The organism is Gottfriedia luciferensis (assembly GCF_001712755.1).
Classification (GTDB): Bacteria; Bacillota; Bacilli; order Bacillales; family Bacillaceae_G; genus Gottfriedia; species Gottfriedia luciferensis_B.
The window spans coordinates 57672-173014 of the sequence record NZ_MDKC01000035.1 but is presented as its reverse complement, the minus strand read 5'-3'; the positions used below and the strand labels follow the sequence as shown (position 1 = coordinate 173014).

Sequence of the window (115343 nt, the reverse complement as noted above, 5' to 3'; positions counted from 1 at the left end):
CAATTAGATCAAGATACTGCTTTTAAAGTAATTGCTGACCATATACGTACAGTATCTTTTGCTGTTGCAGATGGCGCTCTTCCTTCAAATGAAGGTCGTGGATATGTATTACGTCGATTAATCCGTCGTGCAGTTCGTTTTGCTAAAAAATTAGGTATTGAGCGTCCATTTATGTTTGAACTTGTTCCAGTTGTTGCTGAAATCATGGAAAGCTACTATCCAAATGTAAAAGAAAAAGTACCGTTCATTCAAAAAGTAATTAAAAATGAGGAAGAGCGTTTCCATGAAACATTACATGAAGGATTATCACTTCTTACAAATGTAATGAAAGATGCAAAAGCTAAAGGAAGTACTGTAATTAAAGGTGAAGATGTTTTCCGTCTTTATGACACATATGGATTCCCAATTGAATTAACAGAAGAATATGCAGAAGAAGAAGGATTAACAGTTGATCATGACGGTTTCGAAGTTGAAATGGAAAAACAACGTGAGCGTGCTCGTTCTGCAAGACAAGATGTTGACTCAATGCAGGTACAAAGTGAAGCACTTCGTGAAATCAAAGAAACTTCAGCTTTTGTCGGGTATAGCGAAGGTTCGGTTGAATCTACAGTACTTGTTCTAGTACAAGACGGAGAAAAAGTTGAAGATGTAGCAAATGGAGAAGAAGCTCATTTAATTCTTGATGTAACGCCTTTCTACGCTGAAAGTGGGGGTCAAATTGCAGACCGTGGAACTTTAACTGCTCCTGGTTTAAAGGTAGAAGTACTTGATGTTCAAAAAGCTCCAAACGGTCAAAATTTACATCGAGTGAAAGTTGTTGAAGGTGCGTTATCAGTTGGTGCTAAAGTTGAATCAACAATCAATAAAGCTAACCGTTCAAGCATTGTAAAGAACCACACAGCTACTCACTTATTACACCAAGCATTAAAGGATGTACTTGGAACTCATGTAAATCAAGCAGGTTCATTAGTAAACCAAGAACGTTTACGTTTTGACTTCTCGCATTTCGGTCAAGTAACGTCTGAAGAACTTGAAACAATTGAAAAAATTGTGAATGAAAAAATTTGGGAAAGCATCCCTGTTCAAATTTCTGAAAAAGCAATTGCTGAAGCAAAAGCAATGGGTGCAATGGCATTATTCGGTGAAAAATATGGTGATGTAGTACGAGTAGTACAAGTTGGAGATTATAGTCTTGAACTATGTGGTGGTTGTCATGTTGATAACACAGCATCGATCGGTACATTTAAAATAATTTCTGAGTCAGGTATTGGAGCTGGTACGCGCCGTATAGAGGCAGTAACTGGCAAATCAGCTTATGAATATATGCAAGAACAAATTGGTCAACTTAAAGAGGCAGCTAGCCTTTTAAAATCAAATACAAAAGACGTTGTTGCTCGTATTGAAACTTTACAATCAGATTTAAAACAAGTACAAAAAGAGAATGAATCACTTTCTTCAAAATTAAGTAATATTGAAGCAGGAAATATTAGTAATAACGTGAAAGAAGTAAATGGAGTAAAATTCGTTGCTGCTAAAGTAAATGGAGCAGATATGAATAGTCTTCGCACAATGGTTGATGACCTTAAAAATAAAATTGGTTCTGTTGTTGTATTACTTGGTTCTGCTAATGAAGGTAAAGTTAACTTAATTGCTGGTGTTACAAAAGATTTAGTAGGTCAAGGATATCATGCAGGAAATCTAATAAAAGAAGCTGCTTCAATTTGTGGTGGAGGAGGCGGAGGCCGTCCTGATATGGCTCAAGCTGGCGGTAAAGATCCTTCAAAATTAGACGAGGCTGTTGCTTTTGTTGAAAAATGGATGAACACGATTTCAAAATAATACAAAAATCGTGTACAATAACAGATATAAAAATTTTTAGCTGATTCGTAACTGCGTAATAAAAATGGTACAATGTAATTAGCTAAAAATATACGGATAAGTGGGGTGCTTTGTATGGATTCATTTGATAAAACGATGAAGTTTAGTTTGCAAGATGAAGGTCAAGATATACGAGTTAATGAAGTTTTGTTAAAGGTTCATGACGCGTTACAAGAAAAAGGCTATAATCCAATCAATCAAATAGTAGGATACTTATTATCAGGTGATCCTGCATACATTCCTCGTCACAATGACGCAAGAAGTATGATGAAAAAATTAGAACGTGATGAAATCATTGAAGAATTAGTTAAATCTTACTTACTACAACATCGTGGAGAATAATTAATGAGAGCACTTGGGCTAGATGTAGGTACTAAAACAATTGGTGTAGCTGTAAGTGATGCTCTTGGTTGGACAGCTCAAGGTATTGAGACAGTAAAAATTGATGAAGAACGTCAGAAATTTGGACTAGACCGACTAAAAGAAATCATCGACAGCTACGAAATCGAAAAAATAGTTGTAGGCTTACCTAAAAATATGAACGGAAGTATTGGAGAACGCGGTGAAGCTTGTACGCGTTTTGGAAAAATGATTGAAGAAGAATTCAATCTTCCGGTTATACTATGGGATGAAAGACTTTCAACAATGGCTGCCGAACGTTTTCTAATCTCTGCTGACGTAAGTCGTAAGAAAAGAAAACAAGTAATTGATAAAATGGCAGCAGTAGTTATTTTACAAAACTACTTAGATAGTATAAAGTGATAAAGTAGAATGGAGATTGGCCGACAACAAGAGTATTTGCATTAGTACTTATGGTCGGCCCCTCCAACTATTCACTTATACATAAAAGGATTAAAATAATTGAGGTGATATAAATGGAACACGGTGAAGACAGACAAATTACAATCATCGATGAGGAAGGTAATGAGATTCTTTGTAATATTATCATGACTTTTGAATCAGATGATTATGGTAAATCATACGTAATTTATAGTCCAGTTGGACAAGAGTTTGATGAAGATGGAGACCCAATCTATCATGCATCTAGCTTCATTCCTGCAGAAGATGGAGAAGATGGAGAGTTATATCCAATCGAATCTGACGAAGAGTGGGAAATGGTTGAAGAAGTATTAAACACTTTCTTTGACGAAGAAGAAGGAGAATAATATCTCTGGATTTAAAAATGCTAAGCGCTTATAAAAGTGTTTAGCATTTTTTTTATGTAGAAAATTGCCGATTTAGCACATATTTGTAGTATACTATAACGTGGAAAAGGAGGTAGATAAGTTTGTCATTTAATGATTTTGATAAGAATGGATACAAGAATACAAATAAAAAAAGCAAAGGTATGCTTATTTTTACATATTTAATTATTGCTTGTATTGTCGTAGTTGGAGCGGGTTTTGCAACTTATAAATATATGTTAAAACCTGTTAATTCAGCAAATAAACAAATTAAATTGGTAACAATTCCTGAAGGAAGCTCTGTTGATAATATTGCAGCAATTTTTAAAAAGAAAAACTTAATAAAAAATACATCAATTTTTAAACTATATGTGAAGTTGCATAACAAAGCTAGTCTAAAATCAGGGAATTATCATTTTAGCGAAAACCAAGGGGTTGCAACGATTGTAAACCACTTACAGGTAGGTGGTAAATATCAGGTTGCTGTAAAGGATTTAATGATTCCCGAAGGTTCTCAAATAAACGAAATTGCAGCGATTATTGCAAAAGAATTTAAATTAGATCAAGCAGCTGTACTAAAACAGTTGAATGATAAATCATTTATTCAGGGGCTACAAAAAAAGTTCCCTCAATTAATAACGAATGATATTTTTAAACCTGGAATTCGCTATCCATTAGAGGGGTACTTATATCCTTCAACTTATATGTATGGGGATTTTACTCCGAGCTTAGAGGAAATTATCACACCTATGCTAAATGAAACAGTGAAAATTTTAGACCAATATAAAGCAGAAATGAGTAATAAAAAACTTACGCCTCATCAGACATTAACAATGGCCTCGTTAATTGAGGAAGAAGCAACTGGTACAACCGATCGAAAGTTAATTTCAAGTGTATTTTATAATCGACTTAAAATAGGAATGCCGTTACAAACGGATCCAACAGTTTTGTATGCACTTGGTAAACATAAAGAACGTGTATTATATAAAGATTTAGAAGTTAAATCTCCTTATAATACCTATTACGTTAAAGGGTTACCGGTAGGACCAATCGCAAGTGCTGGCGTTGATAGTATAGTAGCCGCTCTTGAGCCTGCTAAATCAGATTATCTATATTTCCTTGCAGATAAAACAGGTAAAGTAATCTTTACAAAATCGTTAGCAGAGCACAATACTGAAAAAGAAAAGCATATAAAATAAAAAGTTGGAAATACTTGTATACAAAATATTAAATTCCTCAGTAGTATAAATAGTCTACTGAGGAATTTTGTAAATTAAAAAACAGTGAAAGCGTTGCTACAATTCTTGGTACTAGCCAAGGGTCTTTTTTTTATGTTAGAATATTACGGGTCTAAAAAAATTCAGATACACAGAAATTTTACTTACACCTTGTTTTAAGACAAGGTTGTATTTCTATTGGAGGCTTTATAAGCAATGAATGACGTTTTAGTTCGTCAATACTTGACGAATTTTTATAAACATAGAGAACCTTTTATAGAAGAAATGGAAACATATGCATTTGAGCATCATGTGCCGATCATGGATAAAGCAGGCATGGAATTTATGCTTGGTTTACTTTATTTAATACAGCCAACTTCAATTCTTGAAATTGGAAGTGCGATAGGTTATTCAAGTATTCGAATGGCAAAAGAGTTTCCAAATGTGAAGATTGTTACAATGGAGCGAAACGCAGAGAGAATTCGAAAAGCAAAAGAGTTTATTGAGCGAAGTGATTACAGTAATCGAATTCTACTTTTAGAAGGTGATGCTTTACTTTTAAAAGAAAAATTGCCTGAAAACAGACAATATGATGTTATTTTTATCGATGCAGCTAAAGCTCAGTATAAACGATTTTTTGAATTATATGAGCCTTTGTTATCAGACAGAGGCGTTATCATATCAGATAATGTTTTATTTAAAGGCCAAGTTGCTGAAAGTGCGGATTTAGTTGATGATCGACGAAAGAAAGCTTTAATAAAAAAGATTCAAAATTACAATGAATGGCTAATGAATCACCCTAAGTATGATTCGACAATTATACCAATAGGTGATGGAGTTGCTATTAGTAAGAAAAGGGGAGTTAATAATGATTAAGCCTGAATTATTAGTTACGCCAACTAACCTAAGTGATATAGATAAATTAGCTGATGCAGGTGCAGACGCAGTTATTATTGGTGAACAACGTTTTGGATTACGCTTAGCGGGCGAATTTAATCGTGAAGCTGTAAAAGAAGCGGTAGAAATTGCACATAAAAAAAATGTAAAAGTATATGTAGCTATGAATGGCGTTTACCATAATGAAATTCTTGATGAAATTGAAGATTATATTGCTTTTTTAAGAGATGCAAATGTAGATGCAATTGTATTCGGAGATCCTGCAGTTCTTATGTCAGTGCGTGCGATTGCACCTAATATGCAATTACATTGGAATACGGAAACAACGGCTACAAACTGGTTTACTTGTAATTACTGGGGTAAACGTGGATCAAAACGTGCGGTATTAGCTAGAGAATTAAGCTTTGAAGCTGTTGCTGAAATTAAAGAAAATGCTAAGGTAGAAATCGAAGTACAAGTACATGGAATGACTGCTATGTTCCAATCAAAACGTTCACTTGTTGGTAACTATTTTGAATACCAAGGTAAGAATTTAGAAATCGTTGAACAAAAAAAATATGAAGAAAATATGTTCTTAGTTGACCACGAACGTAATAATAAATATCCAATTTTTGAAGATCAAAATGGTACTCATATTATGAGTCCAAATGATATTTGTATTGTTAACGAGTTAGAAGAATTAGTTGATGCAGGTATTGATTCATTCAAAATTGATGGTGTCTTAAAATCTTCAGAGTATATCATTGAAGTTACAAAACTATATAGACAAGCTATAGACCTATGTGTAGAAGACCGCGGGGCCTACGAAGAAATCAAAGACGAACTTTTCGACAAAATCGAAGCAATCCAACCTATTAACAGACCACTGGATACAGGATTTTTCTTTAAAGAAACAGTGTATTAATAGAGTTTAGATTAATGATGGAAAAGCAGGAAAGCCAGGGAATTCTAGAAATCAGTAAAAACAGTATCCTAGAACCTTGTACCTTCCCTGTATTAAAGAGGAGGACTAATAATGGCAATTGGACAATTAGATAAAATAGTTGATGGCAAACGTGTAATCGTGAAGAAACCTGAGCTATTAGCACCGGCTGGTAATTTAGAAAAATTAAAAATTGCAGTAAGATATGGCGCAGATGCTGTATTTATTGGTGGTAGAGAGTTCGGTTTACGTTCGAATGCAGATAACTTCTCTATTGAAGAAATGGCTGAAGGAGTAGAATTTGCAAACAAATTTAATGCGAAAATTTATGTAACAACAAATATATTTGCTCATAACGAAAACATGGACGGATTAGTTGAGTATTTACAAGGAATTGAAGCTGCTGGAGTTACGGGTATTATTGTAGCTGACCCATATATTATTGAAACATGTAAAGAAGCTGCACCTAAATTAGAAGTACATTTAAGTACACAACAATCTTTATCAAATTATCGTGCTGCTCAGTACTGGAAAGAAGAAGGATTACATCGATTAGTATTAGCACGTGAGACGAGCTATGAAGAAATAAAAGAAATTAAAGAAAAAGTAGACGTTGAAATTGAAACATTTATTCATGGAGCAATGTGTATTGCTTATTCTGGCCGTTGTACTTTGAGTAATCATATGACTGCACGTGATTCGAATCGTGGTGGATGCTGTCAATCATGTCGTTGGGATTATGATTTAGTCCAAACTGAGTCACAAAATCCGGATGCATCAGAAAATGCTTTATTTGCTGAAGAAGATGCACCATTTGCAATGAGCCCGAAAGATTTAAATTTATTACGTTCAATTCCTAAATTTATTGAAATGGGTGTAGATAGTTTAAAAATTGAAGGCCGTATGAAATCAATTCATTACGTAGCAACAGTTGTATCCGTTTATCGTAAAATAATTGATGCATATTGTGCTGACCCAGAAAACTTTGAATTTAAAGAAGAATGGGTTGAAGAACTAGATAAATGTGCTAATCGTGACACTGCTTCTTCATTCTTTGAAGGATTCCCAGGAATGAAAGAGCAAATGTATGGAAATCATAGCAAAAAAACTACGTATGATTTTGCAGGTCTTGTATTAGACTATGATGATGAAACTGGTATCGCAACAATCCAACAACGTAACTACTTCAAGCCAGGTGATCAAATTGAATTCTTTGGACCTGAAATTGAAAACTTCAAACAAACAGTTGGTGTAATTGTCAATGAAGATGAAACAGAAGTAGACGCTGCAAGACATCCATTAGAAATTGTAAAAATTAAAGTGGATCAAAAAGTTTATCCTTACAACATGATGAGAAAAAAGTTAGTTTGATAAGAAAGAGGGATTGAAGTATGGGGAATAAGCCCATTGTAATTGGAATTGCTGGAGGGACTGGCTCTGGTAAAACTTCTGTAACAAAAGCAATTTATGATCAATTTAAAGGTCATTCAATTTTAATGATTCAGCAAGATTCTTATTATAGAGATCAAACGCATTTACCAATGGAAGAAAGATTGAAAACAAATTATGACCATCCATTAGCATTTGATAATGATTTGTTTATTGAGCATATAAAAGATTTATTGCAATACAAAGCAATTGAAAAACCTGTATATGACTATACAATTCATACAAGATCTTCAGAAACAATCCCTGTAGAACCAAAAGAAGTTATAATTTTAGAAGGTATTCTAGTACTAGAAGACGAGCGTTTACGTGACTTAATGGATATAAAGATATTTGTAGATACGGATGCTGACTTACGAATACTTCGTCGAATACAACGAGATATAAAAGAACGTGGAAGAACAGTTGATTCTGTGGTAGATCAATATGTAAATGTTGTACGCCCTATGCATAATCAATTCTGTGAACCATCTAAGAAATTCGCAGATATTATCATACCAGAAGGCGGTCAGAACTTTGTGGCTATTGATTTAATGGCTACAAAAATTCAGACTATACTTGAAAGAGTAAGTGTATTATAATACGTTCATATGAGAGAATAATTCCTAAATATAATTTTGGAAAGATGGAGAAGCACTAACTTCTTCATCTTTCTATATAAAAGAATGCGTTTTCATAAGTTGAATGTTTCATAAATTATTCTCATACACTGTTTGTACAACTACATTGTATAAACATATATTTAGAAGTTCTACATAAAAGAAACGGTGGATACTAAAAGGAGTGTACAAAATGGCTAACGAAAAAAAATTCCCTATGACTTTAGCTGGGAAACAAAAATTAGAACAAGAATTAGAAAACTTAAAAACAGTAAAGCGTGCTGAAGTAGTAGAGCGTATTAAAATTGCTCGTAGCTTTGGTGACCTTTCAGAGAACTCTGAATACGATGCTGCAAAAGATGAACAAGCATTTGTTGAAGGTCGTATTACAACTTTAGAAAATATGATCCGTAATGCTGAAATTATTACTGAAAATAATGATGCATCAGATACAGTAACTTTAGGTAAATCTGTAACTTTCTTAGAATTGCCAGCTGGTGACGAAGAAACTTACACAATTGTAGGTAGTGCTGAGGCTGATCCATTTGAAGGTAAAATTTCAAATGATTCTCCAATCGCAAAAAGCTTATTAGGCAAAACTGTTGGTGAAGAAGTGACAGTTAATACTCCAGGTGGAGATATGCAAGTAAGAATTCTTGCTGTTAAATAATTTGATTTGTTTAACAATTTAATTGTTTGAAAAAAGAACACCCCGTCTACACTGTAGATGAGGTGTTTTTTATATGCATAGACGGATAAAAGCCATATTAATTATAATTTCGTTACTTTTTTCTTTAATCGTATACAGATGTTTAGATATTAGTGTACTACATCAAAAGAATTTTGGCCCACAAAAGGTAAATCTAATCGAACGAAGTGTTGCTCAAAGAACATTTCAGTTTCGGATTGATAATGGACGTGGAAAAATACTTGACCGAAATGGAAAATTATTAAGTGCAGCTTACACTCCAAAAGTTATTTTATTTCCATTTTTAAAAACAATCGATTGGCCGATTGATAAATTATCGTCGATTACAGGAGTACCGGTTGCAGCTATTAAAAATCAGTTTAACGGTAAAAAAGAACCTTTTACATTAGAAGGAATGACAAAAACATTATCATCGGAACAAATTGATGAAATAAATAATTTACATGTTTCTGGACTTATTTCCATGTTGTCTCAAGACAAAGACGATAAACAATTGGCAGAACACCTAATTGGAATAGCTAGAGAAAATAAAGAACAATATGAAAAACAGTATGAAAGTGATCGAGATTATAAACCTAAAGAATTTGGGGTAATTGGCTTAGAGGCTCAGTTTGAAGATTTCTTAAAATCTGATGGCACATCTAATTTAATGCTTCACGTAGATAATTTAGGTAAACCGATGTTTGGAAATGAAGTAAAATATGCGAAACCTAGTAATCCATTTTATCCAGTTTCCCTTTCAACTACATTAGATAAAGATTTACAACAAATATTAGAACAGGCTGTTGATCAAGCTAAACTTCAAAAAGGTGCAGCAGTGTTAATTGACGTAAAGACTAACAATTTATTAGCAATGGTTAGCCGACCAAATATGAATTTCCAAAAACTATTTTCTTCGAATGATAATACGGCGACTAATTATGCACTATTAGCTAGTACACCAGGTTCTGTCTTTAAAACAGTTGTAGCGGCTGCCGCAATAGATCAAGGAATTGTGAAAGAAAATCAAGTGTATAATTGTAATAATAATCTAGTTGGTAAATACGAAGATGAAGAGAAAAAGCGTAAAGGAAATTTAACTTTTCAACAAAGTTTCTATGAAAGTTGTAATTACACATTTGGTCAATTAGGTAAACAATTAACTTTAAAAAATAAAGATATGTTTCAAACATATGCCAAAAAGCTAGGTTTAGATGGTCCAGTAGGATGGACAGGATCTGTCTATCATGAGTCTAGTTTTAGTCAATTTCAAAACGAAGGGAAACCAACTTATTTTGTAGGAAACTATTTAAGTGATAAGCTCTTAAATACTTCCATTGGGCAACAGGATGTAAAAGTATCCCCTTTAGCCGTAGCTAATATGATGGCTACAATTGCAAGAGGTGGTAGCCCAAAACAAGTAAAAGTAGTCGATTCTGTATTATATAAAAATGGTACAGAAATGTTTAAATTTCCAGAACAGACATTAGTAGATGATTATTTAGCTCCGGATTCAATGCAACAATTAAGAGAGTTACTTCGTGGTGTCGTTACGGATGCGAAAGGAACAGGAAATCGATATACTAGTTTACCTTACACTTTAGCAGGGAAAAGTGGTACAGCTGAAACAAAAGTAGTTGATGGTAAAATAGTCGAACAAAACAAATGGTTTGCAGGGTATTTTCCATATGATCAGCCAAGATATGCATTCGCTGTAGTTAGTTTAAATGTTTCAAACGAAGTTACATCTACTTCTGACACAGTTACAAGTTTAATAAAATCTATCTATAACTTTGATAAAAACCACACAAAATAGCTTTTTTAATTAATTAACTCTATGTTAAAATAGGGAAAAATTAGTTGTTTTTGGAGGATTTTGTCAATGTCTTCGATTGAACCAAACAAAAGGGTCCAAAAATTAAGACGAGTACGAAGTGGGAATTATTTTTACAGAATATTACTTATTCCACTTCTTTTTGGAATCATCTATTTAGGGATAAAAATAGCTTTACCGATTGTTAACCAACAAAAGATAGAGCCTAATACGGCAAAAGCTAAGATTACTACGATTGCTCAAGAACCAAAGCAAATGACTGATATACCGAATCCATATCAAGCGAAATATCGTGAAAAAGTAAATGAGATCATTAAAGATTCAATAAACGATGAAAATATTATAGAATCGACTGTAAAAGAATGGACACCTAACAAAACAAGACAAATTGAACCTCATACAGTTCACTATAGTCATAAGTCTCAGGATTTTTATGAAATGGAAGAAGCAGTATCAAATGCGATTTCATTAACAAAAGAAGATTATTCAGTTTGGCATATTGAACAAGGATTCGATCAACAAAGTATAAAAGTATACGTTGCCACAAACGACTTAAGCTATAAATATGTCGTATACTTACACTGGGTTGTAAAAGAAGGCTGGCTACCTATTTTGGTACAAGAAGTAAATGAGTTAAAGTATTAAACGAGGGAATGAAGTTTTTAGGCCCTACAGGAGAAATGGTAAGCTTACGCCACATAGTAAGCTAGCTCCGGTAAAGTAAAAGAATGTCCTTCTTTTTAAGAATTAAAGTGTTTTTTGTTGTACGTATTCTTAAAGATGAATGATATGTCGCTATATGGTAAAATAATTAAAGTTTGAAAGAGAAAGTAGGTAATTAAAAGAATGAAAATAGCTATTATTGGAGCAATGGAAGAAGAAGTACATGTATTACGCGATAAATTAGACAATGTAAGAAAAGAAGAAGTTGCGGGTTCAGAATATAACATAGGTACATACGAAGGAAAAGAAGTAATTTTATTAAAGTCTGGCATTGGTAAAGTTAATGCAGCAATGGCAACAGCAATTCTTTTAGAAAAATACCAGCCAGATGTTGTTATTAACACAGGATCTGCAGGTGGACTCCATACGGATTTAAATGTTGGGGACGTTGTTATCTCAACTGAGGTGCGTCATCATGACGTAGACGTTACCGCATTCAATTATGAATATGGACAAGTTCCAGGTATGCCAGCTGCATTCCCTTCTGATGATAAATTAAAGTCTATCGCTAAAAAATGCGCTGAAAAAATTAATGGTATCCAAGTTGTTGAAGGATTAATCGTAACTGGTGATTCATTTATGAACGATCCAGTAAGAGTTGACTTTGTAAAAGAGAAATTTGGTGATCTGTATGCTGTAGAGATGGAAGCAGCTGCAATCGCACAAGTTTGTTATGCTTTTAAAGTACCATTTGTTGTAACAAGAGCATTGTCTGATATTGCAGGGAAAGAATCAAATATTTCATTTGATCAATTCATTCATACTGCTGCTGTTAATTCTACATTAATGGTTGAGGAAATGATTAAAGCGTTATAAATTGTTTAAAGAAAGATGTCTTATAGTCATCTTTCTTTTTTTATTAAAATACAATTGAGTGAGTACTCACTTTTTGTTGACTGGCAATAAAAAGTGGATTAAGATAAAGATATAAAGTGAGTACTCACTCATTATGGTGTACTTTAAAAGAAATAGACTTGAACGGAGGAATAAGATGAGCAATGTTGTTCAAATCCAAAATGTTGACCGTTTATTTGGAAAAAGAGCTGTGCTAAAAAATATTTCAATGAGCATTCAAGAAAGAGAGATATTTGGGATTTTAGGTCCATCAGGTTCTGGTAAAACAACTTTAATAAAATTAATTGCTGGGATCGATAAAAGTTCAAATGGCGAAGTATTAGTTTACAATAATGAAATGCCTAATTTCACAGTCCTTCCTTCAATAGGCTATATGGGACAATCTGACGCTTTATATAGCGATTTAACGGGTGCTGATAATTTAAGTTTCTTTGGTGCCCTATATAATCTAAAAGGTAAAGAACTTAAATCAAGAATTCAAGAAGTAGCCCAAATCGTTGGGTTAGAGGACTCATTAAACAAGCAAGTTAATCAATATTCTGGTGGAATGAAAAAACGACTTTCTCTTGCAATTTCAATCCTTCATAAACCTACATTATTAATCCTTGATGAACCGACAGTTGGAATTGATCCAGTTCTAAGAAAGCAAATTTGGAATCAATTTTTTGAGATGAAAAAACAAGGTACTACAATAATTATTACAACTCATATCATGGAAGAAGCTGAAAAATGTGAACGAATCGGATTAATTAGAGAAGGTGAATTAATCGCTTTAGATACTACTGAAAATTTAATCTCGCAATCAAAAACAGGCAAAATCGAAGACCTATATTTTAATACTGAGGTGAGCTCATGAGAGTCTTTGCTATTTCTAAACGTATAATAAAACAATTTTTAAAAGATAGAAGATCCCTTGCAATGATTTTTGTTGCTCCTATCGTATTATTGTTTTTATTTTCTTATATCTTAAAACAAGATGACACAAAACCAACTTTAGCACTAGTAGATGCGCCTCCAGCATTTGAGCAAATTGTAAAAGATTATGCGAAAGTAAAAAATGTAAATCCTTCAGACATTGAAGATAAATTGAAAAATATGGATCTTGACGGAGCTGTTTTGTTCAAATCAGGAGAAATAGTTGTACAGTTTGAAGGGACAGATAAAGCAAGATCAACTGCAGTAATGGATGCAATTCAATCGGCAGTTAAGGAAAATACCCCTTCTAATCTTAAAATAGTAATGGACCCAATTTATGGTAGCAAAAATATGGAATCATTTGATTCAATTGGACCAATTTTTATTGGATTTTTCTCGTTCTTATTTGTTTTTATCTTATCAGGTATTTCATTTGTAAGGGAAAGATTAACAACAACACTTGAAAGATTACTCGTTACACCAGTCAAAAGATGGGAAATTGTTGTTGGTTATATTTTAGGCTTTGGATTTTTTGCTTTAATCCAATCAATCATCATAACAGTCTTTTCAATCAGTGTATTAGATATGTATAATGTAGGAAGTGCATGGGAAGTCTGTGTAGTTAATATTCTATTATCTTTAACTGCTCTTACACTTGGTATGCTGTTATCGGCATATGCAAATAATGAATTTCAGGTTGTACAATTTATTCCAGTTATTGCTGTTCCGCAAATACTTTTTTCAGGTATTTTCTCAACGGCATTTTTACCCAATTGGTTCAAATTTATCGGGGGTATTTTACCACTGACATATGGAGCAGAAGCTCTTAGAGGAATTATGATAAAAGGGCAGTCACTTTCTGATGTTGTATATCAATTATTAATCCTACTTGGATTTTCAATATTATTTATTTCTTTAAATATAGTTGCATTAAAGAAACAGCGTTCAATTTAAGGAGTGTTACCAATTAAATTAGAAGAGTTTTTTCCAGAAGAAAAATTACAAGAAATGAATGAAAAAGAAATAAAAATCCTTGAAGCTGCTATTGAAATTTTTGCAGAAAAAGGATTCGTTAGTACATCTACCAATGAAATTGCCAAAAAAGCAAATGTTGCTGAAGGTACTATTTTTCGTTACTTTAAAACAAAAAAGGATTTATTAAAAAGTATTATTAAACCGACATTAGTAAAAACAATTGCTCCTTTTGAAATGGATCGTTTTTCTAAAGCAGTATTTCATTTAGAGTACGAAACATTTGAAGATTTTCTTAATGCGCTTATTAAAAATCGTATGGAATTTGCAAAGAAAAATAAGGCAGTTGTAAAAATAATCATACAAGAAATGCCATTCCAAGACGATATGCAAGAAGAGCTAAAAAGACTCTTTAAAGATAAAATGTACCCTAAAGTAGCCACTGTATTACAATCGTTTATCGATAAAGGGCAAATAAAAGAACTACCGATACCGACAGTACTAAGACTAATTATCTCAACAGTAGTTGGTCTAGTTATCTCTTCAATTGTCCTAGAAAATACACCTTTTTGGAACGAAGAACAGGAAACTGAACGTACGATTGAGTTTATTAAGAATGGTCTAAAATAACTTAAGAATATGTGATAGTATACACATTTGAAAGAGAAAGGGATTTAAAATAATTCCTTTCTTCTTTGTGTTGAAATAGATACTGGTAATATTTTAGCAATATAGTTTTAGTGATAAAGCATAACGCAAAAATCAACAAGACAATAATTAACTCCTTGACAAATTGTACTTACTAATCTCTACATATACTGCCTTTAATTACCTTCACTTTTTTTGTATAAAGTATGTTAAAGTTATTAAGTCAACAAGAAGGGAAGGTGTAGTATTCGTGAATTTAAAAAAGCTACAGGCGAAAATTAACGATTTTAAAACATTTGGAGCAATAACAACAGCATTGGCTACTTTTTTCTATATCGGGACTCTCCTTCCAAAGGACGGATTAACCCAACATAAAATATTAATAGTCGAAAGTATCGTTTTTACAATGCTGATTTTTGCATTAGGTTTCTTTCTGACATCCAATTATTTTAAACGCAAAATGCAAAAAGAAGAGCAAGCATAAAACCACTAAAAATGAATTCACTCCAATTGTTAGATCTGACTAACAATTGGAGGTCATATTCATCTTTAGTGGTTTATTTTTTATCTTTTTTCTTTTCTTTTTCAGCTCTTAAAAACTCGTGGTACATTTTCATTAATGCACGTTTTTCAATTCTCGAAACATAACTTCTTGAGATACCTAATTTCTTTGCGATTTCACGTTGAGTTAGTTCCTTATCCATATCAATACCAAAGCGCTGAATAATTACATCTTTTTCACGGTCGTCTAGAATCTTAATATATTGCTTGATTTTTTCTAGTTCCATATTTAGTTGAATTTGATCAACTACATCTTCTGTCTCAGTTTTTAATATGTCTAAAAGTGAAATTTCATTGCCTTCTTTATCCTGACCTATTGGATCATGAAGGGAGACATCTTTTTTTGTTTTCTTTAAAGCACGTAAATGCATAAGTATTTCGTTTTCAATACATCTAGCAGCATATGTGGCTAATTTAGTTCCTTTACCTTGAACAAAGCTCTCAATTGCCTTTATTAAACCTATTGTGCCAATCGAAATTAAATCTTCCGCATCTTCACCGGTATTTTCAAATTTTTTGACGATGTGAGCAACGAGCCTTAAATTATGTTCAATTAATAAATTCCGTGCTTCTCCATCTCCATTTGCCATACGATTTAAATAGAGCGTTTCTTCAGCTTGTGAAAGAGGTTGAGGGAAGGCATTATTTTTAACATAGGAAACAAACACAAACACTTCTTTTAAGAAAAGACTTAAGGCGGTAAATAGACCAGGCATATAATCACTCCTAAGGAAGGTAAGGTTAGTTGTTATTTATATATTTATGTAATGTACAAATTCTGTGTGTCTGTACCATAAAAAAAATGTAAGCAGTATAAAAAAAATGTTGAAAATAGTAAGCGCTACCATTCCAATAACGATGTATCTTTTTTAAAATCGTTACATATTCTAGAAAAAAAATGCATTGACAGTCTATTTAAAAGTGCTTTATAATCCTCATTAATAACTTTTTTAATGAATCTTTTGACAATTAAATATATTTGCGTTGATAAGGGCACAGTAGGCATAACTTCCCTGTTTAAGAGAGCTGACGGAAGCTGCGAGTCAGTACATAAGGTATGCTGAATTACATTCTTGGAGCAATTTCTATTTCATTTAATGAAAATAGAAACGGTCATTTTGATCGTTAACAAAATGAAGGTGGTGAACAGAGTTTTTGTTCACAACTAGGGTGGTACCGCGATTAAATAATTCGTCCCTACTGTTTATTCAGTAGGGACTTTTTGTTTTCATTTTTTACATACTTACTTCTTGATAAAAGAAGTGGTATTGGAATAGACATTTAAAATTTGAGGAGGAAAAAGAAATGAGTACAAATAATGAGTTAGTGCAATTACGTGATAAGGTTGATGAGATTAATTTAAAAATCGTTGAATTATTAAACGAGCGTGGAAAAGTTGTTCAAGAAATTGGTCAGCAAAAGATTAAACATGGTATTAAGCGTTTCGATCCAGTTCGTGAGCGTGAAGTATTAGATATGATTGCAAATGTAAATGAAGGTCCATTTGAAACTTCTACTTTACAACATATTTTCAAGACGATCTTCCAGGCAAGCTTAGAGTTACAAGAGGATGATCACAGAAAAGCTCTTTTAGTTTCAAGAAAGAAAAAGCCTGACAATACAATTGTAAAAGTGAAAAATGATATTGTCCTTGGTGATGGTTCTCAATCATTTATTATGGGTCCATGTGCAGTTGAAAGCTATGAACAAGTACGTGCAGTGGCACAAGCTATGAAACAACAAGGTTTAACAATGATGCGAGGCGGTGCATTTAAACCTAGAACTTCTCCATACGATTTCCAAGGACTTGGATACGAAGGGCTACAAATTTTAAGAGAAGTAGCAAATGAATTTGATTTAGCAGTAATAAGTGAAATTCTAAATCCAAATGATGTTGAAAGATCTTTAGAATACGTTGATGTAATTCAAATTGGTGCACGTAATATGCAAAACTTTGATTTACTGAGAACAGTTGGTCAAGTAAATAAACCAGTATTATTAAAACGTGGACTGTCAGCAACAATTGAAGAATTTATTAATGCAGCAGAATACATTATTTCACAAGGAAATGACCAAATTATTCTTTGTGAAAGAGGAATTCGTACTTACGAGAAAGCTACAAGAAATACATTAGATATCTCAGCAGTACCTATTCTAAAGAAAGAAACACATTTACCTGTTGTAGTAGATGTTACACATTCTACAGGTCGTAAAGACTTACTATTACCGACAGCAAAAGCAGCATTAGCAATTGGAGCAGATGCAATAATGGCTGAAGTACATCCAGATCCAGCAGTTGCGTTATCAGATTCAGCTCAACAAATGAATATCCCACAATTTGAAGAATTTATGTTTGAGTTAAAAGACTTCCGTGCAAAACTACAATCATAAATAATATTACTTAATGAAGGATAGGCGGTGAATGCCTTGAAAAAGAACGTCCTTTTAATTGGCACAGGATTAATCGGAGGCTCAATTGCCTTGGCAATAAAAAAAGTTCATGATGTAAATATAATTGGATATGATATAAACGAAAAACAACTTGAAATTGGTAAGAGAATTCAAGTTTTAGATGAAATCTCGGTACAGCTTAAAGACTGTGCCGAGAAGGCTCATCTAATCATTTTTTCTTGTCCTGTAGAGGAGTCAATAAAATATATACATATGTTAAGTGAATATGAACTCAAAGATGATGTCATATTAACTGATGTAGGTAGTACGAAAAGTGAAATTATGAGGCATTCAAAGACTCTTACAGATAAAGGTTATTGCTTTATTGGAGGTCATCCAATGGCAGGCTCCCATAAAACTGGCATCGAGAGTGCAAAAGTTCATTTATTTGAAAATGCATATTTTACTTTGACACCAAGTGAAAATACTAAAAATGATCAAATTGATGAATTAAAAGAATGGCTTAAAGGAACAGGTTCACATTTTGTTGTAATTGATGAAGAAACACATGATCAAATCACCGGAGTGGTAAGCCATTTTCCACACCTCATTGCATCTAATCTTGTAAAGCAAGTTAAAACTTACTCGAAGGACGAGCCTTTAGTAACAGCTTTAGCTGCCGGAGGGTTTAGGGATATTACTAGGATTGCATCAAGCAGCCCAAAAATGTGGACAGATATTGTGATTCAAAATAAGGATACATTGCTTTCATTAATTTCGAATTGGATTGATGATATGAAACAAATGTATCAGCTTGTTGAAAGCCAGGATAAAGAAGATATCTTTCATTATTTCAAGGAATCAAAAGATTTTAGAGACAACATGCCAGCAAAAGCAAATGGCGCCATCCCAAGTTATTTTGATTTGTATGTAGACGTTTTAGATCGAGTCGGTGAGCTTGCTAACATCACGACCATCTTATCGATTCATCAAGTAAGCATTACGAATCTAAGGATCATAGAATCACGTGAAGGGTTACCAGGTGTACTAAGAATAAGTCTTCAAACAGAAAATGACAGAGAGAAAGCTGAAAAATTCCTAAATGTTAATGGTTATGAAACGTACATTGTTTCATAAAAAATTTTAGACTTATTTAAACAAAAAAGCACTTTTTGAGGGTGCTTTTTTTGTTTAAAGAGCGACAACGAGATCAAGTAATTAACTAGTCTGCCAAAGTCTCTCTGACATTTCAAATAAAAATGAATAGTCAGTCTCTTTTATGTACCAATTTTCTGAACTTTATATTATAATTTAGTAGGTTAGGTTTTTAAATCGTTAAACATGGAGGGATATCAATGTCTCAGTTTGAAAAATCATTAGAAAAATATGCTGAACTTGCGGTAAAAAGTGGTGTTAATATCGTATCAGGACAAACATTACAAATAAATGCGCCAATCGGAGCTGCAGAATTCGTTCGTAAAGTTGTAAGATTCGCTTATGAAGCTGGAGCAAAAAATGTAAACATTGATTGGAATGATGATGTAATTACTCGTACTAAATATGAACTAGCTCCTGAAGAAGTTTTTGGAGAATTCCCAGGCTGGAAAGTAACAGCTATGGAAGAATTAGCTGAAAATGGTGGTGCTGTTTTATCAGTAATTTCACCAAATCCAGAATTATTAAAAGGGATCGATCCAAAACGTATTGCAACTTTTAATAAAACAGCTAGCAAAGCACTACATAATTATCGTGAATACATGATGGCTGATAGAATTCGATGGTCAATCGTAGCTATTCCATGTGTTGAATGGGCTGAAAAAGTTTATCCAAATGAACCAATTGATAAAGCGATGGAATTACTTTGGGACTCAGTATTCAAAATTTGCCGAGTAGACAATGAAAATCCAGTTGAAGCTTGGGTTAAACACAACGATTTCTTACAAGAAAAAGTTGTTCAATTAAATGACAAACGTTACAAAACATTACATTACACAGCACCTGGTACTGATTTAAAACTTGATTTAGTAGATAATCATGTATGGAAAGGTGGCGGAGCGAACAGTGAAGATGGAAAATGGTTTAATCCTAATATTCCAACTGAAGAAGTATTCTCTATGCCACATAGCCATGGCGTAAATGGTACTGTTAAAGCAACTTTACCATTAAATTACGGTGGAAATCTAATTGAGAACTTCTCTTTAACATTTAAAGATGGTAAAGTTGTCGATTTTACAGCTGAAAAAGGCTATGATACTTTACAACACTTATTAGATACTGATGAAGGTGCTCGCCGTCTAGGTGAAGTAGCATTAGTACCACATGATTCACCAATTTCAAATACAGGTTTAATTTTCTTCAACACATTATATGATGAAAATGCTTCTTGCCACTTAGCTTTAGGTAAAGCATATCCAAACAATATGAAGGATGGAGAAAAATTACCTTCAGAAGAGCAAGAAAAATTAGGAATCAACCAAAGTTTAACTCACGTTGATTTCATGATCGGATCAGCGGAATTAAATATCGATGGTATTAAAGAAGATGGTACAGTTGAACCAATCATGAGAAATGGTAACTGGGCATTTTAATAGTAAATAAATTAGAAGGGGTGTCTCGAAAGATCTTTTGAGACACCCCTTTATTTTATACTTTTCTTATATTGTTTGAAATTGATCGTTACTTCTTAAAACTGTTATAAAACCATCTAATATGGTATGGCTAACAGAGAATCCCTTACGTTTATAGAAATCTAGAGCGTCTTCATTACCATTTGAAACATAGATAAAATAATCCTCTACATCTTCAAATTGTTTTAGCCAGTTCATTGACATTTTGAATAGTACAGAGCCTACTCCATATTTTCTATATTCTTCTTTAATGTAAAATTGAGATAAACATCCTACATTCTTTTTATGGACTGAAGAAAGGTCAAAAAAAGTTGCAAATTCGCTTACATATACTTCTTTTGGAGAAATATTTGAATAAACATAACCAACGATTTGATCTCCATCTTTCACGATAACAATATAATTATGTATAGCTTTTTTTACTGAAGGAACCATACGTGTATCAAAATTCATACTATCAAATAACTCTGGTTTGATCTTCGCTTTTGACTTCTGAAATGTCATTAATTCATTACATAAATCTCTACATAATCCAATTTGATCCTCGTCAATTACTTCATAAGTTAAATTCATCTTGTCACCCCGCATTAAAAATTGTTTTTAGCTATAAATAAATTTCGTATGATTTAATTTTAATATAAAAATTCATGAAAACAAATGAAATCAGTAGTTGATCTACTTTTGGTATATAATGGAAGTATCATCTAGAATCAATTTCATCATTCTACACATAAAACAAATGGAGGATGAGAAAATGGAAGATCTTAAGTATGAGTTTTATATTGGGGCTAAACCTGAAGAGGTGTGGAACATATTTGTTTCGCCAGAAGGAACTAAAGCTATCTTTTTTGGTTGTATTTTAAAATCAACATTTGAAGTCGGAGCACAGTATGAATATATTGGACCAGGAGAAGCGGGAGAACATACAGTGCATGTTTATGGGAAAATTCTAGCATTTGAACCTCATAAAATGATGAGTTATACAGAACATGCAGGTCCAGTTTACCGTGAAAATCATGCTGAATTAGAAACTAAAATTACACTTACACTTGAAGAGATGGGTGAATGTACAAAATTAACACTAGTTAACGACCAATGGCCAGAAAATCACCCTTCATATGAAAATACAAAATCAACCTGGCCAATGATTTTAAGTAATGTAAAAACATATGCAGAGACCGGTAAAACATTAGATTTTGGTTGATAAAATTGAAAAAATAAAAAACCTCTGGGAACAGAGGTTTTTTTTAGATCTAATTTCTCGGTTCATCTAAAAATATGAAAACCGATATATGCACTACAAATACTAATAATAGTAGATAAAATGATATAAGATAATGCAGTTTTATACTTTTTTGCAACCAGTAATTGAATTGATTCGTATCCAAAAGTAGAAAAGGTTGTAAACCCACCTAATATTCCTACACCAATAAACAGCCACATTGTAGTAGAAAGCGATTTATCGAGGTATAAATGGTTGATAAAACCTAAAATAAACGATCCAAGTATGTTTATAACGAAAGTTCCAAAAGGAAAATTTGTTTTAACTTTTTTATTAACAAAGTTTCCAAGGGCATAGCGAAAAATTGCTCCGATTCCCCCACCTATTCCAACAATAACAATCATGATGAGGTTTCTCCTTTTACTTTATTGAATTTCTCAGCCGCTTTAAAACCAAGATACGCCAAACTTATTCCGATCACTAAACTTGAGATGATATAGACTAGACTTACTAGCAATTTTTTTGCATCCATCAGAGCTACATTTTCAAGTGAAAAAGTAGAGAATGTAGTAAATGCTCCAGTAAATCCAGTTCCGATTAGTAATGTATATTCAGGTTTTAATTTAACTTTAGCCATCGGCAAAAAGAAACCTAAAAAGAAGCATCCAATTATATTAATTAAAAATGTTTGAATTGGAAATCCATTTGAAAGTGGATGGATTGATAGACCTATTAGGTAACGAAGAATTGCTCCAAAAAATCCTCCAATTAGTATCAATAAATAACTCATTATACACCTCATAAATACATTATAAAAACGCCCCTAGGAGCGTTTTTTTTGTTAGTTTACAATAAAAAAAGCAATAATTGAAACTAAGTTATTTAAAAAATGGGCAAAAATTGTAACTTCGATTTTTTTTGTTTTGATATAGATAATACCAAAAATTAAACCAGCTAAAGAATAAGATAGTAATGCATAGATTGAAAAACCAGCAAGCATATGCAATAAACCAAACCCAAATGAACTTACAATTAAACCAATAATCGGCGAGTTTTTAAAAATTGATCCAATAATTAACTTACGTGTAATCCATTCTTCTTTAATTGGTGCAAGAATAACCGCAGATATAATCATAAGGATTGGATTAGTTCGCAATAAGCCTTCCACTGCTTTTTGGTTATCAGGCGTAGCAATTGAATAATTGAAATGTTGAAAAATAACATCAAGAAGCTGTGAGGAAGCCATAAGAACCACATATGCTCCTAAAACGATAACAACGTCAATTACAGTTATATTTATTCGTCTTAAAGTTAGAAGTCCTTTTTTCTTCGTATAATAATAGAGCCATAATAAGCTGAGGACACCAAAAATGGAATCCGAATAAATTGAAACGGTATTTATAAGATTATCAAATTGTTTTTCAGTAAGGTTTATATCCGCAACACTAACAAAAATCATACCCCATATTGAAGCAATCAGGATTAGTAAGTTCAAACCTACAATAAATATTAAAAAATAGTAGGCAAGTGTTTTTAAGGCGGACTTACGTTCATTCGGAATATTTTCTGGAATGATTGTTTTATAGTTTAATTCATTATCCAAATCGGCTCCTCCAATTTTTTGATCTATGTTCATAAACTTTCTTATTTACATTTATATTAACATATCCTATTTTATCTTAAATTTAAAGCTGAAAGAACTAGAAATAGAATAGATGAGTCTAATTCTTTTAAAATCTTTGTTATTTAATATATGAAAGAATGAGTGCATTATATGATAGCTGAAACAGTATTTGAAATTATAAAATAAAAAACAAGGGATGTTAATATACCTTGTTTTCATGCTGTTAAAAAGGAACTTTGTCAATTAATTTTAGCTCTTATAAATAGTTGTGTGCTATGATTTCCACTACAGGGTGCTCGCTTTCCATGGGGCGAGACCTGAGCCTCCTCGGCTCCGCCTGTGGGGTCTCAGCCTTCCCGCTAATCCCATAGGAGTCGATCACCCTTTCGTTCCAATCAACTTCTTAATAAAAAAGAATAATCTTAAAAACAATAGATTAGTCTATTAAACGAATGAATTTCCCTGTATTAATCTAATTGTAAGTGATAGATAACCCACGACTTACAAATCATTATTAATAGTGACCCTCAAAAAAGATATTTTAATTATAACGATGTTAATTATGTTGAATTTTTGCAAGTTTGTTAAAAAAATATACTATCATTCAATTGTCTTTCAGGTAGATACGATAGAAAATCATCATATATAAAAATAATGCAATTTCATCGTAAATTATTTATTGTTCGTATTTTTTATATTGACTACAATATATTTCAACACACTAAAAACAAGGTATGTTAATATACCTTGTTTCTTCAATACTAATTTACTATTCGGGTTTACAGGAATGAAATGGGAGATAGTAAAATTTTTATCTTCTAAGACTTTAAAAATCTGCCCAAATCAATTCAACTGTTCAACCTGGTCTCTAATCATTTCCATTTTATAGTCCAAAGAATTTACTGTTGCGGAAGCTTCATTCAAGCTTTCTATAATTGCTTTTGGGACCTTTTTATTGTATTTATAAAAAATCTTGTGTTCGAGGCTTGCCCAGAAATCCATGGCAACTGTTCTAATTTGGATTTCTACTTTTACTCTCTTCGTTTCAGAAGCAAGGAAAATTGGAATTTCAATAATCATATGAAAGCTTTTATAGCCATTTGGTTTTGGGTTTTTTATATAATCTTTTATTTCTATTATATGAATATCGTCTTGTTGTTTTAATAGTTCATAGATCATATAAATATCACTAATAAATGAACAACTAATACGCACTCCAGCTATATCACTCATATAATTTTCCAAATTATATTGAGTTAGTTCTAAACCTTTTCGCTCAAGTTTTTCTATTATACTGTCAGGTTTTTTCAATCGTGATTTTACGTGTTCGATTGGATTATGATTATGAGTTAAAGTAAATTCTTCATTTAAAATTCTAATTTTAGTATTGATTTCATCTAACGCAAATTTATATATTAAAAGTGTGTTAGTCCATTCACCTAAGCTTTGATCTTTCAACATAGGCAACCTCCTAATGTATATTACATCAGTAATTGTATCAGCTTAATGTGAACTCAGTGTGAAATCTTGGTGAACAGTTAGTGACAAGTAGATTAAGGGATTCTAAGTGTTTTAGGTAAAGGGTAGCAATGGTAGGATCATTAGATAAGGATTAAAGAAGTAGAGAGTACAAGTTATATTAGAAGAATAAACAATTTATAGCAACGACAGAAAGATCATTTAGTGTTTTGTTAGTTTTGGAATAATATGTTATAAATTTATATATATAATTTTAGTTAGGAGTACATTGATGAAACAGAGTTTTTATCGTTTGTTTATAGAGTTAACGAATAATCGCTTTACTTCGGGTCTTTTACGTAGGCTTGCTACTTCTAGATTTAGTAGGGTTTTTATTAATCCTTATATTAAAGCGTTTAATTTAAATATGGATGAAAGTAAAGAGACTGTTTTTCCTACTTTACATGCCTTGTTTACTAGAGAATTAAAGCAAAATGCGAGACCGATTCATGCTGGTGAAAGTGAATTAGCTTGTCCGGTAGATGGTGTGTTAGAGTCTAGTGGGAAAATTGAAATGGATATTAAATTTGTCGTTAAGGGAAAGACATATAGCATTATTGAGATGTTAGGTTCAAAGGAAATGGCAGATAAATATGATGAGGGTTATTATATGGTATTGTATTTAAGTCCTAGCCATTATCATCGTATACATAGCCCGATCGAAGGCGAAATTGTATCACAATTCGAATTAGGTGCTAAATCTTATCCCGTGAATAAAGCAGGATTAACGTATGGTAAAGATCCACTTTCAAAAAATTATCGAGTTATTTCAGAAGTATTATGCTCTGAAAACAATAAACATGTTGCGATGATTAAAGTTGGTGCTATGTTTGTTAACACAATCGTAGTAACCAAAAAAGAAAAGCGTTTGAAAAAAGGTGAAGAAGTAGGGTATTTTTCTTTCGGTTCTACCGTTGTTTTACTTTTTGAAGCTAATAGTTTTTCACCAAATTTGCAACTTCAATCTGGCCAAGCAATCAGAGTTGGTCAAAATCTTGGTAAATTACACTAAGTATGCACTTTTTTTCACGAAATGGGAGCCATCGTATAGAAAGATGGTTCTTTTTCTGTTATTGTAAAGAGTGCTTGTATTTTTATTTCACTTGTATTATTTGCATATATTGAAAATAATAAAAATGTTTAAGATGTTTTTTTTATATAGTAATCTAGACCTCTTCGTTTAATTTCTTTTTCAATTAAATAAATGAAGGCAGGATCAAGCTGTAAACCTAGAGCTTTTTTGTAGGACTCAAGTAACAACTCATCATTTAATTTGTACATATTTTTTGCCCGGTTGGGCATTCACCTCCGAGTGAGAAAAGTTTTTTGAATTTCTTCTTAAACTTAATGTATCAAATTTTTAAAAATAGAACAATCGTTCGTTTATCCACAGAAATAAGTGGATAAGTTGTGGGTAATTTGTTTATATATTCTGAAAAGGTAGGTTCTTGGACTAAGGATAATGTGTATAAGATTTATCCACAGTTAGAATGATTGTAGTTATTTGTCGAACGATTTTAAGAATATATTGAGGTGTAATTATGTTTAATAAATTTTTACCGAGTGAAACTGTTAATAATGTTTATGCAATTACGCCTGAGCATTTAAAAGGCTTAGGAATAAAAGGGATTATTACTGATTTAGATAATACGTTAGTAGAGTGGGACCGACCATTAGCTACTCCAGAGCTAACGAAATGGTTCAAAAGCATGGATGATGCAGGTATTAAAATTACAGTTGTATCGAATAACAATGCGGAGCGTGTTGGAAAGTTTTGTGATCCTTTAGGAATTCCTTTCATTCATCGTGCACGTAAGCCACTCGCTACATCATATAAAAAAGCATATAAACAAATGAATTTAAAACCAAATGAAGTCGTGATGATTGGAGATCAATTGCTTACAGACGTATTTGGTGGTAATCGTCAAGGCATTCATACAATTTTAGTTGTTCCGGTTGCAAGTACAGATGGAATTTGGACAAGATTTAATCGAATGGTAGAACGTAGAATTCTTTCATCCTTAAGGAAGCAAGGATTGTTACAATGGGAGGATAAAAAGTGAGTAATACAGAAGTAAGATGTATTGGTTGTGGAGTTGAAATTCAAACAGAGGATAAGGACAAGCTTGGATATGCACCTCCATCTTCATTAGAAAAAGAAGAGATTATTTGCCAACGTTGTTTCCGTTTAAAAAACTATAATGAGATTCAAGATGTAGAGTTGACTGATTCGGACTTTATTCGTATCTTAAATGGGATAGGTTCTAAGGATTGTCTTGTTATTAAAGTAGTTGATGTTTTTGATTTTTCTGGCAGCTGGTTAAATGGAATTAATCGATTCGTTGGAAACAACAAAATATTATTAGTTGGTAATAAGGCAGATTTAATTCCGAAGTCAGTTAAGAAAAATAAGCTTACGCAATGGATGAGCGGAACGGCAAAACGTTGGGGACTTAAACCTGTAGGTGTTCATTTAATTAGTGCAGTAAAAGGCACTGGTATCGACGAATTAGCTGAAAGTATTGAGAAGTACCGTGAAGGTAAGGATGTATACGTAGTAGGTTGTACAAATGTTGGAAAATCAACATTTATCAATACGATGATTAAACGTTATAGTGAAGAAAATAGTAATATCATTACAACATCGCATTTTCCGGGTACAACGCTTGATATGATTCAAATACCACTTGATGATCAGAGTGATCTAATTGATACACCAGGTATAATTAATCACCATCAAATGGCTCATTTCGTTGATAAAAAAGGTTTAAAGATAATTACACCGAAAAAAGAAATTAAGCCTATGGTTTATCAATTAAATGAAGGACAAACATTATTCTTTGGTGGATTAGCTCGTTTTGATTATTTAGAAGGTGGAAGACGTTCTTTTACTTGTCACTTCTCTAACGAATTATCAATTCATCGTACTAAACAAGAAAATGCTGATGATTTATATGAAAGACAAGCTGGGGAATTATTAGTTCCACCATATGGTGAACAAATAGAGGAGCTTCCAAAATTAGTGAAGCATGAATTTATGATAAAGGATGCTAAAACTGATATAGTTTATTCAGGGTTAGGTTGGATTACAGTGAATGAACCAGGTGCTATAATTGTTGCTTATGTACCAAAAGGTGTAGCTGTTACTCTTCGTAATTCTATTATATAAGAATAAATTGGGGGCTAAAGAGAAATGAAAGACCAATATTATGTAATCGGTCAACCGATTGGTCATTCAATGTCACCAACTATGCATAATGAATGGTTTGGCTCTAATCATATTTCGGGTCAGTATTCTGCAAAAGAAGTTGGGATAACAGAATTAAAATCAGTTATGACAGAATTTCGTTCAACTGTTAAAGGATTTAATGTTACAGCACCACTAAAAGTAGAAATTATGCAGTACTTAGATGAAATTGATCCATTAGCAAAAGCAATTGGGGCAGTTAATACTGTCATCAATAAAAATGGAAAACTTTATGGTAAAAATACTGATGGAATCGGTTATTGTAGAGGCTTATCTTATGTTTTGAAAAATCCGATTGAAGATGAAAAGATTTTAATCATCGGTGCAGGCGGTGCTGCTAGAGCAATTCTTTATAGTTTACTGCACTTAGGTGTTAAGCATATTACAGTCACTAACCGTACGTTAGAAAAAGCAGAAGATCTACTAGATGGTAAGCTGATGAATGAAGTTAATATTATGTCTATTTCAGATGCTGAAGAACATTTAGGTCACTTTTCTCTTATCATTCAAACAACTTCTGTTGGAATGAAGCCAAATGAAAATAGTACGCCATTAGCACTAACGAATTTATCACCAGATGCAATTGTATCGGACCTAATTTATAGCCCATTTAAAACAGTATTCTTAAAAGAAGCTGAAGAAAGAAATGCGACTATACAAAACGGATTACCGATGTTTATTTATCAAGGAGCATTAGCATTTCAAGAGTGGACGGGAATTTTTCCAAATACGATTGATGCATACTCATTATTAGAAAGAAAACTTGGAGGAACAAAATGTTAACAGGTAAACAAAAAAGATTTTTACGTTCGAAAGCTCATCACTTAAACCCTATTTTTCAAGTAGGTAAAGGTGGAGTTAATGAAAATATGGTTAAGCAAATTTCAGAAGCGCTTGAAGTAAGAGAACTTTTAAAAGTAAGTATACTTCAAAATTGTGATGATGATCGTTATGATGTAGCAGATCAGCTAGCTGAAGGTGCAAACGCTGAACTAGTACAAGTAATTGGACATACAATTGTTTTATATAAAGAGTCTGAAGAAAATAAAACAATCGTACTACCTTAATATGGAAAATACCGTTAATTAGAGGAGAAGCGGATTAATGGATAAACAAAAAGCACTTTCACTTGTAAAAGAAAAACTAACGAACGGGCGTTTTACACATACTATTGGTGTGATGGAAACTGCAGTTAGACTAGCCGAAAAGTACGGTGCGGATGTAAAAAAAGCAGAACTAGCTGCAATTTTCCATGATGTCGCAAAGTGCATGCCGATTAAGGACTTAAAATCAATTATGGAAGAAAATAAACTTTCATTAAAGCTTTTAAAGTACAATAAAGAATTATGGCATGCTCCTGTTGGTGCATATCTTACTGAACATGAATATGGAATTGATGATCAAGAGATTTTACAAGCAATCACATATCATACAAGTGGTCATAAAGAGATGAATTTATTAGATAAAGTAATATATGTAGCAGATTATATTGAACCTAACCGTAGTTTTCCAGGTGTAGAGGAAGCTCGTGAATTAGCGGATCAAGATTTAGATCGAGCTTTATTATTTGCATTAAAAAATACAATTACATTTTTGATTGATAAAGAACAAACAGTCTACCCATTAACGGTTAAAACATATAACTCAATATTAAAGCAAGTTAAAAGCCAGGGGGAATAAAAGAATGAATGAAAAAGAATTAATGATGCTAGCTGTAAATGCTGCTGACGATAAAAAAGCCGAGGATTTAGTCGTATTAGATATGAAAGGGATCTCTGCGATTGCAGATTATTTCATTATTTGTCACGGTAATTCAGATAAGCAAGTTCAGGCTATTGCAAGAGAAGTGAAAGATCAAGCTCAACAAAATGGTCTAGATGTTAAACGCTTAGAAGGATTTGACGAAGCTCGTTGGGTTTTAGTAGACATCGGTGACGTTGTTGTTCATATTTTCCATCGTGACGAAAGAAATTATTACAACTTAGAAAAACTTTGGGGAGATGCACCTTCTCTTGATGTTTACGGAGAGCTTCTTTCATGACATACAATCGCTTCGCGTATTTGTATGATCAATTAATGAATGATGTCCCATATGAAAGATGGGTTCAATTTCTAGAAGATGTATTTCAAAAATATGAAATGCTTCAGCCTTCAATTTTAGATATTGGTTGTGGAACAGGTACATTACCCATCTCATTGGCAAAATTGAATTATTCAATTAGCGGGGTTGATTTATCTGAGGAAATGTTAAGTGTCGCAATGGCAAAAGCAGAGCTAGAAAAAGTTAATATCCCTTTTTTTCAACAAAATATGGTGGAATTAGAAGGGTTTAATCAATTAGATTGTGTAACGATTTTCTGTGATTCACTTAATTATTTAGAAACAGAAGATCAAGTAAAACAAACCTTTATTAGAGTAAATGAAAGCTTAAAAGATAATGGTTTATTTTTATTTGATGTCCATTCTCCTTATAAAATTGAAGAAATCTTTGGTGAAGAGACATTCTTTATTGATGATGCAGAGTTAAGCTTAGTCTGGTCTTGTACGCAAGGGGAACATCCATTAAGCGTTGAACATGATTTAGTTTTCTTTATGAAAGAAGAAAATCGTGATTTATATGAACGCTTCGAAGAGTATCACAATCAAAGAACATTTCCAATAAATACGTATACATCATTGTTAAATCAAACTGGATTTGAAGTGAAAGAAATCATAGCAGATTTCGATGAAGCTGTAGATGATACTTCTGAACGAATCTTTTTTATAGCAATGAAAAAATAAAAAACCCTTTTAAGAAAATTCCTTTTCTTAAAGGGTTTTTTTACTTTATTAGTCGTACAAAATTGTATTTTATATTTTTGTTACGAATGGAGTAAAGCGGTATAATCATTTTTAAGTTAATCAAAATTGTTCCTTTACTCGCTCAATTTCCTTATCAAACTTATCATGTGTTTTTTCAAAAATTTCTTCGAATAAATCTCCTACTCGTGCTTCTAATACTTTAATACCTTCACCAGTTATTCCACCTTTTACACATACCTTTTCTTGAAGTGTTTCAAGCGTAAAATGTTTTTGTTCAATTAGTTTTCCAAAACCAATAATCATTTCTTCTGCTAAAATCGTTGCCTGCTCTTTTGATATTGAGGTTTGACAAACAGCCGCATCGATAAATTTTTGCAGCAAGTAACTAAAAAATGCGGGTCCACAGCTTGCGATGTCTGATGAAACTCTTGTGATGTCTTCTGTAATCATGACTGGCTTAGATATGTTTGAAAAAAGTTCGATTATTTGTTCCTTACTTTTGGCCGTACACCTCTTCCCGAAATTGACTAAAGTTACACCACTCAAAGCTTGATTCGTAATACTTGGAATAACTCGTGCAACTTGACATGGTAATATCGCCTCTAATTGTTCAACATTAATCGGACTAGTGATCGAGATAACACAATGCTTTTTAGTGAAATGTTTTTGTAAAGATGATAATAGTGGTTGAATTTCTAAAGGTTTTACACACACTAATACAATTTCTGAAGCCGTAATTACTTCTTTGGCTGTCTCAACAACATTTAAATCAGGATATATATTTTTTAGCTCATAAGCTTTATACATTGAACGGTTTGTAACAGTTAATTCGGAGGGCTTCACGGCATTTGATTTTATAAATCCATTGAGCAAAATGGTGCCCATATTTCCTGTACCTATGATTCCTACGTTCATGAGTACATCCCTTCCTTTGCATACATTCTCTCCTACACTATATGAAGCAAGGTAGAAAATAATGATATAAGTTAAAATGGAGGACTAATAATGAAAAAGTTAATTCATAATAAATTAGTTTGGATTTGCCTCGTAATTGTCGGTATTTTAGTCGTGAATTTTTATCAAACTGAGCGTAAAAATGAAGTAGTTTTTGCAAAGCAATCACTTGAAGAAGAAATAGTAAAAAAGAACGATGAGCAGAAAAAAGAAGTTAGTAAGCCAGTGAATTCGAAAGTATTTATGGTTGATGTAAAAGGTGCAATACAAAAACCAGGTGTAATCCGATGTAACGAAGGAGAACGTGTTTTTGACGTGATTAGATTGGCGGGAGGATTTAAAGAAAAAGCTGATGTTAATAAAGTTAATTTAGCTGAAAAAATAATTGACGAGATGGTCATTTATGTACCGTTTGTTGGTGAAGAAACCGATCAAACTCTAATTACTAAAAAGGAAGAAGAAACTAAACAAAATGATACGATTGATATAAACCATGCATCACAGTCAGAATTGGAAAAAATTCCAGGTGTTGGTCCAGCAAAAGCTAAAAATATTTTAGATTATATTGATATAAACGGACCATTTACTTCAGTAGAACAATTAGAATCTGTAAATGTAATCGGAAAAAAATCCCTTGAAAAAATGACTCAGTATATTGTCATTCGCTAAATTAAATTAATATGAGTATTTATCTGGCTTATATTATTTTTGTACAAATACTAACAATTGTCTTTTTTAACAGTTTTAATTTATTCTTTATATTAATATTACTCATTTTAATGATTTTTTTAGTTGGAAAGAAAAAATGGCTCCTTTTATTGATTTGTATTATTTCGCTAAGTATTACGTCTAGTATATGTTACCTACAAAACAATAATATGAATTCCCCTAAACCAAAGCCCTCAGCAAATGTTCGTGGTGAAATCACTTCTACTCCAATAATAGATGGTAATAAGGTTTCGTTTACATATAAACTCCAAAATCAAGAAATCTTACTAAATAGTTTTGCTAATACAAAAGAACAATTAAAAGTTTTTCAAAAAAGAAAAATAGGTGAAATATGTGAAGTGAAAGGTGAGGTTGAATTGCCTTTAGAAAGCTCGAACCCATACTTATTTAATTATAAGAAGTATTTATTAAATCAAGGGATTCACTGGATTATTACTACTAATCCAGATGAATTAGGGGATTGTAAAAATGGAAAACGAACCATCATTCAATCAATAAATTATAGTCGACATGCCTTAACTAAATATGTAGAGGTTAATTTTAATTCTAATACAGAAGGTTATATTAATGCTCTACTATTTGGGGAACGTTCAAAAATGAATGCAATAACAGAATCTCAATATCAAATAGTTGGAATTGTGCATTTACTTGCGATTAGTGGTTCGCATATTAGTTTATTAAGTCTTGGCATCTATTTTTTATTAATTAGATTTGGTGTAACAAAGGAAAGCAGCTTATTTATAACAATTTTGTGTATTATGTCCTACGGCTTTCTAGCAGGTGCTTCAGCATCAGTTGTCAGGGCAGTTATTATTGGTGTTCTAGTTTGCTTCTACAAGTTAGCAAAAATGAAAGTTGACATTACTTCATTATTATTCACTTCTTGTATAATCATGTTATTTGCAAAACCAAATTATATTGATGATATTGGATTTCAATTTTCCTTTGTAACGAGTTTTGTATTAATTTTAACTTCTGAACAAATTTTAAATTACAAATCTTGGTATGCAAGGGCTCTATTTACATCGAGTATTACCCAATTAGTATCAATCCCTATATTACTTTTTAATTTTCACGAATTATCACCATACAGTATAATAATTAACTTACTTTTCATTCCTTATATTAGTTTTATTATAATGCCACTATGTATTTTTTGTTTTGGTTTAAGTTTTATTAATTTAGAAATTAGCGAAATGTTAACATTACTATTATCATTCTTTATTAACATGTCAGATAAATTATTAAGTATTTGCATGCAATTACCGTTTATTAAGTTGATTTTTATACATCCTTCAAAAGGAATTCTGATTATATATATCGTGCTAATATTTTTAATTTTATACTTTATGGAAACACAGAAAGAGAAGAAATTATTGATGAATTGCCTGATTGGATTTTTTATTCTTATTTTCGGGCATTTGTTATATCCCTTTCTTAATCCTGTTGGCAAGATTATGTTTATAGATGTAGGTCAGGGTGACTGTATACTTATAAAATTACCTTTTAATAAAGGGAATTATGTAATTGATACTGGAGGAAAGTTAACTGGAAAAGAAGAAACATGGATGAAGCGTAAAAAACCATTTTCAACTGGCAATGATTTATTGATCCCGATATTAAAAGGAGAAGGTATTAGTAAAATAGATAAATTAATATTTACACATGGTGATATTGATCATATTGGAGGTGGAAAAGAGGTACTACAGTCATTTAATGTAAAACAATTAATCGTAGGTGACAAGACAAAATTTACTTCAGCAGAAAAAGAAAGAATGAATATAGCCATAAAAAAAGGAGTCGAGATTAAAAAAATAAGCGAAGGTATGAGTTGGAAAATCAGTGCAGATTATTTTGAAGTGATTTCGCCAATTAAAGACTATGAAGGTGAGGAAAACCAAGGGTCAATTGTTTTAAAGGCAGCAATAGGCGGGAAGAGTTGGATGTTTTCTGGTGATTTAGATGAAAATGGAGAAAATCGATTGATCTCTAAATATCCTGATTTAAAGTCAGATGTTTTGAAAATAGGGCATCATGGGAGTAAAACATCTACTTCCGAAAAATTTATTAAAGCAGTTATGCCTAAAATTGGCATTATTTCAGTTGGAGAAAAAAATCGATATGGTCATCCGACAAAAGAAGTAATTGATCGATTAAAAAAGTACAATGTTAAAATCTTACGTACTGATGAATTTGGGGCAATAACTTATGAATTTAAAAGTGGACAAGGTACCATATATACATTTAAAGCATATCGTAAAACAAATAACAGAAACCAAGAAGGAAATTAAAAAGACTGCCGAGGCAGTCCAGTCATTTGATTCTATGTATTATCGCGTAACATACTCCACAATTGTTGCGATGATAAATAGAGTAGCGAAGAAACCAAATGAAACAGCAAAGCCAACGCCAGAATCTGTTGAATCATTACGTTTGCTTTGAACATTTTTTTCAAAAGTATTCACAAATAACCCCTCCTAATTCAATTTTAGTATAAATCAATATAACTAAAAAATCCATAGTATGTTTGTTTAGTTATACCGTTTTAAATGAAGAAACCGGGTCTTTATTTAAAACGTTAATATAAATTAGAGATTAGTATTTACTAATCTCTTCCTTCTCATGTAGGACATGTTATACTATACTAAGAAAATTAGTGTAGAGGTGCAAAACATGATTAATGATTTACATAAAAAATTGAAAAAGAATGTGTCTCCAATGTATTTATTGGTAGGTACTGAAGATTTTTTACTTCAAGAAGCAGAAAACTTAATCGTGAAAGCAGCTTTACAAGGAGAAATTGATGATTTTAACTATCAAACATATGATTTAAAAGAGTCTTATTTAAGTGAAGCTCTTGAGGATGCACAAACACCGTCCTTTTTCGGTGGAAACAAAGTCATCATCATAAAATCATGTTTGTTTTTAACAGCTCAAAAAGAAAAAATTGTACAAGATATAGAACCACTATTTGATTATATTGAAAATCCTGCACCTTTTACTACTGTTGTTTTTGTTGCTCCTTTTGAAAAATTGGATGAGCGGAAAAAAGTAACAAAAGCGATAAAAAAACAAGTAGAGCTAGTTGAATGTCATCCTGTTGAAACGAGTAATTTAGACGGCTGGATTAAAGAGCAGTTTGCTGGGAATGTAACGATAACGAAAGAAGCAATTGATCAATTAAAATTACTCGTTGGAAATAATTTATCAATTCTAAAACTTGAATGTGAGAAGCTACAATTGTTTATCGGGAATGAAGGAGAAGTGGATGCTGATCTAGTAGAGATGATGGTAGCAAAAACCATTGAACAAAACGTTTTTTCTCTTATAGAAAAAACAGCAGTAAGACAGACAACTGAGGCACTTAAAATCCTTCATGAATTATTATTTATAGGTGAAGAACCGATAAAAATAGTTTCATTATTAGCTAGTCAGTTTAGATTATTGTACGGAATAAAACAATTATCTAGTAGTGGATATTCAAATAATCAAATTGCCTCTTCAGTAGGTGTATCACCAGGAAGAGTGTTTTATGGACAAAAGCAAGCGAATAACTTTCAAACAAGTGAATTGAAAGAAGCAATACGATTAATTGCTGAAGTTGATTACAAAATGAAGACTGGTCAAGGAGATAAGGTAATGATCCTTGAAATGTTGATTCTTCAATTAAATAAAAAATAGTAAGAAATCCAGTTCTTGAATGAGTATTATAATTAAATAACAAATCAAACGGCAGTCCGATAGCGTTAAATGGACTGCCATTTTTGTGTTATAAAAAGAATACGAAATTCAGTCTACAACTTTTACAATTTGTTATAATGTAGTAATTGTTAATATTTACCAAGAAGTAGTATTTGGGGGATGGGTGTATGAAGGAAATTCCTAAAGAAATAAACGTTGTATTAGATACATACTTTCATTATTTAGATGTAAAGTTACCCAATTTAATTCATTCTTTTTATCTTTATGGATCGATTACTTTAGGTGCTTTTAAGAATGGATTTAGTGATATCGATTTTATTGCTGTTGTTAAGCGCAAAGTATCAGATGACGATTTAATTATACTGAAAGAAATTCATAAAGATGTACATAGGAAGTTTCCTAATTCAATTTTGGATGGGTGGTATATTCTTAATGAAGATATCGAGTCCTTAAACGAAGAAGGAAATTTATGTATTCGCTTCAATGATGGGAAGTTTCAAGGATTACATAAATTTAAAATCAACTCCATAGATGCTTTTCAATTAAAAAAATACGGAATAGCTGTAAGAGGGCTAAATATTGATCATGTAGATATTTCGGTAAACTGGGATACAATACAAACTAATATGAGAGATAATCTTAATTCATATTGGCTTAGCTGGTTAAAAAACAGTAAGAAGTTCCCTACAGTTAAATACTTAAGTTTATTTGTAAGTTTAAGAAGTATTGAATGGGGAATTTTGGGAGTTTCTCGACTTTATTACACATTTAAAGAAAAAGATATTACATCGAAAGTAGGAGCAGGTGAATATGTTTTAGAGGCGGTACCCAAAAGGTGGCATAAGATTATTAAGGAATCAATGAGATTACGAACCGATAATAAAAAATCATATTACAAATCTATTTTTACAAGAAGAAAAGATGCAATTGACTATATGGAGTTTATGATTAAAGAATGTAATAAACTTATTCGATAAGGTATAACATACTATCGATTACAAAATTTAAAAAAACGTCTAGCTGTAATTTTATTGCACGAAAAAATGGTGTCTCAGATGAGACACCATTTAATTCATTACGCGTTCATAGCGTTAACTTTTTTAGCTAAACGAGACTTTTGACGTGAAGCAGCGTTTTTGTGGATTAGATTGCTGTTAACAGCTTTATCTAATTTTTTAGAAGCAGTTAATAAAGCTTCTTGCGCTTTTTCAGTTTCGTTATTAGTAACTAAAGCTTCAACATTTTTCACTGCAGTACGCATTTCTGATTTTAGAGATGCGTTGTGAGCACGATGAGCTTCAGCTGTTTTTACACGTTTAATAGCTGATTTAATATTTGGCATACCTTTCACCTCCCGAATGCAGTCGAGAAATTTGCCTCGAATACAAATAGAACAAAACTTATTTTATCAAAACAAGTCCCATTTGGCAATAGAATTCATAAAGCTATTTTCGCCTTTTCAAAAGAAAAATAAACAACTCGTTTAGAATTGGTAACATCTAGCTAAACTAGTTAAGAAGAGAATTGTTAAATTTTGATGAGTATTGTGGAGGCTAGATAAATGAGTGAGTTAGATTTAAGTCAATATAGTGTTCGAACAGATTTAGCAGTAGAGGCAAAAGAGATGCTCGAGGAGCGTGAACAATCTAAGGAAGAAATTACCGGCGTAATCGTTAAAGAACGTGAAGAAGATGGTGTAAGTATTTCTCATGTTCATATTAAAGAATCGGCATCTGAAAGAATTGGTAAAAAGCCAGGGAATTATTTAACACTTCAAGTTCAAGGTATTCGTGAACAAGATACTGAACTTCAAGAAAAGGTTGAAAAAGTTTTTGCAAACGAGTTTTCTGCATTCCTAAAAAATTTAGGCATTACTGAAGACCAAACTTGTTTAGTAGTCGGATTAGGAAATTGGAATGTGACGCCTGATGCACTTGGTCCAATGGTTGTTGAAAATTTAGTTGTTACGAAGCATCTTTTTGAATTACAGCCTGAGAGTGTACAAGATGGTTATCGTCCAGTTTGTGCTCTATCCCCTGGTGTAATGGGGATAACTGGTATTGAAACGAGCGATATTATTTCAGGTGTCATTGATAAAGTAAAACCAGATTTTGTCATTGCGATCGATGCACTTGCAGCTAGGTCCATTGAGCGAGTTAATACAACAATCCAAATTACAGATAATGGTATTCATCCGGGTTCTGGAATAGGAAATAAACGTAAAGAGTTAAGCAAAGAAACACTGGGTATTCCAGTAATTGCTATAGGCGTTCCAACTGTTGTTGATGCTGTTGCTATTACAAGTGATACAATTGACTTCATTTTAAAACATTTTGGACGAGAAATAAAAGAGGGAGACAAGCCTGCTAAAGCGTTAATCCCTTCAGGAATGGCATTTGGAGAAAAGAAAAAGTATACCGATGAAGATATGCCTAATGAAAAGGAACGAATGGCATTTATGGGGATTGTAGGAACACTTGAAGAGAATGAAAAACGAAAATTAATTCATGAGGTACTATCACCACTCGGTCATAACTTAATGGTTACACCAAAAGAAGTGGATACATTTATTGAAGATATGGCAAATATTATTGCTGGCGGTATGAACGCAGCTCTGCATTCTAAAATTAATCAAGACAATATTGGCTCATATACTCATTAATATTTAAAGTGAGGAGAAACAAATGAAATATATGGTTCGGTATTTTACGCTAATCATTATTTTTTCGATAACAATCATTACTTGTATGCAAGTTGCGAAAGACGGAATAAGTAAAGTTACTTCGACTGATTACTATCATGTAGACGATGTAGTAAAAATCTCAAAAGAAGATGGGAAAGCTGGTCCAGTACTTTTTGGAAAAGATTACACGAAAGAAGGACTAGCAATTAGAGAAGATCATTTAGAAAGATTAGGGGCATTTAATTATTTTACAGTTGTTGGTAAAGGACTATCCCATTTTGTTACGTATGTAACTGAAAAAGGGGTTAAGATTGTTGAAAAAATTCCTTCTATTATTGATAGCTTTAATTAGACCTTCTAAACTTCATTCGACATATACTGCTAATAGAGATTGAATATTTCCCTATTTTTTTGATATAATCAAAACTATCTATGCTGTCGAGAAATTTAGGAGTGATGAAATGAATAAAGAGTCAAGATCAGAAAGACAAAAGAGAATTAGAAACTTTTCAATCATCGCACACATTGACCATGGAAAATCTACATTAGCAGATAGAATTCTTGAGAAAACAAATGCATTAACTCAGCGTGAGATGAAGTCTCAGCTATTAGACTCAATGGATTTAGAGCGTGAACGTGGAATTACCATTAAATTAAATGCTGTGCAGTTACAATATAAAGCTAAAAATGGAGAAGAATATATTCTTCATTTAATTGATACACCTGGACATGTCGACTTCACTTATGAAGTTTCACGTAGTTTAGCAGCTTGTGAAGGCGCAATTCTTGTAGTTGATGCTGCACAAGGTATCGAAGCACAAACATTGGCGAACGTATATTTAGCTTTAGACAATGATTTAGAAATCTTACCAGTTATTAATAAGATTGACTTACCGAGTGCAGAGCCTGAACGTGTAAGACAAGAAGTTGAAGAAGTAATTGGATTAGATGCATCTGAAGCGGTATTAGCATCTGCTAAAGCAGGAATCGGAATAGAAGAAATTCTAGAGCAAATCGTAGAAAAAGTACCTGCTCCAACAGGCGATCCAGATGCGCCTTTAAAAGCACTTATTTTTGATTCATTATTCGATCCATACCGTGGTGTTGTAGCTTATATTCGTATCGTAGAAGGTACTGTAAAAGTTGGGCAAAAAATTAGAATGATGGCTACAGGTAAAGAATTCGAAGTAGTTGAAGCTGGAGTGTTTACTCCTCGTACAACACAACGAGATGAATTAACTGTAGGTGACGTAGGTTTCTTAACAGCTTCTATTAAAAATGTTGGAGATACTCGCGTTGGTGATACAATTACCCTTGCGGAGAATCCAGCAACTGAGCCACTACCAGGTTATCGTAAATTAAATCCAATGGTATTCTGTGGATTATATCCAATTGATACTTCTAAATATAATGATTTACGTGATGCACTTGAAAAGCTTCAATTAAATGATGCTGCTTTACAATTTGAAGCAGAAACTTCACAAGCTTTAGGATTTGGTTTCCGTTGTGGATTCTTAGGATTATTACACATGGAAATCATTCAAGAGCGTATTGAACGTGAATTCAAAATTGATTTAATTACAACAGCACCAAGTGTTATTTATAATGTTTACACAACAAAAGATGAAATGATTATCGTTGATAACCCTGCTCATATGCCAGACCCTCAATCAATTGATCGAGTAGAAGAGCCTTATGTAAAAGCAAAAATCATGGTTCCAAATGACTTTGTTGGAGCAATCATGGAGCTTTGCCAAAAGAAACGCGGAAACTTTATCGATATGCAATATTTAGATGCGAACCGCGTAACGTTAACTTACGAAATTCCATTATCTGAAATTGTTTATGATTTCTTTGACCAATTAAAATCAAGTACAAAAGGTTATGCATCATTTGATTATGAATTAATTGGCTACAAAGTTTCTAAACTTGTGAAAATGGATATTTTATTAAACGGTGAACAAGTAGATGCTCTATCATTTATCGTTCATAGAGACGCTGCTTATGATCGTGGGAAAATTATCGTTGAAAAATTAAAAGAACTTATTCCAAGACAACAGTTCGAAGTACCAGTTCAAGCGGCAATCGGACAAAAAATCGTTGCTCGTTCAACAATTAAGTCAATGGGTAAAAACGTTTTAGCAAAATGTTACGGTGGGGATATCTCTCGTAAACGTAAGCTATTAGATAAGCAAAAAGAAGGTAAAAAGCGAATGAAAGCTGTTGGATCTGTAGAGGTTCCACAAGAGGCATTCATGGCTGTTTTACGTATGGATGATTAATAATCAATAGGAATTCATCGATTATAGAATTGATGATTATCTAGAGATGCCACCGTAATTTATTTGCGGTGGCATTTATAAATTTTAGATTGATAATTTTTTACTCAAATTGTTATTAATAAAAAGTAAGATGTAAATAATGATAAATAATAGTAAAGCGATTAATTAGACAAATATCATAAGAAAATATACAATCATAAAAGTTAAAATCAACAAAAGTCCCTGAATCTGCACCTTAGATGGTATTGGATCAGGGGCTTTTCACATAGAAAAGAGGAGAAGGTATGGCATCTTCCGTTTATATTCATATACCATTTTGTCAGCAGATTTGTTACTACTGCGATTTTAATAAATTTATGATGGACCGACAGCCGGTTGATCAGTATTTAGAGTATCTAGAGAAAGAAATTGTTGAAAGTTTAAAAAGAAATCCGATTATAGATTTGAAAACAGTTTTTGTAGGTGGAGGAACACCTACAGCATTAACTTTGCCCCAAACTCAAACGTTAGTTGATATGATTAATAAACACATCATTAAAGGGAATAAAGAAATCGAAATGACTTTTGAAAGTAATCCGAATGAAATTTCAAAAGAGAAGCTTCAGATTTTAAAAGATGGTGGTGTGAATCGAATTAGTTTTGGAGCGCAAACATTTGATGAAGGTTTACTGAAAAAGATTGGAAGAACACATTCACCAAATGAAATAGAAGAAGCAATTCAAACTGCCAAAGAAGTTGGAATTGATAATATTAATCTGGATTTAATGTATGCATTACCTGGTCAAACAATGGAACAATTCGTTGATTCTTTAGATAAAGCAATGAAGTTACCGATTCAACATATTTCAGCATATTCATTAATTATTGAACCAAAAACGGTTTTTTACATAGAAATGAATAGGGGCAAGCTTAAACCAGCCCCAGAAGAAGATGAAGCGGCTATGTATGACTTTTTAATGAACTATTTAGAGAAAAATGGCTTTCATCAATATGAAATCAGCAATTTTGAAAAAAATGGCTTAGAAAGTAAGCATAATCTTGTTTATTGGAATAATGAAGAGTATTTTGGATTTGGTGCAGGAGCACATGGCTATATTAATGGAATTCGATATTCAAACGCAGGACCATTAAAGAAATATTTCCAGTTGATCGATGATACTGGAGTCCCAATTGTTCATGAGCATACGGTAACGAAGCAAGAAAAAATGGAAGAAGAAATGTTTTTAGGACTACGTAAAATGCAGGGAGTTTCGGAAAGAAAGTTCCAAGAAAAATTTGGTTCAAACTTTAATGAAGTATTTCCGAACGTAATTGAAAAACTAATGAAGGATGGATTAGTCGAGATGAATGGAGAATATCTTCGATTATCCCACAAAGGAAAGTTACTAGGAAACGAAGTATTTCAAGCATTTTTACTATAAAAGCAGTAAATGTAAGCAGCAGGAAAAGCGGATTAGATAAGGGAGAATAGATCAATCTGATGTATTTACTATTTCTTAATCCATTAATTCTGTACTTCTTTATTCCTGCCCTTAACTTCTTGACATCGTATAAAGGATTTGTTAAGTTAATAATATATTTAGCACTCACTAGATAAGAGTGCTAATAGAGGTGATAAACATGTTGACTGAAAGACAGTTATTGATACTCCAAATTATTATCGATGACTTTATTCGCATGGCACAACCTGTTGGTTCAAGGAGTTTATCTAAAAAGGAAGGTATTTCATTTAGTTCAGCAACGATACGAAATGAGATGGCTGATTTAGAGGAACTTGGTTATATTGAAAAGCCTCATAGCTCTGCAGGTCGAATCCCTTCTGAAAAAGGGTATCGTTTTTATGTAGACCATCTATTATCACCACAAATTGTTAATGACGATGATGTTCGTTCGATAAAAGGTATTTTTGCCGAGCGTATTTTTGAAATAGAAAAGCTTGTGAAAAATTCAGCTGATATACTTTCTGATTTAACAAATTACACAACAATTGCACTGGGACCAAAAGTTACTGAAAATAAGCTTAAAAATATTCAGCTTATTCCAATAGGACCTAATACAGCAGTATCAATTATTGTGACGGACACAGGTATTGTTAAAAATCGAACAGTAACTATACCACCTGGTGTGTCTATGAGTGATATTGAGAAAATGGTAAATATATTAAATGAGCGACTAGTAAATGTTCCAATTCATCAAATAAATGACAAACTTTATAAAGAAATTGCAATGATTTTACGTACGCATATTTCGAATTATGAGAGTGTTATTAAGATGATTGGTGGCACTATTGACGTACCGATTGAACAAAAGCTGATTTTAAGTGGAAAAACGAATATTTTAGCTCAACCAGAATTTCATAATGTGGAGACAATGAAAGTTTTGTTAAACATGATTGAAAAGCAGGATGAACTAAAAAGTATTATTCCTTTTGAACAGATGGGTTTAAGTGTCAAAATTGGTAAGGAAAATGAAAAGTCTGGCTTAGAAAATGTAAGTATCATTAGCGCAACCTATTCATTAGGTGAAGATCAAATTGGTACAATCGCAGTATTAGGACCAACTCGAATGGAATACTCCCGAGTAATCTCATTAATGCATTTAATAACAGGGCAATTGAATTTATTATTTTCATCTAAGGATGTTGAATAAATCCATTGTGAAAAGAAACAATGGATTACATATAAAAAAATAGGAGGTGAAGGTGACATGACAGAACGTCAGGAAGAACTTTTAAATGAAGAAGTAGTGAATGAAGAAACTACTGTTGAAGAGCCTTCAATCTTTACAGAAGAGAAAACTGACAATGTGAATTCTGCTGAAGAAGAGCTTCAAAAACTTCGTGCTGAAGTAGATGAGAAGGAAAATAAGTACCTACGTCTACATGCTGATTTCGAAAATTATAAACGTCGTGCACTTTTAGACCAACAATCTTTAATGACTTATCGTGCGCAAAGCTTAGTAACTGATTTATTACCAGTACTAGATAATTTCGAACGTGCACTACAAGTTGAAGCAACAGACGAGCAAACTGCTTCTTTAAAACAAGGTATGGAAATGGTTTACCGTTTACTTGTTGAAGCTGTGAAAAAAGAAGGTGTAGAAGAAATCCCAGCACTTGGTGAACAATTCGATCCGAATGTCCATCAAGCTGTAATGCAAGAAAGTGATGATTCTAAGCCATCTAATGAAGTTTTACAAGAATTCCAAAAAGGCTATAAGCTAAAGGACAGAGTAATTCGTCCATCAATGGTAAAAGTAAACGAGTAATTAGTTAAGCGTCTATTTAAATCGCTAACATAAATATAAAATTATTTTTTAAAACTAAAATATAACTTATGTAAATTTTAGGAGGAACATGCAATGAGTAAAATTATTGGTATTGACTTAGGTACAACTAACTCTTGTGTCGCAGTATTAGAAGGTGGAGAGCCAAAAGTAATTCCGAATCCAGAGGGTGGACGTACAACTCCGTCAGTTGTTGCGTTCAAAAATGGTGAGCGTCAAGTTGGGGAAGTAGCAAAGCGTCAAGCAATTACAAACCCTAACACAATCATGTCTATTAAACGTCATATGGGTACTACACATAAAGAAAACATTGAAGGTAAAGATTTTTCTCCACAAGAGATTTCTGCAATTATTCTTCAAAACTTAAAGGCATCTGCTGAAGCTTATTTAGGTGAAGCAGTAACGAAAGCAGTTATTACAGTACCTGCATACTTCAATGATGCTGAGCGTCAAGCAACTAAAGATGCTGGTAAAATCGCTGGTTTAGAAGTAGAACGTATCATCAATGAGCCAACTGCGGCTGCATTAGCATACGGTTTAGATAAAATGGATGAAGACCAAACAATCTTAGTTTATGACTTAGGTGGCGGTACATTCGACGTTTCAATCCTTGAATTAGGAGATGGAATTTTTGAAGTTAAAGCTACAGCTGGTGACAACCGTTTAGGTGGAGATGACTTCGACCAAGTTATCATTGATTACTTAGTAGCTGAATTCAAAAAAGAAAATGGTGTTGATTTAAGCCAAGATAAAATGGCATTACAACGTTTAAAAGATGCTGCTGAAAAAGCGAAAAAAGATTTATCAGGTATTACTTCAACTCAAATTTCATTACCATTCATTAGCATGGGTGCAGCTGGTCCATTACACTTAGAGTTAAACTTAACTCGTGCAAAATTCGAAGAGCTTTCTCACAACTTAGTAGAAAGAACTTTAGGCCCAACTCGTCAAGCAATGAAGGATTCTGGCTTAACAGCTAGTCAAATTGATAAAGTCATTTTAGTAGGTGGTTCAACTCGTATTCCTGCTGTTCAAGAAGCAATCAAAAAAGAAACAGGAAAAGAACCACATAAAGGTGTAAACCCAGATGAAGTAGTAGCATTAGGTGCTGCAATTCAAGGTGGAGTATTAACTGGTGATGTAAAAGACGTAGTATTACTAGACGTAACTCCATTATCATTAGGTATCGAAACTATGGGTGGAGTATTTACAAAGTTAATCGAACGTAATACAACAATCCCAACAAGTAAATCTCAAGTTTTCTCAACTGCTGCTGACAATCAACCTGCTGTAGACATTCACGTACTACAAGGTGAGCGTCCAATGGCTAATGACAATAAAACATTAGGTCGCTTCCAATTATCGGATATCCCACCAGCACCACGTGGAATTCCTCAAATTGAAGTATCATTCGATATCGACAAAAATGGTATCGTAACAGTACGTGCGAAAGACCTAGGTACACAAAAAGAACAAAACATCGTAATTCAATCTTCTTCAGGTTTAAGTGATGAAGAAGTAGAACGCATGGTAAAAGAAGCAGAATTAAATGCTGATGCAGATGCAAAACGTAAAGAAGAAGTAGATCTTAAAAACGAAGCTGATCAATTAGTATTCCAAGTAGAGAAAACTTTAAAAGATCTTGAAGGAAAAGTTGAAGAAGCAGAGGTTACAAAAGCTAACGAAGCTAAAGACGCATTAAAAGCAGCTTTAGAAGCTGGTAACTTAGATGATATCCGTACGAAGAAAGATGCTCTTTCTGAAATCGTTCAAGCTTTATCAATGAAGCTTTATGAGCAAGCTGCTGCTGCACAGCAAGCTGCAGGTGGAGCTGAAGGCGGAGCGAAACAAGACGATGTAGTAGACGCTGAGTTTACTGAAGTTAAGGACGAAAAATAATAACGAAAAGTGGAAGGCGTTCGGTCAGCCCCGACAAGCATAAGAACAATAACGGAAAAAGTTTGGTTTTTAACTTTTACCGTTATTGGGCTTATGACCTCGAGGGGCTAACGCCTGGAACTAGACAATATATATATATCTAAAAAAGGGAAGTCAAAGTCAGGGTAGCCTTGACTTTGACTTCCTCTTTTTCTTTTAGAAATGCACAGGATATGTTAAAATATTCTTTATGTGAAAGGAGCGGATTGTAATACTATGAGTAAACGTGATTACTATGATGTGCTTGGTGTGAGTAAAAGTGCATCACAAGATGAAATAAAAAAATCGTTTCGTAAATTAGCAAAAACATATCATCCGGACGTTAATAAGGATCCTGATGCACCTGAAAAGTTTAAAGAGGTGCAAGAAGCATACGAAAATTTATCAGATGATCAAAAACGTGCTCATTATGATCAGTTTGGTCATACAGATCCAAACCAAGGTTTCGGCGGCGGCGGATTTGGCGGCGGCGGATTCGGTGGATTTGAAGATATTTTCAGTCAGTTTTTTGGTGGCGGTGGCGGTGGACGTCGTCGTGACCCGAACGCACCAAGAGCTGGAGCTGATTTACAATATACAATGACGATCCAGTTTGAAGAAGCAGCATTTGGAATGGAAAGAGAAATTGAAATTCCAACTGAAGAAACATGTCATACATGTAGTGGTTCAGGTGCAAAACCTGGTACATCAAAAGAAACATGTAATCATTGTCATGGCTCAGGACAAATGAGTGTTGAACAAAATACTCCATTTGGACGTATTGTGAACCGTACGACATGTTCACACTGTCAAGGTACTGGTCAGATTATTAAAGATAAATGTAATACTTGTCATGGTGCAGGCCGAGTGAAAACTCGTAAGAAAATTATGGTTAAAGTACCAGCTGGTATCGATGATGGACAACAAATTCGACTTTCAGGCCAAGGTGAACCAGGTAAAAATGGTGGTCCTGCTGGAGATTTATATATTGCATTCCATGTTCGTGAGCATGAATTCTTTGAACGTGATGGAAATGACGTTTACTGCGAGCTTCCATTAACTTTTGCACAAGCTGCATTAGGTGATGAAGTTGAAGTTCCTACATTGCATGGTAAAGTAAAAACGAAAATTCCTGCTGGAACGCAAACTGGTACTAGAATGCGTTTAAAAGGTAAAGGAATCAAGGATGTACGTGGTTATGGTCAAGGTGATCAGCACGTAATCGTAAAAGTTATCACACCAACAAAACTAACAAGCCGTCAAAAAGAATTGCTTGAGGAGTTTTATAATATTGGCAAAGGTCAAAAAGACGACAAACACGATTCTTTCTTTACAAAGTTAAAGCGTGCAGTTAAGAATTTTGGCGAACAATAAAGAAGTTATTAATTCAGTACGTTAGTTAAGGTAAAAAGTGGAAACACTAAATAGAAGAAGTAATTTAAATGGCACCCTCTAATTCTGACTATGATTAGAGGGTATTGCCAAGTAAAGAAGAGAGTATGAATGGAGTTGGTAGTTTATGAAATGGTCAGAATTAAGTATTCACACTACACAGGATGCGGTTGAACCGATTTCTAACATTTTACACGAAGTTGGTGCAAGTGGTGTTGTCATAGAGGATGTGTTTGATTTGACGAAGGAGCGAGCACAGGTTTACGGTGAAATCTACCAACTTAACCCAAAAGATTATCCAGAGGAAGGTGTAATCGTTAAAGCATACCTTCCTGTGAATAGTTTTTTAAACGATACAATCGACGGTATAAAAGAAGCAATTAATAATTTAATTTCATATGATATTGATTTAGGAAAAAATACATTTGCTGTGCATGAAGTAAACGAAGAAGATTGGGCGACTGCATGGAAAAAATATTATCATCCAATTTCAATCTCAGATCGTTTTACAATTGTACCTTCTTGGGAAGAGTATGAAGTCAAATCATCAGACGAATTAATTATCGAACTAGATCCGGGAATGGCGTTTGGTACTGGTACTCATCCTACAACTGTTATGTGTATTCGTGCACTTGAGAAAGTTGTTAAATCAACGGACCGTGTAATTGATGTAGGTACTGGTTCAGGAGTATTAAGTATTGCAGCTGCTAAACTTGGCTCTACAAATATAGAAGCTTATGACTTAGACGATGTAGCTGTTCGAAGTGCAAGAGAAAACGTTGTATTAAACAAAGTTGACGATGTTATAAAAGTTGGACAAGGTAACTTACTACAAGGAATTGAAGGTCCGTTCCAAGTAGTTGTTGCAAACTTACTTGCTGAAATTATTCTACGTTTCGTAGACGATGTGTTTAATGTTTTAGAACCAGGTGGAACATTTATTTCATCAGGAATTATTGGTGCTAAACAAGAAGACATCGAAAATGAGCTTAAACGAGTTGGTTTTGAAGTGAAGGAAGTATTACATTTAGAGGACTGGGTTGCAATTATTGCAAAAAAGCCAGAACAAGGAATGTAAGATGCAAAGATATTTTATAGAAGAAACGCAGCTTCAAAATGATCTTGTTTCAATAACTGGTGATGATGCTCATCATATTGCAAATGTTATGCGAATGAAGCAAGATCAAGAAATCATTTGTACAGTTCCAGGTTCTTCAACAGTTCGTTGTACACTTACAAATATTTCTAGTGAACAAATAACGGCAGCTGTTGTAGAATATGTTGAGAATACAAATGAACTGCCAATATCAATTACGATTGCTAGTGGACTACCAAAAGGTGATAAACTAGAGTTAATCATACAAAAAGGTACGGAGCTTGGTGCTTCTGGTTTTTTACCTTTTGCTGCAGCTAGATCAATTGTTAAATTAGATGATAAAAAAGCTAGTAAAAAGGTTGATAGATGGCAAAAAATTGCAAAAGAAGCGGCTGAACAATCATATCGATTTATTGTACCAACCGTGGAACAGCCAGCATCTTTTCAACAATTACTTAACTCAATACAGTATTATGATGCGTGTATTGTTGCATATGAAGAAAGTGCAAAAACAGGAGAATCAGCAGGACTTGTTCAGACATTCCAGTCATTAAAAGAAGGATCACGATTATTAGTAGTTTTCGGACCAGAAGGTGGTTTGTCGGAGAAAGAAGTTAATCAGCTAGAAGAAAAAGGTGCTAAGCTTTGTGGACTTGGACCAAGAATTCTACGAACAGAAACAGCACCATTTTATGTTTTAGCTGCTGCCTCCTTTCATTTTGAATTAATGGGGTGAAGAAATGCCACAAGTAGCTTTTCATACATTAGGCTGTAAAGTTAACCATTACGAAACAGAAGCAATTTGGCAACTGTTTAAAGCAGCAGGTTATGACCGTACTGAATACGAGTCAAAAGCTGATGTTTATGTAATTAATACTTGTACAGTTACAAATACAGGTGACAAAAAAAGTAGACAAGTAATCCGTCGTGCCGTGCGCAAAAATCCAGATGCAGTAATTTGTGTAACTGGATGTTATGCACAAACATCTCCAGCCGAAATCATGGCAATTCCTGGGGTGGATATCGTTGTTGGTACACAGGACCGTACTAAAATGCTAGATTATATCGAGCAATATCGTGTAGAGCGTCAGCCAATTAATGGCGTAGGGAATATCATGAAAGCACGAGTTTATGAAGAGCTAGATGTACCTGCTTTTACTGACCGTACACGTGCTTCATTAAAAATTCAAGAAGGTTGTAACAACTTCTGTACGTTCTGTATTATTCCTTGGGCACGTGGTTTAATGCGTTCTCGTGATCCAAAAGAAGTTGTAAAACAAGCTACGCAATTAGTTGAATCAGGCTATAAGGAAATTGTTTTAACTGGTATTCACACTGGTGGATACGGTCAAGACATGAAAGATTACAACTTAGCAATGTTATTAAAAGATTTAGAAACAGTTGAAGGATTAAAACGTGTTCGTATTTCTTCAATTGAAGCTAGCCAAATCACAGATGAAGTAATTGAAGTTCTTCGTCATTCAAATATTGTTGTTCGTCACTTACACGTACCACTACAATCAGGATCAGATACAGTCCTAAAACGTATGCGTCGTAAATATACAATGGCTGAATTTGCTGAAAGAATTGAAAAACTACGCGAAGTATTACCAAACTGTTCAATTACATCTGATGTAATCGTAGGTTTCCCAGGTGAATCTGAAGAAGAGTTCATGGAAACGTACAATTTCATTCGCGACAATAAATTCTCTGAATTACACGTATTCCCATACTCTAAACGTACAGGTACTCCAGCTGCACGTATGGAAGATCAAGTTGACGAAGAAATTAAAAATGAACGAGTACATCGTTTAATTGAATTATCAAATCAGCTTGCAAAAGAATACGCTTCAATGTTTGATGGAGATGTTTTAGAAGTCATTCCGGAAGAAAAGTATACAGAAAATGGTGTAGAAGGACTATTAATTGGTTACACAGATAATTATCTGAAAGTCGTGTTCGAAGGAACAGAAGACATGATCGGTAAAATTGTAAAAGTTAAAATCGCTGAAGCTGGTTATCCAGTTAATAAAGGTGAATTTGTCCGAGTATTAGAAGATGTAGCTGTTAACTAAGGATAAAATAAATAAAAGGATAGATAATCTAGAATATATCTGGATTATCTATCCTTTTTTATTATTACCAAGAGCAATTTTGTCTGATTTCTTATTAAGAAATAAGTAGTTCAAGAAGAGTAAACCTTTGAAATAGAGTTAAAAATTAATTCCCTCAAACTACCTGTAATTTTAAATTTATATCTATACACAATATAAATACAGAGGTGAAATAATCATGTCAAAAGATAATCAATCAAGAAAAACTGATGACAACCATATCCACGTTGCTACCAACTCATACTTAGACACGAGTGAAAACGACGATTCTAATAAAATTAATTATGACGATGGTGGCAGTCCATACCTAGATACAAGTGAAGACGCATCTTCTGCAGCTAACACAAGACGAGGAGCTCCATATTTAAATACTTAATGGTGAGAGGAATGGGGGAAAGATGGAAATATCTTTTCCCTATACTCTCTTTTTACTTATCTTTTTTCTGCTGTCTTATTAATATCTTCAACCTCAATTAATGGCTTATGATAACCAGCTTTTGCAATATTGATCATTGAACGACCTATTTGTTCTGAAGTCGTTATTGAATTTGGAAAGAATTTTTTTAGGATCGGATAAATAGGTTTCGTTATGTTATAGCCGTATTGATATAGTTTAGTTTTTGATTTTATATCTTTATGTGGAATAATTGCACCTGGTCTAAACATGTATGCAGCTTTAAACGGTAACTTTAATAAGTCATTTTCTGTTTTCCCCTTCACTCTAGCCCACATTATACGACCTTTCTCAGTACTATCGGTACTTGATCCAGTGACATAAATGAAAGTCATTTGTGGATTCAACATTGATAATGTACGTGCGATGGATAGGGTAAGGTCATATGTAATCTTACGATAATCTTCCTCTGTCATTCTAAATGATGAAACACCTAAACAAAAAAAACATGCATCAAATCCAGATAATTGACTTTCAATTGGAGATAAATCAAGTAGATTAGAATGCTTAATTTCATACAATTTTTCATGTTGAATCCCTGTAATACTACGACCAATTGAGTAAATCGAGCTAACAGAAGAATCTTGTAAGCATTCTCTTAATACACTTTGACCAACCATTCCTGTTGCTCCAAAAAGTAAAACCTTCATAATGTAACCTCCATAATCTATTTTCATCGCTTTAGTCTCATGGGCAAATAATAAATGATAAATTATTTTTAAGCAATTTAAAACTGAAAAATAAACGTTCAAAATATGTAAGTGAATATTAGAAAATCCTGAGCTATCTTTTAGAAAAACAAATTCAATTGATTAGTTTATAAATTAATGTTTGATATTAATTGACCTACAAATTGATTAATAAACAATTGTTTTATTACTCTAAGTAAAGGATAGTTGATTAGGTTTTTATAGCAGTCTTTTTTTGATGAATATGGTGATTGGAACGGAGGGGTGCTCGACTCCTATGGGATAAGCGGGAAGGCTGAGACCCCACAGGCTTGCCGAGGAGGTTCAGGTCTCGCCCCATGGAAAGCGAGCATCCTGTAGTGGAAATCAACATCACTCTACTCCTTTTACGAAAATTTGGTAATTTAATTGACAAGATTGTTTTTCAACAGCGTAAAGAGCTAATCAATTCAACTGATTAGCTCTTCTTTATGACATATTTACAGACTCTTTCTTACTAAAAAATTGGATTGTAAAACCTAAAATAATAATCACAATAGAAAATAATAAACTCAACCAAATACTTTGAAATTCACCTACATACGGCTGAACAATATAAGAAAGTATGATACTAATTACAATACTAATTGGAATGTAATTACCGACTTTCCCCTTACTAAAGACAATAACTAAAATTGGAAATAACAATGCAGAATAGACATTTCCTGAGTAAAATAATAGTTCAATAATTTTTTTTGATTGAATAATTGTAGCGAAAAAGATGATCGCCCCAATCATCACGGATAGAAGATAAGCAAGTTTTATTTTTTTTTGATCATTTTTTATCGTGCGAAATGGTTCGATTATATTGATAATGATTAAACTAGCAAGCGAATGTAATACCGCACCAAATGTTGATGTAATCGCATTAAATGCACATAAAACAAAGAGTATGAAAAAAAATGGTGTTGTAATTTTATTTGCTAAACCAACTAAAATTGATTGAATATCTGTAAATCCACCTGTAAATATAACAATAATAAAAAGACATGAAAATGAAAGTGGGAAAATACACCAAATTAAGCCGGATATTGAGAATGTTAAAGGTAGTTTTTTCGATTCAATCATAAATAATCGGTGCCATGAAGTAATGTCAAAGAAAAACTGACCAAATCCAACTAATAAACCTGAAAATAAAAAACCCCATAAATCGTAATGATCAATGACTAGCATGTATGGATGGTATAGTTTAATCCCATCATATACGGGTTGAACGCCTTCTTTTACGAAAAAATACAACGGAATTAAAATTGCCGCTGCAAACATTGTAATGACTTGGAATCCAGCTAATCCATGTATCATCTTTAATCCACCAAAACCTGCAAAAAGTACACAAAAGCTTATAAATATGATTATTTCTATGTACAACGGTAAATTAAAAAGAAAATGAAATAACGTAGATGCGGTCATCGACTGTATATATAATATGTGTAAACTAGTTAATATTAAAATACAAATCATAATCCAATAACCAAGTGGATGTAGTTTCTTCTTCAAATAATCTCCAATTGTTAAACCATCAGGGTACTCCTGTCGAACTTTTTTCCCGATAAAACTAAATACAAATAATGCAATCGCACCTAAAAATGCATATCCAATTCCACCAAATACACCATATTTAATCATTGATTCTGGCGAAGATAATATCGTAGTTCCTGTTACCCAACGTGCCAAGAGAGAAATAATTCCCATTCCCATTCCAATTTGAATAGGTCCTTGTACGTATTCTCTAAATGAACGTGAATTCACGGTTTATTTTCCTTTCTCACGATACTCTTTCGGAGTAATGCCCTCAATTTTGCGGAATAAAGTACTAAAGTAATGCTGACTATTAAAGCCTGAGTTTTCTGCTACATCTGAAATGTTCCAATTTGGATTATTTGTTAAATATCGCTTGGCTGCTTGTATTCTATAGTCTATTAAATATTCTGAAAACGACACACCGACTTCTTCGTGAAATTTTCTACTTAAATAAGTATGATTCGTATGAACTTCTCGAGCAACATCAGAAAGAGAAAGTTTTTCAGCGAAATGATCATGAATATATAAAAGAGTTTGATGGATTAAACTAGAATATTGGTTTGATGTGTCGGTCTCACTATATTTAGATAAAACTTTATATAATTCACTTTCTATTATTGGCTTAGTTAAATAATCTAGAACGCCGATTCGGATTGACTGTTGTGCATAATCAAAACTTTGATATGCTGTAACCATAATAATATCTACGTCTTTATTTAGTGCTCTAAGCTCTTCACCAAACTCCAGTCCTGAACGTCCAGGTAGATTAATATCTAGAAACGCAATATTAATTTTATGGTTTTGGTTAATTGTGATGGCTTGGCATGCATCAGCAGCTTTAAAAAACTTCCATAATGGAAACATATTTTTTATTAAATATTCCATCTGTTCAAGCTCTAATGGTTCATCATCTACTAATAACACATTCAATTTATTTTCCCTCCTTTACTCTCATATATAAGAGGCCAGACGACCTTAACATTTGTTCCTGATTCATTTGAAGTAATCAGTACATGACCACTATTACCAAAATATAGTTGTAATCTCTTTTTTATATTATCTAATCCATGGCCTTCTTGATTAGAAAAAGTATTAGTCATTCCCATTAAACCATTATCTATAACTTCTAAACAGACTAGCTCGGAATCTTGATAAAATCGTATATCCAGTAAAGCTTCTCCAATCTTTTTTTCTAAACCGTGTTTAAATGAATTTTCTACTAAGGTTTGCAAAATGAAAGGGGGAACTAGCGCATTAAATAAATCTTTTGGACAATCTAACTCTGTTTTAAGACGATCACCAAACCGTAGATTTTGAATGTCTAAATAATATTGAGTATATTGTATTTCTTGATTTAACTGGATTAAGGGCTCGGATGATTTATATTTAAATTTTAAAAATTGAGAGAACGTTTCTAGGGCTCGGATTAATTCCGAAGTTCGATTTAAACGCGCTAAGCTTAATATGACATTAAGTGTATTAAATAAAAAGTGCGGTTGAATTTGCTGATTTAATTTATTGTATTGAGCTTCTTGTAATGCATGTTCTAACCGAATTTCTCTATTTTTATTTTCAAGTAAGTCAATTCTTTTTTCAAAGATAAACAAAAATAATAAAGCAATAGCTCCCATAATAGGAGCTAAAATAAATAGCATAATTAGTAAAGTAAATCCCTCGTAACTAAGCATGAAGAACCTCAATTAGTTTTTTTAATAATATTTTTAATTTTTTTGAAAATTTTGTTTATAATTAGGTGATTTCAACGAAAGTTGCTCCAATGGAAGGGAACGAAAGCTGAGCATCCTATTGGAGCTTCTTAGAGGAGTCTCTAATCTTCGCGTATTTTCCATAGGAGCCTTACAATATCTTAATCGAATCAACATTCGATTTATAATCCAATTTTATAAGCATTTATATCTAATTATTAGAAGTAGAATCTCTACATGGCAGGATCAATTCTCTTCTTTTCCTTCACTTCATGCCTATAAGAATACTATTTAATTAATGATGTGACAAGCAACTTGATGATTTTGCTCAGATAATTTTAATTCAGGTGCTTTTGTTTTGCAAATATCAATCGCGAAAGGGCATCTTGTGTGAAAACGGCAGCCGCTTGGAGGATTGATTGGAGAAGGGACATCTCCTGTTAAGATAATTCTTTCTCTTTGATGTACCGGGTTCGGTACTGGAATAGCAGATAATAGGGCACGTGTATAAGGATGCTGAGGATTTTCGAATATTGATTTTTTATCAGCAATCTCAACAATTTTTCCTAAATACATTACCATTACTCGATCAGAAATATGTCTTACTACACCTAAATCATGTGAGATAAAAAGAAAGGTAAGTGAGAATTTTTTCTGCAACGATTTTAATAAGTTTAATACTTGGGCTTGGATTGAAACATCTAGTGCAGAAACTGCTTCGTCACAAATAATTAGTTTTGGATCAACAGCAAGTGCACGTGCAATTCCGACACGCTGACGTTGACCGCCACTAAATTCATGAGGATAACGTTCCATTGCTTCTGGTCTTAACCCAACATGTCCTAATAATTCCTCAATTCTAGCTTTACGTTCTTCTTTTGGAACGACATTTTGAATGGCTAATGCTTCACCTAAAATTTGTCCAATTGTTTGTCTAGGGTTAAGTGAGGCAAACGGATCTTGGAAGATTACCTGTAGATCCTTTCTTATTTTACGCATTTCTTTTTTTCCTAAGCTTAATAAATCTTTTTCCTTAAAATGAATACTCCCACTTGTAGGCTCGTCTAATCTTAGAATGGCTCTACCAGTAGTAGACTTACCACAACCAGATTCTCCAACTATACTTAAAGTTTCCCCCTCGTAAATGTGGAAGCTAATATCGTCTACAGCTTTTACATGATTAACCGTTCTTCCTAAAATGCCTCCTTTAATTGGAAAGTATTGTTTTAAATGATCTACATTAAGTAGTATTTTTTTATCCACTAGTTGTAATGCCATTATTCAATCCCTACTTTCTCTATGATGGTATGATCAGTTTCCCATTGTGATGTATACATCCAACAACTGACTTCAGTATTTTTGTCGAGTGTTAGTAAATCTGGCACTGATTCATGACACATTGGCTTTGCATGTGCACAGCGTGGTGCAAAACTACAGCCCTTAGGCATATTAAATGGACTAGGTACAGTACCAGGTATTGTTGTTAATTCATCCTGATCCATATCAAGACGTGGAAGAGAGTTTAATAACCCGATTGTGTATGGGTGCTTAGGGTTATTATAAAGTTCTTTTGCTGATGTATATTCAACAATTCTTCCAGCGTACATGACAGCCACTCGATCGCAAGTTTCATAAACGACGCCTAGATCATGCGTGATTAGTATGACAGCTGTACCTAAATCTTTTTGGAGTGATTTAATTAATTCCAGAATTTGCGCTTGAATTGTCACATCAAGAGCAGTAGTCGGTTCATCTGCGATTAGCACTTCTGGATGACAAGCAAGTGCCATTGCAATCATAACCCTTTGTCTCATACCACCACTAAGTTCATGTGGTTCTTGCTTTGCACGTTTTTCAGGAGATGGGATCCCTACAAGTCGAAGCATTTCAACTGCTTTCTCCCAAGCTTCCTTTTTGCCTAATTTTTGGTGAAGACGAATCGCTTCTGCAATTTGTTCGCCAGCTGAATAAACTGGGTTTAAAGATGTCATTGGCTCTTGAAAAATCATTGAAATTTCATTCCCTCGAATGGAACGCATTTGCTTTTCCGTTTTTGCTAGTAAATCTTCACCTTTAAAAAGAATACTACCACCAGTTATTTTTCCTGGAGGAGATGGGATTAATCCTAATAGTGATAATGATGTAATACTTTTACCACTTCCAGATTCTCCTACTATTCCAAGTGTTTCACCTTTTTTTAATTTAAAGCTAATTCCATTAACAGCTTTACTTATTCCTTCATCTGTATAAAAGTAGGTTTGTAGATTTTTAACCTCAAGAATTGTTTCATCAAATTGTTTTTTCATAGTAGTACCTCCTTAATTCAAGTCAACTCGTTTATTAAAGTAACGGTAGAGAATATCAACAGCTAGATTCATAAATACAAAGATAACTGAAGCGATTAATACGCCACCTTGAACCATCGGTAAATCTCTTGTCCTAATTGCATCAACAATTAATCTACCAAGTCCATTAATTGCAAAAACTGACTCTGTTAAAACGGTACCACCAAGTAATGCACCAAACTGAAGTCCAACAACAGTAATAACAGGAATAAGAGCATTCTTTAAACCATGTTTATAAATAATGACATGTTCTTTTAATCCTTTTGCTCTTGCTGTACGCATATAGTCTTGACGAACAACTTCTAACATACTTGATCTAGTCATTCTAGCTACTATTGCAGCACCACCTGCACCTAATGTTAATGCTGGCAGTACCATATGTTTAAACGTTCCCCAGCCAGCAACTGGGAATATATGAAGATTAACTGAAAAGAAGTAGATCAGCATTAAACCAAACCAGAAACTTGGTAAAGAGATTCCTAGTAAAGCGACAATCATAATTGTAATATCAGCTGCAGAGTACTGTTTAGTCGCTGATATAATTCCTGCTAGCATACCAAGTACAACTGTAATGAAAATACTAGCCAGTGCAAGTTCAATTGTAATAGGCAAACGAATCATAATCTCATCTAATACTGGACGATTATTTCGAAGCGATTCACCAAAATCTCCTTGTAATACATGAACAACATAGTCGAAATACTGAATAATGACAGGACGATCAAGTCCAAGTTGATGACGAATCATTTCGATTGTTTGTTTCGTAGCACCTTCACCAGCAAGTAGTGTTGCTGGATCACCAGGAACCATCTGCATGATTAAAAAAACGACTAAACTTACACCAAGTAAAACTGGAATAGTTTGTATAATTCTTCTGACAATAAATAGAAACATGTACTTTCCTCCTTATTTTTTCATTCTTGGATCAAGAGCATCTCTTAGTCCATCTCCGAAAATATTAAATCCTAATACAAGTGTTGAAATCGCAATACCCGGGAATAAGGCAATGTGTGGTGCGGTAAATAAGTAATCACGTCCACTGCTTAACATCGCTCCCCATTCTGGTGATGGAGGCTGAGCACCTAATCCTAGATATGATAAGCCTGCTGCTGAAAGAATAGCTGTAGCAAGTTTTAACGTAGCTTGGACAATTATTGGTGAAAGAATATTCGGGAAAATATGTTTGAATATAATTGTTGAATCAGTTGCACCTAATGCACGAATTGCGTCTATATACTCAAGCTTTCTGACGGATAATGTAGATCCTCTAACGATTCGTGCAAACGTTGGGATTGAAAAGATACCGACAGCAACCATTACATTAATTAGACTAGGACCTAGTGCACTAATGATCGCAAGTGCTAGTAGAATACCTGGGAATGCTAGTAATATATCAACAACTCTCATAATGATCGTATCAACCCATTTTCCGTAATAACCTGCAATCAACCCTAGAGTAATTCCGAAAATTGCACCAAATAAGACAGATACGAAACCAACAGAAATTGAAAGACGACTTCCATAAATGATTCTACTTAAAATATCTCTTCCTTTATCATCTGTTCCCATCCAATGTTCTAGTGATGGAGGTTGTAGCTTATGCATTAAATCAATCGCAAAAGGATCCTTCGGTGAAATAAGTGGTGCCAAAAAAGCTACTAAAATATAAAAAAGTACGATATATCCACCAACTAGTGCCAATTTATTTTTTTTAAACTTCTTATAAAATACTTTCCATCTTTTTAGTTTTTGAGATTCTTTTTTTTCTAATTTGATTTCATTGTTATTCAATACAATCTCTGTTTTCATTCTTTTTCCCCCTTTTCTTTGTTTAAATTTATTCAAAATTAGAATTGAAGTAAATATAATGCGGAAAAGCAGTAAAGATAATTAAAAAACGAGTAAAGATTCTGAAAATATAAAATTTTATTTTTTTTTATAATTTGAATAAGCCTACGTACTCAGGAAAAATGGTGAACAAGAGAATCATGGGGGCAAGTATAAGAGGAGGAAGAAAAAAATGAAGAAAAAGACAGCTGGAGTATTATTTGCATCATTATTAACAGTTTCTACTGCGCTTGCAGGTTGTACATCAGACCAAACAAGCAGTAGTGCAACAGGAACAAAGGCAAAAGCAGGGGGAACATTGGTCGTTGCTAGACTATCTGATGCGACTACATTAGATCCACATTTTATTACTGATATACCATCAGCTAACGTTGTTTATGAAAAGGTATATGAAACATTAGTTGAACCAGATAAAAATATGGAGCCAAAACCTCTTTTAGCAACAGAATGGAAGCAAATAGATAACGTGACTTGGGAATTCAAATTACGCAAAGGCGTTAAGTTCCAAGATGGATCACCATTTAATGCAGATGCAGTTAAAACAAATTTTGATCGAGTTCTTGACCCGAAAACTGCATCACCACAAGCTGGTAAATTTGAAATGATAAAAGAAGTTAAAGTGGTAGACGATTCAACTGTACAATTTATTTTGAAATACCCATATGCTCCACTTTTATCAATTTTAATGAGTAATGAAGGAGATATTATTAGTCCAAAATCGATTAAAGAAAACAGTGATAAAATTGGGAGAAATCCAGTTGGAACTGGTCCTTATGTATTTAAATCTTGGAAATCAGGAGAAGAAATTAAAATTGAAAAAAATAAAGATTACTGGGGTAATAAACCTAAAATTGATGGTGTAGTCTTTAAAGTAGTTCCTGAAGATGCTACAAGACTAGCAATGATCGAAACTGGTGAAGCACATGTAACTGATCAAGTGCCTGTAACAGAAATCGATCGAATTGAAGCTTCTGACACAATGGATTTATACCGTACAGATGGACTAGCTGTTGAATATTTAAGCTTCAATACAAAGAAAAAACCATTTAATGATGTTCGTGTCCGTCAAGCGATTGCACATGCAATTGAAGTAGATTCAATTATTAAAGGTGTATATAACGATGTTGGAACAAAAGCAAATTCAACAATGAGTCCAAAAGTATTTGGATATGATCCGAATATTAAAGGCTATAATTACGATATTAATGAATCTAAAAAGCTATTAAAAGAAGCAGGAATTAAAGACGGCCTATCATTTACACTTACAACTAGTGACCGTAAAGAAAGAATAAATATGGCTGAGGTTATTCAATCTCAATTAAAAGGGATTGGTATTAATGTGAAAATTCAAGTACTTGAATACGGAGCTTATATTGATGCAATTGCAAAAGGTCAACACCAAGTTTCAATTGGTGGATGGGGAAATGCTACTGGTGATGGCGACTATAACCAATTTAACTTATTTGATAGTAAATCCCAAGGTGCAGCAGGAAATAGTTCATTCTATAGCAACCCAGAAGTTGATAAATTAATTGAATCAGCTCGTCAAGAAGCGGATAGCGAAAAACGTAAAGAACTTTATGCTCAAGCACAAGAAATTGAAAACAAAGATGTACCATATGTACCTATTCGTAACTATGAGCATTTAGCAGTTACTGGCTCATCAGTTAAAGGACTTTGGTTAAACCCAGCAAGTTATTTAATGCTTGATGATGTAACAGTGAAATAAGTAATTCAATGGAACAGCATAATTTATTATGCTGTTTCAGTTTTTAAAGAGAAGTTTGCAATAGGAGGATAAAAATGATTGATTTGCTATTAGTTAATGGAACTGTTATCACAATGGATACAGAAAGAAGAATTATAGAAAAAGGTGCAGTTGCAATTCATAATGGAAGAATTGTAGATGTTGATTTGACTGAAAACTTGAATACCAAGTATGAGGCAAAAAAAGTAATTGATTGTAGTCATCAATGTATTCTACCTGGATTAATAGATGTTCATGGTCATGGTGGTCATTCAATGTTTAAAACAATCGCGATGGAGAATATCGATTTTTGGATGCCGATTATGACGAAAACGTATAAGCATTATGTGACGGATGATTTTTGGTACTACGAAGGAAAGCTGTCAGCACTTGAAAGATTAAAAGCGGGTATTACAACAGGCGTTAGTGTGTTAGGCTCAGTGCCGAGATCTGATGATCCCATATTTGCAATAAATCATGCAAAAGCTTACAACGAAGTAGGAGTTCGTGAAGTAGTTTGTACAGGTCCGTGTAACCCACCTTGGCCACATTCATTTAGTAGATGGGTTGACGGGAAAAGAATTGAGAAAGAAGTTACATATGAAGAAGTTTTAAAAGGTGCCGAAGCGGTTATCGAGGCATTAAATCACGCAAATGATGATCGAACAAGAGCCTTTATTACACCATTTGTTATTGTAACGTCCGTAGATCCTTCCTATCCGACTTCCCCAGATCGACTTTACGGACTAACAAAACATGATCTTTATCAAGCTAAAAAAATAAGAGAGATTGCTAGGAAATATAATACAAGAATTCACTCAGATGCATTTGGTGGAATGATTCACTTAGCAATTCAAGATAAAGAAAATGCACTATTAGGTCCCGATGTCCATCTTCAGCATTGTCGAGGAATTTCATTCGACGAAGCCAAAATATTAGCTGAAACTGGTACAAATATTAGTGCTTCTCCAGGTTTTGGACAAGTTAATGCACGTACACCAATTACAGAATTAATTGAAATGGGAGCAACAGTTGCCATTTCTACAGACGGTACCTCACCATCTACGAGCTTTGACTTATTCCAAGCGATGAGGAAAACACAGTTTGTACATCAAGCAGCGCTCAGAGACTATTACTATTTACCACCTGGAAAGCTTTTAGAAATGATCACGATTGATGCAGCAAAATGTATTGGTTGGGATGATGAAATTGGTTCACTTGAAATTGGAAAAAAAGCAGATGTCATAACAGTTAATCTTCATCAACCACATTTGACTCCAGAATATATGCATGTTCATCGTTTAGTATTTCAAACAGTAGCAAATGATGTAGACCATGTCATTGTAGATGGAAAACTTATTATGGAAGGCAGAAATGTAAAAACCGTTCATGAAAGCACAGTTTTAAATGAAGCAAATGAAGAAGCCTTTGCAACGGACTAGAAAAATATATGCAACCTACAAAGTATTTCTGGGGACATGCCCGTGCCTATGTTGACGAGATGAGATATGTTGAAAACTAAAATAAAAATTAAAAATTCGAAGGGAGAAAAAATGAAAACGAAGCTAAAGGGAAGATATGTGATTGGGTTTGACGGAAGTGAACATGTCATATTGGAAAATGCAGAGATTGTATATGAAAAAGAGACAATTTTGTATGTTGGAAAAAACTATACAGAAGAAGTAGATCAAGTAATTGACGTTGGAAACGCAATCCTTAGTCCTGGTTTTATTGATTTAAATGCCTTAGGTGACATTGACCATGATATTTTGCATTTAGAAGCGAAATCAAATAGACAAAAAAATCTCCTTTGGTCGGAGGAATTTGTAAAAAATGGACATCATGAGCTAATGAGTGAGGAGGAAGAAGCATTTAAATCTTTATATGCTTATTCGCAGCTTATTTTAAATGGAATTACTACTGCTATGCCGATTACATCCGTTTTTTACAAAAATTGGGCTGAAACTTTTGAAGAGTTGGAAGCTGCAGCGAATCATGCAGGAAAATTAGGATTGAGAATTTACCTTGGACCAAGCTATCAAGCTGGAATTAGAGTTGTCGAACCAGATGGAAACATTAAAATTCATTGGGATGAAAAAGCGGGCGAGGAAGGATTAGAAAGAGCAGTAAAGTTTGTTGAAACCTTCGATGGTGCATTTGATGGATTGGTCAGAGGGATGTTAGCTCCAGAAAGAATAGAATCACAGACTGAAGAAATATTGATAAAAACAAAATATTATAGTGACAAATTAAACGTTCCAATCAAGCTCCATGCTGCGCAAGGAAGTTTTGAATTTAATACTATTTTAAAAGAACACGGAGTTACACCAATTAAATATTTATATAATCTTGGATTTTTAGGTCCAAATACAGGAATACCCCACGCTCATTTTGTATCGGGCTATAGTGGAGCGAATTACAATATTGATAATGACATTTCACTTCTGAAAGAAACAAATACTACTGTTATCCATTGTCCACTTATTATAGGAAGACACGGAGAAGGACTTGAATCATATGCAAAATATAGGAAGGAGGGAGTCAATATTGCATTAGGTACTGATACTTTCCCTCCAGATATTTTTCAAAATGTACGTACTGGTAGTATGCTTTCAAGACTTGTAGAAAAAGAAGTTGAAGGATCGACATACGCTGATTTCTTCAATTCTATCACTCTAGGAGCAGCGGCATTTCTGCATCGCGAAGATATAGGCCGAATAGCAGTCGGAGCAAAAGCGGATATCATTGCGATTGATTTAAATGGATTCCATATGGGCGTTATTGATGACCCAATTCGTACTATGTTTGTAAGTGGTTCAGGTAGAGATGTAAAACTATCAATTATAAATGGAAGAATTGTGATGAAAGATCAAGTAATTCCTAATCTTGATATAGAGGTATTAAAGCAAAAAGGTCAAGTGTATTTTAATAAGATGAGAAGAGGATATATGGAAAGGGATTACGAACAACTTCCTGAAAATGATCTATTTCCATCATCTTTTAAAAGGCTTGAATCAATTAAAGAACTAGAAGCAAAGTCAAATAATTAAAAATAAGTAAAGAAACTGAAAAAACAGGTAAAGATATTCAAAAATAATTATCAGAATATTTTATATAATTAGATAAATATTTGTAAGACAAACTTTAAACAGGGAGGCAGTGCCATTGAAACTAAAATCAGGAATAGGTAAATGTTTACTAGTATTATTTTCTGCTATCACAATTACAGGATGTTCATCTAATCAAAACGTAGGTACGAAAGCAAATGGACAAGCAAATGATTCCAAAGGAGGAAGCACGCTAGTAATTGCTCGGTTATCAGATGCCGAAAATTTAGATCAGCAATTTATGTCTACAATAAATGCAGCAAGCGTTACCCATCATAAAATTTATGAAGGTCTAGTCCAACGAGATGAAAATAATGAAATTCAACCAATGCTAGCAGAGTCATGGAATCAAATCAATGATAAAACTTGGGAATTTAAACTACGACATGATGTGAAGTTTCACGATGGTACACCATTTAATGCAGAGGCTGTAAAGAAAACATTTGATCGTTTATTAGATCCTAAAGTTGCTTCACCAAGAGCAGTTGTATTTAAAATGGTAAAAGAAGTTAAAGTAGTCGACGAATATACTGTTCAATTTATTTTAAGCGAACCATTCTCACCACTTCTTTCAATTTTAGCAAATCATGAAGGTGGAATTATAAGTCCTAAAACAATTGATAAATATGGTAAAAACATTATTCAAGAACCAAACGGAACAGGTCCATTTAAATTTAAATCATGGTCTCCAGGACAGGATATTATACTAGTTAAAAATGAAGATTACTGGGGGAAAAAACCAAAGATTGATAAGGTTGATTTCAAGGTCGTTCCAGAAGACTCAACAAGAATTTCAATGATTGAAACAGGAGAAGCTCAAATAGCAGAACCACTCCCAATAGCAGTTATGAATCAAGTTGAATCATCCTCGGCTATGGAAGTATACCGAAGTGAAGGTTACGGAACAGAGTATATCGGATTCAATGTAACAAAAAAACCGTTTAATGACGTACGAGTACGTAAAGCAATCGCTCATGCAGTTGAAATGGATTCGATTATTAAAGGTGTATTTAATAATGTTGGTAAAAAAGCAAATTCAGCAATGGGCTCAAAAGTATTCGGATACGATGAGCAATTAAAAGCTTACAATTACAATTTAAAAGAAGCAAAGAAACTATTAACAGAAGCAGGATATCCAAATGGATTTGATGCAACGATCCTTACGATGGATAGTAAAGAAAGAGTAAATTTAGCAGAAGTTATTCAATCACAATTAAAAGGAATTGGCATTAATTTAAAAGTACAAGTGATGGAATACGGTTCGTTTGTTGAAAAAGTAAATAAAGGACAATCAGAAATGTTTATTATAAGCTGGAGAAACGCAACAGGAGATGCTGATTATAATCAGTACAACCTATTCCACTCAGACTCACGCGGAGCTGCAGGAAACACATTCTTCTATAGCAATCCAAAAGTTGATGACTTAATTAATGCTGGAAGAAAAGAAAAAGACGAAGCAAAACGAAAAGAAATTTACGCTAAAGCACAAGAAATTGAAATGGATGATTCACCTTATATTCCTGTAAGAGTAATCGAAAATGTCGCTGCAATCTCGAAAAATGTAAAAGGCTTCTCAATAAGCCCTTCAGGCTATTTAGAGATTAACGATGTAACAATTAAATAATCTGATTTTTCTGCAAGTGAAGGTTCATCCTGATTTAGGGGTGAACTTTCTTTCTTGTTGAAAAACATACTCAGAACAGGTCCATGAGGAAGTAAAACAGTAAAAATGTGAAAGTAACTTACTCATAAAGGGTTCATGAGTAAGTAAAACAGTAAAAAGAAGAAAAGTACTTACTCATAAAGGGTTCATGAGTAAGTAAAACAGTAAAAAGAAGAAAAGTACTTACTCATAAAGGGTTCATGAGTAAGTGAAACAGTGAAAAGAAGAAAGTAACTTACTCATAAAGGGTTCATGAGTAAGTAAAACAGCAAAAAGAAGGAAAGTACTTACTCGTAAAGGGTTCATGAGTAAGTAAAACAGCAAAAAGAAGGAAAGTACTTACTCATAAAGGTTTCATGAGTAAGTAAAACTGCAAAAAGAAGGAAGGTACTTACTCATAAAGGGTTCATGAGTAAGTAAAACAGCAAAAAGAAGAAAATAAGTTCCACGTAGATTGTAACGGATCTCGACTGGGAGATGCGAGGCCTGAGATCCCACAGGCACACTCCGAGGAGGCTAAAGAATCTCGCCCCCATGGAAAGCGAACATCCTGAAATGGAAATCAACTAACATTAACTTGTTTTACCCCAACACTCAAAAGGTTTACTTTTTTATTGATGACATCGACAAGTAGTAAAAATACCTTAAAAATATGTAAATATACTAAAATCAAAATATTTCAAACAGACTTATAATTAAAATAGAATCAAAATTTAATGTGGGATGGAAGGGTGAGTATATTGTCAAAATCGTATTGGTTAACAAATGTGAGTCTGGAAAATGGTTTTACTTATAATGACAATGAAGTTATCAACGGAACTGCAACTGGAAAGTACAATGTTAAAATTGAAAATGGAAAAATTGCATCTATTCAATTAGTTAGTGATTTAATTACAGATCAATTGCCTCAATATGATGTGCAAGGCCTTCTAATGGTTCCTTCATTTAAAGAAATGCATATTCATATTGATAAAACTTATTATGGTGGACCATGGAAAGCGTGTATGCCAGCAACAAATGGTGTAAAAACACGTATTGAAGAAGAGCAAATTTTATTACCAAAATTATTACCAACTGCTAAAGAAAGAGCAGAAAAAATGCTAGATCTATTATTAAGTTACGGTACGACTCACATTCGTACACATTGTAATATTGATCCAGTCATCGGGTTAAAAAACTTAGAAGCAACGCTGCAAGCTTTAGAAGGATATAAAGATAAATTAACACATGAAATTGTTGCATTTCCGCAACACGGACTATTAAGAAGTCACTCTGTCGAACTAGTAAGAGAAGCGATGAAATATGGAGCAAATCTAGTAGGTGGTGTTGATCCAGCTTCAATCGATGAAAACATCGAACGTTCTCTTGAGACGATTATGGAGATAGCAGTTGAATCAAATTCTGATATCGATGTTCATTTACATGATCCAGATCATCTTGGATTATTTACAATGCAAAGATTAGCAACATTAACTGAAAAAGCAGGTTGGCAAGGAAGAGTTACAGTAAGTCATGCAAGTGGTTTAGCAGATCTTTCTGTTCCAGATGCTACTGCGATTGCTGAGAGATTTGCTGATTTAGGCATTTCAATTACTTCTACGGTTCCAATTTTTAGAACAATTCCAATTCCTTTACTAAGTGAAAAAGGCGTAAAAGTTGAACTAGGTAATGACAGCATTACAGATCATTGGACGCCATTTGGAATTGGAGATAATCTTGAAAAAGTTGGACGACTTGCTGAAAGATTTAGATATATTGAAGAAAAAACACTTGCTAATAGTCTTGGATTTATTACAGGCGGGGTAACCCCTTTAAATAATGAAGGTGAAAGAGCATGGCCAAATATTGGAGATGAAGCAAATATCGTACTTGTAGAGGCTACTTGCTCAGCTGAAGCAGTTGCGAGACGAGCAAAACGAGCTGCAGTTATATTTAAAGGTAATGTTGTAAGTGGTTCAATTTCAAATCTTGAATCAACAACAGTTTAAGTTTTATTAAAGAGAGTGATGAGATGAATCAATCATATTGGCTTAAAAATGTAAAACTTGATAGCGGATTTGTATTTGAAGATGGAAAAATTGAACGTACTGAGACTACTCTTTACAATTTACGAATTAATGATGGCAAAATTGAACAATTACAATTGGCGAATTTTCCATTACAAACAGATCTACCAGTTCAGGACGCAAAAAATTTACTGGCTTTACCTGCTTTTAAAGAAATGCATAATCATTTAGATAAGACCTATCTTGGACTTCCATGGAAGGCTTGTATTCCTGCTGCAAATTTAGTAGAGAGATTAAATTTAGAAGCAGCTGAACTTGTTGAACTAGCTGAAACAGGTCAACATCGTGCTGAACAAATGCTTCATCTATTATTAAAAGGTGGCGCAACCCATGTACGATCACATGTTAATATTGATCCGTATATTGGCTTGAAAAATTTAGAAGAAATTCAAAAAGCACTTTATACGTATAAAGATAAAATGACCCACGAGATTGTTGCCTTTCCTCAGCATGGATTACTTCGCACAAATAGCAAATCATTTATGAAAACAGCGATGCGAGAGGGAGCAACGATTGTCGGAGGATTAGATCCTGGTGGTATTGATCAAAATATTGAACTTTCATTATTTGAAATGGTTGATCTAGCAGTACAGTTTGATGCTGATATAGATATTCATATTCATGACCCAGGCCATCTTGGTTTTTATACAATACAAAAACTAGTTTCATTTATTGAACAAGCTGGTTGGTATAATCGCGTAGCAGTAAGTCATGCATTTGCGCTTGGTGACGTACCGCAGAATGAATCAGTTGAAATGGCTAGCAAACTAGCAAGCTTAGGCGTATCAATTATGTCGACTGTTCCGATTAATAGAGTAATGCCTCCTGTTGATTTACTACATTCAAAAGGTGTACAAGTTGCTTTAGGTTGTGATGGTTTCTATGATTCTTGGTCTCCACATGGAACAGGAGATATGTTAGAAAAAGCAGGAAGATTAGCTGAGAGATATAATTGGAAAGATGAATACGGACTATCTCAAACATTGCAATTTATTACGGGTAGGGTAAGGACTCTTGATGAAAAGGGTAACCAATTATGGCCAAATGTAGGAGATGACGCAAACATGGTTTTAGTAGATGCATCATGTTCTGCTGAGGCTGTAGCAAGACGTGCAAAACGTGCTGCTGTTATTGCTAATGGAAATATTGTTTATGGTGAACTAAAGTTATGAATCAGTTTTGAAATAAAGTATTGATTACAAGAAGGGGTGAAATTCATGAAATCTAGCTATTGGTTAAAAAATGCTCGATTAGAAATTGGGTTTGAAAAAGAAGATGGAAAAGTGATCGGTACTGCTACTGAATTATTTCATCTTTTTATAGAAAATGGAAAAATCACTCGAATAACAAAAGAAGAAACGGATATTACTAGTGAATTTACAGTTCAAGATGCAGACGGATTACTAGTTTTACCTTCTTTTATTGAAAAGCATGTACATCTTGATAAAACTTTAATGGGAGATGTATGGAGGGCTTGTACGCCAACTTCTAGTGTAATTGATCGATTTGAAAATGAAAAAATGGTATTACCAACAATTGCTTCAAGTACGAAGGAGCGAGCAGAAGCTTTACTTGAAATCCTTTTAGCTTCAGGCTCTACACATGTAAGAACGCATGTAGATATTTACCCAGAGGTTGGAATAAGAAATTTAGTGCAAGTCGAACAAGCCTTAACTAATTATTCGAATCGACTTAGCTCAGAAGTTGTAGCATTTGCTCAGCATGGTTTATTAAGATCAAATGCATTCAATTATGTGAGAGAAGCATTAAGAAATGGAGCAGGAATTGTTGGCTCAGTAGATCCTGCTGTTGTAGACCAAAATATTGAAGAGTCATTATATCAGCTTTATAATTTAGCAGTTGAAGCTGATGCAGATATTGATATACATTTACATGATCCAGGTCATTTAGGAACATTTACGATGAAGCGTATAGTAGAATTTACTAAGCAAGCAGGCTGGGAAGGCAGAGTAGCTATCAGCCATGCATTTGGAATAGGTGATGTTCCAAGAGAAGAAGCATTTGAACTAGCAAACAGCTTTAGAGACGCAGGAATTTCGATTGTTACAAGTGTACCTATTAATAGACAAATGCCTCCAGTTGATTTACTAAATGAACGCGGAGTCGAGGTAGCTGTGGGGAATGATAATATTTTTGATGTTTGGTCTCCACTCGGAACAGGAGATATCCTTGAAAGAGCGGGAAGACTAGCTGAACGCTTTAGATGGATTGATGAAGTATCACTAGCGCAAACATTAAAATATATTACAGGTGGAAAAACTCCTTTAGATATAGAAGGAAATCAAGTATGGCCAAAAATAGGTGATTCTGCAAATCTAGTTTTAGTTGAAGCAAGCTGTTCGGCAGAGGCAGTTGCTAGACGCTCAAATCGAAAAGCAGTAATTTATAATGGGAAGATCGTTAGTGGTTCCTTAAGTGAAGAAAGACTGATTCGTAAATAAATAGAGCAATTAGAAAGAATTCGATAGGAAAATGCTAAGTGGGCTTCCGCTAAACCCACTTAGCTAAGAATAAAAAAGGATGCCAAAAAAAGCCTCCCCAAGGAAAATAAACATCCAAACATAGACTTTAAACTACCTATCCAGTTCGGAAAAATAGGAACAAAGCTTTGTAAAAAGCCTAAATAATAGAAGAAAAAGGATCTCTAGAATTTTCTAGATTTCCTTTTTCATTTTTTCACATTAAGAAAGGATAAATTTAGAATGGCGTAGCCAATTTTAGGAATTAAGTATACGTACAATTATGACTCTATTTTCCCTAAAGGAAGGTTAGGCGAAGAGTTTTCTTTAAAATAATTGAGAAAGCAGGCTGTAAAATGGTTCGTTCTTATCTATTATTACTTTTCTGTGTAATCTGTTGGGGAAGTAATTTTATTTTTGGTTCAATACTAGTAAAAGAATTTCCACCAGTGTTATTGTCAGCGTTAAGATTGTGCTTTATATTACTCTTTATGGCTTTCTATGCATTAATGAAGAAAAAGTGGAAAAAGATTAAGACAAAAGATTGGTTTATGATTATTTTACTTGGGTTAATTGGTACTTGTATTAATCAATGGTCATTTTATTCCGCTTTAGAAACAACCCATCCTACAACTTCTGCATTAATACTTGCGCTTGCTCCTCTTACTACATCTTTTTTAGCTTCAATATTTTTAAAGGAAAGACTAACAAAAGGTTTTGTATTAGGTTCAATTATAGCTTTTATAGGTGTGTTTTTTGTCATTACAAACGGACAAAAGCTTCAAATTACAATTGGCTTGATTTGGATTTTTCTAACTATGCTCACGTTTTCAATCTCGATTATTATGATTAAGAAGCTTACGGTAAACTATGAATCCACCACAATTACGCTTTACTCGAATTTTATTGGTTTTGGAGGTTTATTACCGATTGCGCTTTTTTCAGAAACGACCGTGGCTTTGAGTAAGGAAGCGATGCCTTGGATCCTATTAATTGTAACAGCGATTGTTATGCATGGAATTTGTACTTTAATTTGGAATCATCAAATTCAAATTGTCGGAGCATCAAAAGCGGCTATTTTTCTTAACTTAGAACCTTTTGTTGCAATGCTAGTTGGATTGATTATTTTAAAAAATAATATTACTTCATCTCAACTTTTAGGTGGAGCACTCATTATTATTGGTGTTTTTCTTTCAACTTCATTAAAATGGAGAAAGGCGACTAAAGACCCAGTCTATATAAAAGACACAAAGAATTTTTAAGCAAGAGGAGGAGGAAACTATGAAAAACGTGAGAGTTTCTACTACTCTTTTTTCATCGGTTCAATGGCTATTTTTTATTTTTGCGAATACGATTGTAGTTCCCATATCAATAGGAGCTGCATTTCATTTGCCTTCAGATGTTATTGAAAGTACAATCAGAAGTTCACTCATCTTTACTGGTATTGCATCCGTTTTACAAGGATGGCTTGGTCATAAATATCCGGTCATGGAGGGGCATTCTGGTTTATTATGGGGCGTTATGCTGAATTTAGGATTATCAGCTTCTGCTTTTGGGTTAAGTTATACAGAAATAGGAGGAGGAATGGCAACAGGATTTATTGCAGCAGGTATTGTTACTTTACTTTTATCTGCATTCAATTTGATTTCATTTCTTCAAAAAATCTTTACCCCAATGGTTATGACAGTTTATTTATTTTTACTTTCATTTCAGCTCATATTTGTATTTTTTAAAGGAATGCTTGGAATTACAAGTAAAGGTGAAATCAGTATAGCGGTTAGTATACTTTCTTTATGCATCGTATTATTTGTTAGTATTTTAAAATTAAAAGGTTCTCGTATTATTAGCAATTTTTCAATATTAATTGGCATTATCGTAGGGTGGTTATTCTACTCGATTTTATTTGGATCAGATGCAAAAGAAGTAGGGGCAGCAAGTGCGCATTTTTCTTTATTCCCTTTAGGAGCACCAAATTTAGAAATAGGTATCATTGCGATTTCATTTTTTGCAGGAATTATGAATTTAAGTAATACATTTGCATCAATTAAAGCTGCGTCTGATTTATTAAAAGAAAAAGCGAGTACAAAACAATATCGTTTTTCACTATTTTTCACAGGCAGCTTCACAATTATTGCTACATTATTTGGAATTGTTCCATACACTCCATTTACATCATCGCTTGGATTTTTGCAAAGTACTCAAATATATGAAAGAAAACCATTTATCTATGGGGGAGCACTGCTAGCAATAATTGGCGTACTTCCGCCATTAATTTCATTTTTAGCAACTATGCCTGTAACAGTTGGAAATGCAGTATTATTTGTTGCATATCTTCAATTGTTTGGAACAGCATTTAGTAGTACAAATGGAAAAGTATTTACATCAGATACAATTTTTAGACTGGCAGCCCCGGTTTTAGTTGGGGTAAGCTTAATGAATATTGCTCCTGGTACTTTTGGAAATTTACCTATGATTGTTCAACCATTTTTAACAAATGGACTGATTATGGGGGTAATTCTTTCAATTTTATTAGAGAAGTCGATTAACTGGAATCAGTTTGAGAAGGTAAAAGGATAAAAAATGGCTCGAGGAAAATATCCTCGGGCCTATTTTATTAAGAGAAATTAACTAATTTTTGAAGCTCTTTTGTAAATTTAGTACTTGTATGACTAAGCCATCTTTTTGGAACAATTAGATGCTTACAATTCATACTATTTAAATAGCTGTAAATAATTTGAGCTTCGTCGATTTCATCGCGGCTTACATCTATAGAAGATTGGTTATTATTATATTTGAAGTAATCAAGTGAATTTGAATATATTTGCTTAATTAACTGATCAAATGAATCGTCTTCAATTTCTACCAATTCACAATGCAATATTTGTGTCCTATGGATCAGAAAATACTTAAATTTGTTGTTTTCTAATTGTTCAATTGTAATAATATTATGATTTTTTTCAGTAAATTCGATTAGTTTTTCTTTATTTATTAAAGACTTAACCATTTCAATCCAATCCCTGTATTTTGCTGCAGCCTCAAAATCAAATTGTTCAGATGCTGATAACATAAGCTTTTCCATTTCTTCAAGCAGACTCATGTCGGTACGATTAAGAAATCGAATAACTTTATCAATTATCATATTGTACTCTTCAAGCGCTGATCCACCTAGACAAACTCCATTACATGTCCCTAATGAATAATTTAAACATGCGCTATTCTTAACTGCCAGATGGCCACAATTAATTTTAAAGCATTCCTTAATGCCGGTAACTGCTCTTTCAATAGTACTTCTACTTGTAAAAGGACCAAATATTAATACATTTTCACTTTCAATAGGCTCGTAGCTAATCTCAAAAGAAGGAACTTTTTTATTTAAGTTGATGACTAAGTAAATAAAAGATTGTGGACTTTTCATCATACGATTATACATTGGTTTAATTTCTTTTATTAAATGACATTCTAGCATGAAAGCATCGAATTCTGTATCAGTCAATAAATAGTCAAAATCCTTTAAATGGGTTACCAGTTTTTTCACTTTTGGTGAATGTCCCTTTGAATTTTGAAAATAAGATTGAACGCGTTTTTTTAAGCTTTTTGCTTTTCCGACATAAAGGATTTGACCTTTTGAATCTTTCATTAAATAAACGCCAGGGGATAACGGCAGATTTTTTACTTTTTCTTGTAGATTAATAGTAGTTCATCCCTTTTCTTGTAAGTATAATCTCATTTTAACATGAGAAATGAATTAAAAGTCAGCACAATTATGTGGAATAACTTCATCAAAACTTTATATAAAAAACATAATTTAAAGTCATTAATACACGCATAAAAGAACGACTACACGCGTAAAAATTGACTACAGATGATTTAAAGGAGAAGTGATCTTGATGAAAACGATCTATACGACATCCTCTTTCTCCAATTGGATTCTAGCTTGTCTTGTTAATGTATTAATAATTTGGTTATGTAGTTTATTTGCTCATTTAGTCAACTGGAAGTATGCTGACATGGGGTTCTTCCTATACTTTGTCATTCTAGTATTCTATATTATTTGTTTAAAACTGAATGAAGGATTCCCAGCACTTTTTCGGAAATTTGTACTCCGCAAAAAATTCGATTTAGTTAAAGTATCTGCTTATGAAGTAACTATTATTCTAGTAGCTATTTTTCACGTAGTAAGAGCGATTGTGATTTATAAGGATGCTCTTAGTTCCGTGTTTTGACCTGACCTTCATAAAAAACGAGGGAATCCTAATTGTCTGACTACTTAGGAGAACCCTCCTTTTTTATTTTATTGGAAAAAAATAATATTAAAGAATCTCAAATAAAAAAGAGTGATGACAAAACAGCTTGAGCTGCAAATAAGTCTTAGAGTACCGCAAATAAGGAGCCATTCTGTGCAAATAAACAGCGTACTGCAAATAAAATCTGAAAATCGCAAATAAAAATAGCAAAACTGCAATTAAATTTAGAGAATCGCAAATAAAAATAGCAAAACTGCAATTAAATTTAAGAGAATCGCAAATAAACTTAATAATTACCTATACTGGTTAGGGTATTTAGACCTGAAAGTTGAACGATTGTAGACACTTTCAATGTAAAGATGCTCTAATTCTTACAAAATCAAATAAAAAATTCATAAATTCCGTTAATGTTGGATGAATTATCCCAACTATAATAAAAAACGTAGCTAAGAAAGCTCAATTACTGTTCAAGACAATAATATGTTGTACTTCCCCACAATAAATTTTTAGATAAGGATCGTAATTACTGTATAATCTTCATAGGTGATGAAAATGTTTTTAAAAAAAATTACACTTTTGCGCGATGATATTAATTTTTTTAGCCAATATCCGTTTTCAATTCCTTCAATTAAATCATTTGATGAATTGAACATAAAAAGTAATGTTACCTTTTTTGTAGGTGAAAATGGTTCTGGAAAGTCTACTTTATTGGAAGCAATTGCTGATAAATGTGATTTTAATACAGCAGGCGGAGGCCGTAATAATAATTATGAAGTTTTTGCATCTGAGTCACAACTTGGAAATTACATTAGACTTTCTTGGTTGCCGAAAATTTCGAATGGATTTTTCCTAAGAGCGGAGTCATTTTACAATTTTGCTACTTACTTAGATGAATTAGAGGATCCAAATAATGAAAAATATGACAGCTACGGAGGACAGTCTCTCCATAATCAATCACATGGGGAATCATTTTTGTCCCTGTTTTTAAATCGCTTTAATGAAACGGCAATCTATTTGTTAGATGAGCCTGAGGCAGCGTTGTCTCCAGCTAGGCAGTTATCATTTTTAAAAATAATTCATGATTTAGTTGAAAATGAAAATTCACAGTTCATTATTGCAACGCATTCTCCAATTCTTCTTGGTTATCCAAATGCAGATATTTTAAGCTTTGATCATGGAGAAATTTCTAGAATTGATTATGAGAATACAGATCACTATCAAATTACTAAATATTTTTTACAAAACAGGGAAAAGTTTTTAAGTGATTTGTTGAGAGATGATGAGTAAAGCTAAAAAACTCAGTTCACTAGGTGAAACTGAGTTTTTGTTTATTCTCTTATTCTTCTAATTCATCAGGTAAAATAAATTGCCCATTTTCGTCAGCGTGAAGATCAACAACTTTAAAAATAGCATCTAAATTCAATGGTCCATAAATATGAGGAAATAATTGGCCAAAGTTTTCAGTATCTTCATATACGATTTTTGATTTTGTTTTTTCCTCATTAATACAAAGTATTTTTAAATCAGTTGCACCTTTAAAGAATAAGTTTGCGATTTCAACAGTTTGCTTGAGGGTTGAACAATGGATAAAGCCTTCGTTGTTTAAACTATCAGGTGCATATTCACCTGAATTATTTGCATTTTGCCAGTCTTTGTTTCCAATAATATGTAAAATCATTTTGATTCTCCTTTACTAATTCTCAAAGTATAATTTAATTTTTCTTTTCATATCTTCTTTATTTTCCGCAAATTGTTTATGTCGATGTCCATTCCCGCCAGATGTATGGGGGAATCCGTATAAAATGGCGTCCGAGTTTAAATAATCATTCGTTGTTAGATAGGTTAGAACTTTTGAAACATTAACTCCTAACGGGATAATGAGGGGACTTTCTAGTCTTATGATTTCCGCAGCAAATGTATTAACAATATACTTTTTAAGTAGATCGGTTCTTAAAATATTCGGGGTTGAACCATTATAGTTTTTCCCTTTATAAAAAACTGGGTATTTAATGACAGAGGTCGTTTGTACTAAATGACTAGCCGTACTAAAAAGTTCGCTAGTTGAATTTAATCCAAGATAATGATGTAATTCCAATTCATCTAACATAGCAATTAAATTTTTTCGCATCGGTCCTTCGAAGCTAGAATTCTTTTTAACTTCATGTAAAATTTCTTCGTCATCCATCACTTCGTCTTTAAGGCTAATGACAGTAGAATAAGATTGTTTCATTTGATGTAAGCCGGGAGTAATCCCAACTATGATGACTTTAGCTCGCTCATTAATGTACTCAAAAGGTGCATAATAAATTTCTAAATTTTTCTTTTCATCTTTATCTACTAAAAATTTTTCACTTTTTAATGTACTAGTTTCAAGTGAAGGAGATAAAGAAGAGATTAACGTTTTATATTCTTTAAATTTTGCATTAGCCAAGATTGCCATATTTGGTCCTCCATCAAAACTATTTATAGTTCATTGTATCGAAAGTTCTCCGTTAAATCCAACTATCTCCTAACTAGCCTTTCAAGTATAAAATAGGTGATTTTTGATAAAACTGATTAGCTGAAAGTAATCTGGAAATTTATGAAAGGATGGAAGATTAAGTGGATTATTCTAATCAACAAAAGAAGCGTTTAAGAAAATATAATTTACGCTCTTCCGTTCTTCATACTGAAGGAAATTTAATAGAAAACTTTAATATTATTCAGCGAGTGTTCCCGACCTCTGACTTAGTAAAAAAAGATATAGTTGTTAAAGATAAACAGGCTATAATTTGTTATTTGTCTAGTTTAGTTGATGAACAAAAAATAGGTCAATTTATTAATACAGTAAGTTCGTATACTGAAGATATAGAATTATTCATAACGAATAATACGATTCGGACTAATCAAATTTTAGATATTGAAACAGCAATATTGAATGGTAACAGTATTCTTCTAGTAGAAGGCGATCCAGTCGCATTTGTATATTCTTGTGGAAAATTGCCACAAAGAGCTTATACGCCTCCAAGTATTGATAATTCCTTAAGGGGCACAAAAATATCCTTTATTGAAACTGTTCAAGGTAATATTACTTTACTTCGAAGATTTATTAAAAGTCGAGATTTTCAAGTTAAGGAAGTTGAAATTGGGAATGAAAATAAAAGTACGGTAGCAATTGCGTATATCGATGGATTAGTAGATGAAGATTTACTATCTGGTGTAGAACAAGATATTTCAAAGATAAAACTTGATTCTATAATAAATGCAAACCACTTAGCGCAATTAATAGAAAGAAACCCATTTTCTCCTTTTCCTCAATATTTTACAACAGAAAGACCGGATGTTGCAGCTACGACATTACTTGAAGGAAAAGTAGTTTTAATCGTAGACCGATCTTCTGAGGTTATTATTTTACCGATTAATTTTGCAATATTTTTTAAAACGATTGATGATTATTCAGCAAGAGCGATGGTGGCTTCATTTAATCGTATACTTAGAGTAATTGCATTCTTTTTAACAATCTTTTTGCCGGGAATCTATATTGCAATTATTTCATTTAATTATGAGATCGTTCCTTTAAAATTACTATTATCAATCGGGGAATCTAGGGCAAAGGTTCCATTTGATCCTTTATTTGAAGCCATTGTTATGGAGATCACCTTAGAAATGTTAAGAGAAGCAGCGATTAGACTACCAGCACCTATTAGTACAACAGTTGGCATTGTAGGTGGGATTGTAATCGGGCAAGCAGCGGTACAAGCAGGAATCGTTAGTAATATTATGGTAATCGTCGTAGCTTTAACGGCTATTTCATCATTTATTATTCCAAACTATGAAATGGCATCTAGTTTACGAGTCATTCGATTTCCAATTATGATTATGGCTTCATTATTTGGTTTAATCGGTTTGATTGTAAGTACAATGATTCTCATGATCCATGGTTTGAGCTTAACTAGCTATAACAAACCTTATACATTGCCATTTTCTCCAATCAATCGTGATGCATTTAAAGATACAATCATAAGAGTACCTTTAAACTATCTTTGGAAAAAACAAAATAAACGTAATGAAGAATGAATGTTAGAAGGGATTCTTTCATGATAATTACGAAGTCAAAAATTACACAATTTCAATTTATTTTAATGATTTTTGGTATTCAAGTAGGGATTGGAATGTTGTCACTTCCTAGAGAACTAGCTCTAAAAGGAGGTACTAGCAGTTGGATTGCAATTCTTTTTGGGGGAATACTTTCTACTTTAATTAGTATTGTATTTGTTAAATTTAGAGAGAAGGCTCCTAATTTAAACTACATAGGTTTTTTTACTTTTTATCTAGGAAAAATTATTGGATCAATCGTAGTTTTGTTACAAGCAATTTATTTTCTATATGGAGGATATCTTGCATTAGTTAGAGCGATTTTATATATTCAATCCTACATACTTCAAGAAACTAGAACTTATATTTTATTAGTGCTATTTCTTTTTCCAACTTATCAGCTAATAAGTGGGGGAGTTCATTTAATTGCAAAATATATAGAAGCAATTTTTCCAATTGCTTGTTTTACCTTATTCATGCTGTTATTCACACTTAAAGATGCTGATATAAATTTTATTTTACCAATTATTAAGGATGGCTGGATGCCGATTTTAAAGACGATTCCATTAACGACGACTTCATTTCTAGGCATCGAATTAATCCTAGTTTATTATCCATATTTAAAGTCGAAAGAAAAGGCTGTAAAATGCGTTATTATTGGAAATGCTTTAACAACTTTTACCTACGTTTTTGTAACAATTATTTGTTTTGTTATTTATAGTCCTTATGAAATTAAAATGACATTTGAGCCAGTAATCGATATTTTAAGTGTAATCGAATTTCAATATGTTGAGAGGTTAGATTTCATTTTATTCTCATTATTTTTAATGATAATATCGAAATCATGGGTTACGTTTATTTGGGCTGGTATGAATGGGTTATCAGAGTTATTTAAATTTAGATTATTACCTATTGTCATTATTATTCTTTTTATCCTCATTATCATCCTTACATTTATTCAAGTTCCGACATTTACAAATACAACTAATCATTTACACGTTTTAATGATTTCTGGAAGATACATCACGATCGGTATCCCTATCCTGTTATTGATCGGCGGTTTAATAAAAAATAATTTAAGTAAGGTGAAAATCAATTGAAATATTTTCAAGTATGTTTGCTTAGTATTTTTTTAATAATCGGCGTTTCGGGTTGCAGAGGGAAAATAAATATAGAAGATGTCACATTATCGATGATTTTAGGAATCGATGTGAACGATGAAAATAAAGTAGAAGTATTTATGGCAAGTCCAGTCTTTAGTGGAGAAACACAAGCGAAAACTGAACATTTTAACGTTCAAACTCTATCGATTAAAGAATCTAGAAATTATTTTGATACGCGTGCTAGTGGTGTTACTGGTGGAGGTAAAATTCAAGCAATCTTAATAGGGTCAAGAGTACTTGAACATAAAAATTGGTTTTCAATCATGGATATGTTTTTTCGAGATCCCAAATTTCGATTAAATGCAGATCTTATTTTTGTAGATGGTCCACTTGCCGATGTTTTTGATTTAAAACCAAAGGATAAACCTGAGTTACCGATCTATATTCCTCAATTAATACAAACTGCTGATTTTCGAAATGTTGCCTTTAGAACGACTATACGACAGTTTCATCGAATGTATTTTGAGAAGGGGATTACACCTTTTGCACCTGAACTAGCAATACAAGGAGAGCATTTAGTAGTCAATGGGACAACTTTATTAACTAACAATAATTTGTATAATCGAACCTTATCAATGAATGAAACACAACTGTTAAAAATTTTAAAAGATCATTTAGAGGGACAATTAGTAATTGCATTGAATCTTAAAAAATTTAAAAAAGATGTAGATGATGTCTTTACAGATGAAGAAACTAGTTTTTATATTAAAGATGTAAAACGAAAAATCGATAAAAAATATTCTAATGGTCATTATAGCTTTAATGTGAATTTGACATTGCCGATTATGTTTACAGAATCTCCAATAGGATTAACGAATTCATCGGAAGCTATCTTAAAAAAAGCGATAGAAAAAAAATTGCAAAAAGAATTAAATAATCTAATCCAATCTTTTCAAAAAGATAAAGTTGATCCAGTTGGTTTTGGTATACTTGCTCACTCATTTCAGTACGCTGATTGGAAAAAAAATGAGAATCATTGGCTTGATACATATCAAAAATCGAATATAAAAGTAAAAGTTAAGATTATTGTTATAGATAAAGGAATAACGATGTAAGTGAACAAAACAAAACCCACCAAAAAAATTTTGGTGGGTTTTAAGTTTAGGCGGCTGCATTTTCAAGATCTATTGCTTTTCTTTGTTTACGATCATGCAATAAATAGTAAATGACAGTCGTTGACAATACAGCAATTGCAGTTATGACATACATAATATGGAATGATGTTTTCGCAGATACAACTCCAAGTACGTAAGAGCCAATTCCCATACCGACATCAAAAAACATAAAAAATGTTGCTGTCGCCATTCCCTTTTTAGCAGGGGCAGCAGTGTTAATCGCTAATGTTTGAAAACTAGGTACGATTGAGCCATAGCCTAGACCGATTAATGCAGCGGAAAATAAAAAGATTGTTGGTACAGTTGAAAAGCTCAAGACAACTAGACCAATTGTAAATAAGATGATCCCAGGATATACAATTATGTTAGCTCCTTTACGATCAAATAGTTTACCAGTGAAAGGTCTTGATCCTAAAATGAAAACTGCATAAACAATAAAAAAGAAACTAGCAACATCTACAAATCCTAATTTTTTTGCGTATAATGTGATAAATGAAATGATACCACTGTAACCAAAAGAGATAATTGCTGAAGTAATTGAGATTGGTAATGCTGAACGCTCAATTAATTGTGATGGTTTAATTCGAGTTTTTGCTTTTAATGTTTGTTTAGGAATCGCAATGAATAGTCCGAAAATAAGTGAAATAATTGCGAAGAAACCACAAACAAAAAACAAAATATGGAAGGTAAAATGATTCATTAAATTAATACCAAGATAAGGACCAAATACCATTGCAAGGATCATTGATGAGCTATAATAACTCATACCTTCGCCCCTACGTGATATAGGAACTATTTCAGCGACTATTGTACCTGTTGCAGTTGTTCCTAGACCAAATGCAATCCCTTGTGCAAAACGCAATAAAAGTAATAATGCAAAATTATTGATAAAAGGATATAAAAAAGTTGTTAATGTAAAGAAAACTAATGAAATGATTAGTATTTTTCTGCGACCAATTGTATCAAGCCAGATCCCTGCAAATGGACGAATTGCAACTGAGGCAATCAGAAAGGATGTTACTACAAGACCAACTTTACTATCTTCTTGGCCTAAATTATCAATCACAAAAATCGGTAATGTCGCCATCAACGTATAAAATACTAAAAACACAAAAAATCCACTTAAGCTTACACTTAGAAAATCCTTTGTCCATAAACGCTCGTTTTTCAAACTTATTCCCCCTGTTTAGTAACCTCCGACGCTTTCATATTGTTCATCATTTTTTGAAAAACTTGAAGTGCAATATCAAGCTCTTCATCGGGTATATCTTTAATAACATCATTCTCAAATGAGATGATTTGCTCTTTCCAACTATCATATTGATTTATAGCTTTATCAGTTAGATGAATCATTTTTTCTCTTTTATCTGTTCCTTCTTTGCGAACAATTAAGTCTAAAACTTCCATCCTACGTAGTGTTCGTGTAAGGGTAGGTGGCTCAATATTCAAATTCGAACAAATTGTTCGTTGAGTACATGGTCCATGTAAATGGATATAGTGAATAACAGACCATTGTGCCAAATACAATCCAGTAGGAACAAGATGCTCATTAAATGATTTCGAAAACTGACGTGTAGTTTGATTTAATAAAAAAAAGAAAGGCTGCTTTTTGCGCATAAAAAAGTCTCCTTGGAAAATTAGTTAGCTAGCTAATTAAAATAGTTGTCTAGCTAATTATATTTGAACAAATTGTGAATGTCCAGTGAATGAACTTAATTAGTATAAATTGAGCATAAGAGCAAATATTAAATGTAGAAAAATTTTACAAAACAGTTAGGACGGTATTTGAGATGGTAGAAGTAGTACATTCAACAAACGGGAAATCTCATAAAATGAAGATTTTACAAAGAACAATCGCAATGTTAGTTGGTTCCTTACTTGTAGCGACAGGTCTTGAAATATTTTTAGTTCCAAATGATGTTATTGATGGTGGAATAACAGGTATTTCGATTATGGTTTCCCATCTTACAGGACTTCCACTTGGCGTATTTCTTTTTGTATTAAACCTACCATTTTTTTATTTAGGTTATAAGCAAATAGGGAAAACATTCGCGATTTCGACGATTCTTGGCATCACTGTTCTTTCTTATTTAACAAGCAGGTTTCACCATATCTCTGCTTTTACGGAAGATATTCTACTAGCAACAATTTTTGGAGGAATGGTCGTAGGTGTTGGAGTAGGATTAGCCATTCGATTTGGTGGAGCACTAGACGGGATTGAGATTCTAGCGATCATTATTAATAGCAAGATTCCTTTTTCCGTTGGTGAAATCATTATGGTTTTCAACTTATTTATTTTAGGAGCTGCTGGATTCATCTTTTCTTGGGATCGAGCAATGTACTCAATAATTGCATATTTAGTCGCATTTAAAACAATTGACATCGTAGTAGAAGGATTAGAACAATCAAAATCAGCATGGATCATTAGTGACAAAAGTGAAGATATTGGAGAAGCAATTCTTTTTAAAATGGGCCGTGGTGTTACCTATATAAATGGAGCAGGTGCATACTCAGGTGAAACGACAAAGGTTATCTATTGTGTTATCACTCGATTAGAAGAAGCAGAATTAAAAACAATTGTCGATGACATTGACGAAAGTGCCTTTTTAGCAATTTCAGATATTGCAGAAGTACGTGGTGGAAGATTTAAAAAGAAAAACGTACATTAGGACTGTTCAACAAAAGCATTGAAATATGGAGGAAGGTTCTTATTGGACCTTCTTTGCTTTTATTCTCTAGCTATTTGCTGTATTATTTATTTGATAACTGAAAATTTAGAAAACTATTTTGTAGATAAATTTATAATTTGATAGATTAAAAGGCTTAAAAGGAGGGAGAAGTTGAATGGAGAAATTCGATGTGATTGTTGTTGGAGCAGGATTGGCTGGTTTAGTTGCAACTGCTGAGATAGCTGATGCCGGGAAAAGTGTATTATTACTAGACCAGGAACCGAAATCATCAATAGGTGGTCAAGCTTGGTGGTCATTTGGTGGGTTATTTTTAGTAGATTCTCCAGAGCAACGTAGATTAGGTATTAAAGATTCGAGGGAATTAGCTTGGCAGGATTGGCTTGGAACAGCAGGATTTGATCGAGAAGATGATGAGGATTATTGGGGAAAGAAATGGGCAGAGGCATATGTCGAGTTTGCATCAGGAGAGAAGAGGCAATGGCTTTATGACATGGGGGTGAGATTTTTTCCAATCGTCGGTTGGGCTGAACGTGGGGGATATCTTGCAGAAGGACATGGGAATTCAGTGCCCCGATTTCACGTAGTATGGGGTACAGGTCCTGGAATTGTTGCGCCTTTCGAACGAAGAGTTCGCGAGCATATGAAAAAAGGTTTAGTAGAATTCAGATCCCGACATCGTGTAGATCAACTACTAACACAAGATGGAACTGTAGTCGGAGTAAGTGGTTCTTTATTAGAACCAAGTAATTCAGAGCGAGGAGAAGATAGTTCTCGAGAAGTAATTGATGACTTTCAATATGGGGCAAAGGCGGTTTTAGTATCAAGTGGCGGTATTGGTGCGAACGTTGATTTAATACGCCAAAATTGGCCAAGTCGATTAGGCACTCCGCCAAAAAGAATGATATCTGGTGTACCGGCACATGTTGATGGTCGAATGCTTGCCATTACTGAAAAAGCTGGTGGTCGAATTGTTAATCGTGATCGAATGTGGCACTATACTGAAGGCATAAAAAATTGGAATCCTGTATGGAGCAATCATGGAATCCGTATTCTTCCGGGACCATCATCAATTTGGTTAGATGCACGTGGACAGCGCTTTCCTGCACCTAATTTTCCTGGTTTTGATACGTTAGGTACATTACAAGCCATTCAACAAACTGGTTATGATTACTCCTGGTTTATTTTAACGAAAAAAATTATACAAAAAGAGTTTGCACTTTCAGGTTCAGAACAAAATCCTGATTTAACTGGAAAAAGTATAAAACAAGTGATGAAACGGGCAACTTCAGGAATACCAGCACCTGTAAAAGCTTTTATGGAAAAAGGAGAGGACTTTGTTGTTGCAGACACGTTAAAAGAGCTTGTTGAAGGCATGAATAAAATAACCGGGGAAAATTTACTAAACTATGATGTAATCGAGCGTCAACTGATTGCACGTGATCGTGAAATGGATAATAAATTTACAAAAGACTTACAAATCACTGCCTTAAGAGGAGCACGAAATTATATTGGTGATAAATTAATTCGTGTTGCGTCTCCTCATAAAATTTTAGACCCAAAAAATGGTCCGTTAATTGCTGTTCGTTTAAATATTGTAAGTCGTAAAACACTTGGTGGACTTCAAACAAATTTAGATGGGAATGTATTAAATTCTTCAGGTGATGCAATACCTGGACTATATGCAGCAGGTGAAGTTGCTGGATTCGGCGGCGGTGGTGTACATGGTTATCGTGCAATGGAAGGAACATTTTTAGGTGGTTGTTTATTTTCAGGTAGACAAGCAGGTAGAGCGATTAGTAGAGAGTTAGAATAAACTCGAACTCTTCAAATACATGCGTTTGATCGACAAACTAGTCGATCTTATTTTTTTCTTTAGTTGACTTAAAGCATAGTTTAAGTCGTATGATAATCATGTTGACATTGATCGATTATTGATTGGGGCTTCTAATGAAATATTGCTCAAGTACAGAAGCAACCTTAAGATCAAATTATTAATAGAGATTGGATAAGTTAGTAACATATAGAAAAAAATAGAAATGAGGAATTAACATGAAACTTTCAGGTAACACAATCCTTATTACAGGTGGTAGTACTGGTATTGGATTAGCTTTTGCAGAACGCTTTATTAAATCAGGAAATAAAGTCATAGTGACTGGGCGACGTGAAAATGTACTTGAAAATGCTAAAGAAAAATTTCCCGATCTTATTACACATGTGAGTGACTTGAGCTCTGAACCAGAACGCGTATCATTGTTTGAGTGGGTAACAAAGAACTATCCAGAAGTAAATGTGCTAGTAAATAATGCAGGGATTCAACAACGTTTTAATATTTTAAAATCAGATGCCAAGAACGATTGGAAATATTTTAATAATGAAATCATAACTAATATTGAAGCACCAATCCATTTGTCTATGCTGTTTGCTCCATATTTTGCTACAAAAGAAGCGGCAACGATCATTAATGTTTCATCGGGATTAGCTTTTACTCCATTGGTCATTGCGCCAATCTATTCAGCAACAAAAGCAGCAATCCATTCATTTAATATGAGTTTACGTCACCAACTTTCCGAATCATCTGTGGAAGTAATTGAAGTTGCTCCTCCGGCAGTTAATACTGATTTAGGCGGTGCAGGATTGCATACTCACGGTGAACCTTTAGATGAATTTGCAGATGGGATTTTCATGGAATTAAAAGAAGGGAAACAAGAAATCGGATATGGAACTTCAGTTGAACGACTTCGTATGTCGCGAGATCAAGTAGATGAACATGTTACAAATATGTATAATATGTTGAAAAATACAATTCAACAACATTAGTTCAGCAGTATTTTTTTTTTATGAAGTAAAAACGGGCAAATTCGTTAATTCGGATTTGTCCTTTTGGTGCTATATATTGATTTTTTCCTTATTCCCAACAATTGTATAGCCTGTTCTATGATAGGGTACGAATAAAAAGGGTACTAAAAAACTGAACAAGCTATTGATATTGGAAAAGGAGTGGGTGTGTAATGGATAAAAAGAATACAGTCAGTCCCGACACACATGCTAGTATGGCACAAAAAACAGTTGGGCGGTTTTTGTTTGATTGCCTAAAGCAAGAAGGGATTACTGAAATTTTTGGCGTCGCAGGGGACTATAATTTTTCATTACTTGATACGTTGGAGCGATATAACGGAATCCAGTTTATAGAAGGACGGAACGAACTAAACGCGGGTTACGCTTCGGATGGTTATGCAAGAATCAAGGGGATTTCTGCTCTTATTACAACGTTTGGTGTTGGGGAGTTGAATGCATGCAATCCAATAGCTGGCGCCTATAGTGAACACGTTCCAATAATCCACATTGTTGGTTCACCAAAAGAGAAAGATCAAAAAGAGCACAAGCTGATGCATCACACTCTAATGGATGGGGATTTCAATGTATTCCGCAATATGTATAAACAGATAACAGCCTATAGTGCTGTACTCACACCTGAAAATGCCATGATTGAAATTCCTGCTGCTATTCGAATTGCAAAAGAAAAGAAACAACCTGTTTACCTTGTTGTGGCCGATGATTTAGTCGATCAGCCGATTATGGACAGGATAGAGCCAACACCACAACAAAAAACATCAAACATAAAATCTCTTCAAGCTGCGACAGATCATGTCCGTCAGCTACTAGAATGTGCAAAGCGGCCAGTTATCCTAGTAGATGTAAAAACGATACGTTTTGGCCTTCAGGCTGCAGTTCTGCAATTGGCAGATGCGATGAATATACCTGTTGCATCCATGATGTTCGGTAAAGGCGCATTTGATGAAACCCATCCTAATTATATCGGTATGTACTTAGGCTCGTTTGGCTGTTCTGAAGTTCAAAATACGGTAGAAAATGCAGACTGTATCATTGCGATTGGCTTGGTACCCGCGGACACCAACACAGCGAATTTTACCGCAAAACTGAATTCAATGGTGACCATTAATATCCAATCGGATCTAGTGAAGATTGCTGAGGCGGTATACCAGAACGTTCTAGCTACTGACATGCTTCAGGCGATACAAAAAGTGGGGTATAAAGGTCAAGGTTTACTAGGAAAAGTGTCATTTCCATACGATCAATCCAATGTAAGTAATGATGAACCACTTAAAGCGGCCGACTATTATCCAGTTTTTCAACGGATGCTGAAAATGGACGACATTATGATTATTGAGATTGGTACATTATACAATGGTATGGCGGAAGTGAGATTGCCTAGTAATATTACATATATTGGGCAAGGAGGCTGGGGATCCATCGGATATGCAACCCCTTCGACGTTTGGCGCCTGTATTGCAGCCCCAGAGCGTCGGGTGTTGCTGTTTACTGGTGATGGCTCACTACAGCTAACTGCACAAGAAATCAGCTCCATGCTCTATTACGGCTGTAAACCGATAATTTTCGTCTTAAACAATGACGGTTATACAATCGAAAAATATTTAAATGTTAATACGAAAAATCAAACATACAACAAAATCCCTAGGTGGTCTTACACTAAGCTAGCTGAAGCTTTTGGAGGCAATGCGTTTACTGCTATTGTTCATACTTATGGAGAGCTTGAACAGGCAATAAACCAAGCTGAAATTGAATGTTCCGAAAGAGTCAGTATTATTGAAATGATTGTAAAAGACCCATTGGACGCACCAGAAAATATGAAAAAAATGTACAAGTATTTGGAAAAGCAGGCAATGAAACGCAACCAAAATAGTTAATATAAACAAAAAAGTTGGAATCAATAAAACAAATGATCCCAACTTTTTTTAATTGTCTTTTTCCCTATATTTCTAATGGCTATTTGTTCAATAAATCGAGTGATGAAAACCTTAATTTGCTTTATTGTAGCATACTTGAAATTTAATTTAATTTTTGTCTTGACTTGAAATCCATTTCATAAATTAGATTGAAAGTAAGCCGATTTTCTACGAGATGTGAAAAAAGATGAACTTAATAGGTTAACTATTATCACAATGGATATTCATTGTTTGACCATACAGGGTTATTGGAAATCTTTGAAGATTTGTTTTTAACTTATAAAAGGTTATATATTGTAAGCAGTAAACTATAAAATAGTAAAAAATCTTTCTAGTTTGAGGAAGATATTGAACATTCTATTCTCTTTGTAGGAGAACACAGGTTTACGAAATATGACATACAGAGGAAGAAACCTTATATGAATGGTTTTAAGAAATTGAATTTAAATATGTAAAATTCCTTAAAATTTATACTATGTTGGCGGTGTAAGATGACAAATATTAACGATATTGCAAGATTAGCAGGTGTATCCGTTTCGACTGTTTCTAGGGTACTAAACAATTATAAGTATGTTGCTAATGATAAACGAGAGGCTGTTCTTAAAGCCATTGAAGAAATGAATTATACGCCAAATAAAAATGCAATTGATTTAATTCGAGGAGAAACAAGAGCAATAGGTGTTATTCTCCCATATAACAACAATCCAGCGTTTGATCAAATTTTAAACGGTATACTGAACAAGGCATTAGAGAAAGATTTTTTGATAACGGTACTTCCTTCAAATTATCGTAAAGAAAAAGAAGTCGAGTATTTGCATAAATTAAAAAGCAAGCTGTATGATGGCATCATTATCACGTCACGAGCAAATGATTGGGAAACAATCATTCCATTTAGCAAATATGGTTCAATCGTTGCTTGTGAATATACCCAACACAAAGAGATTGGCTGTTCCTATTTGGACCGCTATTCGTCTTATCTAGATGCCTTTCAATTATTAAAAAACAAAGGACATGATGTGGTAGCATTCACATCTGCTAGGTTAGAAAGTAATAGCACGAAGCAATTGATTGATGCTTATATTGAAATATTTGGTGAACTTCAACCTGAATACCATCTATCAGAATGTCATTGCTTAGAAGACGGATATGAAGCAGCAAAGAAATTTATGCATTTACACAAAAAGCCAACAGCTATTTATGCAAATGGGGATGAAGTGGCTGGTGGAATGTATTTATACGCAAAGTCGCAACAATTAAAAATCCCTACTGATTTAGCAATCATAGGTCAAGCAAATCAACCAATTGGGATCGGTATGGGAATTTCTACAGTGGATCATCAATTAACGAAAGTTGGTGAACAAGCTTGTAGCCTTGTAATAAAGAAATCTAGAGACAAAGTAAAAATACCTTATCAAATTATTGAAAGAGATTCTGTTTAATATAAATCAAAGATAAAAAATAGAGAAAATGTGGGGAAAGAAAATGAGGGAAAAATTTATTGTTTTTGACATAGATGGAACATTACTTACGACTGAAATGAAGTTTCTAGACAGTACGAAACAAGCTTTGGTTTCTCTAAAAGAAAGTGGCCATGAAATCGTAATCGCGACAGGAAGAGACTACACTTCTGCAATATCGATCGTCGACGAACTCGAAATTGATACTTATGTTTTATGCAATGGATCTGTAGGGTTTGTCCGTCATGAAATAGCTCATGAGGAAATATTTTCAAAAGAATCTATTTTGAAACTAATTGAAATTGCGATTGAAAACAATGATCAGATTGTGTTCCAAACATTGAAAGGGGTAAAAAGACATTTTGAAGAACCTGGAGAGTCGCTAACTAAGGCCTATGAAAGTCTAGGTTTAATTATCCCTGACTTTGATGAGATGTATTGGAAAGAAAATTCGATTATTCAAGCTATGCTGTTTTGCAAGAATGAAGATCTTCACAAATATGATATTAACGAATTCCGATATGTGAGTTGGCACCAATTTGGCTCAGATGTCATCCCTAAAGAAGGATCGAAGGCAAAAACAATTTTGAAAATTGCTAAGGAAAATGGATTTAAGCAAGAAGATATTGTTTTCTTCGGTGATGGAATGAACGACATCGAACTAATGGAGCTTTCAGGAATTGGTGTTGCAATGGGAAATGCTGAAACAGCGGTTAAAGAGAAAGCTAATTTAATCACAGATAGCTGCAATGAACATGGCATTTATAATGCTCTTAAGAAAATGTTATTAATCTAATACGTGAAAGAAATTAGATTAACCTTGAAAAGCTTGAAATGCTTTGTAAGCTCGACTTGAATATTGATAACTGGCTTAAATACTGTCTTCATGTATGATAATTTTGGAAAATCGAATAATAAGCTTCAGTTAACTCTTTTATCAGGAGGATAAATATGAAGCGCACTTTTAAAATAATTGGAATTTGTTTACTTATATTGATCATAATTAGTGTTGGATCGATATTTCTATCCCCAAGACCTGTAACGTGGTTTTTGAAAAAGTCTTTTGCCGGTGGAATTGAAGTAGAGGCAGCTGATTATGGCATAGCAAAACAAAAAACAAGTATGGATACTGATATTGAGTACTCAACAAAATATAAAAGCAGTACTTTTGATTTGATTAAGTATAAAGGTGATCTGAAATACGTTCCAACCATTTTTTGGATTCATGGTGGTGCTTTTGTAGCGGGAGATAAAAATGATGTACGGAAATATGCTACATATATAGCAAGTCATGGGTATAATGTAGTGAATATAAATTACCCCTTAGCTCCGAGTGTTGCTTATCCAATACCTTTACAACAAATTGATCAAGCGTACCGATTTATTAAAAAAAACGCTGGTAAATATGGACTGGATTTAAACAATATTTATATTGCTGGAGATTCAGCTGGAGCTCAGCTTACAGCACAATTTGTAAGTATTCAAATGAATAAAAACTACTCCAATACAGCTAAAATAGGTCAAAGCATCGATCCAAATACAATACGTGGGGCAATACTTCTTTGTGGTCCTTATGATCTGAAAGAAGTTCAGACGCACGCTTCATCAACGTTGATGAAATTTGTATTTAAGCGAGTTGGCTGGGCTTATTTTGGAAAATACAACTGGGAAGATGAAAAGATGACAAAGGAATCTTCCCTTTTAAGAAATGTACCAGAAAGATTTGTTTCAACATTTATAACTGACGGAAATACAGGTTCCTTTGAATCACAAGGTAAAAAATTTGCAACATTACTAGAAAAAAGAACAGGTGTTAAACAAGTCTTTTATAGTAAATCAGAAGGAAAACTAGGTCATGAATACCAGTTCCAAATGAATACGAAAGCCGCTCAAAATACATTTAATGAACTACTCAATTTCTTGAATGGTACGAAAGTTTCTCAAATACAACCGTGAGTTCAAAAATAAATAAGAATCAATTTGAATGCAAATGAGATTTCAATGTTTTTGAAGTCTCTTTTTTTGCACTTTGTTTTCTCCTCGGGGCAAAAAAGAATTAAAGTTAATCAACTTTTGATAAATTTCTTGATAGATTACGTCGAAAATCTTTTAGATGTTGATTTGATAAGGGATAAATAACCCGATTGACCGAATATTCAGAATAATTAATAATAAAAGTGATTTTTGTTTCTGAATTTTAGGAGGTAGAGAATGGGAAAACATTTTTCTAGAAGTAAGTTTGTCAAAAGTTTTTCAGTGTTAGCATTATCGTCTGGTTTTATTGTTGGCTCCTTAAGTCATGTAACAATCTCATCAAAAGCTGCAACATACTCGAAAGTAGAAGATATGCTTGCAAATTTATCATCAGCTCAAAGAGCAGCACTTCATCAGCTTTCAACAAGTAATGAGACAGGGCTACAAGTTAATCAAGATATTGATTTAGATTCTACTACTCAAACGAGCGTTATTGTCGAATTTAATAATAAACCTGCAAAAGTCGCTCAGCTTGAATCTTCTTTAAATGGTAAACAGCTCACAAAGAACGAGGCATCAAACCTTGTTGATCAAGACCATGCAACTTTTTCAAAAGATTTAGGACAAGTATTAACCGAAGAAAATCATAAAAGTGTAAATTACAAAGTAAATCGTTCATTTAAGCATGCTTTTAATGGTGTTTCAATGAGTCTTCCAGCAAATCAAATAAAAAATCTACTAAAATCAAAAGCTGTTAAAGCGGTTTGGAGTAATGAAGAGGTACATGCAGATGTAGATAATACTCAAGAAGGATTACAAGCTGGAGGATCAAGCAATGAATCAGCCCTTTCTTTTCTAGGAGTAGATAAGCTTCATCAGGAAGGTATTACTGGAAAGGGAGTTAAAGTAGGAGTAATTGATACAGGTATCGACTATAATCATCCAGATTTAAAGGATGTATATAAAGGTGGATACGATTTTATTGATAATGACAATGATCCGATGGAAACAACATACGAAGATTGGAAAAAATCCGGTTTTGCCGAATTTTACTGGGCTACAGGAGCATCGTATTATACTGAACATGGTACGCATGTCGCAGGAATCATCGCTGGTCAAGGAAAAAATGACGGGGATATTAAAATGAAAGGTATTGCACCAGATGTTGAGTTACATGCATACCGTGTATTAGGGCATTATGGTTCTGGTACAGATTCTAGTGTTTTGGCAGGGATTGATCAAGCTGTAGCAGATGGGATGGATGTCATTAATTTATCTTTAGGTGCAGGAATAAATAATCCTCTGTATTCCACAAGTATTGCAATTAATCAAGCAGTACTCAGCGGGGTTACAGCAGTTATCGCTGCAGGAAACAGCGGAAATGATATGTACACATTAGGTTCTCCAGGTACTGCAGCACTTGCTTTAACTGTAGGCGCAAGTAATGAACCAAATAATTTACATACATATAAGAGTGTACTACAAACAGGTACTGACTCAATTTCAACTGACTTGCAAGAAATGGCAAAAGGATATACAGATCATGTTGAGCAATTAAATGGCCAATCCTATTCAATAATTGAAGTAGGTTATGGTGCACAGTCGGATTATAAGAATAAAGATGTAAAGGGGAAAATTGCATTAATTAGTCGCGGGAATAATATTACTTTAGGAGATAAAGTTAAATTTGCAAAACAAAACGGTGCAGTAGCTGCATTACTTTTTAATAATAATCCAGATGAGGGACTAATACCTGCTTATTTAGGTGATGGATTAGATTATATTCCAACTTTCACCTTAACGAACGCGCAAGGTTTAGCATTGAAATCAAAGATTAATACAACAAGTAAATTTACTTTTAATGAACTTGGACAAATTCAAACGAAAGCAGATGAGTTAGCGGATTTTAGTTCACGTGGACCAGCTCGAGTTACTTACGATATAAAACCAGAAGTTACAGCCCCAGGTGTAGGCGTTTTTTCTACAGTGCCAGCTTATATGATCAATAAAAATACGCCAAATGATTATAAGTATGCGTATGAACGTCTCTCAGGTACATCCATGGCAACACCAAATGTTGCAGGGATGGCGGCACTTTTACTCCAAGCAAAACCAAACATAGAGCCAAGTGATGTCAAAGCGATTCTAATGAATACAGCTACTCCATTAAGTAAGGATTATAGCGTGTTTGAATCAGGTGCAGGTCGAGTAGATATTTATAAAGCGGTGCATTCATCCATTGAAGTGAAAGTTCAAAATGAAACACCAATTTTAAAAAATGGAAAAGAAAAATCAATTAAAGATGAAACGGGTGCTCTTAGCTTTGGTTCAGTCGATCTAAGTGAAGATGTTAACGAAGAACGTAAAGTTGTAATTAAAAATATAGGTAGTGAGGCAAAAACATTTGATGTAGCAGTTAAATTTCAAACAGGACTAAGAGGATCTAAAGATGCCGACAAAAATGGAGTAAAGCTCTCTATCGAACCGACCATTAAGCTACCTGCAAATTCACAAAAAAATACCAATGCTTCAATCTTCATACCGAAAACTGCAGAAAAAGGGAATTATGAGGGATATATCATCTATACAAATCAAAAAGATCAAAAAGAAACATATAAAGTACCTTTTGCAGTACATGTTGTTGAAGAAGGAATAGCAGTTTTTGAACCATCATCAACTGGGTTATCCGAAGACCATTATAGAGATTCATATTCAAGTCCTAACACAATTAAGGCGATAACTGCTCAGGTTCAAATGAAATCAAATAGTAGAAATATTGATTTCATTTTGGAAGATGGAATGACAAATCAGGAAATAGGTTTTCTTGGAACAGTGAATGGATTTAGCTTAAATGAAGGTGATTTAGTTAATATAAGTCTCTTTAATGGTACGTATTATCCTTTTGATAAAACATCTCCGAACGGTATAAGTTCTACAAGCGTTGTGTTGGGTGAAGGTTTTTATAGGATCAAAATGCTTGCAACATCCGACACTGGTAAACAGTTCATAACATACCGTAATTTAATTATTGATAACAGAAAGCCTAAATATACAATTGATGGTCCAGTAGGGGATATAATTGAATATGAGGAAGGACAAAAATCTGTTACCATAACTGGCTCAGTGTTCGACCAGGATATAGAGGATTATAAAGCAGCTGGAATGAAAATTGATCAATCTGCTAACAAGGTCTACGATATAGCACAAGGAGATATTCCTGTTGAAATACCTGTTAATAAGGATGGTACGTTTAAATATGATGTACCAATAGGCTTGGGGGTAAAGATTGTAAAATTAGTAGTTACCGATTCTGCCGGAAACGGTAGTGTCATTCCTAAAACAATTAAAATCTTGAAAAAAGGTACACCATATTTGACAGCGGTTGTAGATAAAGATACGGCGAAACCGGATGATCTTGTTAAAGCAAAAATCGTTTTAAAAAATGCTGTCGATTTTAAGAAAGGTACGGTAAATTTAAGCGTTCCATCAGACTTTTTATCGATTGAGGATATTGCACTTCATCCAGACTCTAGTAAACTTGGAGAGATAAAGTTTACTAAAACTGTAGGTAATAGTGTGACTGTAGAAGCTTCTGATAATAATACGCAAACTTTAAACGGAGATATCCCACTAGCAGAAGTTACGTATAAAGTAAAAGATTATAACTTTGAAATCAGACCAGATAGTAGTCTTATTTATGCATCTAGCTCATATGTAAACCGATCAGGAAAAACAACTTCTCTTATCACAAATTCACCATATGTTGATTTAGTTCCAACATATTCGAAAATGAAATCTATTTTATATGCTGAAGGTTTATTAACTAGTAGTGGAGCATTTGATAGTAAGAGAGATTACAGTTTAGTAGGAGCGGATGTGTCGGTCCAAGATTCTACGGGAAATAAGTATGACCAAATTTTTAATAAGTTTGGAAAAATTGAAGCTTTACATTTAGCCCTTACTGATCAACCGTTACGATTAACTGTTAAAGTTCCTGGACATTTTAGAAGTCTTTATGACTTTAATATTGGTATGTTAAATGAAAAAGGTGAATTAACTGGTCAATTTAAAAAGATTAATCTTCCATTATTACTTGGTGGAGATGTAAATGGAGACGACGTAATTGACGTAATGGATGCACTATATATTCAAACATACTGGGGAACAAACAAACGAAGTGCAGATATTAATATGGATGGTAAAGTAGATGCAAAAGACTTTGCATTTGTAGAAAAAAACTACTTAATGCAAAATCCTTCAGTGCAAAATGCACCAAAACCAAAAAGTAAATATAAAATGAAAACATTAGAGATTGTTAAGGAAGAGTTAGGTCTCTAATCTACTACTGCTATAAATTATAAAAACCGATTTCCTTCTATTAAGGAAATCGGCTTTTTATTTAACTCAAAATGTAAATTGAAATTATTTTACACCAACTGCATCAAATGCATTATTAACAGTTGTTACCTCAGCAGAGCTTGCACCATATAAGTCAGCAGCAGATTGTACAAGTGCTGCACGAGCTTGACTAAATGTTGCTGAAGAAGTTAAGTAAACTGTATTTGCACGATAGAAAATTTTAGCTAGTTTATCATTACCGATGCCTGTTACAGATACACCGTAATGAGTTCCACCTACTGCAATTAAGTAAGCAGCTTTATTGATGATACTACTATTTGTATGAACGCCTCCATTATCAGAAGTTCCAGTGTAACGTTTTGAGTAGTGATCTGGATCACCGTATTTAGTTGGGTCACTCATTGAACGAAGTGAGTCACCAGCAATACCTGGTGTGTAGATATCCTCACCAATCTCGTAATCTGGATTGTTATTATTATAGAACTCAATAACAGTTCCAAAAATATCCGAAATAGCTTCGTTTAATGCACCAGATTCATTTTGATAGATTAAGTTAGAGCTTCTTTCTGTAACAGCGTGAGTTAATTCATGCGCTACTACGTCAAGTCCACCTGATAAGTAAGTAAATGTTGTTCCATCACCATCACCATAAACCATTTGAGAACCGTTCCAAAATGCATTGTTATAACTACGGCTATAATGGACAGTTGATTTTAAAGCAGCACCATTACCATCAAATGAATTACGTCCAAAAACAGTTTTATAGTAGTCGTATGTTTTTCCAGCATAATAATGTGCATCAACTGCCGCAGCTTCAGCTGTGCTATTTAGTAGTGTGTCAGTGCTTGATAAAAGCGTTCCAGGAAGAGTTGTACGATTAGCTCCATTATATGTGAAAATACCGTTTCCTCTAGTATTGTCTTGTAAATAATAAGTTGAACCAGATTGAGTCATATTTAATGTTTTTGTATCACCAAGTACACCTTTACCTGTTGCAGTTACATTTGTACCAGTAACTGATGGTTTAGCAACTGATGATCCAGCTGATTTACTAGCAGCATGGATGCTATCCATTGTATCAATACTATTGTAGCTATTTAAAATTTTACCAGTTGAAGCTTCAATGAAATAATTATAGTTTCCAGGTTTTGGAGAAAGGAAGTTTAAGTTTACTAGATAAGCATAAGTTGCATTATCACCATTTGTATAAACTACTAGTTGAGCTGTAGGGTCTTTTTCATAGTCAGGGGTATATCCAAGGTCTGCTTCTGCGATTTTGATCGATTTATTAGCGTTAACTTTTTTAGTAGATTTTAACCCTTTTTTAGTATCTAAGTTTGGAATAACTGTACCAGAGAAAACAGTTAGAACTCCATTATCTCCAACTACTGCCGTTTGAGTTGATCCCCATACAGGAACACCGTTATAAACTTGTTGTAGGTGAAGAGCAGTACCGTAAGTATCTTTTTTACTAGACTGAACAATGAACGAATCATCTGCAGACTTCGATCCTAGTTTGAACTTATCTTTGTTAGCATTTACATAAGCTTTTACAACGCCTTCAGCATTTTTAGCTGATGGTTTTGTCAGTTGTCCAGAAACGAATTCAGGAGATCCCACTGATTTGTTGTACTTGTAATTTGATAATACATTTTTTGGTGCAGCATATGTATTAGTTACTGATAAACTACTTGCCGCCAAACCTACCGATAATCCAACCGCTAAAACTTTTTTGTTCATTAAAAATTCCTCCCCTTGGTTAACAATGTGGTATTGAGGAATTCATCGTATCATCTGAAAAACTGGTTTATCAAACTACAAAATTCGACAAATTTTGCATTTTGTGAGGGAAAAATAAGCGGAAATATCGAAGAAAAAATAATTCAGAATCTTTAAAATAGTTAAAAAGTATCAATTTTAGTTAAAAAATGGTAAATAAAAAATCGAATTTTATTAAGAATATGTATGATTTTGGTTAAAATTAACTCAAAAAAACGGAGTCTCTGGAGAGAAAAAGCATTAAAATTATTATATTAGTAAATAATTGTTTTCTGTTTTAGTTTGAAGTTAGGACAGAAATACAAAAAAAGCAGAAAAGGTAAAGAATTTCTGCTTTCCTAGTTTTAGTATTCATTTATCTTTTTTAACCGACTAGTTGTCCTCGTATCGAAAGAGATTATGATGATATTATTCTAGAAATAAGAAATTCACTGAACTCCGAAAAATTAGTAATTGTCCAACTAAGTATAAAATCACCCTAAAATTACCAAAATAAATAATAAAAACTAGTAAAAGGGTGAGTTACTTGAGTATCGAATTCCAGGTTGGAAAAGATTACGAAAATGGTTCAATTAAAGACGTTTTACACGATTTAGGTTTTCAAGAAGATGGTAGAGCGTATACAAAAGACGGAAAGAGATTTAAGTATGAAGGCTGTGATAAGTATCAAAGCTATATCTTTTCTGTGACGATGAATCAATTAAATTAAAGTTTTATAAATAAAGCTAATTTGTTTTTGGGTTAAATTAGGCTATTTATTAAAATCCTATTGAAATTTCAATAGGATTTTTTTTTTCAACGACTTTTTCTCCAAATTTACACAAATTCTTCCTCATTTTTGTATCGAAAATAGTCGAAAGTAGTCAGTTTTTTTAAAAAGTGTTGGTGTTACTGCATTAAAATAACCCGTTTGACCTCCAATTGAATTTTCAGAATAATTGATTACGTAGTCGGAAAATAGGAGGAAGAGGATGGGGAGTAATTTATATAAAGGAAATTTTCTGAAAGGTATGGGTGTCGTAGCGCTATCATCAAGTTTGATTTTTGCCTCTTTAGGAAATGTAAATCATGTTTCAAAAGCTGAAAGTTATTCAAAAGCAGAAGATATTCTTGCAAAATTAACACCAACGCAAAGGGCAGCTTTAAATGAGCTATCAACAAATGAGTCGAAAGGTCTGCAAATATCGGATATAGATTTAAATTCCAATGAACAAACAAGTGTAATCGTTGAGTTTGCCAATAAACCGGCAAAAGTTGCACAAATAGAAGCAAGTGCAGAAGGTCAACAATTATCGCAGTCTGAAGCTTCTAAACTAGTTGAACAGGACCATGAGAATTTCCAAGAAGATGTAAGTAAGATTTTAGTTGATGAAAAAAAATCAAAAGTAAATTTTAAAATTAATCGCTCATACAAGCATGCTTTCAATGGTGTAGCGATGAGCATACCGGCCAATCAAATTAAAAACCTTTTAAAATCAAAAGCGGTTAAAGCTGTTTGGAAGAATGAAAAGTTTTCAATTGATCCACCTAAACAGGCAGAAAATAATGAACAGTTAAAGGCTGATGAGTTTAATGTAGCAAATTATTCTCCATATGATGGCTTAGATTGTTTGCATGCAGAAGGTTTTACAGGAAAAGGAATCAAAATCGGAATTCTTGATACTGGAATTGATTATAATCACCCTGATTTAAAAGATGCATATAAAGGTGGTTATGATTTCGTTAATAATGATAGCGACCCGATGGAAACTACATATGCGGATTGGAAAAAATCAGGTCAACCAGAGCTTGCTGGCTCAAATACATATTATACTGAACACGGTACGCACGTTGCTGGAATTATTGGTGGTCGTGGTGTTGCTAATAGTGAGTATAAAACACTAGGTGCTGCACCGGAAGCAGATCTTTATGCTTATCGAGTGTTAGGACCATATGGTAGTGGAATAACTGCTAATATTATTGCTGCGTTAGACAAAGCTGTGGCAGATGGTATGGATATCATTAATATGTCTTTAGGAGCGTCAATTAATGATCCTCTTTATGCTACATCAGTGGCTGTAAATAATGCAGTTTTAAGCGGTGTAACTGCTGTAGTAGCTGCAGGGAATAGTGGAGATCAAATGTATACGCTTGGATCTCCAGGTTCATCAGCTTTAGCATTAACTGTTGGAGCTTCTTCAACAGCGATTAATATGTTTCAGTTTACTGGATTACAAAATGGTAAAAATTATACTGTAAGAGAAATGGCAAGAAATTATACAGATGACTTAAATTCTTTAAAAGGAAAAACGTTTAAATTAGTAGATGTCGGGCTAGGTAAAGTAGCAGATTATAATGGCAAAGATGTAAACGGAAAAATAGCTATTATCTCCCGTGGGGAAACAGCATTCGTCGATAAAATTAAACTAGCAAAAAGTAAAGGCGCAGCTGGCGTTATTATTTATAATAATGAAGTGAATAAAGCAGAAGGACTTATCCAAGCGTATTTAGGTGAATCTGTCAATTCAATTCCTAGTTTTTCAGTTTCATATGAAGACGGATTGGCTATCTCAACAGCGATGAAATCTGGTAATACTGATTTCACATTTGGTGATTTCACGAAAGTTAAAACACCAGATGATGAATTAGCAGTATTTAGCTCAAGAGGTCCCTCAAGAGTGAATTATGACATAAAGCCCGAAATTACTGGACCTGGTGTCGCGGTTCTTTCAACTGTTCCATTTTATGTAAATAATAAAGCAGCAGACGGTACGAAGCCTGAAGATTATAAAATAGCTTATGAACGCTTATCTGGTACATCAATGGCAACTCCTTATGTTGCAGGAGTTTCAGCATTATTACTTCAATCAAATAAAGATTTACAACCTGCAGACGTAAAATCAATCCTAATGAATACGGCTGATCCTTTATCGAAAGATTACAGTGTATATGAGATTGGTAGTGGAAGAGTAGATGCTTATGAAGCTATTCATTCAAATGTTGAATTTAGTGTTGTTGATAAAACACCAACAATTATTGATGGAAAAGAAAAATCAATTAGTGAGTTAACTGGTGCAATGAGTTTTGGTTCAATTAGCTTTAATGATAAAGATCAAACTTCAGCACGAAATATTACATTAAAAAATAGAAGTGAAAAAGCAAAAACCTTTAGTATCGAAGCTAAATTCCAAACAGGTCTTAGAGGTTCAAAAGATGCTGCAAAAAATAATGTAGCGATATCAGGTCCAACATCAGTAAAGTTAAATGGAATTAGTTCAAAATCTATTAAACTAAATTTAAACATTCCAAAATCTGCGGAAAAAGGAATTTACGAAGGCTATATTGTATTTACAAATAATGCTGATTCAACTGAAAACTATCAAATTCCATTTGGTATTCATTATGTAAAAGATGGATTTAATTCAATGGAAACATACAATAAGATGCAGACTTCAGACTACAATAATTTCTATCCTTTATTAAATTACACAACAGGAGTAGTTTTCAACACTAGATCGAGTATGGAAACAATTGATTTTGTCTTATTAGACAGTGAAACAGATCAAGGGATTGGCTATTTAGGAACAATTAATTCATCTCAGATGAATGAAAATACGGATTATTATCAAGACGGAGTATTTGGAGGCTATTATTTTCCATTCACTGGAAATCCGAAGCAACCAATATCAACTACAAAGGTTAAGGTACCGTATGGACCTGGACATTATAAAGTAAAAATAATTGGTACAAATCGAGACGGTAAAACTTTTACGATGATTGACCATACAATGATTGATATTACAGGTCCCAAATTTACAACAGATTTAGAAGAAGGAGTAATCGAGTATAAGCCTGGTACGACGTCTTATCCAATTTCAGGTAAAGTGTTTGATATGACTCAGGATGAATACAGAAAACAAGGCATTTCAATCAATCAATCTGGCAATTTCGTCATGGAAAAGAATAATAGTTCATTATTTACAAACGGATTTCACGTGGATGCAACCGGAAACTTCACATACAATATTCCAATAAGTGCGAAAAGCTTTAATGTAGAACTTGCAGGGTATAATTCAGCGGCGATCGGTGACCGTTATAAATACTATACTTTTATTCCGGAAGGCACTCCAATTGTATATGGAAGTGTAGATAAAAAGATCGTAAATCAAGGTGAAAATATTAAGGTGACATTAACGGCTAGTAATCTTATAGATGCGAAAAAGCTGGATACTAGTTTTGCATTTACAAGTAGCCAATTAGAGGTTTTAGACGTGAAATTGAATCCGGCGATTGAAAAGTTTGGTACTGCTAAACTGACAACTACCTCTGTTCCAACTGGTTCTTTAAAAGTAAGTGTAGAAATGACAGACAGTAAAGTAACAGGTGATGTACCTTTTGCAGAAGTAACATTAAGGATAAAAGATGACACGTTTAATATGCTATCAACTTTCAAATCACCAACAGCGTCTTATGTAAATGAGACAAACCAAACGATCTCCATGTTTTCAACAATTACACCAATTTGGAGCCAACCAATTAAATCAAAAATATCTGGTGGCATTAGTATACCGGATTCATTGAAAAGAGAAGGTAGAAATTCGTGGAGGGTAGACCCTTCAAAAATTGGAGCGGTTCTTTCTGTAAAGGATCAAAGCGGAAAAAGCTATCCGGGAGTCATTAGTTCATTAGGTTTACCATCCATTGAAAAGTTACCAGTTACATTAGAAGAAATGAATGCTTCACTTGATATACCCGGTCATTTCACAATGTATGTGCCTTTCCATGTAGGCTTTTTAGATGACGAAGGTACGCCAACTGCACACTGGAATCCAGAAGTAAACTTTAGTACACCAATTGCAGGAGATGTTAACAAAGACAATGTAATCGATTTAATGGATGCATTATACATCCAAACATATTGGGGTACGAATAAACGAAGCGCAGATATTAATTTTGATAATATTGTTGATGCAAAAGATTTTGCTTTCTTTGAGAAAAATTACTTAATGCAAAATCCAACGGTTGGGGATGCACCAAAACCGGTTAAAAAATATAAGGGTAAAACGATTGATGATATTAAGGAAGAGTTAGGGATCAATTAAATAATTAAATGAGACAAACCCTTCTAGTAGATAGCTATAGTAGTCTGCTAGAGGGGTTTTTATATATGCTTTAGATTAGTGAAATATAAGATAACTAGCTCACCTTAGGGGGGAGTCCATCTCCTAGTACCAATGAATCTTGTGGAAGAAAACAAATAAAACTTTAGAGGTATAATTAGTAGACATGCTAAATAGAATGATACAAAGAACTAGTCCTAAGTAGGTTTTAATAATAGGACTAGTTCTTTTTACGAAAAATCGTTGTTCTATATAAGTAGGAGGGGCAATTATGAACTTTACAGATTATCTAATAAATGTAAAAAAACTAAATGAAGTAAAAGCAAGTCAATATAATCATAGACTTTCAACTTTAAAAAAATATAGAATTTATAACAATGAAAAAGTATTAAGTGTTCATATGTTAAAGAGGATTAAAAGTCTCTCCAAAGATACAACAAAACAATATTTAAGGACGATTAATTATCATATTGAATTTTTGAATGATAACTATAGGATGTAATAAATGTTCGTTACTCGTATACTTTGTTTATCTACGCTAAATAATGTTTGAAAGGACACTCTAAAGGATAAAATCCTGATAGATTGTCTTTTTTTATTAAACAGTTTTTGAAGGGGATGTAAGTAAATATGAAGAATTTTTATAGAGGAAGTATTTTATTTATTTTAATGCTTTTTATCATGAGCGGATGTAATGGGAATACACTTAATACAACTAAAATTTCAGATGAGACAAAGGTGGCGAATGTTACAATGAACCCTTCTTTTTTTGTAGATCCATCAATCGATTTTTCAACGAATCAAATGACTTCGATTATTATTGAATTTAAAACAAAGCCTGCTGTGGTAGCTGTAAAGGAAGCAGAGGCAGCTGGAAAACAACTTACTTTGGAAGAGGCAACTAAGCAAGTAGAAGAAAGTCATGCAAAATTTCAGGAAGAATTAAAAACACTTCTAGGAGATCAACATGTACCGTATACAATTAGGCATGTTTATAAGACTGCACTGAATGGTGTATCAATGGAGCTACCTGGCAAAGATATTAAACGATTATCACAATCAACAGTGATTGCAAGAATCTATCCAAATAAAAAAGTACATATCATGCCTCCTGTTACACCGTATAATCAGAAATAATACTCATTAGTAGTGCCTCAAAAGTTTACACACTTTTGAGGTACTTTTTTTAGAAGGAAAATTTGAGATTTAACAATCACTTCAAATACTATTTCATTAAAAACGATTAATTAAGCGTTTTTAATCTACAAAAACAAAATAAATTTGCTATTATGATATAAAAAAGCTAGAAGTGAAGGTGAAACACGATGGAAATTCATTTAGTTGCAAAAGATGAGTTAGAAGCTTCAGGGATTAGGTGGGTCGTGGAATCTCACTTTACTGGTATTAACCTTGTTTCTTGGAAAACGATGGGAGAATTTGAAAAGGCTATTCAAAAGCAGCAGCCTGACCTGGTCATATTTGATATGGATCATTGGAAAAATGAGAGTGAAAGATTTGGTGATTTAATCCAAAAATTTTCAATTCGTTGGTTAGGGATTTCATCTGAGCGAATTTTTCAAACTGCCTATCTTGCATTACAATATCGAGCAGAGGATGTATTGTTTCGCCCGTTTTCTCCAACTGATTTAATTAAGCATATACAACAATTACGCTATCAAATTCGTAATAAAGAAAGATACTTTACTAGAAACATTAATGAAGAAATAAACCCATTTAATATAGATTATCCTGACCTTTTTTTGAATGAAAGAATGTATGATGGTCCGATTACGATGGTTGCATTTTTGACACCAAATTCTGGGACGCTACCTCTTGTCTATAAAGCATTAGAACGAAATCCTTTTACCGGGAAAAATCGTTTATTCGTAGGGTCTGACTTTATTTTATGTGTACATGAAATTGATGAAGTGTTATTGCAGGACGAATATAATGCATTTCTTGCTCGTTGGAAAGAAATGATGGATGAGCCTCTTGCGATCGTCATGAAAGTTGGAGCAAGGGAAGAAACATTAAAAGATATTTTCGAGCAAACACTTCAGTTAACACGAAGAATCTTCTTTGAAGGTTATGATATTATTTTGGCTGAAAACGAACCAATGCCATATCAAGAGAAGGATCCATTCCTTACACCTCTAGAGCAACGCCACTGGATTGAAATGCTAGAAAAAAGAGATGCAAAAGCGATTCGGGACTGGATGGAAAGAGAATTTTTAACCTTTCAGCAGCCATGCCCAGATCCAGAAATTGTTCGAATCCGATTAACAAGTGTTCTTGCACAAATAAGAAGATATATGAAGTCAAATAATCTTCAAAATGCATCATGGGAAGGAACTTATTATGACATTTTCCAAAAAATTGTACATGGACCGATCATCTATCAAATTGTTCAAGAGTTGCTTGATTTTACAACAAGTCTATTACTACAAGGTCATGATTCTTCCCAAGAAGGTCATCGTACATTAGTTGAGAAAACAAGGGAGCTAATTGAATCGAATTATTGGGATGCAGGATGGAGTTTAACGGATTGTGCTGATGCACTTCGAATTAATAAAAGCACACTAAGCCGTCGCTTTGCAGCCGAATCAAATCATTCGTTTAGAGAGACGCTCCATGAAGTGCGAATTAGAGAAGCAAAACGATTATTAGATGAAACAGACTTACCACTAGATGAAATCTCAAGATTAGTTGGCTATTCTCACCAATCATATTTTAATGCAAAGTTCAAACAACTTGAGGGGTGTACGCCTTTAGTTTATCGATCAGGATTGTAGGATGTTGTTTAAAACACTAACGTATACCACTAATTGACTACTATTGCTATAGTAGTCTTTTTTTGTCATATTAGTATAATGTAACAGTGAAAACACAAGAGCGTTAGATTAACTAGAAAAAGGCGGTAAAATAGTGAAACTACCAAATTTTAAATACAATCCAAATCCAATAAAATTAGGTGTCATAATTGAAGAAGTGACAATTTGTCCTGTTTGTGAACAAAAACGGAATTTTGTTTATGAAGGTCCATTTTTCTCAGAGGAAGATGTTGAAGGTATTTGTCCATGGTGCATTGCAGATGGTTCAGCAGCACAAAAATATGATGGGGAATTTCAAGACCTAGAATCTTGTGATGAAGTTGACAGTGATGAATTTGTAGATGAATTGATTTATCGAACTCCTGGCTATACAGGGTGGCAACAAGAATACTGGCTTAGTCATTGTGGAGATTTTTGTTCGATTATTGATTATGTTGGATGGGAAGAAGTTCAGCATTTAGAAAATGAAATAGAGGCTGATCTAAACAGGTTATGTGAAGAGTATGGATTATCCATTCAAGAGTTTAAAGATACTTTAAAAAATGATGGTAATTTACAAGGTTATTTATTTCAGTGTAATTGCTGTAAAAAGCATCGACTTCATGCTGATGCATCATAATTAACTTTTTTCAATTGATTAATTATTATAAAATCAAACTTTATGTAGAGAAAATGAAAGGGGTTGCAACTATGTACGAATGGAACAAATTACTATTGGTTGGAGAACAAGACGGCGTAAAAGGAGATTTTAATACATTAATTTCAATGATGAATTATGTTAGATATACAACTTTGGAAGCTATTAAAGATATTTCAGTGGAGGAGTTAGATTATTTGCATACTCCAACAGGTAATACCATTGGGATGTTATTAACTCATATGGCAGGAGTTGAGTATTGGTATCAGCTTAATACATTTGAAAATCGAGATTTAAATTTAGAAGAAGAAGTGAAATGGTTACCTGGTTTAGATTTAGATGATCATGCTAGAAAGACGATTAAAGGCAATGATGCAGACTATTATATTAATCTTTTAAACTCGGTTCGAGAAGAAACTTATGCAAAATTTAATGCACTTTCAGATGAGTGGTTATATGAGCAGACAGAGTTTGGAAGAGCAAAAGCTACAAATTATTTTAAATGGTTTCATGTATTTGAGGACGAAATCAATCACCGTGGCCAAATCAGAATGATCCGTAAATTATATAAAAATGCTTAAAAATAGCCTGTATCGTCGATTTACAAAATAATCGATTATACAGGCTTTAAATTTTGGATTTTTTCCTACCATTCTCCCATATTAACTAGTACAGATCATTAACACATTCCCATCCAAATCTTCAAAGTTAAAATAGGCAAATTCTCCAATACGTTCAATTTCTTTTACGATTGTAATATTATTTTTTTTCATAAAGTTATAAGCAACGTCTATATTTTCAGTGTGGAAATTAAATAACACATTTTTTGAAGGTTCAAACTTAAAATTAGGATCAAAAGTATGATCATCTAATGTAAGTCCAGTAGTACCTGTTACTGGGATGTTGAAAACTGGGGATTCAATCTGGCTACTATCGAGCGTAATACCAAGGAGTTTACAATACCAATTAACTGATTTTTTTAGATCCTTTACATGGATAAAAACGTAGTTAACTTTATTAGCAATTGGGGAAACGGTTGATTTCATGACGATACCACCTTTCGAATTAATCAATTAATGAATTCAACATCACTTATTTTATCCCTTTTTTATAGTTATAGTTTTCATTTAAAATAGACTAATTAATTAATAGAAAATGAAATAGTTTATAAAAATATAAATTAAAGTTAAGGGGTGTGAAATAAATTATAAAATAATCACTATTTTATAATAAAATATCGGAAAATTCGTGTTAGACTGAAAATATCACATCAAGGGGGTATTAAATTATGAATACGGTTACAGTCGATAAAGTAGTTAGATATAGAGGTACGGAATTAAATACAAAAGGTTGGCAACAAGAAGCAGTTCTTCGTATGTTAATGAATAATTTAGATCCAGATGTAGCAGAGCGTCCAGAAGATCTTGTTGTATATGGTGGAATTGGGAAAGCAGCTCGTAACTGGGAGTGCTTCGATGCGATTGTTGATTCATTAAAGAATTTAGAAAACGATGAAACATTATTAGTTCAATCTGGTAAACCAGTAGCGATTTTTAAATCTCATACTGATGCACCACGTGTTTTAATTGCTAACTCGAATCTAGTACCTGCTTTTGCTAATTGGGATACTTTCCATGAATTAGATAAAAAAGGTTTAATGATGTACGGTCAAATGACAGCAGGTAGCTGGATTTATATCGGTTCTCAAGGTATTGTTCAAGGAACTTACGAAACATTTGCTGAATTAGCAAAACAACATTTCAATGGCACACTTGCAGGTACAATTACTGTTACTGCTGGTCTAGGTGGAATGGGTGGAGCACAACCACTTGCTGTTACAATGAATGGCGGAGTTTGTATCGGGATCGATGTAGATGAAACAAGAATCGATCGTCGTATCGAAACAAGATATACGGATGTAAAAACAAATTCATTAGATGAAGCAATACGTCTAGCTGAAGAAGCGAAAAAAGAAGGAAAAGCATTATCAATCGGACTTGTAGGAAATGCTGCTGATATTTTACCAGAAATGATTGCTAGAAACTTTATTCCAGAAGTATTAACTGACCAAACGTCAGCTCATGATCCATTAAACGGTTATACACCATCAGGAATGTCATTAGAAGAAGCTGCAGAATTAAGAGCTTCAAATCCAGAACTTTATGTTGCTCGTTCAAAAGCTTCAATGGCAACTCATGTAAAAGCAATGCTTGAAATGATGGAAAAAGGATCTGTGACATTTGATTACGGTAATAACATCCGTCAAGTTGCGAAGGATGAAGGAGTAGAAAATGCATTTGATTTCCCAGGATTCGTTCCAGCTTATATCCGTCCACAATTCTGTGAAGGTAAAGGACCTTTCCGCTGGGTAGCATTATCAGGTGATCCTGAAGATATTTACAAAACTGACCAAGCTATTTTACGTGAATTTGCTGATAATGAGCATTTATGTAATTGGATTCGTATGGCTCAGGAAAAAGTTCAATTCCAAGGTTTACCTTCTCGTATTTGCTGGTTAGGTTATGGAGAGCGCGCTCGTTTCGGTAAAATCTTGAATGACATGGTTGCAAGTGGCGAATTAAAAGCTCCAATCGTAATTGGACGTGACCACTTAGATTCAGGTTCAGTAGCATCTCCAAACCGTGAAACTGAAAGCATGATGGATGGATCAGATGCAGTAGCTGACTGGCCAATCTTAAATGCAATGATTAATGCAGTTGGTGGAGCTACTTGGGTATCAGTTCACCACGGTGGTGGAGTAGGAATGGGTTACTCTTTACACGCTGGTGTTGTAATTGTTGCAGACGGTACAAAAGAAGCAGAAGCACGTATTGAGCGCGTATTAACAACTGACCCTGGAATGGGTGTAGTTCGTCATGCAGATGCAGGTTATGAGCTAGCTAAACAAACTGCTCGTGAAAGAGGAGTAAATATTCCAATGCTTGATAAAGGGACTGATAAGTAATGACAAAACCAATTTGGATTAAAAATGCAGCTCAATTAGCAACGCTTGCTTCAAAAGTGAAAGGACCTCGCTCAAAGGAAGCAATGTCAGAGCTTGGTTTAATTGAAGACGGTAGCTTATGGATTGAAGATGGAGTTATCCAAGCTGTTGGTACAACAAAAGAAATTCAAGCTCGCTATGCAGAAAAAATTCATGAAGCAGAAGTAGTTGATGCATCAAACCAACTTGTTACTCCTGGTCTAGTGGATCCACATACACATGTTGTGTATGGTGGAAGCCGAGAGCGTGAATTTGAAATGCGTCTTGAAGGTGCAACATATATGGATATTATGAATGCGGGTGGCGGAATTCATGCGACTGCCCGCATGACTCGTGAAGCGACTGAAGAAGAATTGATGGCACAAACAATGCGTCGTCTAGATTCATTCATTGCACACGGTGTGACAACTGTAGAAAGTAAGAGCGGTTATGGAATGGATTTAGAAACCGAGCTAAAGCAGTTAAGAGTGATGAAAAAATTAAAATATATGCATGCAGTTGAATTAGTTCCTACTTTTATGGGTGCTCATGCAGTGCCGAAAGAGTTTAAAGGACGAGAAGATGAATTTGTTGATCACTTAATTAACGACATGCTACCAATCGTCGCAGAAGAAAAACTAGCTGAATTTAATGATGTTTTCTGCGAAAAAGGTGTATTTACGCCAGAACAATCAGAGCGAATTTTAGAAGCAGGTAAGAAATATGATCTAATTCCAAAAATTCATGCTGATGAAATTGAACCGTATGGCGGAGCGGAATTAGCTGCAAAAGTTGGTGCTATTTCAGCCGAGCATTTATTAAAAGCTTCTGATGAAGGTATTGCTGCAATGGCTGAATCAGGAACAATTGCTTGTCTTCTTCCTGCAACAGCACTTTATTTACGTGAAGATGCTGCAAAAGGAAGAAAAATGGTAGATGAAGGGGTAGCTTTAGCTATTTCAACTGACTGCAATCCAGGTTCTTCGCCAACAACTTCCATGCCACTTGTAATGAACTTAGCTTGTATTTCAATGAGACTAACTCCGGCTGAAAGCTTAACAGCAGCAACATATAATGCTGCGTGTGCTATTAATCGCCAAGATCAAATCGGCTCACTTGAAGTTGGAAAACAAGCGGACATTGTATTATGGAATGTTAAAAACTATCAAGAATTACAATATTTATTCGGCGTTAACCATGTGAAATCTGTTTGGAAAAAAGGCGTAAAGATTGTTTAAGTAGTAGAAAATGATAAATCAATGGGGGTCCCTTCTGATTAAAATTTAATAGGAGGAACTAGCTTTAATGAAAAATAATTATAGATTCTTTATCATTTTTATGATCATTATGATCACGATCGTTAATTATATCGACCGAGGTGCAATAGCGTATGCACAGGCTGAGATCATTAAGGAGTTTGGATTAAGTCCTATAAGTTGGGGTGAAATCTTAGGTTACTTTGGGTATGGGTATATATTCGGAGCATTATTTGGTGGGGCTTTCGCCGACAAAAAAGGTCCTAAATTTATGTGGTTACTTGCGGCAACTGCCTGGTCAATTTTTGAATTAGGCACTGTATTTGCTGGTAATTTAGGTGCGACTTTATTTGGTGGATCAGCTTTAGCTGGATTTGCAGTTTTCCGAGTATTATTTGGACTTGCAGAAGGACCTACGCTCTCAACAATGAATAAAACAATGGCTAACTGGGTTTCACCGAAAGAAAGAGGGTTTGCAGTTGCCCTTGGTTTAGTAGGTACACCAGTAGGAGCACTGATTACTGCACCAATCGTAGTTGCTCTATTATCAGTTGCAAGTTGGAAAGTGACATTTATTATTCTTGGGGTAGTTGGTTTAATTTGGGCATTTATCTGGTCTAAAGTATTTACAAACCTGCCAGAAGAAAATCCAAACGTCACAAAACAAGAACTTGAGTTAATCCGTTTGAATAATCCTGTTAGTGGAAAAAGTGAACAAGAATCTACACCGTGGTATTATTTTTTCAAGAATCCTACTTTAGTAATGAATGCAATTGGTTATTTTGCCTTTTTATATGTAAATATATTATTACTTACTTGGACGCCAAAATATTTACAAGATGAATTCGGATTTTCATTAGCATCACTAGGAATCATTGGGATGATTCCATGGATTGGAGCTATTTTTACAGGATTACTTGGCGGGAAAATATCAGATTCACTTCTTAGAAAAACAGGAAATTTACGTATTGCTAGATCTTGGTTCACAGTTATTTCATTATTCTTTACAGCAATTTGTTTCATGCTGATTCCAACAGTTCACAGTGCTACAGCAGTCCTAATCTTAATGTGTATTGGTAATGCATTTAACTATTTACCAAACTCAATTTATTGGACAGTAGTATTAGATACGGAACCAAAAAAAGCTGGAACATTTGGTGGTGTAACACATTTCATCGCAAACCTAGCTACAATTATTGCACCTACTTTAACAGGTAGTCTAGTAGCAAAACACGGATATAGTGCAATGTTTATCGCAGCATCAATCGCAGTAACATTAGGAATGGTAGCCATGATCTTTGTTAAACCAGGGAAAAGAGAACAAACTGCTAGACCTTCGAATGATCTTGCAGGTTAATAAAAGGGAAAAAGAGAAATTGTTTCGGCAATTTCTCTTTTTTAATGCTTATCATTAGTTAATTTCTATCAATTGATAGAATCCTCCGTTAAATAATTAGCCGTTTCATTAATCAACGGTAGAATAACTTCTATAGTTGTACCTTTGTTGACCTCACTCTTAATATGGATTTCGCCAAAATGATTATCAATGATTTTTTTACTAATCATAAAACCTAAGCCCGTTCCTGTTTCTTTCGTAGTATAGAATGGTTGTCCTAACTTATTAATCGTTTCTTCGGACATCCCGCCTCCTTCATCAATAAATTGGATCATCAATTTTTCTTCATCCCTTGTTTGGGTTTGAATAGTTAATTTTCCACCTTTGTTCATAGCTTCAATTGCATTTTTAATAAAGTTGATAAACACCTGTTTCATTTGATTTTCATCACAATTAATATGAATATCTTCAGTTAGAAACCCAGTGATAATTTCAACATTATTCATAATTGCTTCCGTTTTTAATAAATCGACAATTTGGGTTAATAACAATTGAATATCCGAATGTTCCAATTTATTAATTTGTGGCTTTGCTAGAATAAGTAGTTCGCTAAGAATTCCTTCGATTCGTTCACATTCTGACGACATAATTTTAAAATATTCTTCTTTATCTCCAAATCCATTCTTCATCAAATAAATGAATCCTTTTATAGCCGTGATAGGGTTTCGGATTTCATGGGCAATTCCTGCAGCTAATTGACCAGCAACAGAAAGTTTTTCGGTGTTTTGTAACAATATTTGAGACATCTTCCACTCTGTAATATCCCTTAAAGTTACTGACCAACCATCCAAATTCCCTTGTGCATCGTGAATGGGCGCTGCAGATAATATAACATCTACCTTTACCCCATCCTTTCGAACACGGATTGTTTCTTCTCCGAAAATAAACATTCCTTGCTTAACTTTACCTTCAAATCGTTTGACTTCTGCCATAATTTCGTCGGGAATAAACCCTAAATCATACAAATGGGCACCCTGGATCTCTTCTCTTGTCCAACCAAACATTTTGTCAAATGCTTTATTAGAATGGACTACTTTACCATTCTGATTAAAAATTAATATGCCATCTACATTGTTTTCAATAAATGATTCAAGTTGTTTCGATTTAATTTTGAGGGTTTCCTCTGCTTTTTTTCTTGAAGTGATATCACGGCAAATTCCTGTGATTCCTATCACATTTCCTTTCAAATCAACAATAGGAGAGAGAGTTGCACTAACATGAATCAGACTACCATCCTTACATTTTCTAATAGTTTCTAGTCCAACAACAGATACACCAGTCCTTACTTTACTATGTACTTCTTGAATAAAGTTATTTAGAAAATCGGGAACAATCGGTAAATTCTTCCCTATAATGCTTTTTGCTGAATAACCAAACATTGTTTCAAATGAACAATTAATCTCTAGCACTCGATTTTCTAAATCAATAACCCATATTGCATCTGCATTGTTGTGAACAAAAGATTCTAGTCTTTCTTTCGTTTTGCGTAGTTCATCCTGCTCCGATTGACGATCCGTGATATCTTTTGCAATTCCATAAACTCCAACTATCTTACCGTTTTCTATAATCGGCATATTTGTAACGTTTAAATAGACAACAGTGCCATTTTTATGCAATGCTTTTACTTCGTATCTTTGGGTAATGCCTTCCGTAGCTCTTTTATAATGTTCCATTGCCCTATCCAAGTCTATTTTACTTACCAGAGGTACAAATGACATCTGCAATAACTCCGATTCACTATATCCTAACATTCTTTCCATAACTGGATTTACACTAAGATAATTTCCATTTAAATCAAAAGAATAGACTGCATCTGGATTTTGTTCAAAAAGGGATTTGTAATGTTCATCTTTTTGTGTTTGTGATTGCTTCCTATCTGAGATATCTTGGAAATATACACTTAATCCGCTTAATGAAGGATACGCTCTCACTTCAAACCACATATTGAGTGGGGGAAAATATGCTTCAAAATTATCTGGTTTTTGTTCAAGTATCGCCTTATGATAATGCCTATAAAACGCTAACTCTATTGCTTCAGGAAATTCACTCCATATATTTTTACCAACTAAGTTATCCCGTTTACGAAAAAGTAGACGGGCAGCTGCTGAGTTTACATAAGTAAAATTCCAATTTACATCTAACGCAAAGAATCCATCGGTAATTCTCTCTAAAATCTCATTAGCGTTTCCTACTGTGTTACTCATCTGCTACCTCGCTGTCCATTTATATTTATATTTATTATTTTCAGTAATCGTCTACTCATTAGTAATTATTTATTCCTATTCATTCTCAAATAACTATTCTTGTCGAATATATGAAAATCCTGCTAATTACATCTTCATTTAACTTTTGGAAGATAGGAAACATTGATTACGTTAATTAGCTATTTAATAGGTTAGCTTATGGTATAAAAATTAAAAGAGCAATAACAAGGATTGCTTCATTTCTGATTATACGAAAAATGAACTAATGAACTTGACATGCAACTTATTAGTTGCTTAATATATAAATATTAGGGAGGTCGAATGAAATAGATAAGGTTTTTAAAGCACTTGCCGATTCAAGTCGTAGAAAATTGCTTGATGAATTATTTATAAATAACGGACAAACATTAAGTGAAATGTGTCAAATTCTTGAAATGAGTAGACAAGCAGTAACTAAACACCTGGTAATATTAGAAGAAGCAAATCTTGTTGTAATAGAATGGCATGGTCGAAATAAGCTTCACTATCTTAATCCAGTACCGATTAACGAAATATCAAAGCGATGGATGAATAAGTACGAACATAATCGCTTAGATGCATTAAGTGAATTAAAAAAACTTGAGGAGGATTCTAACAATGAATAAACCACAATTTGTTTATGTTACATACATCGCTACTACACCCGAAAAGCTATGGGAAGCTTTAACAAGCACTCAATTTACTGAAA

The 115343-nt window shown here is 33.5% G+C and carries 105 protein-coding genes and 1 other annotated feature (2 of these 106 cut by a window edge); of the genes, 79 read left to right on the top strand and 26 right to left on the bottom strand.

The genetic code is table 11. The features are described from left to right. The 17 genes from alaS to BED47_RS20145 form a co-directional block, all read left to right on the top strand. Positions 1 to 1839 carry the 3' portion of an alanine--tRNA ligase gene (gene alaS / locus BED47_RS20225; RefSeq protein ID WP_069035134.1) on the top strand. 813 nt of this gene lie to the left of the window's left edge, so 1839 of the gene's 2652 nt are visible here — the last part of the coding sequence; its start codon lies beyond the left edge, outside the window; its stop codon occupies positions 1837 to 1839. A gap of 114 nt (positions 1840 to 1953) precedes the next feature. Next, positions 1954 to 2220 (top strand): IreB family regulatory phosphoprotein, encoded by a 267-nt coding sequence (locus BED47_RS20220; RefSeq protein ID WP_069035133.1) that lies wholly within the window; start codon positions 1954 to 1956, stop codon positions 2218 to 2220. A gap of 3 nt (positions 2221 to 2223) precedes the next feature. Further along, positions 2224 to 2640: a Holliday junction resolvase RuvX gene (ruvX, locus tag BED47_RS20215; RefSeq protein WP_069035132.1), complete on the top strand. Its 417-nt coding sequence runs from the start codon at positions 2224 to 2226 to the stop codon at positions 2638 to 2640. A 113-nt stretch (positions 2641 to 2753) separates the two neighbouring features. After that, the gene (locus tag BED47_RS20210; RefSeq protein ID WP_056472710.1) at positions 2754 to 3044 is read left to right on the top strand and encodes a DUF1292 domain-containing protein; all 291 of its coding nucleotides are present in this window, start codon (positions 2754 to 2756) and stop codon (positions 3042 to 3044) included. A gap of 182 nt (positions 3045 to 3226) precedes the next feature. Beyond that, positions 3227 to 4261, top strand: a complete 1035-nt coding sequence (mltG, locus tag BED47_RS20205; RefSeq protein WP_069035229.1) for an endolytic transglycosylase MltG — start codon at positions 3227 to 3229, stop codon at positions 4259 to 4261. 234 nt (positions 4262 to 4495) lie between these two features. Next, positions 4496 to 5155: an O-methyltransferase gene (locus tag BED47_RS20200; protein ID WP_069035131.1), complete on the top strand. Its 660-nt coding sequence runs from the start codon at positions 4496 to 4498 to the stop codon at positions 5153 to 5155. Further along, positions 5148 to 6080: a peptidase U32 family protein gene (locus tag BED47_RS20195; RefSeq protein ID WP_069035130.1), complete on the top strand. Its 933-nt coding sequence runs from the start codon at positions 5148 to 5150 to the stop codon at positions 6078 to 6080. Before BED47_RS20200 ends, BED47_RS20195 begins: the two co-directional genes overlap by 8 nt. Positions 6081 to 6191: 111 nt before the next feature. Continuing rightward, positions 6192 to 7469 carry a peptidase U32 family protein gene (locus BED47_RS20190; RefSeq protein ID WP_069035129.1) on the top strand — a complete coding sequence of 426 codons (1278 nt, stop codon included), beginning with the start codon at positions 6192 to 6194 and terminating at the stop codon, positions 7467 to 7469. 20 nt (positions 7470 to 7489) lie between these two features. Further along, positions 7490 to 8125: a uridine kinase gene (gene udk, locus BED47_RS20185; RefSeq protein WP_056472723.1), complete on the top strand. Its 636-nt coding sequence runs from the start codon at positions 7490 to 7492 to the stop codon at positions 8123 to 8125. A 211-nt stretch (positions 8126 to 8336) separates the two neighbouring features. Then, complete coding sequence (gene greA, locus BED47_RS20180) at positions 8337 to 8813, top strand: transcription elongation factor GreA (protein WP_056472726.1); 477 nt, start codon at positions 8337 to 8339, stop codon at positions 8811 to 8813. A 73-nt stretch (positions 8814 to 8886) separates the two neighbouring features. Beyond that, the gene (locus BED47_RS20175) at positions 8887 to 10647 is read left to right on the top strand and encodes a peptidoglycan D,D-transpeptidase FtsI family protein (protein WP_069035128.1); all 1761 of its coding nucleotides are present in this window, start codon (positions 8887 to 8889) and stop codon (positions 10645 to 10647) included. 66 nt (positions 10648 to 10713) lie between these two features. After that, a complete protein-coding gene (locus BED47_RS20170; protein ID WP_069035127.1) occupies positions 10714 to 11310 on the top strand; it encodes a YrrS family protein in 597 nt (198 codons plus the stop codon). Between the two features lie 201 nt (positions 11311 to 11511). Beyond that, positions 11512 to 12204: a 5'-methylthioadenosine/S-adenosylhomocysteine nucleosidase gene (gene mtnN, locus BED47_RS20165; RefSeq protein ID WP_069035126.1), complete on the top strand. Its 693-nt coding sequence runs from the start codon at positions 11512 to 11514 to the stop codon at positions 12202 to 12204. Positions 12205 to 12379: 175 nt separating this feature from the next. After that, on the top strand, positions 12380 to 13099 hold the full coding sequence (locus BED47_RS20160; RefSeq protein WP_069035125.1) for an ABC transporter ATP-binding protein: 720 nt from the start codon (positions 12380 to 12382) through the stop codon (positions 13097 to 13099). Beyond that, a complete protein-coding gene (locus tag BED47_RS20155) occupies positions 13096 to 14112 on the top strand; it encodes an ABC transporter permease (protein ID WP_069035124.1) in 1017 nt (338 codons plus the stop codon). The genes BED47_RS20160 and BED47_RS20155 overlap by 4 nt, the downstream gene beginning before the upstream one ends. A 3-nt stretch (positions 14113 to 14115) precedes the next feature. Continuing rightward, positions 14116 to 14760, top strand: coding sequence for a TetR/AcrR family transcriptional regulator (locus BED47_RS20150; protein ID WP_084007012.1), 645 nt, complete (start codon positions 14116 to 14118; stop codon positions 14758 to 14760). A 268-nt stretch (positions 14761 to 15028) separates the two neighbouring features. After that, complete coding sequence (locus BED47_RS20145) at positions 15029 to 15262, top strand: YrhC family protein (protein WP_069035123.1); 234 nt, start codon at positions 15029 to 15031, stop codon at positions 15260 to 15262. Positions 15263 to 15335: 73 nt separating this feature from the next. On the opposite strand, the gene sigK is transcribed toward BED47_RS20145, so the two are convergent. After that, positions 15336 to 16055 carry an RNA polymerase sporulation sigma factor SigK gene (sigK, locus tag BED47_RS20140; RefSeq protein WP_069035122.1) on the bottom strand — a complete coding sequence of 240 codons (720 nt, stop codon included), beginning with the start codon at positions 16053 to 16055 and terminating at the stop codon, positions 15336 to 15338. A gap of 259 nt (positions 16056 to 16314) precedes the next feature. Continuing rightward, positions 16315 to 16541: a binding site (T-box leader), on the top strand. 103 nt (positions 16542 to 16644) lie between these two features. Between sigK and BED47_RS20135 the strand changes: the two genes are divergently transcribed. The 3 genes from BED47_RS20135 to BED47_RS20125 all read left to right on the top strand — a co-directional run bounded on the left by BED47_RS20135 (position 16645) and on the right by BED47_RS20125 (position 20318). Then, positions 16645 to 17730 (top strand): bifunctional 3-deoxy-7-phosphoheptulonate synthase/chorismate mutase, encoded by a 1086-nt coding sequence (locus BED47_RS20135; RefSeq protein WP_069035121.1) that lies wholly within the window; start codon positions 16645 to 16647, stop codon positions 17728 to 17730. Positions 17731 to 17766: 36 nt separating this feature from the next. Then, positions 17767 to 18867: a prephenate dehydrogenase gene (locus BED47_RS20130; RefSeq protein ID WP_069035120.1), complete on the top strand. Its 1101-nt coding sequence runs from the start codon at positions 17767 to 17769 to the stop codon at positions 18865 to 18867. Between the two features lie 218 nt (positions 18868 to 19085). Beyond that, on the top strand, positions 19086 to 20318 hold the full coding sequence (locus tag BED47_RS20125; protein WP_069035119.1) for an aminopeptidase: 1233 nt from the start codon (positions 19086 to 19088) through the stop codon (positions 20316 to 20318). A 66-nt stretch (positions 20319 to 20384) separates the two neighbouring features. Here BED47_RS20125 and BED47_RS20120 read toward each other — a convergent pair whose 3' ends face one another. Next, the gene (locus BED47_RS20120) at positions 20385 to 20930 is read right to left on the bottom strand and encodes a GNAT family N-acetyltransferase (RefSeq protein ID WP_069035118.1); all 546 of its coding nucleotides are present in this window, start codon (positions 20928 to 20930) and stop codon (positions 20385 to 20387) included. A 181-nt stretch (positions 20931 to 21111) separates the two neighbouring features. Between BED47_RS20120 and BED47_RS20115 the strand changes: the two genes are divergently transcribed. After that, positions 21112 to 21561 carry an SRPBCC family protein gene (locus BED47_RS20115; protein WP_069035117.1) on the top strand — a complete coding sequence of 150 codons (450 nt, stop codon included), beginning with the start codon at positions 21112 to 21114 and terminating at the stop codon, positions 21559 to 21561. 62 nt (positions 21562 to 21623) lie between these two features. Here BED47_RS20115 and crcB (BED47_RS20110) read toward each other — a convergent pair whose 3' ends face one another. The 4 genes from crcB (BED47_RS20110) to BED47_RS20095 all read right to left on the bottom strand — a co-directional run bounded on the left by crcB (BED47_RS20110) (position 21624) and on the right by BED47_RS20095 (position 24664). Further along, positions 21624 to 21983 carry a fluoride efflux transporter CrcB gene (gene crcB / locus BED47_RS20110; RefSeq protein ID WP_069035116.1) on the bottom strand — a complete coding sequence of 120 codons (360 nt, stop codon included), beginning with the start codon at positions 21981 to 21983 and terminating at the stop codon, positions 21624 to 21626. Next, positions 21980 to 22369 carry a fluoride efflux transporter CrcB gene (crcB, locus tag BED47_RS20105; RefSeq protein ID WP_069035115.1) on the bottom strand — a complete coding sequence of 130 codons (390 nt, stop codon included), beginning with the start codon at positions 22367 to 22369 and terminating at the stop codon, positions 21980 to 21982. The genes crcB (BED47_RS20110) and crcB (BED47_RS20105) overlap by 4 nt, the downstream gene beginning before the upstream one ends. Before the next feature lie 51 nt (positions 22370 to 22420). Next, positions 22421 to 23182, bottom strand: coding sequence for a CPBP family intramembrane glutamic endopeptidase (locus BED47_RS20100; RefSeq protein ID WP_069035114.1), 762 nt, complete (start codon positions 23180 to 23182; stop codon positions 22421 to 22423). A gap of 864 nt (positions 23183 to 24046) precedes the next feature. Continuing rightward, complete coding sequence (locus tag BED47_RS20095; RefSeq protein WP_069035113.1) at positions 24047 to 24664, bottom strand: GTP pyrophosphokinase; 618 nt, start codon at positions 24662 to 24664, stop codon at positions 24047 to 24049. Positions 24665 to 24953: 289 nt separating this feature from the next. Between BED47_RS20095 and BED47_RS20090 the strand changes: the two genes are divergently transcribed. Continuing rightward, positions 24954 to 25733 (top strand): phosphatidylserine decarboxylase, encoded by a 780-nt coding sequence (locus BED47_RS20090; protein ID WP_069035112.1) that lies wholly within the window; start codon positions 24954 to 24956, stop codon positions 25731 to 25733. A gap of 128 nt (positions 25734 to 25861) precedes the next feature. Here BED47_RS20090 and BED47_RS20085 read toward each other — a convergent pair whose 3' ends face one another. Then, positions 25862 to 26023 carry a sporulation histidine kinase inhibitor Sda gene (locus BED47_RS20085; RefSeq protein WP_407920533.1) on the bottom strand — a complete coding sequence of 54 codons (162 nt, stop codon included), beginning with the start codon at positions 26021 to 26023 and terminating at the stop codon, positions 25862 to 25864. Positions 26024 to 26262: 239 nt separating this feature from the next. Here BED47_RS20085 and BED47_RS20080 point away from each other — a divergent pair, with 239 nt between their 5' ends. The 7 genes from BED47_RS20080 to BED47_RS20050 are packed head-to-tail and all read left to right on the top strand — an operon-like array spanning position 26263 to position 30749. Further along, a complete protein-coding gene (locus BED47_RS20080) occupies positions 26263 to 26784 on the top strand; it encodes a YqeG family HAD IIIA-type phosphatase (RefSeq protein WP_069035111.1) in 522 nt (173 codons plus the stop codon). Next, complete coding sequence (gene yqeH, locus BED47_RS20075) at positions 26781 to 27890, top strand: ribosome biogenesis GTPase YqeH (RefSeq protein WP_069035110.1); 1110 nt, start codon at positions 26781 to 26783, stop codon at positions 27888 to 27890. The genes BED47_RS20080 and yqeH overlap by 4 nt, the downstream gene beginning before the upstream one ends. Positions 27891 to 27914: 24 nt before the next feature. Continuing rightward, a complete protein-coding gene (gene aroE, locus BED47_RS20070) occupies positions 27915 to 28751 on the top strand; it encodes a shikimate dehydrogenase (RefSeq protein WP_069035109.1) in 837 nt (278 codons plus the stop codon). Further along, positions 28745 to 29035: a ribosome assembly RNA-binding protein YhbY gene (yhbY, locus tag BED47_RS20065; protein ID WP_069035108.1), complete on the top strand. Its 291-nt coding sequence runs from the start codon at positions 28745 to 28747 to the stop codon at positions 29033 to 29035. Before aroE ends, yhbY begins: the two co-directional genes overlap by 7 nt. 37 nt (positions 29036 to 29072) lie before the next feature. Next, on the top strand, positions 29073 to 29648 hold the full coding sequence (gene yqeK / locus BED47_RS20060; RefSeq protein ID WP_069035107.1) for a bis(5'-nucleosyl)-tetraphosphatase (symmetrical) YqeK: 576 nt from the start codon (positions 29073 to 29075) through the stop codon (positions 29646 to 29648). Between the two features lie 4 nt (positions 29649 to 29652). Then, positions 29653 to 30009, top strand: coding sequence for a ribosome silencing factor (gene rsfS, locus BED47_RS20055; RefSeq protein WP_069035106.1), 357 nt, complete (start codon positions 29653 to 29655; stop codon positions 30007 to 30009). Continuing rightward, on the top strand, positions 30006 to 30749 hold the full coding sequence (locus BED47_RS20050) for a class I SAM-dependent DNA methyltransferase (protein ID WP_069035105.1): 744 nt from the start codon (positions 30006 to 30008) through the stop codon (positions 30747 to 30749). The genes rsfS and BED47_RS20050 overlap by 4 nt, the downstream gene beginning before the upstream one ends. Positions 30750 to 30869: 120 nt before the next feature. On the opposite strand, the gene comER is transcribed toward BED47_RS20050, so the two are convergent. Continuing rightward, positions 30870 to 31685: a late competence protein ComER gene (comER, locus tag BED47_RS20045; protein ID WP_069035104.1), complete on the bottom strand. Its 816-nt coding sequence runs from the start codon at positions 31683 to 31685 to the stop codon at positions 30870 to 30872. A 90-nt stretch (positions 31686 to 31775) separates the two neighbouring features. On the opposite strand from comER, the gene BED47_RS20040 reads away from it, so the two are divergent. Together BED47_RS20040 and BED47_RS20035 are read left to right on the top strand one after the other, a co-directional pair. Further along, on the top strand, positions 31776 to 32393 hold the full coding sequence (locus tag BED47_RS20040) for a ComEA family DNA-binding protein (protein ID WP_069035103.1): 618 nt from the start codon (positions 31776 to 31778) through the stop codon (positions 32391 to 32393). Between the two features lie 11 nt (positions 32394 to 32404). Beyond that, a complete protein-coding gene (locus tag BED47_RS20035) occupies positions 32405 to 34744 on the top strand; it encodes a DNA internalization-related competence protein ComEC/Rec2 (RefSeq protein WP_069035102.1) in 2340 nt (779 codons plus the stop codon). 39 nt (positions 34745 to 34783) lie between these two features. Here BED47_RS20035 and BED47_RS20030 read toward each other — a convergent pair whose 3' ends face one another. Beyond that, entirely contained in the window at positions 34784 to 34918 is a 135-nt protein-coding gene (locus tag BED47_RS20030) for a YqzM family protein (protein WP_069035101.1), read from the bottom strand. Positions 34919 to 35126: 208 nt separating this feature from the next. Here BED47_RS20030 and holA point away from each other — a divergent pair, with 208 nt between their 5' ends. After that, a complete protein-coding gene (gene holA / locus BED47_RS20025) occupies positions 35127 to 36134 on the top strand; it encodes a DNA polymerase III subunit delta (protein WP_175403530.1) in 1008 nt (335 codons plus the stop codon). 188 nt (positions 36135 to 36322) lie between these two features. Continuing rightward, positions 36323 to 37132, top strand: coding sequence for an aminoglycoside adenylyltransferase domain-containing protein (locus BED47_RS20020; RefSeq protein WP_069035100.1), 810 nt, complete (start codon positions 36323 to 36325; stop codon positions 37130 to 37132). Between the two features lie 98 nt (positions 37133 to 37230). On the opposite strand, the gene rpsT is transcribed toward BED47_RS20020, so the two are convergent. Then, entirely contained in the window at positions 37231 to 37497 is a 267-nt protein-coding gene (gene rpsT / locus BED47_RS20015; RefSeq protein WP_069035099.1) for a 30S ribosomal protein S20, read from the bottom strand. 219 nt (positions 37498 to 37716) lie between these two features. Here rpsT and gpr point away from each other — a divergent pair, with 219 nt between their 5' ends. From gpr to BED47_RS19955, 12 genes are all read left to right on the top strand, one after another. Continuing rightward, positions 37717 to 38817 carry a GPR endopeptidase gene (gene gpr, locus BED47_RS20010; RefSeq protein WP_069035098.1) on the top strand — a complete coding sequence of 367 codons (1101 nt, stop codon included), beginning with the start codon at positions 37717 to 37719 and terminating at the stop codon, positions 38815 to 38817. Positions 38818 to 38839: 22 nt separating this feature from the next. Beyond that, a complete protein-coding gene (locus BED47_RS20005; protein ID WP_069035097.1) occupies positions 38840 to 39190 on the top strand; it encodes a hypothetical protein in 351 nt (116 codons plus the stop codon). Between the two features lie 109 nt (positions 39191 to 39299). Next, complete coding sequence (lepA, locus tag BED47_RS20000) at positions 39300 to 41120, top strand: translation elongation factor 4 (RefSeq protein ID WP_069035096.1); 1821 nt, start codon at positions 39300 to 39302, stop codon at positions 41118 to 41120. 284 nt (positions 41121 to 41404) lie between these two features. Further along, positions 41405 to 42541, top strand: a complete 1137-nt coding sequence (gene hemW, locus BED47_RS19995; RefSeq protein ID WP_069035095.1) for a radical SAM family heme chaperone HemW — start codon at positions 41405 to 41407, stop codon at positions 42539 to 42541. Between the two features lie 199 nt (positions 42542 to 42740). Continuing rightward, positions 42741 to 43769: a heat-inducible transcriptional repressor HrcA gene (gene hrcA, locus BED47_RS19990; protein WP_069035094.1), complete on the top strand. Its 1029-nt coding sequence runs from the start codon at positions 42741 to 42743 to the stop codon at positions 43767 to 43769. 57 nt (positions 43770 to 43826) lie between these two features. Next, positions 43827 to 44387 (top strand): nucleotide exchange factor GrpE, encoded by a 561-nt coding sequence (grpE, locus tag BED47_RS19985; RefSeq protein WP_069035093.1) that lies wholly within the window; start codon positions 43827 to 43829, stop codon positions 44385 to 44387. Between the two features lie 93 nt (positions 44388 to 44480). Continuing rightward, on the top strand, positions 44481 to 46304 hold the full coding sequence (gene dnaK / locus BED47_RS19980; RefSeq protein WP_069035092.1) for a molecular chaperone DnaK: 1824 nt from the start codon (positions 44481 to 44483) through the stop codon (positions 46302 to 46304). A 255-nt stretch (positions 46305 to 46559) separates the two neighbouring features. Beyond that, positions 46560 to 47696: a molecular chaperone DnaJ gene (dnaJ, locus tag BED47_RS19975; RefSeq protein ID WP_069035091.1), complete on the top strand. Its 1137-nt coding sequence runs from the start codon at positions 46560 to 46562 to the stop codon at positions 47694 to 47696. A 145-nt stretch (positions 47697 to 47841) separates the two neighbouring features. Next, a complete protein-coding gene (gene prmA, locus BED47_RS19970) occupies positions 47842 to 48792 on the top strand; it encodes a 50S ribosomal protein L11 methyltransferase (protein ID WP_069035090.1) in 951 nt (316 codons plus the stop codon). 1 nt (position 48793) lies between these two features. Then, the gene (locus BED47_RS19965) at positions 48794 to 49546 is read left to right on the top strand and encodes a 16S rRNA (uracil(1498)-N(3))-methyltransferase (protein WP_069035089.1); all 753 of its coding nucleotides are present in this window, start codon (positions 48794 to 48796) and stop codon (positions 49544 to 49546) included. A gap of 4 nt (positions 49547 to 49550) precedes the next feature. Further along, entirely contained in the window at positions 49551 to 50885 is a 1335-nt protein-coding gene (mtaB, locus tag BED47_RS19960; protein ID WP_069035088.1) for a tRNA (N(6)-L-threonylcarbamoyladenosine(37)-C(2))-methylthiotransferase MtaB, read from the top strand. Between the two features lie 217 nt (positions 50886 to 51102). Next, positions 51103 to 51300 carry a hypothetical protein gene (locus tag BED47_RS19955; protein WP_069035087.1) on the top strand — a complete coding sequence of 66 codons (198 nt, stop codon included), beginning with the start codon at positions 51103 to 51105 and terminating at the stop codon, positions 51298 to 51300. A gap of 56 nt (positions 51301 to 51356) precedes the next feature. On the opposite strand, the gene BED47_RS19950 is transcribed toward BED47_RS19955, so the two are convergent. From BED47_RS19950 to nikC, 8 genes are all read right to left on the bottom strand, one after another. Further along, complete coding sequence (locus tag BED47_RS19950) at positions 51357 to 52028, bottom strand: epimerase (protein WP_069035086.1); 672 nt, start codon at positions 52026 to 52028, stop codon at positions 51357 to 51359. Between the two features lie 507 nt (positions 52029 to 52535). Next, a complete protein-coding gene (locus BED47_RS19945) occupies positions 52536 to 53855 on the bottom strand; it encodes a hypothetical protein (protein ID WP_025569163.1) in 1320 nt (439 codons plus the stop codon). Between the two features lie 3 nt (positions 53856 to 53858). After that, positions 53859 to 54557, bottom strand: a complete 699-nt coding sequence (locus BED47_RS19940) for a response regulator transcription factor (protein WP_069035085.1) — start codon at positions 54555 to 54557, stop codon at positions 53859 to 53861. Next, complete coding sequence (locus BED47_RS19935; protein WP_025569165.1) at positions 54554 to 55315, bottom strand: sensor histidine kinase; 762 nt, start codon at positions 55313 to 55315, stop codon at positions 54554 to 54556. Before BED47_RS19935 ends, BED47_RS19940 begins: the two co-directional genes overlap by 4 nt. A gap of 309 nt (positions 55316 to 55624) precedes the next feature. Then, on the bottom strand, positions 55625 to 56611 hold the full coding sequence (locus BED47_RS19930) for an ABC transporter ATP-binding protein (protein ID WP_025569167.1): 987 nt from the start codon (positions 56609 to 56611) through the stop codon (positions 55625 to 55627). Then, positions 56611 to 57639: an ABC transporter ATP-binding protein gene (locus tag BED47_RS19925; RefSeq protein ID WP_069035084.1), complete on the bottom strand. Its 1029-nt coding sequence runs from the start codon at positions 57637 to 57639 to the stop codon at positions 56611 to 56613. The genes BED47_RS19930 and BED47_RS19925 overlap by 1 nt, the downstream gene beginning before the upstream one ends. 12 nt (positions 57640 to 57651) lie before the next feature. Next, positions 57652 to 58572, bottom strand: a complete 921-nt coding sequence (locus BED47_RS19920) for an ABC transporter permease (protein WP_025569271.1) — start codon at positions 58570 to 58572, stop codon at positions 57652 to 57654. Positions 58573 to 58584: 12 nt separating this feature from the next. Next, complete coding sequence (gene nikC / locus BED47_RS19915) at positions 58585 to 59487, bottom strand: nickel transporter permease (RefSeq protein ID WP_069035083.1); 903 nt, start codon at positions 59485 to 59487, stop codon at positions 58585 to 58587. Positions 59488 to 59698: 211 nt separating this feature from the next. Between nikC and BED47_RS19910 the strand changes: the two genes are divergently transcribed. The 9 genes from BED47_RS19910 to BED47_RS19870 all read left to right on the top strand — a co-directional run bounded on the left by BED47_RS19910 (position 59699) and on the right by BED47_RS19870 (position 73166). Further along, on the top strand, positions 59699 to 61255 hold the full coding sequence (locus tag BED47_RS19910; protein WP_069035082.1) for a glutathione ABC transporter substrate-binding protein: 1557 nt from the start codon (positions 59699 to 59701) through the stop codon (positions 61253 to 61255). Positions 61256 to 61329: 74 nt separating this feature from the next. Further along, positions 61330 to 62715: an amidohydrolase family protein gene (locus tag BED47_RS19905; RefSeq protein ID WP_254664634.1), complete on the top strand. Its 1386-nt coding sequence runs from the start codon at positions 61330 to 61332 to the stop codon at positions 62713 to 62715. Between the two features lie 111 nt (positions 62716 to 62826). Beyond that, entirely contained in the window at positions 62827 to 64323 is a 1497-nt protein-coding gene (locus BED47_RS19900) for an amidohydrolase family protein (RefSeq protein WP_069035224.1), read from the top strand. A gap of 115 nt (positions 64324 to 64438) precedes the next feature. Next, entirely contained in the window at positions 64439 to 66004 is a 1566-nt protein-coding gene (locus BED47_RS19895) for a glutathione ABC transporter substrate-binding protein (RefSeq protein ID WP_069035081.1), read from the top strand. A 755-nt stretch (positions 66005 to 66759) separates the two neighbouring features. Next, entirely contained in the window at positions 66760 to 68031 is a 1272-nt protein-coding gene (locus BED47_RS19890) for an amidohydrolase family protein (RefSeq protein ID WP_439097797.1), read from the top strand. A gap of 23 nt (positions 68032 to 68054) precedes the next feature. Beyond that, positions 68055 to 69281, top strand: a complete 1227-nt coding sequence (locus BED47_RS19885; protein ID WP_069035079.1) for an amidohydrolase — start codon at positions 68055 to 68057, stop codon at positions 69279 to 69281. Positions 69282 to 69326: 45 nt separating this feature from the next. After that, positions 69327 to 70571, top strand: a complete 1245-nt coding sequence (locus tag BED47_RS19880) for an amidohydrolase (RefSeq protein WP_025568505.1) — start codon at positions 69327 to 69329, stop codon at positions 70569 to 70571. A 374-nt stretch (positions 70572 to 70945) separates the two neighbouring features. Then, the gene (locus BED47_RS19875; protein WP_025568504.1) at positions 70946 to 71851 is read left to right on the top strand and encodes a DMT family transporter; all 906 of its coding nucleotides are present in this window, start codon (positions 70946 to 70948) and stop codon (positions 71849 to 71851) included. A gap of 19 nt (positions 71852 to 71870) precedes the next feature. Then, on the top strand, positions 71871 to 73166 hold the full coding sequence (locus BED47_RS19870) for a uracil/xanthine transporter (RefSeq protein WP_069035078.1): 1296 nt from the start codon (positions 71871 to 71873) through the stop codon (positions 73164 to 73166). 37 nt (positions 73167 to 73203) lie between these two features. Here BED47_RS19870 and BED47_RS19865 read toward each other — a convergent pair whose 3' ends face one another. After that, a complete protein-coding gene (locus tag BED47_RS19865; protein ID WP_353616543.1) occupies positions 73204 to 74253 on the bottom strand; it encodes a GIY-YIG nuclease family protein in 1050 nt (349 codons plus the stop codon). Between the two features lie 220 nt (positions 74254 to 74473). Here BED47_RS19865 and BED47_RS19860 point away from each other — a divergent pair, with 220 nt between their 5' ends. Continuing rightward, entirely contained in the window at positions 74474 to 74812 is a 339-nt protein-coding gene (locus BED47_RS19860) for a hypothetical protein (RefSeq protein ID WP_139116378.1), read from the top strand. A gap of 573 nt (positions 74813 to 75385) precedes the next feature. Beyond that, the gene (locus BED47_RS19855; protein WP_069035076.1) at positions 75386 to 76120 is read left to right on the top strand and encodes an AAA family ATPase; all 735 of its coding nucleotides are present in this window, start codon (positions 75386 to 75388) and stop codon (positions 76118 to 76120) included. Positions 76121 to 76169: 49 nt separating this feature from the next. On the opposite strand, the gene BED47_RS19850 is transcribed toward BED47_RS19855, so the two are convergent. Next, positions 76170 to 76511, bottom strand: a complete 342-nt coding sequence (locus BED47_RS19850) for a DUF952 domain-containing protein (RefSeq protein ID WP_084007007.1) — start codon at positions 76509 to 76511, stop codon at positions 76170 to 76172. Positions 76512 to 76526: 15 nt separating this feature from the next. Then, entirely contained in the window at positions 76527 to 77273 is a 747-nt protein-coding gene (locus BED47_RS19845; protein WP_084007006.1) for a hypothetical protein, read from the bottom strand. A gap of 161 nt (positions 77274 to 77434) precedes the next feature. Between BED47_RS19845 and BED47_RS19840 the strand changes: the two genes are divergently transcribed. From BED47_RS19840 to BED47_RS19830, 3 genes are read left to right on the top strand one after another with little or no spacing between them, the layout of a single operon-like run. Beyond that, the gene (locus tag BED47_RS19840) at positions 77435 to 78889 is read left to right on the top strand and encodes a spore germination protein (protein WP_084007005.1); all 1455 of its coding nucleotides are present in this window, start codon (positions 77435 to 77437) and stop codon (positions 78887 to 78889) included. Positions 78890 to 78909: 20 nt separating this feature from the next. Then, complete coding sequence (locus BED47_RS19835) at positions 78910 to 80007, top strand: GerAB/ArcD/ProY family transporter (protein ID WP_025568499.1); 1098 nt, start codon at positions 78910 to 78912, stop codon at positions 80005 to 80007. Continuing rightward, complete coding sequence (locus BED47_RS19830; RefSeq protein ID WP_069035074.1) at positions 80004 to 81125, top strand: Ger(x)C family spore germination protein; 1122 nt, start codon at positions 80004 to 80006, stop codon at positions 81123 to 81125. The genes BED47_RS19835 and BED47_RS19830 overlap by 4 nt, the downstream gene beginning before the upstream one ends. A 46-nt stretch (positions 81126 to 81171) precedes the next feature. Here BED47_RS19830 and BED47_RS19825 read toward each other — a convergent pair whose 3' ends face one another. Next, a complete protein-coding gene (locus tag BED47_RS19825; RefSeq protein WP_025568497.1) occupies positions 81172 to 82356 on the bottom strand; it encodes an MFS transporter in 1185 nt (394 codons plus the stop codon). Positions 82357 to 82358: 2 nt separating this feature from the next. Beyond that, on the bottom strand, positions 82359 to 82802 hold the full coding sequence (locus BED47_RS19820) for a MarR family winged helix-turn-helix transcriptional regulator (protein WP_025568496.1): 444 nt from the start codon (positions 82800 to 82802) through the stop codon (positions 82359 to 82361). Between the two features lie 173 nt (positions 82803 to 82975). Between BED47_RS19820 and BED47_RS19815 the strand changes: the two genes are divergently transcribed. The 8 genes from BED47_RS19815 (at position 82976) to BED47_RS19780 (ending at position 96410) form a co-directional block, all read left to right on the top strand. Continuing rightward, positions 82976 to 83854 (top strand): YitT family protein, encoded by an 879-nt coding sequence (locus tag BED47_RS19815; RefSeq protein WP_069035073.1) that lies wholly within the window; start codon positions 82976 to 82978, stop codon positions 83852 to 83854. A 175-nt stretch (positions 83855 to 84029) separates the two neighbouring features. Beyond that, positions 84030 to 85688 carry an FAD-binding dehydrogenase gene (locus tag BED47_RS19810; protein WP_069035072.1) on the top strand — a complete coding sequence of 553 codons (1659 nt, stop codon included), beginning with the start codon at positions 84030 to 84032 and terminating at the stop codon, positions 85686 to 85688. Between the two features lie 236 nt (positions 85689 to 85924). Further along, on the top strand, positions 85925 to 86692 hold the full coding sequence (locus tag BED47_RS19805; protein ID WP_069035071.1) for an SDR family oxidoreductase: 768 nt from the start codon (positions 85925 to 85927) through the stop codon (positions 86690 to 86692). Between the two features lie 191 nt (positions 86693 to 86883). Then, positions 86884 to 88602, top strand: a complete 1719-nt coding sequence (locus BED47_RS19800) for an alpha-keto acid decarboxylase family protein (protein WP_069035070.1) — start codon at positions 86884 to 86886, stop codon at positions 88600 to 88602. A 530-nt stretch (positions 88603 to 89132) separates the two neighbouring features. Continuing rightward, the gene (locus BED47_RS19795; RefSeq protein WP_069035069.1) at positions 89133 to 90080 is read left to right on the top strand and encodes a LacI family DNA-binding transcriptional regulator; all 948 of its coding nucleotides are present in this window, start codon (positions 89133 to 89135) and stop codon (positions 90078 to 90080) included. A 43-nt stretch (positions 90081 to 90123) separates the two neighbouring features. Further along, a complete protein-coding gene (locus tag BED47_RS19790; protein WP_069035068.1) occupies positions 90124 to 90894 on the top strand; it encodes a Cof-type HAD-IIB family hydrolase in 771 nt (256 codons plus the stop codon). A 155-nt stretch (positions 90895 to 91049) separates the two neighbouring features. After that, positions 91050 to 92054 (top strand): alpha/beta hydrolase, encoded by a 1005-nt coding sequence (locus BED47_RS19785; RefSeq protein ID WP_069035067.1) that lies wholly within the window; start codon positions 91050 to 91052, stop codon positions 92052 to 92054. Between the two features lie 255 nt (positions 92055 to 92309). Continuing rightward, a complete protein-coding gene (locus BED47_RS19780) occupies positions 92310 to 96410 on the top strand; it encodes a S8 family serine peptidase (RefSeq protein ID WP_069035066.1) in 4101 nt (1366 codons plus the stop codon). Positions 96411 to 96494: 84 nt separating this feature from the next. On the opposite strand, the gene BED47_RS19775 is transcribed toward BED47_RS19780, so the two are convergent. Beyond that, positions 96495 to 98171, bottom strand: a complete 1677-nt coding sequence (locus BED47_RS19775) for a M4 family metallopeptidase (protein WP_069035065.1) — start codon at positions 98169 to 98171, stop codon at positions 96495 to 96497. 565 nt (positions 98172 to 98736) lie between these two features. Between BED47_RS19775 and BED47_RS19770 the strand changes: the two genes are divergently transcribed. The 7 genes from BED47_RS19770 to BED47_RS19740 all read left to right on the top strand — a co-directional run bounded on the left by BED47_RS19770 (position 98737) and on the right by BED47_RS19740 (position 107358). After that, entirely contained in the window at positions 98737 to 98919 is a 183-nt protein-coding gene (locus BED47_RS19770; RefSeq protein ID WP_069035064.1) for a hypothetical protein, read from the top strand. 262 nt (positions 98920 to 99181) lie between these two features. After that, complete coding sequence (locus BED47_RS19765; RefSeq protein ID WP_069035063.1) at positions 99182 to 103291, top strand: S8 family serine peptidase; 4110 nt, start codon at positions 99182 to 99184, stop codon at positions 103289 to 103291. Positions 103292 to 103580: 289 nt separating this feature from the next. Continuing rightward, the gene (locus tag BED47_RS19760; RefSeq protein ID WP_069035062.1) at positions 103581 to 103811 is read left to right on the top strand and encodes a hypothetical protein; all 231 of its coding nucleotides are present in this window, start codon (positions 103581 to 103583) and stop codon (positions 103809 to 103811) included. 128 nt (positions 103812 to 103939) lie between these two features. Continuing rightward, the gene (locus tag BED47_RS19755) at positions 103940 to 104446 is read left to right on the top strand and encodes a protease inhibitor I9 family protein (protein ID WP_254664633.1); all 507 of its coding nucleotides are present in this window, start codon (positions 103940 to 103942) and stop codon (positions 104444 to 104446) included. A 188-nt stretch (positions 104447 to 104634) separates the two neighbouring features. Further along, positions 104635 to 106101, top strand: coding sequence for a response regulator transcription factor (locus BED47_RS19750; protein WP_069035061.1), 1467 nt, complete (start codon positions 104635 to 104637; stop codon positions 106099 to 106101). Between the two features lie 133 nt (positions 106102 to 106234). Further along, positions 106235 to 106759: a CbrC family protein gene (locus BED47_RS19745; protein ID WP_069035060.1), complete on the top strand. Its 525-nt coding sequence runs from the start codon at positions 106235 to 106237 to the stop codon at positions 106757 to 106759. Between the two features lie 71 nt (positions 106760 to 106830). Further along, entirely contained in the window at positions 106831 to 107358 is a 528-nt protein-coding gene (locus BED47_RS19740) for a DinB family protein (RefSeq protein WP_069035059.1), read from the top strand. Positions 107359 to 107439: 81 nt separating this feature from the next. Here the strand turns inward: BED47_RS19740 and BED47_RS19735 are convergent, their stop codons facing one another. Continuing rightward, positions 107440 to 107823 (bottom strand): VOC family protein, encoded by a 384-nt coding sequence (locus BED47_RS19735; RefSeq protein WP_069035058.1) that lies wholly within the window; start codon positions 107821 to 107823, stop codon positions 107440 to 107442. A 242-nt stretch (positions 107824 to 108065) separates the two neighbouring features. Here BED47_RS19735 and hutU point away from each other — a divergent pair, with 242 nt between their 5' ends. The 3 genes from hutU to BED47_RS19720 all read left to right on the top strand — a co-directional run bounded on the left by hutU (position 108066) and on the right by BED47_RS19720 (position 112373). Next, positions 108066 to 109742 (top strand): urocanate hydratase, encoded by a 1677-nt coding sequence (hutU, locus tag BED47_RS19730; RefSeq protein WP_069035057.1) that lies wholly within the window; start codon positions 108066 to 108068, stop codon positions 109740 to 109742. Further along, positions 109742 to 110998, top strand: a complete 1257-nt coding sequence (gene hutI, locus BED47_RS19725) for an imidazolonepropionase (protein WP_069035056.1) — start codon at positions 109742 to 109744, stop codon at positions 110996 to 110998. Before hutU ends, hutI begins: the two co-directional genes overlap by 1 nt. Before the next feature lie 67 nt (positions 110999 to 111065). After that, a complete protein-coding gene (locus BED47_RS19720) occupies positions 111066 to 112373 on the top strand; it encodes an MFS transporter (RefSeq protein WP_069035055.1) in 1308 nt (435 codons plus the stop codon). Between the two features lie 68 nt (positions 112374 to 112441). Here BED47_RS19720 and BED47_RS19715 read toward each other — a convergent pair whose 3' ends face one another. Continuing rightward, the gene (locus BED47_RS19715) at positions 112442 to 114616 is read right to left on the bottom strand and encodes a PAS domain-containing sensor histidine kinase (RefSeq protein ID WP_069035054.1); all 2175 of its coding nucleotides are present in this window, start codon (positions 114614 to 114616) and stop codon (positions 112442 to 112444) included. A 305-nt stretch (positions 114617 to 114921) separates the two neighbouring features. Between BED47_RS19715 and BED47_RS19710 the strand changes: the two genes are divergently transcribed. After that, positions 114922 to 115260 carry an ArsR/SmtB family transcription factor gene (locus tag BED47_RS19710; protein ID WP_069035053.1) on the top strand — a complete coding sequence of 113 codons (339 nt, stop codon included), beginning with the start codon at positions 114922 to 114924 and terminating at the stop codon, positions 115258 to 115260. Then, a protein-coding gene (locus BED47_RS19705; protein WP_069035052.1) for an SRPBCC family protein crosses the window boundary here: on the top strand, positions 115253 to 115343 show its beginning. The gene runs 365 nt beyond the window's last position; 91 of the gene's 456 nt are visible here — the first part of the coding sequence; its start codon is at positions 115253 to 115255; its stop codon lies beyond the right edge, outside the window. The genes BED47_RS19710 and BED47_RS19705 overlap by 8 nt, the downstream gene beginning before the upstream one ends.

Bases quoted from the DNA above. Each gene is read 5' to 3' on its own strand.
- BED47_RS20220 (WP_069035133.1), top strand. From the start codon at position 1,954: ATGGATTCATTTGATAAAACGATGAAGTTTAGTTTGCAAGATGAAGGT.
- ruvX (WP_069035132.1), top strand. From the start codon at position 2,224: ATGAGAGCACTTGGGCTAGATGTAGGTACTAAAACAATTGGTGTAGCT.
- BED47_RS20210 (WP_056472710.1), top strand. From the start codon at position 2,754: ATGGAACACGGTGAAGACAGACAAATTACAATCATCGATGAGGAAGGT.
- mltG (WP_069035229.1), top strand. From the start codon at position 3,227: ATGCTTATTTTTACATATTTAATTATTGCTTGTATTGTCGTAGTTGGA.
- BED47_RS20200 (WP_069035131.1), top strand. From the start codon at position 4,496: ATGAATGACGTTTTAGTTCGTCAATACTTGACGAATTTTTATAAACAT.
- BED47_RS20195 (WP_069035130.1), top strand. From the start codon at position 5,148: ATGATTAAGCCTGAATTATTAGTTACGCCAACTAACCTAAGTGATATA.
- BED47_RS20190 (WP_069035129.1), top strand. From the start codon at position 6,192: ATGGCAATTGGACAATTAGATAAAATAGTTGATGGCAAACGTGTAATC.
- udk (WP_056472723.1), top strand. From the start codon at position 7,490: ATGGGGAATAAGCCCATTGTAATTGGAATTGCTGGAGGGACTGGCTCT.
- greA (WP_056472726.1), top strand. From the start codon at position 8,337: ATGGCTAACGAAAAAAAATTCCCTATGACTTTAGCTGGGAAACAAAAA.
- BED47_RS20175 (WP_069035128.1), top strand. From the start codon at position 8,887: ATGCATAGACGGATAAAAGCCATATTAATTATAATTTCGTTACTTTTT.
- BED47_RS20170 (WP_069035127.1), top strand. From the start codon at position 10,714: ATGTCTTCGATTGAACCAAACAAAAGGGTCCAAAAATTAAGACGAGTA.
- mtnN (WP_069035126.1), top strand. From the start codon at position 11,512: ATGAAAATAGCTATTATTGGAGCAATGGAAGAAGAAGTACATGTATTA.
- BED47_RS20160 (WP_069035125.1), top strand. From the start codon at position 12,380: ATGAGCAATGTTGTTCAAATCCAAAATGTTGACCGTTTATTTGGAAAA.
- BED47_RS20155 (WP_069035124.1), top strand. From the start codon at position 13,096: ATGAGAGTCTTTGCTATTTCTAAACGTATAATAAAACAATTTTTAAAA.
- sigK (WP_069035122.1), bottom strand. From the start codon at position 16,055: ATGCCTGGTCTATTTACCGCCTTAAGTCTTTTCTTAAAAGAAGTGTTT.
- BED47_RS20135 (WP_069035121.1), top strand. From the start codon at position 16,645: ATGAGTACAAATAATGAGTTAGTGCAATTACGTGATAAGGTTGATGAG.
- BED47_RS20125 (WP_069035119.1), top strand. From the start codon at position 19,086: ATGTCTCAGTTTGAAAAATCATTAGAAAAATATGCTGAACTTGCGGTA.
- BED47_RS20120 (WP_069035118.1), bottom strand. From the start codon at position 20,930: ATGAATTTAACTTATGAAGTAATTGACGAGGATCAAATTGGATTATGT.
- BED47_RS20115 (WP_069035117.1), top strand. From the start codon at position 21,112: ATGGAAGATCTTAAGTATGAGTTTTATATTGGGGCTAAACCTGAAGAG.
- crcB (WP_069035116.1), bottom strand. From the start codon at position 21,983: ATGATTGTTATTGTTGGAATAGGTGGGGGAATCGGAGCAATTTTTCGC.
- crcB (WP_069035115.1), bottom strand. From the start codon at position 22,369: ATGAGTTATTTATTGATACTAATTGGAGGATTTTTTGGAGCAATTCTT.
- BED47_RS20095 (WP_069035113.1), bottom strand. From the start codon at position 24,664: ATGTTGAAAGATCAAAGCTTAGGTGAATGGACTAACACACTTTTAATA.
- BED47_RS20090 (WP_069035112.1), top strand. From the start codon at position 24,954: ATGAAACAGAGTTTTTATCGTTTGTTTATAGAGTTAACGAATAATCGC.
- BED47_RS20085 (WP_407920533.1), bottom strand. From the start codon at position 26,023: ATGCCCAACCGGGCAAAAAATATGTACAAATTAAATGATGAGTTGTTA.
- BED47_RS20080 (WP_069035111.1), top strand. From the start codon at position 26,263: ATGTTTAATAAATTTTTACCGAGTGAAACTGTTAATAATGTTTATGCA.
- aroE (WP_069035109.1), top strand. From the start codon at position 27,915: ATGAAAGACCAATATTATGTAATCGGTCAACCGATTGGTCATTCAATG.
- yhbY (WP_069035108.1), top strand. From the start codon at position 28,745: ATGTTAACAGGTAAACAAAAAAGATTTTTACGTTCGAAAGCTCATCAC.
- yqeK (WP_069035107.1), top strand. From the start codon at position 29,073: ATGGATAAACAAAAAGCACTTTCACTTGTAAAAGAAAAACTAACGAAC.
- rsfS (WP_069035106.1), top strand. From the start codon at position 29,653: ATGAATGAAAAAGAATTAATGATGCTAGCTGTAAATGCTGCTGACGAT.
- BED47_RS20050 (WP_069035105.1), top strand. From the start codon at position 30,006: ATGACATACAATCGCTTCGCGTATTTGTATGATCAATTAATGAATGAT.
- comER (WP_069035104.1), bottom strand. From the start codon at position 31,685: ATGAACGTAGGAATCATAGGTACAGGAAATATGGGCACCATTTTGCTC.
- BED47_RS20040 (WP_069035103.1), top strand. From the start codon at position 31,776: ATGAAAAAGTTAATTCATAATAAATTAGTTTGGATTTGCCTCGTAATT.
- BED47_RS20035 (WP_069035102.1), top strand. From the start codon at position 32,405: ATGAGTATTTATCTGGCTTATATTATTTTTGTACAAATACTAACAATT.
- holA (WP_175403530.1), top strand. From the start codon at position 35,127: ATGATTAATGATTTACATAAAAAATTGAAAAAGAATGTGTCTCCAATG.
- BED47_RS20020 (WP_069035100.1), top strand. From the start codon at position 36,323: ATGAAGGAAATTCCTAAAGAAATAAACGTTGTATTAGATACATACTTT.
- rpsT (WP_069035099.1), bottom strand. From the start codon at position 37,497: ATGCCAAATATTAAATCAGCTATTAAACGTGTAAAAACAGCTGAAGCT.
- gpr (WP_069035098.1), top strand. From the start codon at position 37,717: ATGAGTGAGTTAGATTTAAGTCAATATAGTGTTCGAACAGATTTAGCA.
- BED47_RS20005 (WP_069035097.1), top strand. From the start codon at position 38,840: ATGAAATATATGGTTCGGTATTTTACGCTAATCATTATTTTTTCGATA.
- lepA (WP_069035096.1), top strand. From the start codon at position 39,300: ATGAATAAAGAGTCAAGATCAGAAAGACAAAAGAGAATTAGAAACTTT.
- hemW (WP_069035095.1), top strand. From the start codon at position 41,405: ATGGCATCTTCCGTTTATATTCATATACCATTTTGTCAGCAGATTTGT.
- hrcA (WP_069035094.1), top strand. From the start codon at position 42,741: ATGTTGACTGAAAGACAGTTATTGATACTCCAAATTATTATCGATGAC.
- grpE (WP_069035093.1), top strand. From the start codon at position 43,827: ATGACAGAACGTCAGGAAGAACTTTTAAATGAAGAAGTAGTGAATGAA.
- dnaK (WP_069035092.1), top strand. From the start codon at position 44,481: ATGAGTAAAATTATTGGTATTGACTTAGGTACAACTAACTCTTGTGTC.
- dnaJ (WP_069035091.1), top strand. From the start codon at position 46,560: ATGAGTAAACGTGATTACTATGATGTGCTTGGTGTGAGTAAAAGTGCA.
- prmA (WP_069035090.1), top strand. From the start codon at position 47,842: ATGAAATGGTCAGAATTAAGTATTCACACTACACAGGATGCGGTTGAA.
- BED47_RS19965 (WP_069035089.1), top strand. From the start codon at position 48,794: ATGCAAAGATATTTTATAGAAGAAACGCAGCTTCAAAATGATCTTGTT.
- mtaB (WP_069035088.1), top strand. From the start codon at position 49,551: ATGCCACAAGTAGCTTTTCATACATTAGGCTGTAAAGTTAACCATTAC.
- BED47_RS19955 (WP_069035087.1), top strand. From the start codon at position 51,103: ATGTCAAAAGATAATCAATCAAGAAAAACTGATGACAACCATATCCAC.
- BED47_RS19950 (WP_069035086.1), bottom strand. From the start codon at position 52,028: ATGAAGGTTTTACTTTTTGGAGCAACAGGAATGGTTGGTCAAAGTGTA.
- BED47_RS19935 (WP_025569165.1), bottom strand. From the start codon at position 55,315: ATGCTTAGTTACGAGGGATTTACTTTACTAATTATGCTATTTATTTTA.
- BED47_RS19930 (WP_025569167.1), bottom strand. From the start codon at position 56,611: ATGGCATTACAACTAGTGGATAAAAAAATACTACTTAATGTAGATCAT.
- BED47_RS19925 (WP_069035084.1), bottom strand. From the start codon at position 57,639: ATGAAAAAACAATTTGATGAAACAATTCTTGAGGTTAAAAATCTACAA.
- BED47_RS19920 (WP_025569271.1), bottom strand. From the start codon at position 58,572: ATGTTTCTATTTATTGTCAGAAGAATTATACAAACTATTCCAGTTTTA.
- nikC (WP_069035083.1), bottom strand. From the start codon at position 59,487: ATGAAAACAGAGATTGTATTGAATAACAATGAAATCAAATTAGAAAAA.
- BED47_RS19910 (WP_069035082.1), top strand. From the start codon at position 59,699: ATGAAGAAAAAGACAGCTGGAGTATTATTTGCATCATTATTAACAGTT.
- BED47_RS19905 (WP_254664634.1), top strand. From the start codon at position 61,330: ATGATTGATTTGCTATTAGTTAATGGAACTGTTATCACAATGGATACA.
- BED47_RS19900 (WP_069035224.1), top strand. From the start codon at position 62,827: ATGAAAACGAAGCTAAAGGGAAGATATGTGATTGGGTTTGACGGAAGT.
- BED47_RS19890 (WP_439097797.1), top strand. From the start codon at position 66,760: ATGTGGGATGGAAGGGTGAGTATATTGTCAAAATCGTATTGGTTAACA.
- BED47_RS19885 (WP_069035079.1), top strand. From the start codon at position 68,055: ATGAATCAATCATATTGGCTTAAAAATGTAAAACTTGATAGCGGATTT.
- BED47_RS19880 (WP_025568505.1), top strand. From the start codon at position 69,327: ATGAAATCTAGCTATTGGTTAAAAAATGCTCGATTAGAAATTGGGTTT.
- BED47_RS19875 (WP_025568504.1), top strand. From the start codon at position 70,946: ATGGTTCGTTCTTATCTATTATTACTTTTCTGTGTAATCTGTTGGGGA.
- BED47_RS19870 (WP_069035078.1), top strand. From the start codon at position 71,871: ATGAAAAACGTGAGAGTTTCTACTACTCTTTTTTCATCGGTTCAATGG.
- BED47_RS19855 (WP_069035076.1), top strand. From the start codon at position 75,386: ATGTTTTTAAAAAAAATTACACTTTTGCGCGATGATATTAATTTTTTT.
- BED47_RS19850 (WP_084007007.1), bottom strand. From the start codon at position 76,511: ATGATTTTACATATTATTGGAAACAAAGACTGGCAAAATGCAAATAAT.
- BED47_RS19845 (WP_084007006.1), bottom strand. From the start codon at position 77,273: ATGGCAATCTTGGCTAATGCAAAATTTAAAGAATATAAAACGTTAATC.
- BED47_RS19835 (WP_025568499.1), top strand. From the start codon at position 78,910: ATGATAATTACGAAGTCAAAAATTACACAATTTCAATTTATTTTAATG.
- BED47_RS19820 (WP_025568496.1), bottom strand. From the start codon at position 82,802: ATGCGCAAAAAGCAGCCTTTCTTTTTTTTATTAAATCAAACTACACGT.
- BED47_RS19815 (WP_069035073.1), top strand. From the start codon at position 82,976: ATGGTAGAAGTAGTACATTCAACAAACGGGAAATCTCATAAAATGAAG.
- BED47_RS19810 (WP_069035072.1), top strand. From the start codon at position 84,030: ATGGAGAAATTCGATGTGATTGTTGTTGGAGCAGGATTGGCTGGTTTA.
- BED47_RS19805 (WP_069035071.1), top strand. From the start codon at position 85,925: ATGAAACTTTCAGGTAACACAATCCTTATTACAGGTGGTAGTACTGGT.
- BED47_RS19800 (WP_069035070.1), top strand. From the start codon at position 86,884: ATGGATAAAAAGAATACAGTCAGTCCCGACACACATGCTAGTATGGCA.
- BED47_RS19795 (WP_069035069.1), top strand. From the start codon at position 89,133: ATGACAAATATTAACGATATTGCAAGATTAGCAGGTGTATCCGTTTCG.
- BED47_RS19790 (WP_069035068.1), top strand. From the start codon at position 90,124: ATGAGGGAAAAATTTATTGTTTTTGACATAGATGGAACATTACTTACG.
- BED47_RS19785 (WP_069035067.1), top strand. From the start codon at position 91,050: ATGAAGCGCACTTTTAAAATAATTGGAATTTGTTTACTTATATTGATC.
- BED47_RS19780 (WP_069035066.1), top strand. From the start codon at position 92,310: ATGGGAAAACATTTTTCTAGAAGTAAGTTTGTCAAAAGTTTTTCAGTG.
- BED47_RS19775 (WP_069035065.1), bottom strand. From the start codon at position 98,171: ATGAACAAAAAAGTTTTAGCGGTTGGATTATCGGTAGGTTTGGCGGCA.
- BED47_RS19765 (WP_069035063.1), top strand. From the start codon at position 99,182: ATGGGGAGTAATTTATATAAAGGAAATTTTCTGAAAGGTATGGGTGTC.
- BED47_RS19760 (WP_069035062.1), top strand. From the start codon at position 103,581: ATGAACTTTACAGATTATCTAATAAATGTAAAAAAACTAAATGAAGTA.
- BED47_RS19755 (WP_254664633.1), top strand. From the start codon at position 103,940: ATGAAGAATTTTTATAGAGGAAGTATTTTATTTATTTTAATGCTTTTT.
- BED47_RS19750 (WP_069035061.1), top strand. From the start codon at position 104,635: ATGGAAATTCATTTAGTTGCAAAAGATGAGTTAGAAGCTTCAGGGATT.
- BED47_RS19740 (WP_069035059.1), top strand. From the start codon at position 106,831: ATGTACGAATGGAACAAATTACTATTGGTTGGAGAACAAGACGGCGTA.
- BED47_RS19735 (WP_069035058.1), bottom strand. From the start codon at position 107,823: ATGAAATCAACCGTTTCCCCAATTGCTAATAAAGTTAACTACGTTTTT.
- hutU (WP_069035057.1), top strand. From the start codon at position 108,066: ATGAATACGGTTACAGTCGATAAAGTAGTTAGATATAGAGGTACGGAA.
- hutI (WP_069035056.1), top strand. From the start codon at position 109,742: ATGACAAAACCAATTTGGATTAAAAATGCAGCTCAATTAGCAACGCTT.
- BED47_RS19720 (WP_069035055.1), top strand. From the start codon at position 111,066: ATGAAAAATAATTATAGATTCTTTATCATTTTTATGATCATTATGATC.
- BED47_RS19715 (WP_069035054.1), bottom strand. From the start codon at position 114,616: ATGAGTAACACAGTAGGAAACGCTAATGAGATTTTAGAGAGAATTACC.